The sequence below is a fragment of the Pseudomonas sp. MNR3A genome (assembly GCF_009650575.1).
In the GTDB taxonomy this organism is placed as follows: Bacteria; Pseudomonadota; Gammaproteobacteria; order Pseudomonadales; family Pseudomonadaceae; genus Aquipseudomonas; species Aquipseudomonas machongensis.
Map to the genome: position 1 here is coordinate 55,969 of NZ_VZZS01000006.1, position 103,947 is coordinate 159,915.

The window sequence follows — 103,947 nt, forward strand, 5'->3', positions numbered from 1 at the left end:
GGCGCGCGCACCGGGGGTGCCCAGCCTGCCGCCCGGTGCGCCGCTTGCGCCTGCCAGTCGTTTGTTCGTCGATGGCTTGATCGCCGGCCTGTTCGCCCAGCCGGTGGTGGCGCCGGTCGCCATGGCCGAGGTTGCCAGGCATCGGGTGCTGTGGGCCTCGCAGACCGGCAATGGCGAGGCGCTGGCCGAGCGCTGTGCGGCGCATCTGCGCGAAGCGGGCCTGGCCGTCGAGCTGAGCTGCATGGATGCAGTCAGCCCCAGCCAGTTGCGTGGCGCCGCCAGCGTGCTGCTGATCACCAGTACCTTTGGTGACGGCGATGCGCCTGACTGCGCTTCGGCGTTCTGGCAGGCGTTGCAGGGCGAGGAGGGGGCACAGTGTGCGGCACTGCCCTTCGCCGTGCTGGCGTTGGGTGATTCCAGCTACGACCAGTTCTGCGGTTTTGGCCGCAAGCTCGACCAGCGTCTGGCTGAACTGGGCGGCCGACGTCTGCTCGATCGGGTCGATTGCGAACCGGATTTCGATCCATCGTTCGTCACATGGCTGCAGGCGTTGTTGCCGCTGCTGGGGCCGACGGCCGCTGCGCAGGTCACAGCCAAGCCGGCGCCAGTGTTCGGCAGGCAGCAGCCCTGCCTGGCTCCCATCATCGAGAACCGTGTGCTCAATGCGCCCGGAGCGACCAAGGAAACGCGCCAGGTGGTGTTCGACCTGCAAGGCACCGGGCTGGTCTACGAGGCAGGCGATGCGCTGGGTGTCTGGCCGCGCAACTGCCCGGCGCTGGTCCAGGAGCTGCTCGAGCTGATGGGGCTCGATGGCCAGACGTGCGTGCAACTGCCCGACTTGCCGGCGATGCCGTTGGCCGAGGCGATGGAGCGGCACCTGGAGATCGCCCGGGTCACTTCGCAGCAGCTTGCAGCCTTCAGCCAGGCGCCGGAGGCCGGTGAACTGCGTCGGTTGCTGCTGCCCGAGCACAAGGCCGAACTCACGGACTGGCTGTGGGGGCGGCAGTTGGCCGATGTGCTCGCTGCCTTCGCGCCGCAACTGTCACTGGAGCACTGGTTGACTCTGCTCAAGCCCTTGCAGCCCCGCATGTACTCGATCAGCTCCAGCCCCAAGGCCCATCCACAGCAGGTGCACCTGACCGTTTCAACCGTGCGCTATGGCCAGCGAAAGGGCGTGAGTTCAAGCTTTCTCGCCGACCGCGCCGAAGCGCTGGAGGTGGCGATCTTCCCGCAGGTTGCGCGGCATTTCCGACTGCCGGACGACGATGCCACACCGCTCATCATGGTTGGTCCTGGCACCGGTATCGCGCCGTTTCGTGCCTTTCTCGAAGAACGCGAAGCCCGCGGCGCGACTGGCGGCAACTGGCTATTCTTCGGTGAGCAGCATGCAGCCTTCGATTTCTATTACCGCGAGCAGTTGCAGGCCTGGGAGGCCAGCGGTCATCTGCGCCTGAGCACGGCGTTCTCGCGTGACCAGGCCGAGAAGCTGTACGTGCAGCAGCGCATGCTCGAACAGGGTGCCGAGCTGTGGCAGTGGCTGGAGGCGGGGGCTTACTTCTATATCTGCGGCGATGCCCAGCGCATGGCCAAGGATGTCGATGCCGCGCTGCGCCAGGTCGTGGCCGAGCACGGGCGGATGAGCGCCGAGGCGGCGGCGGTTTATGTCGAGGGGTTGAGCAAGAGCAAGCGTTATCGACGCGATGTGTATTGAGTGCACCGGGATGGGGAGCGGTGCACCGGCTTGAGGCGGTGCAGCGTGCGGCGCTCTCGCGCGGCAGGCCCGCTCCTGCAGGTCGCGCAACGCTGCATCCCCTGTTGGCGTGGGCTTGTCCCGCGATAGTGCCAGCACCGATTGCACCTTGGCACGCTCCCTGCTTTTAACGATTTACAACACAGCTCCACTGATCAACGGCGATCAACAGGGGCCTCACACTGATGAGTACAGGCAAAGGCGCCTGGAGCTTCGGCTCCAGGCGCCTTTTTTTGTCTTTGCGTCGGGCAAGCCCCGCACACCGTGATCGAGGATCGGCTATGAAGGCAACAGCGAACGGCGGACAACGAGAGCGACTGGTCATTGTCGGCAACGGCATGGTCGGTCATCACCTGGTCGAGCAACTGATCGAGCGCGGCGCCCTGGCGCGCTTCGAGCTGCGCGTTTTCGGCGAGGAGCGCCAGCGCGCCTACGACCGTGTGCACCTGTCGGAATACTTCGCCGGCAGCAGCGCCGAGGCACTGGCGATGTGCGAGCCCGAATTCTACGGTCAGCACGGCGTGCATCTGCACTTGCACGAAGCGGTGCTGGAGATCGACCGCACGCTGGGCGAAGTGGTCACTGCCCAGGGCCGCTACGGTTACGACCGACTGATCCTCGCCACCGGCTCCTACCCGTTCGTACCGCCGATCGAAGGCTCCACCGGTACCGCCTGCCTGGTCTACCGCACCCTCGACGATCTTGACGACATCCGCGCCTCGGCTGCCGGGGCGCGGCGTGGCGTGGTGGTCGGTGGCGGGTTGCTGGGCCTTGAGGCGGCCAATGCGCTCAAGTCGCTGGGGCTGGAGGCTCATGTCGTGGAGTTCGCGCCACGGCTGATGCCGGTGCAGCTCGATCATGAAGGGGGCGCAGCCTTGCGTGCGCAGATCGAAGCGTTGGGGGTCGGCGTGCATCTGTCTCGCGCCACCCAGTCGATCGACCCGGGCGAAGAGTATCGCCACCGCATGAATTTCGATGGTGGTGAGTACCTGGAAACCGACCTGATCGTGTTCTCTGCCGGTATCCGTCCGCGTGACGCCCTGGGGCGTGCCTGCGAGCTGGAGATCGCGCCGCGCGGCGGTGTGGTCATCGACGGCAACTGTCGTTCCAGCGATCCAAGGATCTTTGCCATCGGCGAGTGCGCGTCGTGGAACGGCAGCGTGTTCGGCCTGGTTGCTCCAGGCTACAGCATGGCCCGCAACCTTGCTGCGCTGCTGGTCGGCGAGGCCAGTGCCGAGTTCACCGGTGCCGACATGTCGACCAAGCTCAAGCTGCTGGGGGTCGATGTCGGCTCCATCGGTGACGCCCACGGCGCCACTCCAGGCGCGCGCAGCTACCGCTATATCGACGAGGCCAACGCCAGCTACCGCCGCCTGGTGGTCGACGCCAGCGGCAAGCGGGTGATCGGCGCGGTACTGGTCGGCGACAACAGCTATTACGACACCCTGCTGCAGTACGTACAGAACGGCATCGCCCTGCCGCAGGATCCGGCGGCGCTGATCCTGCCGCAGAGTGGCGGCGCGCCCACGCTCGGTGCCGATGCCCTGCCCGACAGCGCGACCATCTGCTCCTGCCACAACGTCAGCAAGGGTGCGATCTGCGCGGCCATCGACAGTGGCTGCGCGGACCTGGCGGCGGTCAAGGGCTGCACCAAGGCGGCCAGCGGCTGTGGTGGTTGTGCGGGGCTGCTCAAGCAGGTGTTCGAGCACGAACTGACCGCGCGCGGTGTGACCGTCGACAAGAGCCTGTGCGAGCACTTTGCCTACACCCGCCAGGAGCTGTATGCGCTGGTGCGGGTCGAGGGAATTCGTACCTTCAACGAGCTGCTTGAGCGCCACGGCAAGGGGCATGTCGGTTGCGACATCTGCAAGCCGACCGTGGGCTCGATCCTCGCCTCGTGCTGGAACCAGCCGATCATGGACCCTTCGCTGGTACCGCTGCAGGACACCAACGACACCTTCATGGCCAATATGCAGAAGAACGGCACCTACTCGGTGGTGCCGCGCATCCCGGGTGGTGAAATCACCCCCGACAAGCTGATCGTGATCGGCCAGGTAGCGAAGAAATACGATCTCTATACCAAGATCACCGGCGGCCAGCGCATAGACCTGTTCGGCGCGCAGTTGCACGAATTGCCGCTGATCTGGGGCGAGCTGATCGAGGCGGGCTTCGAGACCGGCCATGCCTACGGCAAGTCGACCCGCACGGTGAAGTCGTGCGTGGGCAGCACCTGGTGCCGCTACGGCGTGCAGGACAGCGTCGCCATGGCCCTGCGCATCGAGGACCGCTACAAGGGCCTGCGCTCGCCGCACAAGCTCAAGTTCGCGGTGTCCGGCTGCACCCGTGAATGCGCCGAGGCGCAGAGCAAGGATATCGGTGTGATCGCCACCGACAAGGGTTGGAACCTGTACGTTTGTGGCAACGGTGGCATGCGCCCGCGCCATGCCGAACTGTTCGCCACCGATCTGGACGACGACACCCTGATCCGCCTGATCGACCGCGTGCTGATGTTCTACATCCGCACCGCCGACAAACTGCAGCGCACCTCGGTGTGGCGCGAGAGCCTCGAAGGCGGGCTGGACTATCTCAAGGCGGTGATCCTTGACGATAGCCTGGGCCTTGCCGACGAGCTGGAAGCGCAGATGCAGCATGTGGTCGACCGCTACGAATGCGAATGGGCCAACGCCTTGAAAGACCCGGAGAAGCTCAAGCGCTTCCGCACCTTCGTCAACGACCAGCGCCCCGACCCGGATGTGCATTTCGTGCGTGAGCGCGAACAGCGTCGACCGGCTACGCCGCTGGAGTTGATCCCTACTGTCGAGGAGCTCGTTTGATGAACCTGTCCAATGCTGTCGTTGCACCACAGGATATCTGGCAGTCGGTGTGCCGGGTCGATGATCTGATTGCCGATTCGGGTGTGGTGGTCTGGTTCGAGGGCGAGCAGGTGGCGCTGTTCTACCTGCCTGGGCAGGAGCAGACACTGTACGCCGTGGACAACCGCGACCCGCGTTCAGGCGCCAATGTTATCGGGCGGGGATTGATTGGCAGCCTGCAAGGCGAGCTGGTGGTGGCGGCGCCGTTGTACAAGCAGCATTTCAGCTTGCGTGATGGACGTTGCCTGGAGGATGCGGGGCAGCGGTTGCGGGTGTGGCCGGTGAGGATGGAACGGGGGCAGGTCGAGATTCGCTGTTTCTAGCAGGTATGGCTCCTGCCCGGCCTGTGCAGTACCTGTGGGAGCGGGCTTGCCCGCGAACACCGGCAAAGCCGGTGCCATCTACCGCGGTGTTTGCTTCGCGGGTGAATCCGCTCCCACAGGTACCGCGTAGACCTCGGGTCTGGCTCACTTTTGCAGGTCCTCGGATAAACGTGGCTCCACGGCTTTCAACTACCGCTGCGCGCACATTTGGCTTGAGGGTCACTCGCGGGAGCGTTGGTTTCAACGGGTGTTCTGAATCATAAGTCCTGCCACCTCACTCTTAGCGAATTGATATTGATGGTGAGTGTTCGCCTAAGTGATCCGGACATGATGTCGCATGAGATCTCGTCCTCGTCAATCGAAAGGCAATGCAGCCCGCTGGCGTAATTGAACGCCAGAAGCCTATCGTCAAGATACAGCGATGTCGAAACAGTACCGTCCAGTGAGTAGACCAACTCCAATCGGAGGGGCCCTGTGCCGAGCTTGCAACTCCATTGTGCATACTCTGGATCGAAATCTGCGACGAGCCCGAGCACCTCGAGCAATGTGGTTTCGAAAGAACTAATCATGGTTTTTGGGCGGGCTGAAAAAATTTATCACATCGTTCAGTGTGTTTTTTACGTATCCAGGAGGTAGGAAAATTTCTCGCACCACGTCATCGTCATGAGCTCTCCAAATGACCCGGTCCGTTGTTTCAAGCATGAGCAGAATCACCACATCGCCATCAAGGCATGGCGTCAGGTTCAGTGACAGGAACAGAGCACCAATTTTGCGAGAATCAATCCAGTTTTGAGCGTGCTCGTACCCTTGCTCGATCTGGGAAAGCACGGCCGATTTGTCCAGATTTCTTAGGGAGTCAGCGTAATCGAGATCATAATCTGCGAGTTTGGCGTTGACCATGTTCAAGAAGGTGTCGATCTGCGTGATTTCTTCGTTGGCCCCGATGAGATGGTTGTCTAAAAAAAGGTTCACGGCCATCCAACCTGACTTGAAGCTTGGTGCGCAGGTCGAGCAACAGACTGAAAACAACTCTTTTTTCCCCGCATTATAGTAGCTCATGCTACCGGCCTTTTTTCGCATCGATGAGTGGACAGAACAGAGTGCGAACCATCGCCACGATTCAAATTCCTTTTGATGGCAGAGCCGACCTGACGATGTGCATTTCGATGGCGTGCTCATCGTCGCTCAGCGATATGATGAAATCCGGATCAGTAAGGCCAATTGAGCGTCGTAGCTTTTGTCGAGTCTGAATAAACTTCCTAGGAATGCACCAAAATCGTACCCGTAAAAATTTAGGCCTATTCTGTTTTCGAAGAATATCCAGCATTCAAATTCTTTGTATATGTTCGAGGCATCAGTTATGGCCGATATGACTTCATTTGCTTTCGTTGGGTGAGGCAGTAAGCGTCCATCTGCCTTCTCAGCGACAGCGTGCATGTAATTAAACGTTTCTCTATGCCAAGAGAAATCGTCTGGTCGCAGGTGTTTGAGTTTACAGGACTGAATCCCAAGAAGGTGTGAAGCATATTTTTGTGCTCTGAGAGTTAGTAGTTTGTTGCTAAGTGTCTTATCCATTTTTATGTGTGGGTGTTCTTGGGTGTTTGCGGATTGTTGTTGTCTTTGTTTAGTGGGTCAAACTTTTGCGTTTTTATTCTTTTTAGCATGTCGTATTTCTTAGGGTGCTCGCGCTCAAAGGTGTTCACGGCGCATTCGTCAAGTTTTTCTTCTTCGTATGCCCAAGAGATTAAATATTCCTGCAGGTGCCTGCTCAGGTTCAAATGTGCGGGCGTGAGGTTTGAAAGTGATAAGCTATTGGGCTCGGCCTGTCTTATCAGGTGGCGTGCACTGAGTTTGGCAATCATCTCAGTATCGGTGTCTGAGATTTTTGCTAGAGCACTCATGTCTTTATACTGCGCGAAATCAGAGATTCGTGAGAGTGCTACAAGTTCATTCGAAATCCATTGACTGATCAGCGTGGCGCGCAATGGTTTTTGTGCTATCGATTTCAATAATGTAATTAGAGTTTCAGATGAGTCGATAAGAAAAACAAGTGTGTGATTGATGAAGTAGTTTGCGCAGGCGTTGACTTCGGTGCCCGCCGGTCGGTTGGCTTGAGCCGAAAGTGCAAAGGTCAGGATTTCTGAGAAGAATTGCTTATCGTACCAGAGGTTGTTGACAGCTTTGTGCTCACGGTACAGTGATAGGAGTGTTTCCTGAACATCTCTACTGGTATTTTTCACAATGAACACCCTCCTTTAATGCCTCTGGCGCCTGGCTTGAATGGCCGTCCACCTACAATTCCACCGCCTACCTTACGAATATAATTAGCGATGCGCTTTTCTGCCTTTCGTAATTTGCTGATGACCGAACGATCCTTGAGCAGTCCTGCTGCCTTTTTATTTACTTTACCGTCTAGCACAGTGCCGTCAGCTTTAACTTTCCCCACCGACTTACCCCCTTCTTCAATGTGGAAGTGGATAGGGTCGGCGTGCTCTCGACCTAAGTCATCATAGTAATGCACGATGCTAGTATTTCCGTCCGAAGCAAGCACCCGTCCTGGTAGGGTCGGGCTAGTGCTGAGACCTAGAGGATCGATCCAGGCAAAAGAATTTGCAGCATATCGGTACAGGTTGTAATCCGATAGCAACCCAATCGGATCCTGCTGCGTAAACCGCCCCACCTCCGGATCATAGAACCTGAACGTGTTGTAGTGCAGCCCCGTCTCCCGGTCCAGGTACTGTCCCTGGAACCTCAGGTTCTGCTGACGGTTCTGCCCGGCATGGTGCCATTCTTCCCGACACTTGCCCCAGGTCTCGAACTCACCTTGCCACACGGTCATGCCGTTTTCATCGGTGAGCTGCTCGGGCAGCCCGGCGAGGTTGGTGTGGAAGTAGTGCAGCAGTTCGGCGCCGGGTGCGCCGTCGAGGCGGGCGAGGGGTTCGTAGCTGTCGCTGTCGGCATAGACGTAAAGGCTGGGCTTGTCGTCCTGGATTTCCTGCAACAGGCGCAGACCCTGCCAGAGGAAAAGGGCCTGGCTGACAGGGGTAGGGTGATCGTTACGGTACAGGCGCTTGGCGATCCTGCGCCCCAGCGGGTCGTAGTCGAATTCCACCCGCTCGTGCACCGGCCCTCGCTGCTGGTGCACGCGCACCAGACGGTGCTCGGCGTCGTATTCGAAGCACTGGATCAGGTGCGCGCCAGTGCGTTTTTCGCTGAGGCGGCCGAAGCGGTCGTAGCGGTAGCGCTTGTCCTGGTAGACCTTGAGGCGGTTGTGCCGTACGTAGCCCTTGATCGGGTAACCGTCGAGCAGGTTGCCGGCCTTGTCGTAGCCGTAGTGCTCGACCTGTTGGCCATTGCGATGAGGCAGTGTGCGGCTGGCGCCATGGATGCGTTCTGTGGGGCCATAGTCGTAGCGAACCTGACCGCGCTGGACATTGCCGCTGGCGTCGGTGCCGAACAGGCGACCGATGATCTGGGCGTGCGTGGGCGGCTCGCCGTCGCGGGCTCGCTGACACTGGATGAAGTCCTCGCCGATCAGGTTGTCACTGTCGTCATAACGATACTGCTTGCTCAGCAGGGCCAGGCTGCCGGGGCCTGCGCCCTGTACATGCAGGGCTTTTTCCAGCAGGCGCCCGGTGCTGTCGTAGCGGGTCCGGGTCTGGATCCGGCCTTGTGTGCGCAGGACTTCGGCATGCAGCTCGTCGCGCTCGAAATCGCAGATCACCCGGCCGTCGAGGTTGAGCTGATGCAAGTGGCCGCTGCCGTAGTACAGATGGTTGAGGCGTCGGCCATCAGGCAGGGTCAGGGTCTGCAGGTTGCCCAGTTCGTCATGTTCGTAGGCAAGCCGGCCCGCTTCACCGGTTTCACTCAGCAGTTGCCCGAGGGCGTCATGACTGAAGGCGAGCCGTTTTGGCTCTCCCTGCAGGTTGGTGAAGGTGATCGCCAGCAGGTTGTCGGCGAGGTCATATTCGTAGTCGGTGACGCCGTCGTCGGTGCGCTTGCGCAACAGGCGCCCGGCGTCGTCGTACTCGAAGTATTGCGACTGTATCGACGCTTCGGGTTCCGGCGGGCTGCCGGGGAACGTCGGCTCGGCGTCGCGGGCCGGGTGCAGCTTCGCCTCGATGACATTGCCCGCTGCATCGTAGCGATAGCTGTGACCGCCGCCATCGAGGTTGTGCTGGGCGGCCAGGCGGTCCAGGGCATCCCAGTGGAAGGCGTAGTGCTCGCCGTTTTCGTTTTGCAGACGCTGCAGGCGGTCGTGCGCATCCCAGGCGAAGCGAAGGGTGAGCCCCATGGCGTCGGTGCGTTGGCTGAGACGCCCACGCTCGTCGTAGTGCCATCGGGTGAGCTGCTGCCCAGGGTCGATGTGCTGGGTCAACTGCCCCGACAGGTTTACCTGGTAGCGGTCGACGCGCCCGTCGGCGCGGATGCTTTCCAGCAGGTGGCCACGGGCGTCGAAACGATAGCGGGTGCGGTTGTTGCGGCCGTTGAAGACTTCGCTCAGGTGACCGCGCTCGTCATAGCGCCAGAGGGTGGTGCGGTTGGAGCAGTCGCTGTAGCGAATCAGTTGCCCTCGGGCGTTCCATTCCAGCTGGCGGGTCTTGCCCTGTGCGTCGGTGACCTGTTCCACCCGGCCTTGTCGATCGTGACGGTAGCGCGTGGTGCGCCCCAGCGGATCGGTGGTACTGATCAGGTTGCCGCGGGTGTCGTAGGCGTTGCGATAGGTGTGGCCTGCGCCATCGCTGATGTGCGTGGGCAGCGCCCAGTGCTCGGTGTAGGTGGTGCGCTCGCAACGCCCTAGCGGGTCGTGGCTTTCGATCAGGCGCCCGAGTGCATCGTAGTGGTATCGCCACTCGGCACCTTGCGGGTCGATGCTCGCCAGCAACTGGCCCTGGACGACCTCTTCCTGCCAGCGCTGGCCCAGTGCATCTACATACACCAATACCTCGTGCAACGGGCCCCACTCGAAATGTTCCTTGCGACCGAGGCTGTCGGTGACCTCGGTATGACCCAGCGCCAGGTCGTAGTGGAAGTGGTAGTCCTCGCCGTCTTCGCTCCAGTGACGGATCACCCGCCACTCATGGTCTGGCTGCGGCTCGAGCAGCGGCGGCAGGTTCGGTGTCGGACGAGGGACGGCGGCGAAGCGCTGCCACTGGTAATGGAAGGTCGCACCGCTGGCCAGGGTGTGACTGGCCATCAGGCCTTCAGGGGTATAGCTGAAGCGTCGCAGCACCTGGCCGCCCGGCTCGTGTACTTCGCTCAGTTGACCGGCAGGGGTGTAAGTGTAGGTGGCGAGGGTTTCACGGCGTTCGACCACAAAGTCGTTGCCCTCGCGCAGGAACAGACGTTGCACCTGGCCGACGCGGCGAGCATACACGCTGTCGTAGAGCAGTTCGACCACCGTGCGGCCAAAGGTGTCGACCAGGTACTGCAGGCGGCCGTCGTTGTCGTAGAGCAGGTCAAGGCGGTTGAGGTTGCGATCCCCCAGTTGCACCAGGCGTGAACGACTCGGGTCGTGCGGGTCGGTGCGCAGCACCTGGTACTGGCCGCTGTAGATGTCCTCGACCACGGTGATGCCGGCATCCTGATGGAAGAACGCCAGGCCGTCGAGGCTGCTGACCAGTGCGCTGCCTGGCTGCAGGCGTCCCAGTTCGATACGCGTGCCTTCCTCGTCGACATAGATCCACAGCTCGCCCCCTTCAGGGTGGGGGACACGCTCGATGCACACTTCATAAGGCAGGCTCCAGCCCAGGCCGAACACGCCGTCGCCGCGCGTGTCGTTGCTGTCGTAGCGCCGGGCCCACTCGATCGGCAGCAGGCCGGGGAGGGCGAAATCCAGGTCGTCAGGGCCATCGAGCAGCTTGGCACCGCTGGAGACGATCACCGGATGGCCCTTGCACTTGGGAATCATCGACTTTGGCTTGGGTGCCTTGCCCGGGCGTGAGCGGGCCTTGCCACCCCGGCGCGAGAGGAGCATGCCGGCGACGATGCCGATGATCTTCGCCAGCGCGCTCTTGCCGTCGCGGATATCGCGCACGGTCAGGGTGCCGCCGCCGATGCGCACATTGGGTGAGAAGGTCATGCCCACAGGGCCGTCGCAGGTGGTCTTGTCGCCGACCCGAACTGCGGGCTGGCCGTTGATGAAGACCTTGTCCGAACCCTGGGCGAGGAAGTTTTTGGCCGGGTGCTTGCTGCAGGTGACGGTATCCTCGCCCCTCTCCTGGGTGCCGGGATCGGCGGGTGTAGTGATCGGCGGGTTGAAGATGCTTGCGATGTCCTGAGCCAGGCCGATGATCGGGAGCATCATCGAGGCGCCCAGCATGGCGTAGGCACCGACGTTTTCCAGGATGGAGGGTGGCTCGGGGGTGTCGGGCGAGGCCTCGACGCCCAGGCTGATGCCGGCAGCACGGGCAGCGGGCACGCCATTGATATGGACGTTGGCGGAGCCGGTCAGGATGGCGCCATAGGGCTCGGGCGGGAACAACGAGTTGCCGACCCAGTCACTGAAGTCGGAAATGTGTTCGCCGATGCTCTTGTCGCCGCCGCCGGGCAGCGAACTGGCCGCGCCTACCAGCAGGCCGGCGGCCACCGGCACCAGTGCAGCCGCCGCCCCGCCGGTGCCGATGGTGGCGGCGACGGCGGCGCCCAAGGCCGCACCCACTGCGGCCGTGGCGGCCGCATAGACCACCGCCTCGGTCAGCGCGCTGGTGAGCTCGGCCATCAACGGTGGGTGCAGTATCAGGTCGTCCTTGCGGGCGGCGTGGAGGTCCTGCGCCATGAATCCGGGCTTCCTTGCTGGAGGGGTGTCAGCGTGTCTGCAGGCTCGCCTTGATGGCTTGCCAGTGCATGAGGTCGTTTTCCGTCAGCGGTGTCTCCTTGCTATAGCTCAGCACCATAAGACGCTGTGCCTGCACATGGGGATAGGCCAGTTGACGCTGGTGCGAGCGAATTTCGCCACGCTGGAACTGCAGGCCGACTTCCAGGCCCTGGATGACTTGCGCCATGCCGCAAGTCGTGGCTTGAGGCTCGGTGATGTGTGCATCGAGGCGACTGCGCAGTTGTTCGAGCTGCTGGCGGTAGACGATGTCGAAGGACTGGTCTGCGGGGAGCGGGCTGCGGGCGATCACCAAGGTGGTGCCGCGCTCGGGGAACGTCAGCATGTTCATGCTGCTGTCCTGCGGCAGCTCTGCGCCCAGGTCTAGTGATAGGTCCTGGGTTTGGTAGCGCGACATCGGTTGGCTCCTTGCCGGGGAAAGCTGCACCCTACAAATCCAGGGGCTTGAGGGCAAGCTGCGCATTGTCAGAATGGGATCGAGTCGTTGTAGGAAAGGGTATTCATAGACGATTTGCAGCTCTCATGCACACCGTTACACTGCCGTGCATGAACCTCGATACCCGCATCAAGTACCGCCATCTGCTGTGCTTCCTGGAGATCGCCCGTCAGGGCAGTCTGGCCAGGGCGGCCGATGTCCTGGCGATCAGCCAGCCGGCCATTTCCAAGACGCTCAAGGAGCTTGAGGACTTGCTCGAGACGCGCCTGTTCGAGCGCACCCGACAAGGCGTAGAACTGACCTCGGCGGGTACCCGCTTCATGCGTTACGCCGGACCCAGCGTGCAGGCGTTGCGCGAAGGCGTCAGCACGGTGCGCGGCGAGGCGCGGGCGCCGTCGCAGGTGCGCATCGGCGTGCTGTCGACGGTCGAGGGATTGTTGATGCCGGAGGTACTGTGTCGCCTGCACCAGCGTCATGAAGCGTTGATGATCAGCGTGGCTACGGGGGTCAGTGCCCAATTGCTGGGGCAACTGCGCCTGGGCGAGCTGGAACTGGTCGTCGGGCGGATGACCGACAGCCCGCAGATCCAGGGCCTGTCGTTCGAGCACCTGTACAGTGAGTCCATGAGCCTGGTGGTGCGTCCCGGCCATCCGTTGCTCGCGCGTCATCCCCTGGACCGAGCGCGGGTTGGCGATTACGCACTGGTGCTGCCGCCAGCAGGCACCACCATTCGCCAGCACGCCGATAGCCTGTTCGTGCAGTGCGGTATCCAGATGCCGGGGCAACGCCTGGAAACCCTGTCCCTGGCCTTGAGCCGGCGCTACCTGCTGGGCAGTGATGCGGTGTGGGTGGCACCGCGGGACGCCGTGCTGATCGACCTGCAGCGTGGTGAGCTGGTCGAGCTCGACCTGGGTGTACGCGAACCGGGAGGCTCGGTGGGTATCTGCCGCAACGCGGCCCTGCCGCAGGGGCTGGCCGCCCAATGGCTGTGCGAGGTATTGCGGGAAGTGGCGGGCGAATACCGGGCCGGCAGCTACCCTTGATTTTCACGGTGGGATGAACATCCCTTCATACAGGAACTTCCTGCCACAAACCCGCTCCTATGCCGGTAGCCATTGGTCATGGCCGCCTGATAAGCTCGCGGCTTTACCCTGATTGCCCTCATGGCGCATGAACAAGGAAATAGCATGAAACAGCATCGTTTGGCGGCTGCGGTTGCCCTGGTAGGCCTGGTCCTGGCTGGCTGCGACGCTCAGACCAGCAGCGTCGAGCTGAAGACCCCAGCACAGAAGGCCTCCTACGGTATCGGCCTCAACATGGGCAAGAGCCTGGCGCAAGAAGGCATGGATGACCTGGACTCCAAAGCGGTGGCCCTGGGCATCGAGGATGCGGTCGGCAAGAAAGAAGCCCGCCTGAAGGACGAAGAGCTGGTTGAAGCCTTCACCGCCCTGCAGAAACGCGCCGAGGAGCGTCTGGCCAAGGCCAGCGAGGAAGCGGCCGCCAAGGGCAAGAAGTTCCTTGAGGACAACGCCAAGAAGCCGGGCGTGGTCACTACCGCCTCGGGTCTGCAGTATGAAGTCGTGAAGAAGGCCGACGGCCCGCAGCCCAAGCCGACCGATGTGGTTACCGTCCACTATGAAGGCAAGCTGATCGATGGCAAGGTCTTCGACAGCTCCATCGAGCGCGGCAACCCGATCGACCTGCCGGTCAGCGGCGTGATCCCAGGTTGGGTCGAAGGCCTGCAACTGATGCACGTCGGCGAGAAGTACAAGCTGTACATCCCGGCCGAGCTGGCTTACGGCGCCCAGAGCCCGAGCCCGCTGATCCCGGCGAACTCGGTACTGGTCTTCGACCTCGAGCTGCTGGCCATCAAGGACCCGAGCAAGCTGGACGCCGAGCCTGCCGAAGCGCCGGCCAAGTAATCTGGCAACTGCGATACCTGACGCCCCGTTTCGACGGGGCGTTTTCATTTGGGCCGCACGCTTGACGCGAACGACACGGGTGTCTCACTGTCTGAGCATGAGGTACCTTGACGCGTACCCAACCGCACGCCTGACGCAAATCGTTTGCCTGTCTGAAACGGTTGTGTAAAAAACGCCCGATCTGAGCGGGACCCTTGCCCCGTGGGCGCCTAGCGCCTGAAAACGCTGCCCTGTTCACAAGGTTATCCACAATAAATGTGGATAACCTTCCTGGCTGATGCTGGAGACACCATGAGCGCACCCTGGAATTTTGCCCGTTTCCTGCCGCTGGCCGAGCGCCTGCTCAGCCGTGGCCGCCTGCCGGCGCTGCTGTTCGCCGTGGCCCGCAAGGGCCCCAAGCTGGGCCAGTTGCGTGACGACCTGCGCCTGATGCAAGGCCTGTGTCTGGCCTGGTGGCGTGGCGAGTACCGTGCTGTAAGCCCCAAGGCGCTGGTGACCATCGTCGCTGGCCTGCTGTATTTCGTCAGCCCCCTGGATGCCATTCCGGACTGGATCGTCGGTGTCGGCTTTCTCGATGACATCGCCGTGCTGGGCTGGGTGCTGAAGACCGTCGGCGACGAGCTGGCGCGCTTCAAGGCCTGGCGCGACAGCCAGTCGCCCGAGCGCCTGCGTGTGGTCGAGCGTCTGCCGGACAGCCCGGAAGCGTTGCGCCTGGAACGTCCTCACCCTTGATTTTGGCCTGACCTGCACAGACTCCTGCACTTGGTCATATAATTGGCATAAGCATTATGCCGACGGATTACATGCAGTGAGGGGGGTGTATGGGTATTCAGGTCATCAGTCGGGACGGTCAGCCCGAGTATGCAGTTGTTCCCTGGGCCCAGTACCAGGCGCTGCTCGCGGCAGCCGGGCAGGCGCCAGCCAATATCGAGGAACCTCAGGCTGCGGTCACTGAAGGCCGTGGCGAAGTCATCGAGCAAAGCGCCAGCTTGCCCGCCCTGGGGGAGCTGGCGCAGTTGCGTCAGGCCAAGGGCCTGGCCCCCGAGCAACTGGCCCGCAGCGTCGGCATCAGCCCCTCGTACCTGGCCATGATCGAGTCGGGCGAGCGTGTGCCTGATGCGGCGATCCAGCGCAGCCTGGCGTGGCACTTGGGAATCGCCGGCTGGAGCGATCCATCATGAGCCAGGTCAGGATCAGTCGTCAGCAATGGCAGCGCCTGCTGGACGAGCTCGACCTGGCCCGCCGTCAACGCCATCTGCTCACCTACAGGGCGCTGCTTGAGCGCCTGGAGTTGCCCACCCCCGCCATGCAAACCCTCACCGCCGCCCTGGAGTACCTGGCGCTGCTCGACGCGCGCGCCGAGCAGCCGCTGCGCAGTTCGCTGGTGATCAGCCAGGGGGCCAGCCGCCTGCCGCGTACCGGCTTCTTCGAGTGTGTCGAGCGCCTGGGGCGGTTTTCCGGGCCGGTCGATGGCATGGAGGCGGCGTCGTGGCATGCGTCCGAAGTGGTGCGGGTGTTCGAGTTCGCTTACCCCGAAGAAGTGACGGCAGGGTAGGGTTACAACACCGCGGTATCGATCAGGCTCAGACTGGGCCCGGTTGTATCCTTGGCCTGGCGCTTTGCCTGTGAGGCGAGATCGGCCAACTGCGCCGCATCAAGGCTGGCACAGCATTCCGGTCGCAGCAAAACCACGCCGATCGACAGCGACAGCAAGGGGAAGGTCTCCCGCTGCCCTTGGCGGTTGTGGGCGATGAAGCACCCGGCCTCCAGGTGCTCGCTGCGATAGAAACGTCGACATTCGCGTAGAAAATTATCGATCAGCTGGTGCAGCCGCTCGCGCCAATCGAGCGACCCCAAGACCAGCATGAAATCATCACCGCCGATATGCCCGACGAAGTCGCGGCGCGGATCGACGCTGTCGTTCAGGCACTGGGCCAGGCACAGCAACACCTCGTCGCCGCGGGCATAGCCATAGATATCGTTGAAAGGTTTGAAGCTGTCGATGTCGACGTAGCACACCGCCGCCGCACGCTGTTGCTCCAGCAGGCGGGTCAGGCACTGGCGGATCGGCACGTTGCCCGGCAGCAGGGTCAGGGGGTTGGCGTAGCGGGCCTGCTGGATCTTCTGCTCGGTGATCAACTTGAGCACATCGATCACCCGCCCCAGGCCCTGGTAGCGACCACCGTGGGTGATGATGAAATCTTCCTCGATGCGCTGTCGTGCGCGGCTGGTGAGCAGGCGGCTGACCTGCTGCAGTGACTGGCTGCGCTCGACTGCGAGGAAGTCTTCGTTCATCAGTCGGCTGATCGGCTTGCGGGCGAACAGGTCGGTGCCGAACGGCTGGAGCAGAACGTCGGACAGCGAATGCCGATGGACGATACCGCAGGGGTGGCCCTGGGCATCGAGCACGGCCAGGGAGTTGAGATTGGCCTGGCGGCGAAACGCTTCCAGCACCTGCTGGGTCGGGGTGTCCAGCGCAACCGCAGGCTGCTCGATCAGCAGTGCAGCGAGGTCGCTTCCTTCCTCGTTGATCATCAGTGCGCTGCCGTGCGCCGGGGGCAGCAGATTCAGGCCCTCGCGCGGGGGGAATTCCTGAGGGCGGCCGAGCAGGTAGCCTTGCAACAGGTCGACGCCCATGTCGGCCAGTACGGTCAGCTCTTCGCCCAGCTCGATGCCCTCGGCAATCACCTGGGCCTTCGAGGCGCGGGCGATCTGCAGGATGGAACCAACGAATTCGCGTTTGAGCGGATCCTGATGGATGCCGTCGATGAAGTGTCGGTCGATCTTCACGTAGTTCGGACGCAGCTCCGACCACAGACGCAAGCTCGAGTAACCGGCACCCAGGTCGTCCAGCGCGATGGAAAAGCCCATGTCCCGATAGTGATGCAAGGCGTTGGACAGCAACTGGAAGTCGTCGGTGGGGGTTTGCTCGGTCAGCTCGATCACCACACGGCTGGGTTGCAGACCGACCTGCTCGAGCATCTTCAGGGTACGCCCGGAAGGGTAGTGTGGCTCCAGCAGCGACTCGGGCGAGACATTGAGGAACAGCTTGCCTTCGAGCCCCAGCTCGCTGAAGCGTCGGCATGCGTTCTCCCGGCACAGCACTTCCAGCTCGCTCAGGCGCCCCGCCTGGCGGGCGATGGCGAACAGGTTCAGGGGCGAATGCAGAGGGCTGTTGGACGGTCCGCGGCTGAGCGCCTCATAGCCGAGGATGCGCCGCTCGGAAAGGCAGATGATCGGTTGGAACAGGCTGTGAATGTTGCGTTGAGCCAGGATGGCGCTCAAGGCACTGAGCTGTTCGGTGACGGTCATGGACTGCTTCCTGAAAATGAAAAGGCCGGACGTTTTGGCGTCCGGCCCTTCTATTTCACGACAGTGCGATGACTGTTTGATGACAGGTCACATTAAACTGCCATCACCTGATCGAGTCGCTTATTTCTTAGCCACCTGCGAGCTCAGGCGCAGGTAGTCGAGCAGGATGCGACCGGTTTCGGCCAGGTAGGCATCATCTTCTGGCTTGGCGTCGTCCTTCTCCTCCGGCAGAGCGTCTTCGTCGACCTTCTTCAGTTCCTTGAGCGGCTCTTCGCCCTTGGCCTTGCGTCGGGTGTTCTCCAGCGCCAGTTGCTTGGCCTCGATTTCGTCGTGGCGGGTACGGCGATCCTGCTCGTTGAGGCTGACGGTCTTCTCGTTCATCAGGCGCTGGGTCAGCGCCAGGCGGTCGCGGATGTAGGTGAACTCGGCATCCTTGACGCTACGGGCTTCATGCTGCGCCTTGAGCTGGGCCAGGAATGGCTTGAACGGATCGGCTGCCGGTTTGACCACCGGGCGGATGGTGTCCCATGGCATGGCTTCGGGCAGGGCGCTCTCGCCGATTTCCTTGGTGTCGATGATCGACGGGTAGTCGATGTCCGGCAGTACGCCCTGGTGCTGGGTGCTCTGGCCGGAGACACGGTAGAACTTGGCCAGGGTGAGTTTCAGCTCGCCATGGTTGAGCGGCTGGATGGTCTGCACGGTGCCCTTGCCGAAGGTCTGGCCACCGATGATCAGCGCGCGGTGGTAGTCCTGCATGGCGCCGGCGAAGATCTCCGAAGCCGAGGCCGAGAGGCGGTTGACCAGCAGTGCCAGCGGGCCCTTGTAGAAGGCGCCGGGGTTCTCGTCCTCGAGTACGTCGACGCGGCCGTCGCTGTTGCGTACCAGCACGGTCGGGCCTTTCTCGATGAACAGGCTGGTCAGTTCGGTGGCTTCCTGCAGCGAGCCGCCGCCGTTGTTGCGCAGGTCGATGACCACGCCGTCGACCTTCTCCTTCTGCAGTTCGGTGAGCAGTTTCTTCACGTCGCGCGTGGTGCTCTTGTAGTCCGGATCGCCAGCACGGTAGGCCTTGAAGTCGAGGTAGAAGGCCGGGATCTCGATGATGCCAAGCTTGTAGTCGCGACCGTCCTGCTTGAGCTTGAGCACCGATTTCTTCGCTGCCTGCTCCTCGAGCTTGACCGCCTCGCGGGTGATCGAAACGATCTTGGTGGTCTGGTCGTTCGGTGCGTTGCTGGCCGGGATGATTTCAAGACGCACCACCGAGCCTTTCGGGCCACGGATCAGCTTGACCACTTCGTCCAGGCGCCAGCCGACTACGTCGACCATTTCCTTGTTGCCCTGGGCAACACCGATGATCTTGTCGGCAGGGGCGACCTGCTTGGTCTTGGCGGCAGGGCCGGCCGGTACCAGGCGCACGATCTTGACCTGGTCGTTGTCGCTCTGCAGCACCGCGCCGATGCCTTCGAGCGACAGGCTCATGTTGATGTCGAAGTTTTCGGCGTTGTCTGGCGACAGGTAGTTGGTGTGCGGATCGTAGGACTGGGCGAAGGTGTTGATGTAGGCCTGGAAGATGTCTTCGGCACGGGTCTGGTCCAGGCGCGCCAACTGGTTCTTGTAGCGCTTGGTCAGCGTTTCCTGGATCTGCTTGGGATCCTTGCCGGCCAGTTTCTGGCGCAGCACTTCATCTTTGACGCGCTTGCGCCACAGGTCGTCGAGCTCGGCCTCGTTCTTCAGCCACGGAGCGTCCTTGCGGTCGACCAGCAGGTCTTCCTTGACGGTGAAGTCGATCTTGTCGACGCCCTTGTTCAGTTCGGCCAGGGCGAAGTCCAGGCGCGATTTCACGCGGTCCAGGTAGCGCTTGTAGATGGTGAAGCCAGGGTCGAGGTTGCCGCTCTTGAGGAAGTCGTCGAACTGCGTCTTCCACTTGTCGAATTCGGCGATGTCACTGGCCATGAAATAGCTGCGTGATGGATCGAGCAGTTTGATGTAGCTGTCATAGATGATGACCGAGCGGGCATCGTCCAGCGGAGGCTTGCTGTAGTGATGGCGCTTGAGCAGCTCCACCACGTTGAGGCTGGCGACGATCTCGTCGCGGTCCGGCTGCAGGCTGTCCCATTTGTTGGCGGCGGCCGCATTGCCACCGAGCGTGAGGCTGCCGAGGCCGACCATGAGGGCGAGGGCGGTGCTGGGGAGGAAATGCTTCATGCTGATTCGACGTGGGGGCAATTGATCACGCATAGTAGGCCGTCTTTTCCGTACGCCGGTTCCATGAAACCGGCTGAATACTGCAAAAAACCCGGGACATGGCGATCCCGGGCTCAGTCATGACTCAACTATGGAGGCACTGTGAAGGCATTGCAAGGCGTTGACGGACATGTAGCCTGGGTCGAAGCCGAACGTCCGGTTTGTGACGCGGGGCAGGTACGCATTCGAGTGGCTGCGGCCGGGTTGAACCGCGCCGACCTGTTGCAGATGAAGGGTTTGTACCCGCCGCCACCCGGTGCCAGCCCTTACATGGGGCTGGAGTGCGCCGGGGTGATCGAGGAGGTGGGTGCGGGGGCAGATTGGCGCGTGGGCGATCGGGTCTGTGCGCTGCTGGCCAGTGGCGCCATGGCCGAAGAAGTGGTCGTGGATGCCCGCCATGTGCTACCGGTGCCCGAGGGCCTGAGCCTGCACGAGGCGGCCGCGCTGCCTGAGGTGTACGCCACGGCCTGGCTGAACATCTTCCAGCTCGGGGCGGCCAAGGCGGGTGAGAAGGTACTGGTGCACGCCGGTGCCAGTGGTGTGGGCTCTGCGGCCATCCAGTTGGGCAAGGCATTTGGTTGCCCGGTATGGGTCAGCGTCGGCTCCCAGGAGCGCCTGGACTACTGCAAGGCACTGGGTGCCGCAGGAGGTGTGGTGCGTAACGAGAACCTCGACGCGCTCAAGGGGTTCGGGCCGTTCGATGTGATCCTCGACCCGGTAGGCGCGAGCTATGGCCCGCTCAACCTGGAGCTGCTGGCCCGCGACGGCCGCTGGGTGATCATCGGCCTGATGGGCGGGCGCAAGTTCGAAGTGGACCTGGCGCTGGTGCTGGGCAAGCGCCTGGAGATCACCGGTTCCACCCTGCGCAATCGTGATGATGGCTTCAAGGCCGAGTTGCTGCGCGACCTGCAGCAGCAGGTGTGGCCGCTGTTCGCCGAAGGGCGGCTGTCGCCACAGTTGGTCGATACCTATCCAGTCGAATTCGCCCAGGCGGCGTATGCGGAGCTTGAGAGCAACCAGGTGTCCGGCAAGCTGGTGATGGTGATCGACCCTGACCTGGCGTAAGCAGACCCGGCCTCTTCACGGGTGAAGAGGCCGGAACAGGGGCAATGGATCTCAGGACCAGCTCAACACAGGCCAGCCATTGGTCTGGGCATGCTCGCGCAGCACCGGGTCTGGATTCACCGCATACGGATGGTCCACCTTCAGTAACAGCGGCAGGTCGTTCCGTGAGTCGGAATAGAAGCTCGCGCCCTCCAGGTTCTCCTGCTCCTGGTCCAGCCACTCCAGCAAGCGAGTGATCTTGCCCTCGCGGTAGGTCAGCACGCCGTGGGTCTTGCCGGTGTACACGCCGTTGATCGCCTCCAACTCGATGGCCAGGTATTCGTCGACCCCCAGGCGTGCGGCGATCGGCCCGACAAGATGCGTGCCGGAGGCGGAGATGATCAGGATGCGATCGCCCTTGTTGCGGTGTTCGGCGATGCAGCGACAGGCATCGCCATAGATGATCGGCTCGATCATATCCTCCACCCAGGGCTCGACCAGGTGCTCGACCTCTTCCAGCGTGCGCCCGGCGATGGGCTCCAGGCTGAAGGCCATGTAGTCCTCCATCTGCAGGTGGCCCTTGCCGTACGCCTCCATCAGTTCATGGTCGCGACGCAGGAATTCCTTGCCGTCCACCCAGCCCAGCCGGGCCATCTGTTCGCTCCACAGCGACGCGCAGTCACCGTTGATCAGGGTTTCGTCCAGATCGAAAATCGCCAGTGCCATTGCTTGAATCTCCTTAAGCCACTTCCCGTAGCGCGGTGGGGTCGATCGACAGCGACACGCGCTGCCCGTCGGCATACAGATCGGCAGACGAGCGATTGAGCACGTCCACCACCACCTCCACGCCGCGCGACTCGACACGGTAGCGGATCACGTTGCCGAGCAGGCTGTGACTGCGGATCTGGCCGTCCAGTTCACCTTCCAGGCCCAGGCTGATGGACTCGGGACGGATCGCCAGGCGTGCGCTGACCGGGCGCTGCAGCAGGCGGCTGGCGCTGTCGGCGTCGAGCAGGTTGTAGTTGCCGATGAAACCGGCGGCGAACAGGTCGACAGGTGCGGTGTAGAGGGTTTCGGCGTCGCCGCTCTGGACGATGCGCCCCTGGTTCATCAGGACGATGCGGTCCGACATGGTCAGCGCCTCTTCCTGGTCGTGGGTGACGAAGATGGTGGTCAGCCCCAGCTCGCGCTGGATCGCGCGGATCTGCTCGCGCAGGTGTTTGCGGATACGCGCATCCAGCGCCGACAGCGGCTCGTCGAGCAGCAGCAGGCGCGGGCGGGTGACCAGCGAACGGGCCAGCGCCACGCGCTGGCACTGACCGCCCGACAGCTGGTGCGGATAGCGTCCGGCAAAACTGCCCAGCTCCACCAGCTCCAAGGCCTCGTGCACACGCGCCTGGCTCTCCTCGGCCTTGACCTTCTGCATGCGCAGGCCAAAGGCGACGTTCTGTTCAACGGTCATGTTGGGGAACAGCGCGTAGCTCTGGAAGACCATGCCGATCCCGCGCTTCTGCGGGCTGAGTGGCACGATGTCCTGGCCGTCGAGCAGGATGCGGCCGCTGTCGACAGGTGTCAGGCCGGCGATGCAGCGCAGCAGGGTGGACTTGCCGCACCCCGACGGGCCGAGCAGGGTGACGAACTCGCCGCGTTCGATGTTGCAGTCGATGTTCTCGAAGACCGGGCTGCCGGCGTAGCTCTTTTGAAGTTTCTGGACACTGACGAAGCTCATCAGGATTTATCCTTGTTCAGGCGGTTGGCGACCCAGGTCAGTACCAGCACGAAGGCGAAATAGGAGATCACCAGCGCGCTGTTGAAGTGGCCGCTGCTGTTGCGCATGTTGTTCAGGTAGACCTGCAGGGTTTCGTAGCGGGTGCCGACCAGCAGGTTGGCGAACACGAATTCGCCGAACAGGAAGGAAAACGACAGCAGCAACGCCACCATCAGGCCCTTGCGCAGATTGGGCAGCACCACCAGAAGGGCGGCTTGCCAGGTGCTGGCGCCGAGCAGTTGCGCGGCGTCCATCAGGTCGCGCAGGTTGATCGCCTGCAGGTTGTTGGTGATCGCCCGGTACATGAAGGGCAGGGCGATGGTGAAATAGCAGCCGATCAGGATCCACGGCGTCCCGACCATGGCCATCGGCCCGCTGCCGTACAACTGCAGCAGCCCCACCGAAGACACCACCGGCGGCACCGCGAAGGGCAGCAGGATGAGAATGTTCATCAGCGCGTCGAGCTTGGGGAAGTGGTAATGCACCACGAACAGCAGCGGCAGGATCAGCACCACCGACAGTACCAACGCTCCCACGCAGACGATCAACGACTGGCCGAAGGCGGCGAGAAATCGCGGCTCGCTCCACAGTTGCACGTACCACTTGAGGGTCAAGCCGCTGGGCAGCAGGCTCGCCGACCAACTGGTAGCCAATGAGTAGAGCAGGGTGCCGGCCAGGGGCAACAGCAGGATCAGGAACAGCAGGTACACCACGGCGCGGTGGTACCAGCCGCCCTTGTGTGATTCAGCGCGCATGGTAGCTCCTTTTCAGCAGCCATTGATGGACCACCGTCACCAGGGTCATCAGCCCCACCAGCACCATGGCCAGCGCGCTGCCCAGGTTCGGGTCGAGGGTGATGTCGCCGGCCACCAGGGCGGCGATACGAATTGGCAGCACGTTGAAGTTGCCGGTGGTCAGGGCATAGACCGTGGCGTAGGCGCCCAGGGCGTTGGCCAGCAGGATGACGAAGGTGCCCAGCAGTGCCGGCGTCAGCACCGGCAGGCCGATGTGCCGCCAGAACTGCCAGTGGCTGGCACCGAGCAACGCGGCGGATTCGCGCCAGTCCTCGCGCAGGGCGTCGAAGGCCGGGTAGAGCAGCAGCACGCCCAGTGGAATCTGGAAGTAGGTGTAGACGATGATCAGGCCGGTCTTGGAGTAGATGCTGAAGTCGCCGAGCAGGCCGATCTCCTTGAGCGCCAGGGTGAGCGCGCCATTGAAGCCCAGCAGGATGATGAAGGCGAAGGCCAGTGGCACGCCGGCGAAGTTGCTGGTCATGTTGGCGAAGGCGCTGACGAAGTCGCGCAGGCGCGAATCGACCTGGCGCAACGAGTAGGCGCCGAGGGTGGCGATGACGATGCCGAACAGGCTCGACCAGAAGCTGATCTCGAGGCTGCGTTCGATGGCCTGCAGGTAGAACTTCGAGGCGAAGATCTTGCTGAAGTTGTCCAGGCCCCAGCCACTTTCACTTTGCAGGCTGGCGATGGCGACCCAGACCAGCGGGGCGATCTGGAAGATGATGAAGAAGATGGCGAAGGGCAGCAGGCAGAGCAGGGCCAGGTGGCGGCCGCGGTGGCTGGAATTCACTTGAGCAACTCCCGGCAGACCGGTTTGTCGTGGGCCGCGCCGAGCAGTTCGCAGATCGTGCCGCACAGCTCGGTCTGCAGGGGCTTGGCGGCCGGGTCGAGGCTGAAGGCGTCGCCGAAGACGAACAGCGGCACCTCGCGTTCCTCGGCCAGCAGGCCATTGTGCGAGCGGTCGTTGTTCATGCCGTGGTCGGCGGTGACCAGTACCTGGTAGCCCTCTTCGAGCCAGCGTGGCAGGTAGTCGGCCAGCAGGATGTCGGCGCTGCGTGCGGCGTTGCGGTACTGACTGCTGTCCAGGCCGTGGCGGTGGCCGGCATCGTCGATGTTCATCGGGTGCACCAGCAGGAAGTTCGGGGCATGACGGCGGCGCAGGTACTCGGCGTCGGCCAGCAGGTGCGAATCGGGGTAGTGATCGGCGTAGTAGAACAGCCCGTGCTGGATCGGCAGCTTGGGCGCGTGGGTATGGCGGTCGCGGATCGGATCGAAGGGCGAGCGGTTGTACAGTTCGCTCATCCAGTGATAGGCCGCAGCTGCAGTGCCAAGTCCGGCTTCGCGGGCGTAGTGGAAGACGCTGCGCTGGTTGGACAGGCGATTGACGTTGTTGTGCACGATACCGCTGTCGATCGGCGCGACGCCGGTGAGAATGCACTCGTACAGCGGGCGTGACAGTGACGGCAGTTCGCATTCCACACGGTACAGCGCGGCGCGGTCGGCCTCGACGTAGGCATGCAGATGGCCCATGGCGTGGTGTGCGACCTGGTGGTTGAGGCCGTCGAGCAGGACCAGGATGACGTTGTGTTGCATGTTGGCTCCGCAGAGGAATGGGTCGGTATCGCGTCGTCCTTTTCGCGGGTAAACCCGCTCCCACAGGTATCGCGCAGGCCCGGAAGCTTGTGCTGCACCGGTGGGAGCGGGTTTACCCGCGAAAAGGCCGTGTCAGGGGCTGGAAAACCCCGCCGTCACTCCATCTCGATGATCACCTGCTCCTGCCACTTCTGCGGCAGGGCCTTGGAGGTCTTCTCCCAGGCGTCGGCGTTCTTGATCGGCTGGGCGGCCTGGTACTGCTCGTTGGGCAGCAGCTTGGCCTGGACATCGGCTGGCAGCTTCAGGTGCTCGGCGCGGATCGGGCGGGCGTGGCCGATGGCCAGGTTGGTCTGGCCGGCGTCGCTGAAGATGTATTCGCGGGCAAGCTTGGCGGCGTTCGGGTGCTTGGCGTACTTGTTGATGATGGTGGTGTAGCCGGAAATCACCGAACCGTCGGACGGGATCAGCACTTCGAAACGCTTCGGATCGATCTGTTCGCGGTAGCTCAGGCCGTTGAAGTCCCAGACCACGCCGACTTCCACTTCACCTTTCTCGAGGGTCTGGATGGTCGGGTTGGCCAGCGACAGGCGCTTCTCCTGGGCCAGTTTGGTGAACAGCTGCAAGCCCGGCTCGATATTGCTTTCGTCGCCCTTGTAGGCGATGGCGGCGGCCAGCACGCCGTTGGCGGCTTGAGCTGCGGTGCCGACGTCACCGATGGCGACCTTGTACTTGCCTTTTTCCAGGTCGTGCCAGGTTTTCGGGCGTTGGTCTTCCTTGACCAGGTCCTTGTTGATGATGAAGGCGATGGTGCCGGTATAGGCCAGCGCCCAGTGACCGTCCTCGTCCTTGGCCCACTCCGGCACTTGGTCCCAAGTGCTCGGCTTGTACGGCTGGGTCACGCCCTTGGTCACGGCGATCGGGCCGAAGGCGGCGCCGACGTCACCGATGTCGGCACTGGCGTTGTCTTTTTCAGCGTCGAACTTGGCGATCTCCTGGGCCGAGCTCATGTCGGTGTCGCTGTGCTTGAGGCCGTACTTCCTGGCCAGGTCATCCCAGGTGCCTTTCCAGTTGGCCCAGGCATCCGGCATGCCCACGCTGTTCACCGTGCCTTCCTTGCGGGCGGCGTCTTCCAGGGCCTTGAGGTCGGTATCGGCGGCCATGGCCGTGGTGCACAGGGCGATGGCCGAGCCCAGCAGTGACGCCATGAAGAACTTTTTCATCCGAAGCTCCTTTGGTGGGTGCCTTGCAATCGTTGTTATGAACGCTGTTGTGAATGCTGTGGTGCAGACCTTGCCGAGAACCATTGGTCTAGGTCAGCAAACCTTGAGCCAAGGTAGGCCTGTTGCATGACAGTTTGATGTAGAACAGGCCCGCCAGCGGTGAGGCTTGGGCCCTGAAAGCAAAGCGTAGACCAGAACCCGGCCCTTTATTCGCGGGGCTTGGCCCGATTCTGGCAATCGTGGTGCAAGGGCTTTGTCACAGGATCTTCATCAGCCGTGCCTAGGCTTGCTCTATTCTCCAGTTGCCCTGTTATGGGGCTGGACTAGTCCAGATAGGTAACCTTTGATGCAATCGACCCCACCGCGGGCGGTAACAGCCATCTGCCATGCGCTGCAGGAACAGATCGAACATGGCCTGCTGATGCCGGGCGGCAAGCTGCCGGCCGAGCGCAAGCTGAGCGAGGTATTCGACACCACCCGCATCACCTTGCGTGAGGCACTGGTGCAGCTCGAGGCCCAGGGCCTGATCTACCGCGAAGAGCGGCGCGGCTGGTTCGTCGCCCCCGAACGCCTGACCTACGACCTGATCGAGCGCAGCCACTTCCATGCGATGGTGCGTGACCAGGGACGGGTGCCGAGCACTGAGCTGCTGGCGGCGCGCTTGCTGCCGGCGTCGGCGGCGATCTGTGCGCGCCTGCGGCTCCCGGCGTTATCGAGCGTGATACAGATCTGCCGTTTGCGGCGCATCGATGGACGCGGCGTGTTGTATGCCGAGCACTACCTCAACCCACGCTATTTTCCGGGGATCCTGGCGCTGGACCTGGCACAGTCGCTGACCGAGATCTATGCCCGCGAATATGGCATCCGCTACGGGCAGGTGTGTTTCGAGATCCTGCCGACTGCGTTGCCGGTGGCGGCGGCCATGGCGCTTAGGGTGTCGGCAGGGAGCCCGGGGTTGCACATCACCCGGGTCAACAGTGACCAGCATGGGCACCTGATCGACTGCGACCTGGAGTATTGGCGGCACGATGCGATTCGTATCCAGGCGCAGGCGGGGTAGCGGAGAGCTTTCGCGGGTTCGTCCGCGAAAGGGCACTAACTGGCGGAGCCAGACTCAGCCATCGCCCCACCCCCAGCCGTCACCACCTGCACCGACAACCGCGGCGTAGCCAGGTCCAGCCCGGCTTCGTCGAGCTGGCGCTTCAACGCCAGGTTGAAGGCCCGTGACACCTCCCACTGCTTGATCGGCGCGGTCTTGAAGCGTGCCCGCAGGATCGCCGAGCCCGACTCGAAACTCTCGACTCCCTGCAGTTCCAGCGGCGACCAGATGTTGCGGCGCATCAGCGGATCATTGCGCAGCTTCTGCCCCACCTCGCGAATCAGGCTGATCGCCTTGTCGATGCTCATGTTGTGCGGTATGGCGACTCGGAAGATCGCATAGCCAAACTCGCGCGAGTAGTTCTTGATGCTCTTGATCTCGCTGAACGGGATGGTGTGGACGATGCCGTCGATGTCGCGCAGGCGCACGGTGCGAATGGTCAGGCCCTCGACCGTGCCCAGGTGGCCGCCGACGTCGACATAGTCGTCGATGGCCAGGCTGTCCTCGATGATGATGAACAACCCGGTGATCAGATCGGCCACCAGCGATTGCGCACCGAAGCCGATGGCCAGGCCGATGACACCGGCACCGGCCAGCAGCGGTGTGACGTTCATGCCCATGTTGGCCAGGGCGACGATCACCGCGATGATGAAGATCGCCACGAACAGTACGTTGCGGATCAGCGGCATCATGGTCTGCGCACGGGCGTTGGCCAGGCCGCGGCGCGAACGCACCAGTGCGTGGTGCACGGCGGTGTCGGCCAGGATCCACACCAGCCAGGCGGCGATCAGGGTGCCTGCCAGGCCCAGCAGGCGCACGCTGACATCATGGCCTTCGCCCTCGGCAAAACCGATCATCGAAAGCCCCCACACGCGCAGGCCCAGCTCGATGAACAGCAACCAGATGAACAGGTGGACCAAGGCGTAGCCAAAGTTCTTCAGGCGTTCGGTATACACCGCCTGACGTTTGTTGGCGCGCCGAGGTTTGGCGGCGTGGCGGCGCACCAGGCCGTTGAGCACCATGCACACCACCACCAGCACGGTGCACATCAGTGACTGACGCAGGGCGGTGCTGGTATCGCCGGCAGAGACGAAGGTGGCGAACAGCGAGATCGCCACGAGGATCAAGGCCGGGACGAACCAGAAACTGCCAAGCAGCTCGATGGTGTCGCTGAGTGTGCGCCGGGTCAGGCGCCGCGACAGGGGCTGATTGCGGATCAGGTGCGCAATCGGCCGCCTGAAGCGCAGGATGAACAGGCCGGTACACAGGGCCGCCAGCACGTTGGTCACGGTCGCTATCGCATGGGCCAGGTGTGTGCCCAGCGCAGTGGTCAGGCGTGGATCGCTCATCGCTTCACCGAAGGCGGCGAAGCTGCCGATCAGCCATAACGGACGAAACGCCTGGTGTCGCAGGATATGCAGGGCACGGTGGCGATGCGGGCCGTCGAGCAGAGAGAAGGCGATCACGCAGATCGCCGAAAAACAGGTGCCGACCACCAGCGCATAGGCCAGGACCATGGCCAGGGATTTGCCCAGCGACGGTGGCAGGGCGAAGCTCAGGTACACGGTGAATACCAACGCCACCAGCCAGGGCCCGAGCTTGCGTAGGGCGAATCGCACCAGGTCCCAGGTCCGTGGGTGTTGGGGCAGTTCCTCGGTCAGTCCGAAGCGGATCCGTACCCGATGGCCGATCCAGTTGAAGGCGTAGGCCAACAGGCTCCACACGGCAATGACCGCAGCGAAGCCGAACAGGATCGCTGGCCACTGGTGCACCGGAACGACCAATGCTGCCAGCTCGTTCTGGGCCTGGTCGATTTCCTGCGACCAGCGCACGAAGGGGCTGGCATCGCCGCTGAACTGCTTTTCCAGGTCGTGCATGGCGTTGCCGATCAGCCCCAGTACGCCCTGTTCCACCGTGGGTTGCGACTGTTTGCTGGCATCGCGCAGTTTCTTCAGGTCGGCCAGCAACTTGGCTCGTTGCTGGTCGTTTTCCAGGCTCTTGATCACTTCGTCCAGTGACTTGTCCAGCGGCTCGGTGGCCTGGGGTTGGGCAGGCGTGCTGCTACCCAGCAAGCCGGGCAGGCCAGCGGCTTGCACCGGAGCGATGAACAGGAAGAGCAGCAGGGTCAGGCAACGGAGAAAGGCGGGCACCGGAAAATCTACCTCAGGTCGATCGATTGCCGGAGTGTAGAGGATTTCTCAGGCGAGTTTCTCGAGGATCTTCCAGCACATGATGCCAAAGATGCCGAGGGTGCCGATCCACATCATCAGCACGCCGGCATTGCGCTCGCGCAGGCTGAAACCGATGGTCAGCAGCATCAGGAAAAGGAACACCGGCACGAACAGGGAGAGGAAGGGTGACATGAACAGAATCCTTCTGTTGTCGGGGGCATGCTTGAAGCATAGCGCGTTGAGGGGCGGAGAATTCGTGGGTAAGCCCACTCCTGCTGGAGCGTTGATGCACCTGTAGGAGCGGGTTTACCCGCGAAAAGGCCTACCTGATATCAAGGGAGTTCGCGACTGCGATAGAACGCCGTCAGCACCTTCACCAGGTGCGCCAGGTCCTGGCTGCCGCACAGCTCGCGGATCGAGTGCATGGCGAAGGTCGGCAGGCCGATGTCGACGGTACGCACGCCCAGGTGGCTGGCGGTGATCGGGCCGATGGTCGAGCCGCAGCCCATGTCGCTGCGCACCACGAAGCTTTGTACAGGCACTTCCTCGGCCATGCACAGGTGGCGGAAATAGCCGGCGGTTTCGCTGTTGGTGGCGTAGCGCTGGTTGTTGTTGACCTTGATCACCGGGCCGGAGTTGAGCTTGGGCCCATGATTGCCGTCATGCTTGTCGGCGTAGTTGGGGTGCACGCCGTGGGCGTTGTCGGCCGACACCAGCAACGAGCGCTGGATGGTGCGCACGTATTCGTCGCCATCGGGCAGCAGACGTTGCAGGGTCTGCTCGAGCATCGGTCCGTCGGCGCCGCACGCCGAGCAGGAGCCGACCTCTTCGTGATCGGTGCATACCAGCACGCAAGTTTCGTCGCTCTCGGCGGCCAGTAGCGCCTGCAGCCCGGCATAGCACGACAGCAGGTTGTCCAGGCGCGCACCGGCGATGAAGTCGCCATGCAGGCCGATGACCGCAGCGCTCTGGGTGTCATAGAAACTCAGCTCATAGTCCAGCACCACGTCGGCGATCAGGCCGTGCTCGCGGGCCAGTTGCTCGGTGAGCAGGGCTCGGAAGTCGACACGCTCGTCGCCGGCGACCTGGGCCAGGATAGGCGGCAGCTCGTTCTGCGGGTTGATCGGCCAGCCCTCGTTGGCGGTACGGTTGAGGTGGATGGCCAGGTTGGGAATGATGGCGATCGGCAGCTTGAAATCGACCAGTTGGCTTTCGACCTTGCCATCGCGGCGGAAGGTGACGCGTCCGGCCAGCGACAGGTCGCGGTCGAACCAAGGGGCGAGCAGGGCACCGCCATAGACTTCGACGCCCAGTTGCAAGAAGCCCTGGCGCTGCAGTTCGGGCTGCGGCTTGACCCGCAGGCACGGGCTGTCGGTGTGTGCGCCGACCATACGGATGCCGCCAATCAAGGGCGAATGCTTGCCCAGGCGAATGGCGATGATCGAAGAGTCGTTACGGGTGACGTAGTAGCGTCCGCCGGGCACGGTGGCCCAGCTGTCACGCTCGTCCAGACGCTGGTAACCGGCGGCTTCGAGGCGCTTGGCCAGGCTGGCGGTGGCGTGGAAGGGCGTCGGGGAGGCCTTGAGGAAATCGATCAGGCCGGTATTCAGTGCTTCGCGCATAGCTCACTCCAGACAGCAGTGGCGCGAGTTTAGCGTAAATGGTCCGGAATTTGTGCGGGCCTCTTCGCGGGCAAGCCCGCTCCTACAGGGTTGGTGGTGACCCCTGTAGGAGCAGGTTTACCCGCGAAAGGGCCGAAGCAGCCACAAAAATCTAGAACGGCGCCGGGCACTCGAACTTCAACCGCTGCCCAGACACCGGGTGGGTAAAGCTCAGCATCGATGCATGCAGGCACAGCCGTTCATGGGCCGCCAACGCCTCGGGGTTGGCATACAGCCGGTCGCCCAGCAGCGGATGCCCGATCGACAGCATGTGCACGCGCAACTGGTGCGAGCGCCCGGTGATGGGCGTCAGCTCAACCCGGCAATGGTCGCCACAGCGTTCCAGTACGCGCCAGAAGGTCAGGGCATGCTTGCCCTGCTCATGGTCGACCACATGGCGTGGCTTGGTGGGCGGGTCGTAGCGCAGCGGCAGGTCGATGCTGCCACTGTCGAGCGTCGGCTGGCCCCAGCACAGTGCGGTATAGGCTTTCTCCGTCTCGCGGTCGTGGAACTGGCGCGATAGCTCGCGGTGGCTGTCGGCATCGCGGGCCAGGAGAATGATCCCGGAGGTTTCCCAGTCCAGGCGATGGACGATCAGCGCATCGGGGTAGCCGTTTTCCTGCAGGCGGGTGATCAGGCAGTCCTTGTTGTCCTCGGCACGGCCTGGCACCGACAGCAGCAGGGTCGGTTTGTTGATCACCAGGATGGCGGCGTCTTCGAAGAGGATCTGGATGTTCGACAGCGGCATGTTCAACGGTTCTCTGTAAAGCACTGTGGGAGCGGGCTTGCCCGCGAAGAAGGCCGGTACCAGTGCCAGGGTGATGGCGCCAGTACCGGCCTTTTCGCGGGCAAGCCCGCTCCCACAGGGGATCGCGGTGTGACAGGGGATTCTATCAGCGATCCGGCAAGGTGATGTTCAGTTCCAGAATCGAGCAGCTGCCCTGGTTTTCCAGCTCGATATGCACGTCATCGTTGCCGATGTTCACGTACTTGCGGATCACTTCGAGCAGTTCTTTCTGCAGCGCCGGCAGGTAGTCCGGTTCGCTGCGTTGGCCGCGCTCATGCGCCACGATGATCTGTAGACGCTCTTTCGCTACCGACGCACTGGTCTGTTTCTGTCTGCCACGAAAGAAGTCAAAAAGGTTCATGGTTTATTTGCCTCCAAACAGGCGCGCGAAGAATCCTTGCTTCGGCACTTCGATGAAGCGCAGAGGCTTCTCTTTACCCAGCAGGCGGTCGACGGTATCGCTGTAGGCCTGGCCGGCGTCGCTCTGGTCGTCGAGGATGACCGGGATACCCTGGTTGGATGCCTTGAGGACCGCTTGCGACTCGGGAATCACGCCCTTGAGCTTGATCGCGAGGATCTCTTCGACGTCGGCGATGCTGAGCATTTCGCCCTTTTCCACGCGCTCGGGGTGGTAGCGGGTGATCAGCAGGTGTTCCTTGATCGGCTCCTCGCCGTTCTCGGAGCGGCGCGACTTGCTCGACAGAATGCCCAGCATGCGGTCGGAGTCACGTACCGAGGAGACTTCCGGGTTGGTCACGACGATGGCTTCGTCGGCGAAGTACATCGCCAGGTGCGCGCCTTTCTCGATACCGGCCGGGGAGTCGCAGATGACGTAGTCGAACTGCTCCTTGAGCTCCATCAGGACCTTTTCGACGCCTTCTTGCGTCAGGGCGTCCTTGTCGCGGGTCTGGCTGGCGGCCAGCACGAACAGGTTCTCAAGGCGCTTGTCCTTGATCAGGGCCTGTTGCAGGTTGGCTTCGCCGTTGACCACGTTGACGAAGTCGTACACCACGCGGCGTTCGCAGCCCATGATCAGGTCGAGGTTACGCAGGCCGACGTCGAAGTCGACGATCACAGTCTTGTGGCCGCGCAATGCGAGGCCGGTACCGATGGCGGCGCTGGTGGTGGTCTTGCCCACCCCCCCCTTGCCGGAAGTAACCACGAGAATCTTGGCCAAGGTGTTTCACCCCTAAATAAACGGGACCCGAAGTCCCAGCAAATGCAAAAAAGGCAACGGTGGAAAAGTTGCTCTTAAAATGGCGGCAGTATCCGTTAAAGACGGGTGATGTTCAACACGTCGCCGACCAGGCTCACCTGCACGCCCGAACCCCACAGCGGGTCGCGGCGCAGGTCTTCGCAGACCTTGTACTGACCGGCGATGGAGACCATTTCGGCCGTCATCTGCTGACAGAAGATCCTGGCTCGGGTGTTGCCCTTGATACCAGCCAGTGCGCGGCCACGCATGGCGCCGTACACATGGATATTGCCATCGGCGAGAAGTTCCGCACCCGGGCTCACCGAGGCGGTCACGATCAAGTCGCCGCCCTGAGCATAGATCTGCTGGCCGCCACGTACAGGGCTGGTGATGATGCGGGTCGGGCGAACCTCGGGTTCGGCGGCCACAGCGGGTGCCGGAACGGGCTCGACTTTCTTCACTTCCGGCTCAGGTTCCAGCGGGCGTTCGCGGGCGCCGGAGGGCGGCAGGACCGGCAGGTCGATGGCGATCGCCGCGGCGATGTCCTCGATCCGGCTGGCGCGGATCGCCAGGGTGCGCAGGCCATGGTGACGGCAGATGCGCATCAGCCCGGGCAGGTCGATGGCGCCTTCGTCCGGCGGCAGTTTGTCCAGGGCCAGCACCAGCGGTGTGTTGCTGAAGAAATTGGGGGCCTGCGCCACTTTCGCCGCCAGTTGGCGGTCGAGGGCTTCGAGGTCGTTGCGCGCCAGTTCCAGCACAGTAATGGCGAGCATGCTGCCCTTGAGCTGGAACACGGTGGCGGAGTCGGGTGTCTGGTTGAGGCTCATGGTCTGCATAGACGGCTTGTTGCGAAAAAAGTGCCCTGACTTATAACGATAAGACCGATTGGCCGCAACCTGCGGCCAAAGGTTGTAGAATGCCAGGCCTTTGTCTTACCGGAAGCTTCAATGGATCGTCCGCGTTTTCGTCCCTACTTCCTCCATCCACGTTTCTGGGGCCTGTGGCTCGGCCTGGGACTGCTGTGGCTGGTGGTGCAGTTGCCTTACCGAGCCTTGCTGTGGCTCGGCAGCGCCCTGGGCGCCGTGATGTATCGCCTGGCCGGCGAGCGTCGGCGCATTGCCGCGCGCAATCTGGAGCTGTGTTTCCCGGCACTGTCCGGCGACGAACGGCAGCGCCTGCTGAAGGCAAACTTCGCCTCTACCGGCATCGCCTTCTTCGAAATGGCCATGAGCTGGTGGTGGCCCAAAGCCAGGCTTGCCCGCCTGGCACACATCGAAGGTCTGGAGCACCTGCAGGCAGCCCAGCGTGACGGGCAGGGCGCCATCCTCATGGCGGTGCATTTCACCACGCTGGAGATCGGCGCGGCCCTGCTCGGCCAGGAGCACACCATCGATGGCATGTACCGCGAGCACGGCAATCCGGTGTTCGACTTCATCCAGCGACGCGGTCGCGAGCGGCACAACCTCGACTCCCTGGCAGTGGAGCGCGAGGACGTACGCGGCATGCTCAAGCTGCTGCGCGGCGGGCGGGCGATCTGGTACGCGCCGGACCAGGACTACGGCACCAAGCAGAGCCTGTTCGTGCCGCTGTTCGGCATCCCCGCCGCCACGGTGACTGCAACGACCAAGTTCGCCCGACTGGGCAAGGCGCGGGTGATTCCGTTCACTCAGAAACGCCTGGAAGATGGCAGCGGCTATCGTCTGGTGGTGCATGCGCCGCTCGAGGATTTCCCGGGGGAGAGCGAGGAGGCCGACTGCCTGCGCATCAACCAGTGGGTCGAAAGTGTGCTCCGCGAGTGCCCCGAGCAGTACCTGTGGGCGCACCGGCGCTTCAAGTCGCGGCCCGAAGGGGCGCCGCGGCTGTATGACAAGAAGAAGCGCTGATCCGGGGTAATGGCTGCTGGCCCTTTCGCGCCCCGACTTGCCCGCGAAGGGGCCGATCCTGACAAAACCGACAAACCAGGAAGGAACCGATGGCCCCACCCCCGACTACTGGCCTGATCCTCTCCGGCGGCGGAGCCCGTGCTGCCTACCAGGTCGGCGTGCTTGCCGGTATCGCCGAACTGTTGCCCGCTGGCGCGCCCAATCCCTTCCCGGTCATCGTCGGCACCTCCGCCGGGGCCATCAATGCCGTGACCCTGGCCAGCGGCGCCACTCGCTTTGGTGAGTCGGTGCAGCGCCTGACCCGCTTCTGGCAGAACTTTCGCAGCCACCTTGTGCTGCGCAGCGACTGGCCCGGGGTCATGCGTCAGGCCAGCCGTTTCGTCAGCCACAGCCTGCTGGGGCTGGGCCGGCAGATGCCGGTAGCGCTGCTCGACAGCAGCCCGCTGCGGGCGCTGCTCAAGGCGCATCTGGACCTGGATGGCATCCACCATGCCCTGGCCAGCGAGCAACTGCGCGCGGTGGCCGTAACCGCCTTTGGTTACGAGTCCGGCCAGGCGGTGACGTTCTATCAAGGCGGCGAAGCGATCGAACCCTGGCTGCGGCACCGGCGTATCGGCGTACCCACTGCGCTGAGCGTCGAGCACCTGCTGGCCAGTTCGGCCATCCCGTTGCTCTTCGCTCCGGTGCGCCTGGGCGACGAGTACTTCGGTGACGGCGCGGTGCGCCAGTCTGCGCCGATCAGCCCGGCGCTGCACCTGGGGGCCAGTCGCGTACTGGTGGTGGGGGTCAGCGGTAACCCGCAGCGCCCTGCGCCGCCGGTACAGCGTGCACGGGTGTTCAGCGGGCAGCAGCCGAGCCTGGCGCAGATCGGCGGACACATGCTCAACAGTACCTTCATCGACAGCCTCGAAGACGATATCGAGTTGTTGCAACGCCTGAATCACCTGAGTCATCTGATGCCTGCACATCTGGACGCCCGGCGCCTGGGTCTGGCGCCGATCGAAGTACTGGTGGTGGCGCCCAGCCAGCCGCTGGACGAGATCGCGGCACGTCATCGGCGCGAGTTGCCGGCTGCGTTGCGCCTGTTCCTGCGTGGGCCCGGAGCGACCAGGACCAGCGGGGCCGGTGTACTCAGCTACCTGTTGTTCGAGGCGAGCTACTGCAGTGAGCTGATCGAACTGGGGCGCAGCGATGCCCTGGCCAAGCGCCGGGAGTTGCAGCAGTTTCTGGGGTTGGTGGGCTGAGGCCGCATGGCGGCCCCGCCGCACTCACTCTGAAATCTGCAACTTGCGCGCCTGGGTATAGACGTAGCGCACTTTTTCGTACTCGAACGGCGAGTTGGTCTGGCCATAGCGGAAATTGGTGGTGTAGCGCCGGTCGATCGCCCGCAGCAGGAAGATCTCCGGATGGTCGGTACTGACCTCGGCGACGTTGAGGAAATTCGCTTCGCGCTCGCCGACGTAGTCCACCACCAGCCCCGTGGTGTCGCGCAGGTTAGAGGGGCCGAGGATCGGCAGCATGATGTACGGGCCTTCCGGAACCCCATAGAAGCCCAGGGTCTGGCCGAAATCCTCGCTCTGGCGTGGCAACCCCATCTTGGTCGCCGGGTCCCACAGGCCACCCACGCCGATGAGGGTGTTGAACATCAGGCGCGCAGTGATCTCCGCCGAGCGTTTGACCTTGAGCTGCAACACACTGTTGAACAGGTTGGGCACATCCCCCAGGTTGTTGAAGAAGTTGCTCACCCCGGTGCGCACGAAGTGCGGGGTTATGTAGCGGTAGCCATCGACCGCCGGCAGGAACACCCATTGGTCGAAGCGATAGTTGAAGTGGTAGATGCGCCGGTTAATCGATTCCAGCGGGTCGTAGACGTTCAACGCGGCCAGGGTGGAGCGTTCGAACTCGCGCTGGTCGAGACCGGGGTTGAATTTCAGCTCGCGCAGCGGGTCGAGGAAGCCGTCCGATTCCACGGTAGGCGTGTCGATCACATCGGCTTCGACCACGCTGGTACGCGGTGCGGTTTCTGCTGCCAGGGCGCTGGTACTGACGAGCAGGGCGAGGGCAAGTATGAGTCTGTCAGCCACGGAAGAACTCCAGCATGGCGTCGGCATTGACGCGGTAGTTGAGGTTGCCGCAATGGCCGCCGTGTGGATAAAGGGTCAGCCGGTCGCCGAACACCTTGCGCAGAAAACCGATGTCGCCGGGGCCGAGAATTACGTCGTCGGCGTTGTGCATCACGGCGATCTTCGGGCTGTCGGCGAGGTAGTCCTTGAGGGCGTACAGGCTGACCTGGTCGATCAGTTGCAGCAGGCTGTTGCCGTCCGTGCGCGCACGCCACATGGGGATCACCTGCTCGGTCAGGTAGCAGTCGAAGTCGCATTGCAGTGCCCGTTTGAAGAACGGCGTGAGGCTGCTGCCTTCGGTGATCGGAAACTTCGGCGGAATGATCAGGCCGCGACGGTTGATCAGGTCGGAGGTGAAGGCGATGTCGGCTGCCGAGAAGCGGAACGAGGTGCCGATCAGCATGGCCATCTGTTCGTTGGACAGGTGCTGGCGTGATTTCTGGAAGTCATAGAGCAGGGCGTCGTTCAGATCGATGTAGCCCTTGTCCTGGAAGTAACGGGTGAGCTTTTCCAGCATCAGTTCGTAGAAGGTGGTGCTGCGGTCGATGCCCTTGACCTGGGTCTGCACCAGCTTGTCGAGGTTGTTGATCGAGGTGTACAGGTTCACCGGTGGGTTGAGCAGCAGCACGCGCTTGAAGTTGAAGCTGCGCCGGGTTTCGTCCAGGTGGCTGACGAACGCCGCGTCCAGGGCGCCGAGGCTGTAGCCGGTGAGGTAGAACTCGCTGACCGGCAGGCGCGGATGCTGGGCGCGCACGGCTTGCATGACCCGGTACAGGTCTTCGGCATCCTCGCGGCTCACGCCGGGCGTGGCGAAGCGTGAGGCGGCGCTCATGAAGTCCCAGCTGGTGGGCGAAGACAGCTGCACCACGTGATAGCCCGCCTGGTAGAACAGTTTTTTCAGGTATTCGGCGATGGTGCTGCTGTAGGGCGCGCCGGTGCCGGCGATGATGAACACCAATGGCGCTTCGTGGTCCTGGCGTGCCAGGCGGTAGCGGAGTTTTTTCACCGGCCAGAAGTTGTCCGGCAGGGTGAATTCGCGCTCTGGGCGCAGGTTCAGGCTGTAGTCGGACTGGTTGATATCGTCGTCGCTGGGCAGCGTCGGGCGCTGGTCTGGCGGCGTGGTGGCAATGGTCGCCTCGAACGGATTGGTCAAGGGATAGCCGTAGGTGGCGGGGTCGATGTCCCGCGCAGAGGCGGCCGCAGCCAGAAACAGGCCGCACAGCAGGGCGACGAGGCGCAACGGTCGAAGCATGGAGAGTCCCCCGGGAGAACGGCAAGGCAATGTGGAGCTAGGACCATCGTGCCCCTGGCAAAGTTGCCTGGCGCGCTGTCCTTTATTGTGGCGGATGTTGCCGCGAAGTTGGCCGCTGCGGCAATGACCGCTTCCTCGACATTAGCCGAACCGCGCCATTTTGCCTTGCGCGGCAGGCCTGGGGGATTATCCTGAGCGCCGGTTACATTTTCTGGAGCTGTGCATGAGTCGTTGGTGGCCTGTCGTTGCGTTGCTGCTGTTTCTGCCGGTGTGGCTGGCGGCCAGTTATGGCGTGCGTTTCGGCCTGATGGAAGACGGCCAGTGGGTAGGCCTGTGCGCGGTGCCTGGCGAACACTGGCAGTGCCAGGCGCGGTCGCTGCTGGGGTTGTGGATTCACTTCCAGGTGATCGGCTGGGTGGCGTTGGGGCTGGCCTTGCTGTGCCAGGTGTTGCCGGGACGGCTTGGCTGGTGGGGGGCGGTGCTGGCGCTGGTGGCAGGTGTGCCGGCGCTGGTGCTGTACACGGCGAGTCTGGGGGTTTTTGCGGTGGTTCTGGCGGGGTTGCGGTTGGTCAGGGCCTCCAGCTAGCAGGTTTACCGGTGTTCTTTTCGCAGGCTTGCCCGCGAAAAGAACACCGCCGTTTCAAGCCCTGCGCAAACTGCGCCAAAGGGCAGCCACCATCAGCACACTGACCGCCGCCCAGCTCCAGGCCTGATGATTGTGCAGCCCTTCCTGATACAGCTGCGGCGCAATTCCTGCGCCGATGATGAATGCCAGCAGCGCCACTTCGGCCCTGCGCGCGGCCACCGGTCGCAACAGGTACACCAGCGCCGGCAGCAGCAGCGCTGCGCTGGGGAAGCTGCGATAGCGCGGATCGAAGACCATTGCCAGCATGCTCACCGCCGCTGCGAATCCCGCTGCCAGCAGCCACCATCCCGCTCGCGCCTGCAGCCAGGCGAACAACCGCTCACGCCAGCCTTCGCGTCGGGCCAGGGCCAGCGCGGCATGGGCCAGTACCAGCAAGTTCAGGCCCGCCAGCGCTGCCGCCCACAGCCACTCAGCGACAAAGCGCGCGTTGGTGCGCATCAGCTCGCCCCACAGCCCCAGGCTGCCCGCGCCGACTGCCGCCAGCAGCGGTAACAGCAACGCCGCGCGGGCGTGCGCCGGGCGCCCGGCCAGGCCCAGGGTTGCCAACACCAGCAACGCGCTGGCCAGCCACCACTGTGGCCACAGTGGCAGGTTGCTGACTGGCCCTTCGAGTACGCCTTTGTCCTGCCGATCAGCGTCGTACAGCCCCCAATAGCCACCCACGGCGCCTTCGCTGGCGCGTTTCCAGGGCTGGTCGAAAGCTTCGATCAGGTTGTAGTGCCAGCCGTTGGCCTCGGCCATCGCGACGAAGCCCCGAATGAAGCGTGCCTCGTTGACCCGGCTTGGCTCTGCGGTCTCGCGCTGGCGGCCTTCGCTGGGCCAGCCGGTTTCGCCGATCATGACGTCCTTGGGGGCGAAGCGGTTGCCGAACACCTGACGTACCTCGGCGACATGCGCCAGGGCGTCCTCGATGCCGCGTGGATCGTCCTCCCAGTAGGGCAGCAGGTGGATGGTCAGGAAGTCCACCGCTGGCGCCACTTCCGGGTGCTGGAGCCAGAACTCCCAGACGTCGGCGTAGGTCACCGGGACCTGCACCTGGGCTTTCACCCGAGTGATCAGTTCGGCCAGGCGTTGGCCGGTGACCTCCTTGCGCAGCAGCGCCTCGTTGCCGACGATCACTGCGCTGACCACGTCCGGGTTGGCGTTGGCCGCCTCGATCAGCAGCGCCACCTCCTTGTCGGTGTCTACCGGGTTGGCATTGACCCAGGCACCGAGCATCACCTTCAGTCCGTGCTTGCGCGCCAGCGCCGGAATCGCCTCAAGCCCCGTCATCGAATAGGTGCGGATGCACTGGAAGCGTTCGGCCAGCAACGCCAGATCGGCGTCCATGCGCGCAGGGCGCAGGCGAAATGGCTGGTCGAAGGGCGACTGGTCCTTGTCGAAGGGGGTGTAGGAGGCGCACTGCAATTTGTGCGACGGGCTCGCCGCATCGGGCAGGTGCACCGGCTTGCCCAGGCCATACCAGAATGCACCGAGACTGAGCAGGGCGAACAGGCAGGTGATCAGGTAGAGGAGGGTGGTGCGGGGCGTGCTGGGCATCGAGCGGTCCATCGTCTGGCGCGGGTCATCGGTTGAGAGTCGCTGATAGTAGCCCGGCGCCAACAGTTTGGCATGCAAGGATCGCGCAGAACTCCGCGCGTGGATGACGCTAATGGCGAAGTGCTGTCGCTTATCGTTGGGTAAAGGTCGCTGACGGAGCAGGTCGCGCTGTGTTGCAGGTTGATGATGCAATCTCCAAGACCTGACGAGGGGATGCTTTGATGGCGACTACTACAAGAATGCGACGTTTCCTGGGCGTGACCGGCGCCCTGGTGTTGGCCATGGGTGCTGCACAGGCCATGGCCAAGGAAGTAAGCATCGGTTACGTGGACGGGTGGGCCGACAGCGTCGCCACCACCAACGTGGCTGCCGAAGTGATCAAGCAGAAACTCGGCTACGACGTGAAGCTGCAAGCGGTGGCCACCGGCATCATGTGGCAGGGTGTCGCCACCGGCAAGCTCGATGCCATGCTCTCGGCCTGGCTGCCGGTGACCCATGGCGAATACTGGACCAAGAACAAGGATAACGTGGTCGACTTCGGCCCCAACTTCAAGGATGCCAAGATCGGCCTGATCGTGCCGGAGTACGTCAAGGCCAACAGCATCGCCGACCTCAAGACCGACACCAGCTTCAAGCAGAAGATCGTCGGCATCGATGCAGGCTCCGGAGTCATGCTCAAGACCGAGCAGGCGATCAAGGACTACGACCTCACCGGCTACAAGCTGACGGCAAGCTCCGGCGCGGCGATGACGGCGGAACTTGGGCGTTCGTATGCCAAGCAGCAGTCGATCGCGGTCACCGGCTGGGTGCCGCACTGGATGTTCGCCAAATGGAAACTCAAGTTCCTCGAAGATCCCAAGGGCGTTTATGGTGCGGCGGAAACCGTCAACAGCATCGGTAGCAAGGAACTGGCGACCAAGGCGCCGGAAGTGGCCGAGTTCCTCAAGAAGTTCCAGTGGCAGTCCAAGGACGAGATCGGCGAAGTGATGCTGGCGATCCAGGAAGGGGCCAAGCCTGAAGCGGCGGCCAAGGACTGGGTGGCCAAGCATCCTGAGCGGGTCAAGGAGTGGACGGGTAAATAACCGATAGGGCCAGTGGGTACTTTTCGCGGTTAAACCCGCTCCTACAAAGTGCGCATTGGCCCTGACTTTGTTACCCGAATGGTAAAAGACTGTTGCATCTAAGACTAAGGTCGTCTGGTTGGCGTCCACCGGCAGCATAAAGTTAAGGCGGGTTCTCCCCTTACTGTGTTGCTGCTAGGACAAAAACAATGAACGACAGCATCTACCGATCGATACAAGAAAGTCCGCGCTTCAAGGAGCTGGTCACCAAACGCGAACGTTTCGCCTGGCTCCTGTCGGCGATCATGCTTGGCCTCTACTGCGCTTTCATCCTGCTCATCGCCTATGGCCCGCAGATTCTCGGCGCCAAACTCAGCCCCGGCTCTTCCATCACCTGGGGCATTCCTCTGGGCGTCGGCCTGATCCTCTCGGCATTCGTCCTCACCGCCATCTATGTGCGGCGTGCCAACGGCGAGTTCGATGAGCTGAACAAGGCGATCCTGAAGGAGGCGCAGCAATGATTCGTCACGCCAAAACCTTGGCCGTACTGGCCTGCGGTGCCTTCGCACCCGCCGTGTGGGCTGCCGATGCAATCAGCGGCGCGGTGCAGAAACAGCCGTTGAACATGTCGGCGATCATCATGTTCCTGGCCTTCGTCTGCTTCACCCTGGGGATTACCTACTGGGCCTCGAAACGCAACAAGTCGGCTTCGGACTACTACGCCGCAGGCGGGCGCATCACCGGCTTCCAGAACGGTCTGGCGATCGCCGGTGACTACATGTCGGCTGCTTCCTTCCTGGGTATTTCCGCGCTGGTGTTCACCTCCGGCTACGACGGCCTGATCTACTCGATCGGCTTCCTGGTCGGCTGGCCGATCATCCTCTTCCTGATCGCCGAGCGCCTGCGCAACCTGGGCAAGTACACCTTCGCCGACGTTGCTTCCTATCGCCTCGGGCAGAAAGAGATCCGCACCCTGTCGGCCTCGGGCTCGCTGGTGGTGGTGGCCTTCTACCTGATCGCGCAGATGGTCGGCGCGGGCAAGCTGATCGAGCTGCTGTTCGGCCTGGACTACCACGTCGCGGTGATCCTGGTCGGCATCCTGATGTGCCTTTACGTGCTGTTCGGTGGCATGCTGGCCACGACCTGGGTGCAGATCATCAAGGCCGTGCTGCTGCTCTCCGGTGCCAGCTTCATGGCGCTGATGGTGATGAAGCATGTGGGCTTCGACTTCAACACCCTGTTCTCCGAAGCGATCAAGGTGCATGCCAAGGGCGAGGCGATCATGAGCCCGGGCGGCCTGGTCAAGGATCCGATCTCGGCCTTCTCGCTGGGCCTGGCGCTGATGTTCGGCACCGCAGGCCTGCCGCACATCCTGATGCGCTTCTTCACCGTCAGCGATGCCAAGGAAGCGCGCAAGAGCGTGTTGTATGCCACCGGCTTCATCGGTTACTTCTACATCCTGACCTTCATCATCGGCTTCGGCGCGATCCTGCTGGTCAGCACCAACCCGGACTTCAAGGACGCCGCCGGCGCCCTGCTGGGCGGTAACAACATGGCGGCGGTGCACCTGGCCGACGCCGTGGGTGGCAGCATCTTCCTCGGCTTCATCTCGGCGGTGGCCTTCGCCACCATCCTGGCTGTAGTTGCCGGCCTGACCCTGGCAGGCGCTTCGGCGGTGTCCCACGACCTGTACGCCAGCGTCTGGCGCAAGGGCAAGGCCAACGACAAGGACGAGATCCGCGTGTCGAAGATCACCACCGTCGCGCTGGGCGTCCTGGCGATCGGCCTGGGTATCCTGTTCGAGAAGCAGAACATCGCCTTCATGGTTGGCCTGGCCTTCTCCATCGCCGCAAGCTGCAACTTCCCGGTACTGCTGCTCTCGATGTACTGGAAGAAGCTGACCACCCGCGGCGCCATGATCGGCGGCTGGATGGGCCTGATCAGCGCGGTTGGCCTGATGATCCTCGGCCCGACCATCTGGGTGCAGATCCTCGGTCATGAAAAAGCCATCTACCCGTACGAGTACCCGGCACTGTTCTCCATGATCATCGCCTTCGCGGGTATCTGGTTCTTCTCGGTCACCGACAAGTCCAAGGCTGCCGATGACGAGCGTGCACTGTTCTACCCGCAGTTCGTTCGCTCGCAGACCGGCCTGGGCGCCAGTGGTGCGGTTTCCCACTGATCGTTGATGCCGAGTACGACGCCCCGCTTGCCGGGGCGTCGTCGTTTCTGATTGATGGCATTTCTCTATCCCTGGGAAATTTCCCAAGCTCGCTGGGAAGGGTCTGAGTTAATGCGTCGATTACTCCGCGAATAATGAGCCAGGTGACGCAGTCAAGCGTTATTCCGCCTCATCACTTCAAGGAGATTTCCTCATGAAACGTCTGTTCGTGGCCCTGCCCCTCGCACTGTTTACCGCCGCATCGGCATATGCCGTCGACCCTATCGAAAAGCAGGTCCAGGTCACCGCACAGGTGCCTACCGATGCCTTCTTCGTCGAGCCGGTGGGCGGCAACTGGATGAACGACCCGCAAGAACTATCCTGGAACTCGTTCCGCAGCGAACTGCAGCCGATCCGCAAGCAGTTGCAGGTCAAGAGCACCGTTGGCCCGATCACCGCTTACCTGGTGTCGCCGGCGGCGGTCAGCGACGGCGTGAACAGCATCGGCCTGGATGTGTCGGTGGCCGGCACGACACTCAGCACCACCTCCACTGAAGTCATCACCGCGGCGCAGGCAGCGCCGGGTGCGGTGGTCGGTTTCGAGATCGCGGCTCAAGCCGCGCCAGCCGGCGGCTATGTGCCCGGCAGCTACCAGGGGCTGGTGAGCATGATGTTCGAAACCGCCACCCCCTGATTCGCTCACTCCCTGCTTTCCATTGCCCGTTGCTGCCCCTGTCTGATGCTTGTCAGGGCGGGGCGGGCATTGCCTGCCATGATGCCTATGCCAATCTTTCAACCTATCCCCGCCGCGCTCCGCCATTGCCTGCTCGTGGGCGCCTGCATCGCCCTGATGCCCCGGATCGGCCTTGCTGCCTCTGCAACCCTCGGGCGGGTCGAGGGTTTGCCGCGTGAATTCGAGGGGCATTTCTTCGATGTGCCGCTGGCGGTGCGGGTGGACCTGGACGGCCGCTACCTGGGCGATGCCATGGTGGTCCTGGGGCGTGACGAGCAGGTGCAACTGCTCGAGTTCACCGAAACCGACGAGAGCCGCGAGCCCGAAAGCCTGCGCCAGCGCTGGCAGGAGCGTCTGGCTCGACCGCGACCGCTCGGAGATTGTCTTCAGGATTGTCCCGATGGGCTTCAGGCCGTGCACTACAGCCTGGTCAACTCACAGTTATCGTTGCTCACCCTCCAGGCCGAAAGCGCCGGGCAGGTACCTCGTTTTCACCAGCCGCCAGAGCAAGGAAGCACGGGCCTGTTGCTGCGCAACCAGCTCAACCTGGTCGGAGATGGGCGCGGCGGTACTGGGCGCTTTGCACTGCAGGGCCAGGGCAGCATCGGTCACTGGACCGCCCTGGCCGATGGCCAACTCGACCGTGGCAGCGAGGCCGACGCCTCGACCCGTTATCACGTCGAGCAGCTGTATGCCGAACGCCTGGTCGAAGATCACTTCTATCGGCTCGGCTACTTCACCCCCAGTGCCCAGGGCCTGACGCGCCAGCCACGGCTGAACGGGGCCAGCCCCGACACTACACTGGGGCTGATGTTCGGCAGCAGCGACGGGTTGGCCTTGGATACCGGCATGCCCAGCACCACCCCGATCTATGTCACCCCCGACCGACCGGCGATCGTCGAGATCTACCGCAACGGTGTGCTGATCAACAGCCAGCCTGTGCAGCCTGGCTTGCAGACCCTGGACACCCGGGTGCTGCCCGGTGGCATCTACGAAGTCGAGGTGCGTCTGGTCGAGGATGGCCAGGTCACCTCGCGCGACCAGGCATTCATCTACAAACCCAGCAACTGGAGCAGCCGCGGCGGGCGTTGGCGCTACAACGTCTACCTGGGGCGCCAGAGCAGTGTGCTGAGCAACTGGTCACGTGAGCATGACGACAGTCCCAGTGGCGGCATCCTTGCCAACTACCTCCTGCATCCACGCGCAGTGGTGGGGGTTTCCGTGCAGCAGATCGATGAGCAGCAGCAGTTCGGCACTTCGCTGGACTGGGATGTGCACGAGCGCTTCAAGCTGTATGGCAACCTCTATCAGGCCCGGGGCTATGGCAACGGCTACGACCTGCAGGCCGTGGGCAATTTCGAGACCACCTCCCTGGTGGCCAGCCACAGCCGCTCCTGGCTCACCCCCCAGACGACCACCCGGCGCCCTCATGCGGCGCTGGCGACCCGGCAGACCTCGGTGTCGCTGAGTCAGCGCCTGGACCCGCGGCACACTGCCAACCTGCGGGTGTCGCACAGCAGCGGTGCCAGCGAGGGGTTGGGGCTGGATTTGGGGTGGTCGTATTACGGACGGCTGTTCGGCTCCGATGCCAACTGGCGGCTGTCGGTGTTCGACCGCCCCGGCACGTTGGCCACGGGGGAGTCACGCAGCCGCGGGGTCAACCTGGCGCTGAGCATGAGCCTGGGAGGCGGCAAGGGACGGCGGTTGTCGGCGACTGTCGGTACCCGCACTTCTCGTGATGGCGGGCGCGACATCAACACCTCGCTGACCTATCAGCAAGACCTCGAGCTCGGGCCGCTGCGCAGTGTCGGTGCAACGATGAGTGCCGACCGCTATGGCGTGGGGCTGGGCGGCGATACCCAGTTCGAAAACGAGGTGATGCATGGCGATGCCTACGTTCAGCAATCTTCCTACAACGGCGAGTTCGGCGGTGGCGTGAACCTGGAGAGCCTGCTTGCGCTTGGGGGCGGCAAGGTTGCAATGAGCGGCCAGTACCTGCCGCATCAGGCGGGTCTGATTGTCGACGTCGACAGTGACTTGCCCGACCTGAAACTGCACGCCGAAGACCCCAATGGCAGCACCGCCGTCCTGCGCCCCGGGCGCAACGTGATCCCGGTCGCGGCCTACAAGCCCGGCAGCGTGCAGTTCGACTTCGAAGGTATCGACCCCACTGCGGCGTTGATCCAGCCCGCCAGCCTGGATTACCACCTGAACCGAGGCGGCATCGCCTATCGCCAGTTGCGGGTGATGCGCACGGTCACGGTGCTGGGACGCTTGTTCGACGACAAGGGCCAGCCCTTGCGGGGCGCGCAGGTAATCAATCACGCCAGCCGCAGCGTCACTGAAGTCGACGGTTTCTTCGCCGTTGAAATGAGCGAGGCGACTCCGACTCTCGAGGTCCGTCTCAAGGGGGCAGCGGTCTGCTTGCTGGCGCTTGACCCTTCGCGACTGGTGCGCGAGGGCGATGTGCTGTTGGCCGGTGACCAGCAGTGCAGGCCCGGTGAACTGGCGGGCAAAGGGGACCCTGCCACGGATGCACGCAGTGGTTGAGAAGTGCACAGCGCCTGCTTTTTGTAGGAGTTTTCTCATCGCGTTTTGGGAAGTATCGCTCGCATCGGTGCATGGCCACGCGCCCGACGCCCCCCTAATATCACATTGATTGCATGGAGATTTATCGCATGGATATCCGCGGCCTGATGGCCCTGCTGCTGACGATGCCGCTGTCATTACACGCGGCTCCGGAACTGAACATCGGTGGGCTTTACGACTACCTTGAAGGTGACCGAAGCACCTTGCTCAAACGGGTACGCAATGGTGGCGACACCACGGCCTTCGTCAGGATCAGCGTGGTGGAGCTGGTGTATGACGCAGACGGCAGTGCTCGTGAGGTCGCGACTGATGGCCTGGCGCTGGAACAGCGAGGGCTGATCGCCAGTCCTGCCCGGCTGATCGTGCCTGCTGGTGGCATGCAGGCTGTGCGCCTTCTGTACCGAGGGCCACGAGATCAGGAGCGCTATTTCCGCCTGCGCTTCGTACCGATGCTGCCTGAGCGCGGCGATGGCTTTGCCGTCGATGAAAAAGAGGCACGCAGCTACCGTGAGCACTTGCAGGCTGGCGTCAACCTGCTGGCCGGTTACGGTTCGTTGCTGTTCGTGCGCCCGCAGCAGGCGCGTTTCGATACCCGGATTCGCCGTCAGGCTGGTCAGTTGGAAGTGACCAACGCTGGCAACGCCAGTGTAGTCCTGGACCGTTTCCGTCAGTGCCACGTGGCGGCGCAGACCTGTGATGCGGCCACCAAGCATCACTTGTTGCCGGGGCGTAGCCGACAATTCAGTGGTCATGTGGAAAAGGAACATCGCTTCGACCTGCATGAAGGTGCCGAACGCCGCGATGTCGTGGTGGAAGGATGAGCCGCCTCGCAGGACGCGGTCGCCTTGCGCATATCGGTCGCGCCTGGCTATGGCTCATGCTGCTGGTCGCACCGGTTGCCCCTGCCCTGGAGGTGACCTTGACTGCGAAATACAATGGCGGCGGATCGGGACGGTTCGAGAATACTACGCCGCCTGGCGGGCTTTGTCAGAGCTGGGGTTCGAGCTGCCGTGAGCAGATGACCGTGACCCTGCCTATCACCTATACCAAGACGACGATCCGTGCAGCTTCGGATGTGCGCGATACCTTCTTCGTCAAGGTTCCCGCTCGACGCGAGATCGAGGTGCGCTCTGATGACGGGCTCGATTCGCGGCGTATGGTGTTCGAGTGGACGGCGCTCAGCCAACGCGTGCTCGGCGCGAATATCAATCGACATACGCTTTACCAGGCAAGGGTGGAGGGCGGTTGCAGCAGTATCGGCAATGTCTCGCAATTCCGTCCCGCCCTTATCTCCTTCCTCTGGAGCATCGGCAATCCGACCTCCCCGGGAGCCTGCACTGCAGATGGTGGTTACGCTGCAGCGGGCTTCAGCCAGAACCTCGACGTGCAGGAAACCAGCGTCGCCTTCCAGCTCGACCTACCGCCGCCTTACCGCCTGCGTTCTGGCATCTATCGAGGTTCCACCACCTACCGCATCGGTCCGGGCATGGACTTTGACTTCGGTAATGGAGTGTCAGCGCTTAGCGGCGACACACTGACCGTCAATTTCGAATTGGATGTGCAGCATGCCTTCCTGTTCGAGTTTCCCCCAGGATCCGAGCGCGCCGTGCTCGAACCACGAGGCGGCTGGCAGGCATGGCTGGGGGGCGGGCGGGTTCCACAGCGGCTTTATCGCGACTTGCCTTTCCGGGTGTGGTCGACCGGCCCGTTCAAGGTCTACAAGCTGTGTCAGCACGACAGTGGTACCGGGTGCGCGATCCGGGATGCCGCCAGCCATCAGGCCGACCTGGAAGTGGCGCTCAGCCTGCCTGGGGGGATCCAGCATGGGGGCGGCGCGGTGCAGCGACTGCCGCTGCCCACCGGGCGCGCCATGGCATTGCAGTTCGAGTCGGTTCAGCCGGTGGCGAATCGCCCCGGGCAGTTGCACTTCGCCATCGAATCCGATCAGGTACGCGGCATGCTGGCCAATGCCGGAAGTACCTACAGTGGCCTGGTTACCGTCGTTTTCGATGCCGAGTTGTAGTCCATGGACATGACGAGCGAGGAACGAGCATGAGCAGGGTACTGGTGGTCGACGACCATCCTTTCATCCGCTCGACCGTGTGCATGCTGTTGCGCCAGGAGCGGCTGGAGGTCGTCGGGCAGGCGGACAATGGTATCGATGCGCTGCGGTTGATGCGCCAGGAACCGGTGGATCTGGTGATCCTGGACATCACCATGCCTGGCCTGGATGGCCTGGAGGTGATCGCCCGGATGCGTAGCCTGGAGCATCCGGCCAAGTCGCTGATCCTTACCTCGCAACTGGCCGAGGCCTATTCGCTGCGTTGCATGCAGGCCGGCGCCGCCGGCTATGTGTCCAAGACCGATGATCTTGGTGAACTGAACAAGGCGGTGCGCGCCGTGCTTTCCGGTTACACCTACTTTCCGCAGGTGGCGTTCAGCTCGGTGCACCGGCAGGATCTCAAGGCCAGCGAGGCGCAGTGCATCGCCAGCCTCACCGACCGTGAATTGATGGTTCTCCAGCAGTTGGCGAGGGGCTTGAGCAACAAGGCAATCGGCGATGCGATGTTGCTGAGCAACAAGACCATCAGCACCTACAAGAGCCGCCTGCTGGAAAAGCTTCGGGTCCGTTCGCTCATCGATCTCGCGGATTTCGCTCGCCGCAATCTTTTGATCTAGAGCTGTCCAGTGCTCGGCCGAGCCCTGTCGATGGCGCTGCTGTTGTGCCTGATCGCCCCGTCGCAAGCAACTGCCACCCAGTTGCATTCGGGGGTTGCCCTGAAGGGGCCGGCCATCGAACCGACGCAAGCCGCCCTGCGCTGGTTGTGGGAGCGAAGCCGGTTGCGCCTGGGTATCGTCGAACGACACGATCCCCCTTTCGACCTGCTGGGCACCGGCCAGACCTATGAGGGTATCACTGCCGACTACGCCAGCCTGGTGGCGGCACGGTTGCGCATGCAGGTCGAGGTGCAGGTCTTTGCCACGCAGAACGAGGCCTTTGCAGCCTTGCGTGATGCACGCATCGACCTGGTCGGTTCGGTGACCGCTCGCCAGGCTCAGGATGCCGGCTTGCGCTTGTCGCATCCCTATGCCGAGGACCGGCCCATGCTGATGGCGGCCCGACCGGTCGGCGCACCTGGACCAGGGCATGAGCCCGGTATGCGCTTGGCCATGGTCGAAGGCTATCGCTCACTGGAACAGGTTCTGGCAGGTTACCCGCTGGCGCAGGTCCAGTGGCATGCCTCGCCGTTCAGTGCCATGGCCGCGCTGGTACTGGGTCAGGCCGATGTGTATATCGGGGATGAGCACAAAGGACGCTACCTGCTGGGGCGCAGTCAGCTGTTCGGGGTCGAGGCGGTCGGTCGTGCCGACCTGGATTCACAGGCGATCGGCTTCGCCATGCTCGACTCGACCGGGCCGCTGGCGACCTTGGTCGATGAAGCCCTCGCCAGCCTTGGCGAGCCCCAGCATGAGCAGATCCGCCGACGCTGGAGCCCGTTGGCGATGGCGGCCTACGATCCTGCTGCCTTGCAGTTGAGCACCTCCGAGCAGCGCTGGATCAGTGACAATCCTGTGGTCAAGGTGGTGCTGGACGAACAGTTGCTACCTCTGAGCTATCGCGATGCCAAGGCGGGGCTGCAGGGGCTGAGCCTGGACATCCTGCAATTGATCAGCCAGCGCACCGGGTTGCGTTTCGAGGTGCAAGCCTCAGGCACTATCGAGCAGATGATCGAGTGGGTGCGTCAGGGGCGTGCGCAGGTGATTGCCGGTTTGCCCTACAGCCCGCAGCGGGCCCGCGAGCTGAGTTTCAGTCGGGCTTACCTGAGCGCAGCACGGGTGCTGGTCACGCGTGAAGACGCCTCCGGCCCTGCGAGCCTGGTCGGGCTGGAGGGGCACCGATTGGGTGTGATCCTGGGCAGTGCCGTGCCGGACCTCCTGGCCCAGCGCTACCCGCGTATCCGCTTGCAGGCCTATGGCGGGGCTCTCGAGGCACTGCACGCGGTGGCACGCGGTCAGGTGAGCGCGGCGGTGCTGACCTACGACGATGCGCGGCCGATGATCGCCCGTTGGTATCCGGGGCGCGTGAAGATCGCGGCCAGCGTATCCTTGCCGCCTGCTCACTTTGCGCTGGCCACGGCGCGCGGCGAGCAGACGTTGCAGGGCATCCTGAACAAGGCCCTGCTCAGCCTTGCCCCACAGGAAACCGATGCCCTGGTGCGCCGCTGGCGCAATCCACTGATCGTGGGGGATGGGGTCTGGTCACGCTATCGTGGCAAGATCCTGGGTGGCTTCGCGGCGGCCTTGGGCCTGCTGTTGCTGGCGCTGGTGTGGATTCGTTACCTGCGCCGTCTGCAGCGAGAGGCGGCACGGGCGCGCCGCGAGGCGGAGGCGGCGAACCAGGCCAAGACTGGCTTTCTCACCACCATGAGCCATGAAATCCGCACTCCGCTACACGCGCTGCTGGGCATGCTCGAACTGGCCCAGCGCAAGGCGGGCCAGGGTGTTCTCGACCGCATGGCCATCGAAGTGGCCACCGATGCCGCGCGCGGCCTGCTCGAGTTGATCGGTGACATTCTCGATGTCAGCCGGATCGAAGCCGGGCGTTTGCAACTGGCGCCGCAGCGTGTCGTGCTGGGCGAGCAGGTGGCCAGCGTGGTTCAGTTGTTCGAAGCGCAGGCGCGGGCCAAGGGCCTGGTGTTGGAACTGAACATGCGCGGTGCACAGGCGTGCGAGGTCATGCTCGATCCTCTGCGCTTCAAGCAGATCCTCGCCAACGTTCTGAGCAATGCGATCAAGTTCACCGGCGAGGGTCATGTCCGGGTTGATTTGCAGGCGCGTGCGCAGGGGGCCAGGCTGGCGGTCGAGCTGGCCGTGGAGGACACCGGAATCGGCATTGCCGCCGATGAGCTGGCCGCCCTTGGCCAACTGTTTCGCCAGGCCAGCAACCATCGACAATCGCCACGTCACAGCGCCGGGCTGGGTTTGGCCATCAGCCGCAGCCTGTGCCAGATGATGGGAGGGCACCTGATGCTGGACAGTGTGCTGGGGCAGGGAACACGGGTGTGCATTCACCTTGAGCTGCCTTTGCTGATCGCGCAGGAAGCCCGTGAGGAGCCCTCCGTGCCCACGCCCATGGCGCACTTCGCCAGGTTGCGGGTGCTGGTTGTCGATGACTACCCTGCCAACCGCCTGTTGCTGGCCCAACAGCTCGATTACCTCGGCCATCAGGCCCGCGTCGCCGAAGACGGCACGCAGGCCCTGCGCTTGTGGCTCAAGGAGCATTTCGATGTAGTGATCAGCGATTGCAACATGCCTCGGCTCGGTGGGCACGCACTGGCGCGGGCAATCCGCGAACATGAGCGGCGCAGCGAGCGTCCGCGCTGTCGGGTGATCGGGCTCACGGCCAGCGCCCTGGTCGATGAGCGAAACCGCTGCCGGGCTGCGGGCATGGACAGTTGCCTGTTCAAGCCGCTGGGGCTGCAAGACCTGGAGCGGGTACTGACGGCGTGTCGTCCACCCTCAGAGGCGAGCGCATGCGGCCAATCGATTCTGGACATGGGCCATCTGATGCACCTGGTGGGCAAGGACCAAGCTGCGCTCAGTGCCTTGCTGTCCGATCTACGCAGCAGCAACCGTAGTGATCTCAAATGCTTGCAGACGTTCAGGCACCAGCCGCAGGCACTTGCGCAACTGGCCCATCGGGTCAAGGGCGCTGCGCGCATCGTGCGCGCCAGTACTCTGGTGGAATTGTGCGAACGTCTCGAACGAACCTGCGCCCAGCCGTCACCCGCACCGGAGCAATTGAGTGCGGACGTGCGCGCGTTGCACGCGGCGATGCAGCAGCTGGATCGCCAGCTCAATCGCCATGCCGCCACTGGCGGCATGGCGGTGGCGTCATATCATCCCGAGCAATAACAGCACCAGCAGCACCACCAGTACGGCACCGACGATGCCGGACGGGCCATAACCCCAGCTGCGCGAATGGGGGAAGACCGGTAAGCCACCGATCAGCAGCAGGATCAGAATGATGATGAGGATCGTGGTCATGGGCGAAATCCTTGCGTGGTTGGGGTCAAGGGCCTGGAACTGCTGGCCTCTTGTAAATTCGGACTGTTGCCGGACCTGAAAGATTCCATTTGTGTGTCTGCCCCTTGCAGGTCGACTCGTTCGGCACTGACTGAACGGTCATGGGCTTGCATTCACTATCCTGATGAATCCTGCCTGGCTGTCCGACGTTGATTAGACTCGGTTGCAATTCAGTCGGCACAAGGCCCGTCACCATGCAAAACCGCATCATGATCACAGGCGCAGGATCCGGCCTGGGCCGCGAGATCGCCCTGCGCTGGGCTCGGGAGGGTTGGCGCCTGGCGCTGGCAGATGTCAACGATGCTGGCCTGCGCGAAACCCTGGAGCAGGTACGTGCCGCAGGCGGCGATGGTTTCGTGCAGCGTTGCGACGTGCGTGACTACAGCCAGCTCACCGCCTTGGCCCAAGCCTGCGAGGAGCAATTCGGCGGTATCGATGTGATCGTCAACAACGCGGGGGTCGCCTCGGGCGGGTTCTTCGCCGAGCTGTCGCTTGAAGACTGGGACTGGCAGATCGCAGTGAACCTGATGGGCGTGGTCAAGGGCTGCAAGGCGTTTTTGCCACTGCTCGAGCGCAGCAAGGGGCGCATCATCAACATCGCTTCGATGGCGGCGCTGATGCAAGGGCCGGGGATGAGCAACTACAACGTCGCCAAGGCCGGTGTGCTGGCGCTGTCGGAAAGCCTGCTGGTGGAGTTGCGCCAGCTCGAGGTGGGGGTGCATGTGGTGTGCCCGTCATTCTTCCAGACCAACCTGCTCGACTCGTTCCGCGGGCCGAATCCGGCGATGAAGGCGCAGGTCGGCAAGCTGCTGGAAGGCTCGCCCATCACTGCCGCACAGATTGCCGACTACATCCACGCTCAGGTCGCGGCGGGCGAATTCCTGATTCTGCCGCACGAGGCCGGGCGCGATGCCTGGCGTCTGAAGTGCCAAGCCCCGCAGGTGCTCTATGACGAGATGGCCAGTATGGCGGTAAAGATGCGGGCCAAGGCGCGGCCAGGGCAGTAGCTGTTCTGCAGGTGCCGTCTGTAGGGCTTTTTACCGATCTGGGTAGGTGCGGTCTATTTCACAGCTGAATGATTGAATAGGCCGAATGCCCATAGCAGGCTCGGATTTTCCCTGGGTCTGGAGGATCGGAGCATGTTGGTAATCGGACGTGATGTCGGCGAGGTCGTCACCATCGGCGAGAACATCCGCATCAAAGTGATGGCCGTCGAAGGGGGGGTGGTGCGCTTCGGGATCAGTGCACCGCGTGAGGTGGTGGTGCACCGCTCGGAGATTTACAAGCGTATCAAGGAGCAGGAGCTGGAGCGCAGCTCCTCGTCTTAATCCAGCAACTCCCGTGGCACATCATGCTTGGCCAGTAACTGGCACTGCTGGCTTTCCAGGTCGAAGAGGATGAATGCCTGGCCTTTGGCCAAGGCCTGGCGCACGCGCAGTACGCGGGTTTCCAGCGGGGTGTCGTCGCCATTGTCGGTGCCGTCGCGGGTGACGAAGTCTTCGATCAGGCGGGTGAGGGTGTCGGCTTCGAGTTGGTCGTAGGGGATCAGCATGATGGCTATCGGGTTGGGCAGGTTGGGCTGCATGCTACTTGAAAGTGGGGCAGGGACGTTAATCGTCGGCGACGTCTGAGCGGGTTCACCCGCGTAGACGCCGCCGCCAGGTTCAGCTCTTGTTGCCCACCAGGCTATCGACCGCTGGCACCCGGGTATCGCTCTCCATTTGCGCATCATGCTCCAGTTGATGACTGAAGCGCTCCAGAGAAGCATTGGCCGGTTGCGAGTCGCTGGCGAACACGGGCGGGCTGAGCAGGTACGCCGACAACAGGCGGCTCAGTGCAGCCAGGCTGTCGATGTGGGTGCGCTCGTAACCGTGAGTGGCGTCGCAACCGAACGCCACCAGCGCAGTGCGGATATCGTGCCCGGCCGTGACCGCCGAGTGGGCGTCGCTGAAGTAGTAGCGGAACAGGTCGCGGCGTACAGGCAACTCTTGGTCGGCCGCCAGCTTGAGCAGATGACGGGACAGGTGGTAGTCGTACGGTCCTGAAGAGTCCTGCATCGCCACGCTTACCGCATGCTCGCTGGACGCCTGTCCCGGCGCCACCGGGGCGATGTCGATGCCGACGAACTCGCTGACATCCCAAGGCAGCGCGCCTGCGGCCCCGGAGCCGGTTTCCTCGGTGATGGTGAACAGCGGATGGCAGTCGATCAGCGGTTGGCGGCCACTTTCCACCACAGCCTTGAGGGCTGCGAGCAATGCCGCCACGCCGGCTTTGTCGTCCAGGTGACGGGCGCTGATATGGCCGCTGTCGGTGAATTCCGGTAGCGGGTCGAAGGCGACGAAGTCGCCGATGCCGATGCCCAGCGCCTCGCAATCGGCGCGGGTAGCGCAGTAGGCGTCCAGGCGCACCTCAACGTGTTCCCAGCTGATCGGCATCTGGTCGATGGCGGTGTTGAACGCGTGCCCGCTGGCCATCAACGGCAGCACGCTGCCGCGAAACACGCCGGTGTCGGTGAACACGCTGACCCGGCTGCCTTCGGCGAAGCGGCTGGACCAGTGACCTACTGCCGACAGTGCCAGGCGGCCGTTGTCCTGCAACTGCCGCACGCTGGCGCCGATGGTGTCCAGGTGTGCCGAGACGGCGCGATCGGGCGAACTCTGACGGCCCTTGAGCGTGGCGCGGATGGTGCCACGGCGGGTCAGCTCGAAGGGGATGCCCAGTTCGTCCAGGCGCTCGGCTACGTAGCGCACGATGGTATCGGTGAAGCCGGTGGGACTGGGGATGGCGAGCATCTCCAGGAGGACGCGCTTGAGGTAGTCCAGGTCGGGTTCGGGGAGTCGTTCGGACATGGGTACTCCTTGGGGTCTTTGCTGGCTTTTTCGCGGGCAAGCCCATTCCACAAGGGCTTGCCCGCGAAAAGACCAGCAGCGATTCAGGCCAGGGGCTGGCTATGCGGGAACAGCAGATCCACGAACCGCTCCGCAGTCGGCTGCGGTTCATGGTTGGCCAGCCCGGCCCGCTCGTTGGCTTCGATGATCACGTAGTCCGGCTGCTGCGCATCGCGCACCATCAGGTCCAGGCCGACCACCGGAATTTCCAGTGCCCGTGCAGCCCTCACTGCCGCATCGGCGAGCACCGGGTGCAACTGTTCGGTGACATCTTCCAGGGTGCCGCCAGTGTGCAGGTTCGCCGTGCGCCGCACCGCCAGGCGCTGGCCTGCCGGCAATACGTCTTCAAAACCCAGCCCGGAGGCGCGCAGGGTGCGCTCGGTTTCCTCATCCATCGGGATGCGGCTTTCACCCCCGGTTGCGGCCTGGCGACGGCGGCTCTGGGCCTCGATCAGTGCCTTGATGGTGTGCTTGCCGTCGCCGATCACCTCGGCCGGATGGCGAATGGCGGCGGCCACCACCTCGAAGCCGATCACCAGGATGCGCAGGTCGAAACCGGCGTGGAAGCTCTCCAGCAGCACGCGGCTGTCGAAACGCCGGGCGTGCTCCACAGCCTGGCTGATCTCGTCGTATTCGGTGAGGTTGACCGCGACGCCCTGGCCCTGCTCGCCATCCACCGGCTTGACCACGACGGCGCCATGCTCTTCGAGAAAAGCCAGGTTGTCGTCGGCGTTGCCGGCCAGTTGCTGGGCAGGCACCTGCAGGCCGGCATCGTGCAGCACCTTGCGGGTCAGGCGCTTGTCCTGGCACAGGGTCATGGTCACGGCGCTGGTCAAGTCACTCAGCGATTCGCGACAGCGAATCCGGCGCCCGCCCAGGCTCAGGGTGAACAGCCCGGCGCTGGCGTCGTCTACCTGGACTTCGATACCACGGCGCAGGGCTTCGTTGACGATGATCCGCGCGTAGGGATTGAGCCCGGCTTCAGGGCCAGGGCCGAGGAACAGTTCCTGGTTGATGCCATTCCTGCGCTTGACGGCGAAGGTGGGCAGGTTACGAAAGCCCAGCTTCTGGTAAAGCCGCTTGGCCTGGCGGTTGTCGTGCATCACCGACAGGTCGAGGTAGGCCAGGCCGCGGCTCATGAAGTGCTCGACCAGATGGCGCACCAGCACTTCGCCCACACCCGGACGGCTGCACTGCGGGGAGACGGCCAGGCACCACAGGCTGCTGCCGTGTTCAGGGTCGTCGAAAGCCTTGCTGTGGTTCAGACCCATGACGCTGCCGATCACGGCGCCGGTGTCTTCGTCCTCGGCAATCCAGTACACCGGGCCACCCAGGTGGCGCGGGGTGAGTAGCTCGGGATTGACCGGCATCATGCCGCGCGCCTGATACAGCGTGTTGATCGCCTGCCAGTCGCCTTCGGCCTGGGCGCGACGGATGCGAAACCCGCGGAACACGCGCTGGGCCGGGCGATAGTCGGTGAACCACAGGCGCAGGGTGTCGGAGGGGTCGAGAAACAACTGTTGCGGCGCCTGGGCCAGCAACTGCTGGGGGGCCGCCACGTACAAGGCGATGTCACGTTCGCCGGGCTGTTCGTCGAGCATGGCCTCGGCAAGTTGTGCAGGGTCAGGGTAGGTGTGGCCGATCAGCAAACGTCCCCAGCCGCAGTGCACGGCGCGCGGCTGGTCGTGGGGGTCGCTGCCGTCACCGGCCAGGCGTGCCTGGAGGCGTTCGTAGGAGGGCGCCTGGCCGCGCAACAGGCGCTGGCCATAGGCACTATGGGCTTTCATTGGTCAGATTCCTTGTTCGCTGAGCCACAGGTTCAGGGCCGCCAGTTGCCACAGCTTGGAGCCGCGCAGTGGGGTGAGCTGGCCGTGGGGGTTGCTCAGCAGGCGATCGAGCATGGCCGGGTTGAACAGGCCACGGTCCTGGCTCGGGTCGGTCAGCAGTTCGCGTACCCAGCCAAGGGTCGCGCCCTCCAGGTGCTTGAGGCCGGGTACGGGGAAGTAGCCCTTCTTGCGGTCGATGACTTCATGGGGAATGACCCGTCGCGCCGCCTGCTTGAGCACCTGCTTGCCACCGTCGGGCAGCTTGAAGCGGCCCGGGATACGGGCAGAAAGTTCGACCAGGCGATAGTCGAGGAACGGCGTACGTGCCTCCAGCCCCCAGGCCATGGTCATGTTGTCGACACGCTTGACCGGGTCGTCGACCAGCATCACCGTGCTGTCCAGGCGCAGGGCCTTGTCCACCGCATGGGTTGCACCGGGACGGGCGAAGTGCTCGCGAACGAAATCGCCGGCGGCATCGTTGTCCAGCAACCAGGGTGCCTGCACGGTGTCGCGGTATTCGTCGTGGCTACGGTCGAAGAACGCCTCGCGATAGGCAGCGAAGGCATCCTCGGCACCATTCACCTGCGGGTACCAGTGATAGCCGGCGAACAACTCGTCGGCGCCCTGGCCGCTCTGCACGCCCTTGCAGTGCTTGGCGACTTCACGCGAAAGCAGGTAGAAGGCGATGCAGTCATGGCTGACCATCGGCTCGCTCATGGCGCGGAAGGCAGCCGGCAACTGCTCGATGATCTCGTGTTCGGCGATGCGCAACTGGTGGTGGCGGGTGCCGTAGTGCTTGGCGATCAGGTCCGAGTACTGGAACTCGTCGCCACGTTCGCCGCCGGCATCCTCGAAACCGATGGAGAAGGTCGACAGGTCGTCCACGCCGACTTCGCGCAGCAGGCCGACCAGCAGGCTGGAGTCGACGCCACCGGACAGCAGCACGCCAACATCCACAGCCGCGCGCTGGCGGATCGCCACGGCATCGCGGGTGGCATCGAGCACACGGGTGGTCCAGCCTTCGAGGTCGAGGTCCTGCTCGTCCGGGGTCGGGCCGTAATGCAGTTGCCACCAGGTCTGGCGCTCGACTTCGCCGTGGCGGTCGATGCGCATCCAGGTCCCGGGCTCGAGCTTCTGCACGTTGGCCAGCATCGTGCGCGGTGCTGGCACCACGGCGTGGAAGTTGAGGTAGTGATTGAGCGCTACCGGGTCGATCATCGGGTCGATGTCGCCGCCTTTGAGCAGCGCCGGCAGGGTCGAGGCGAAGCGCAGGCGCTCGCCGTTGCGCGACAGGTACAGCGGCTTGACGCCGAGGCGGTCGCGAGCCAGGAACAGGCGCTGGTTGTCGCGCTCCCAGATGGCCAGGGCGAACATGCCGTTGAGCTTGGGCAGCAGCGCGGCGCCCCAGGCGTGGTAGCCCTTGAGCAGCACTTCGGTGTCGCCGTCTGACCAGAAGTTATAGCCCAGGTCCTGCAGTTCCTGGCGCAGTTCCGGGAAGTTGTAGATGGCGCCGTTGAACGCCAGGGACAGGCCGAGGGTGTTGTCGACCATCGGCTGCGCCGAGCCGTCGGACAGGTCCATGATCTTCAGGCGCCGATGGCCAAGGGCGATCGGCCCCTGGCTGTGGAAGCCCCAGGCATCAGGGCCACGTGGCGCCAGATGATGGGTGATGCGCTCCACCGCGGCGAGATCCGCCGGGCGGGGGGCTTGGTCGATGGGGGTGAAACGCAACTCTCCTGCTAATCCGCACATAAGTCCTTACCGGTTTTGCCGTTGGGGAAAGAGTGCCCCCACATGGGGCACCTTAAGGAACTGACCCAGGGGATTTGCGGGAGTTTTAGATCAATCTGTTATATGGGACGGGTGGGTGCTGTTTCATTTGCCGCGAATCAGCTTGCGCAGCATGAAGCGGTTTGGATGACAGGCCTCGGCCACGGCCCGAGGTATCGGCAGTGGTTCGCCACTGGCCCAGGCGGCAATCAGCTCGCCGCTCAAAGGCGCGGTAATCAGGCCGCGTGAGCCGTGGCCGCTGTTGACGTACAAGCCTTCCAGCCAGGGGCAGGCGATCGCCGGAACCTGTCGGGCATCCTTGGCCAGCATTGAATAGGTCGTGCTGAACGCAGCAGGATCGGCCAGCGGCCCGACAATCGGCAGGTAATCCGGGCTGGTGCAGCGAAACGCTGCGCGCCCCTGCAACTGTTCCGGATCCAGTGCGGCCGTGTCGAGCCGCTGCGCCAGGTCGGCAGAAATCGCCTCCAGCAGACCGAGATTGCTTGCGTGCTCGCCGGCAGTGGGGGCGAGGTCGAGGCTATGGAAGTCGAAACTGGCGCCGAGGGTGTGCTCGCCATCGCGCGCCGGGGCGACGTACCCGTCGGCGCAGACCACGGTGCCCAGCGCCTGGCTGCGCTCGGTCAGCGGCAGGCGGGTGATCTGTCCTCGGATACGCTTGAGCGGCAGCTCGGCGCATGCCTCGAGGTTGCGTATCTCAGCGGCACCGGCCAGCACCACCAGCGGCGCACTGGCCAGCAACCGTTCGCCGTCCCAGGCTTGCCACAGACCGTCGACGCGGCGCAGTTCGATCACCTGGTGATGGTTGAGCAGGCGAATGCGCGGGTGTTGCAGTTGCGCGTGGCACAGTGCGGGCGGGTGCACCCAGCCGCCCTCGGGGTAGAACAGCCCACCGCTGGACAGGGCGACCCCGGCGATCGCCTCGGCCTGCTCGCGATCCAGGCACTGCAGCAGGCTGCTGTCGAAGGCGCCGGCAAGTTTGGCCTGGCGTTCGGTTTCCTTGGTGTCGAACGCCAGTTGCAGCACGCCGCAGTCGTCCCAGTCGCGGCCACGCTGCAGGCGTTCGAGCCAACGGCGGGTGTAGCCGAACCCGGCGAGAATCATCTGCGACAAGGCGGTGCCGTGTGCCGACAGCTTCAGGTACAGCACGCCCTGGGGGTTGCCGGAGGCCTCTCGGGCCGGGGCGTCGTGGCGTTCCAGCACTTCGACCTGCCAACCGCGTGCAGCCAGGCTGGCGGCGCTGGCGCAACCGGCCAGCCCGGCGCCGATGACCAGCGCGCGACGGGGGCCGTCCACGGGGGCGGGGCGTGCATACCAGGGGGCTGGTTGTGGCGGCGTCGGCAGGTCTTCAGGCCAGCCGACGAATTCTCCCCCCATCACTTCCCACTTCTTGCCCAGCCCCGGCACTTTCTTGATCGCAAAACCGGCGGCTGCCAGGCCGCGGCGCACCCAACCTGTGGTGGTGAAGGTCCCCAGCGTGGTGCCGGGGCGTGACAGCCGTGCCAGTTGCGCGAACAGTTCCGGCGTCCACATGTCCGGGTTCTTCGCCGGGGCGAAGCCGTCCAGAAACCAGGCGTCGATGGGCGCGTCGAGCTGGGGCAACCGTTCCAGCACGTCACCGACCAGCAGGGTGAGGGTGACCCGGCCCTGCTCGAAGCTGAACTGCTGGAAGCCTGGATGCACGGCCACATACTGCGCCAGCAAGGGTTCGCTGAAGGGCGAAAGCTCCGGCCATAGCGCTGCAGCGCGGGCCAGGTCGGCGCGACTGAGTGGGTACTTCTCGACACTGACGAAATGCAGCCGCGCCTCGGGGTGAGCCTTTTCTGCAAACAGTTGCCAGGCACAGAAGAAGTTCATGCCGGTACCAAAACCGGTCTCGCCGATCACCAGGCAGGCGTGCGGCGCAAGCTCGGCGAAGCGCCGGGCCAGGTGGTTGCGCTCGAGGAAGACGTACACCGTCTCGTGCACGCCCTCGTTCTTCGAGAAATAGACGTCGTCGTATTGCCGCGAGTGGGGGCGGCCCTGGTCGTCCCAGTCGATCTGGGCGTGCTGGGGGAGTGGGGTATCAGGCATGGTCGGTTCGGCTGGCAGTGAAGCGAAGATTTTATGCCATCTGCGTCGCCGGCGCTGTATCCGCCGTGGGAAGAGGGCGCAAGACTGGCGTGCAATCCGCTACTCTTGCTTATCCATCGAAGGAGTGAGCCATGTTCGAATCCGCGGAAATCGGTCACAGCATTGACAAGGAAACCTACGAGGCCGAATTGCCGGCCCTGCGCGAGGCGTTGCTGGAGGCCCAGTTCGAGCTCAAGCAGCAGGCGCGATTCCCGGTCATCGTACTGATCAACGGTGTCGAGGGTGCTGGCAAGGGCGAGACGGTCAAGCTGCTCAACGAGTGGATGGACCCGCGGATGATCGATGTGCTCACCTTCGACCAGCAGACCGACGAAGAACTGGCGCGCCCACCCGCCTGGCGATACTGGCGTGCACTACCGCCAAAAGGGCGAATGGGCGTGTTCTTCGGCAATTGGTACAGCCAGATGTTGCAGGGGCGGGTGCATGGTCGCTTCAAGGATGCGGTGCTCGACCAGGCCATCACCGGCGCCGAGCGCCTGGAACAGATGCTTTGCGACGAAGGTGCGCTGATCATCAAGTTCTGGTTTCACCTCTCCAAGAAACAGATGAAGACCCGGCTCAAGGTGCTGCGCGACGATCCGCTGCACAGTTGGCGCATCAGTCCGCTGGACTGGCAGCAGTCCGAGACCTACGACCGCTTCGTACGTTTCGGTGAGCGGGTTCTGCGGCGCACCAGCCGCGACTACGCGCCCTGGCATGTGATCGAGGGTGTCGATCCGCACTACCGTGCGCTGGCGGCCGGGCGCATTCTGCTCGAAAGCCTGAACGCGGCGCTGGCCAATGCGCCGAAGGGCAAGCACCAGGGCAATGTCGCGCCATTGGGGCGCAGTATCGATCAGTTGAGCTTGCTCGGCGCTCTGGATCTCACCCGGCGCCTCGACAAGCACGACTACCAGAAGCAGTTGGTCGCCGAGCAGGCGCGCCTGGCCGGGCTGTTGCGGCACAAGCGCATGCGCGAGCACGCCCTTGTCGCGGTGTTCGAAGGCAACGATGCTGCGGGCAAGGGTGGGGCGATTCGTCGCGTGGCCGCCGCGCTGGACCCACGCCAGTACCGCATCGTGCCGATCGCTGCGCCCACCGAAGAGGAACGGGCCCAGCCCTACCTCTGGCGTTTCTGGCGACATGTACCGGCGCGCGGCAAGTTCACCATCTTCGACCGCTCCTGGTACGGCAGGGTGCTGGTGGAGCGGGTCGAAGGATTCTGCACCCCGGCCGACTGGATGCGCGCCTATGGCGAGATCAATGATTTCGAGGAGCAGTTGAGCAACTCGGGCATCGTGGTCGTGAAGTTCTGGCTGGCAATCGACCAAGAGACACAGTTGCAGCGCTTCGAGGAACGTGAAGAGATCCCGTTCAAGCGCTACAAGATCACCGAGGAAGACTGGCGCAACCGCGACAAGTGGGATGTTTACGCCGAGGCGGTGGGTGACATGGTCGATCGTACCAGCTCCGAGATAGCCCCTTGGACGCTGGTGGAGGCCAACGACAAGCGCTGGGCACGGGTCAAGGTGCTGCGCACCATCAACGACGCACTGGAAGCGGCGTTCGCCAGGCACAAGAAGTGACGCATCCCGTTCGCCGCGGGGCAGCCATGCCCCGCGGGAATGACCTGATGAATTCTTTTCCCGCCACTTTATGCCAGCCCCACCTTTGCAGCCCTTAGACTTCAATCACCCCACTCAGGGCATTGATCGAGGACGCTATGCACATTTCTTCCGGACGCTGGGTCCATGGCCTGTTCCTGGCGCTGCTGACCGCGCTGCTGTGGGGCATTCTGCCGATCAAGCTCAAGCAGGTGCTGCAGGTGATGGATCCGATCACGGTCACCTGGTATCGGCTGCTGGTCTCCGGCGGCCTGCTGTTCGCCTGGCTGGCCGCCAACCGGCGCCTGCCGCCAGTCCAGCGGCTGGGGCGCAAGGGCTTGGGCCTGGTAGCGGTGGCCGTGTGTGGGCTGATGGGCAACTACGTGCTGTATCTGGTCGGTCTCAAACTGCTCAGCCCTGGTACTGCACAGTTGGTGGTGCAACTGGGGCCGGTGCTGTTGCTGGTGGCCAGTGTGTTTGTGTTCAAAGAGCGTTTCAGCTTGGGCCAGGGTATCGGGTTGCTGGTGCTGCTGGCCGGTTTCGGGCTGTTCTTCAACCAGCGCCTGGACGAGCTGCTGACATCACTTGGGTCCTATACCACCGGTGTCCTGACGATCATCCTGGCCACCAGCATCTGGGTATTCTATGCCCTGAGCCAGAAGCAGTTGCTGACGGTCTGGCATTCGCAGCAGGTAATGATGGTGATCTACCTGTGCTGCGCGGCGCTGCTGACGCCCTGGGTGCATCCGCTGGAGGCGCTGCAACTGACGGCTGTACAAGGCTGGTTGCTGCTGGCGTGCTGCCTGAACACCCTGGTCGCCTATGGCGCATTTGCCGAGGCTTTGGCGCATTGGGAAGCATCGCGGGTGAGTGCGACCTTGGCACTGACGCCGCTGGTCACCTTTATTGCGGTGGCGCTATCGGCCTGGGTGTGGCCTGAGTACGTGCATGCCGAACAGATCAATGCGCTGGGCTATGCCGGGGCGGTGACGGTGGTGGCAGGGTCGGCACTGGTGGCGCTGGGGCCTTCGCTGGTGGCGGGGTGGCGGGCGCGGCGGGCCAGGGTGGCAGAGGTTCGCTGATAATCGGCGGTGGCCTCTTCGCGGGCAAGCCCGCGAAGAGGCCGCTATCGGCTCAGGATCAGCCCTTGACCCCCGGTGCCAGCATGTTTTCCGGGCGCACCCACTGATCGAACTGCTCGTTGGTCAGGTACTTGAGCTCCAGCGCTGCCTCGCGCAGGGTCTTGCCCTCGCTGTAGGCCTTCTTGGCGATTTCCGCAGCCTTGTCGTAGCCGATGTGCGGGTTCAGCGCCGTCACCAGCATCAGTCCGCGCTCCAGGTGGGCGGCCATCTGTTCGGCGTCCGGCTCGATGCCGGCCACGCAGTGCTCCTGGAAGTTGCGGCAGCCATCGGCCAACAGTTCGATCGACTGCAGCAGGTTGTGGATGATCACCGGCTTGAACACATTCAACTGCAAGTGCCCCTGGCTGGCCGCGAAGCCGATCGCCGCATCGTTGCCCAGTACCTGACAGGCCAGCATCGACAGGGCTTCGCATTGGGTCGGATTGACCTTGCCCGGCATGATAGAGCTGCCTGGTTCGTTGGCCGGCAGGCGCACTTCGGCAAGCCCGGCACGCGGGCCGGAACCCAGCAGGCGCAGGTCGTTGGCGATCTTCATCAGGGCCACGGCGAGAGTTTTGAGCGCGCCAGCCAGGCTGGTCAGCGGCTCATGGCCGGCGAGGGCGGCGAACTTGTTCGGTGCGGTGACGAAGGGCAGGCCGGACAACGCCGCGAGCTCAGCGGCAATGGCTTCGGCAAAGCCGTGTGGGGCGTTGAGACCGGTGCCGACGGCCGTGCCGCCCTGGGCCAGTTCACAAACTGCCGGAAGGGTGGCGCGAATTGCCCGCTGGGCGTAGTCAAGCTGGGCAACGAAGGCCGAGATTTCCTGGCCGAAGGTGATGGGCGTGGCGTCCATCATGTGCGTGCGGCCAGTCTTGACCAGATTCGAGTGACGCGCCGACAGTTCTGCCAGGCCCGACGACAACTCGGCGATGGCCGGCAGCAACTTGCCATGCACGGCCTGGGCGGCGGCGATGCTCATGGCGGTAGGGAAGCAGTCGTTGGAGCTCTGCGAGCGGTTGACGTGATCGTTCGGGTGGACCGGCACCTTGCCGCCACGGCCCTTGCCAGCCAGTTCGTTGGCGCGCCCGGCGATCACTTCGTTGACGTTCATGTTGCTCTGGGTGCCACTGCCGGTCTGCCAGACCACCAGGGGGAACTGATCGTCGTGTTCGCCGTCGAGCACTTCGTCGGCGGCTTGTTCGATCAGTCGGGCAATGTCGGCTGGCAGGTCGCCGTTGCGGTCGTTGACTCGTGCCGCGGCTTTCTTGACCAGCGCCAGGGCGTGGAGGACAGCCAGGGGCATGCGCTCCTTGCCGATGGCGAAGTTGATCAGCGAGCGCTGGGTTTGCGCACCCCAGTAGGCGTCCTCTGGAACTTCGACCGGGCCCAGGCTGTCTGTCTCGATACGGCTCATGCTGCGCTCACTCCTTTGTTCAGTCAGAAGTCGCAGTTTAGGCCCTGATCCACCCGGGCGGTCAATCGCTCGTCTTCCCACTTGAGCACAGTGCCCATCGCGGCGCAGAATGCTCTACTCTGAGGTATCCGCCTCACCCTCTCATGAAGGAATTGCAATGACCCGCCTCCGTGTCCTCTTTGCCGCCGTCGCCCTGGCCTGTGCCAGCGGCCAGGTCCTCGCCGCAACTGCCAGCCACAACGCCGCCGCCGAGAAGTTCCTGACCCTGGCCAATGCCGACAAGCTGGGCACCCCGGTGTACATGCAGGTCCAGCAGATGTTCGCCCAGCGCTTCGAGCAGACCAAGGCCCCGGCCGCGAAGAAATCCGTGCTCGACAGCTACCAGGCCAAGGCCAACGCCGCCCTGGACAATGCCATTGGCTGGAAGAAGCTCAAGCCGCAGATGGTCAACCTGTACACCGCGACCTTCACCGAGCAGGAGCTCAACGACCTGGTCAAGTTCTACGAGTCGCCGCTGGGCAAGAAAGTCCTGCGCGAAATGCCCAAGGTCACCCAGCAGTCGGCCCAGCTGACCCAGCAGAGCCTGGAGCCTGCAGTGCCGGTGGTGAACAAGCTGCTGGACGACATGACCAAGGAGCTGGACCCGAACGCTGGCAAGGCCGCCGCTCCGGCGAAGAAGTGAGCCTGAATCGATGAGCATGCAACAACGCATCGAGCAGCAACTGGCACCGCTTGGCGATCAGCACCTGCAGGTGCTGAATGAAAGCCACATGCACAGTCGTGGGCAGGAGACGCACTACAAGGCGGTGCTGGTCAGCGAACAGTTCGCCGGCCTGAACAGCGTCAAGCGTCACCAGAAGGTCTACGCCACCATGGGCGAGCTGATGGGCGAGATTCATGCCCTGGCCATCCACACCTACACGCCCGAAGAATGGGCGCAGGTAGGGGCGGCGCCGGCCTCGCCGGTGTGTGCCGGCGGCGGGCACTGAAACCTGTCCGTCGTTCTGGTAGAATCCGCTTCATCCGGGGGCCGCTTTGCGGCCCCCGTGTTTTTTGTCAAACCCGGTCCGCCCCTTACGAGGGCAACCACCTGGAGATACAGATTCATGTCCCAACCGATCGTCGTGGCGGCGCTCTATAAGTTCGTCACCCTCGAGGACTACCTCGACCTGCGTGAACCATTGTTGAAAACCCTGCAGGACAATGACGTCAAAGGCACTTTGCTGCTGGCGCTCGAGGGTATCAATGGCACGGTCTCCGGCACCCGTGAAGGTATCGACGGCCTGCTGGCCTGGCTGCGCAACGACCCGCGCCTGGCGGATGTCGACCATAAAGAGTCGTACTGCGATGAGCAGCCGTTCTACCGCACCAAGGTCAAGCTCAAGAAAGAGATCGTCACCCTCGGCGTGCCGGGCGTCGACCCCAACAAGCAGGTCGGCACCTATGTCGAACCCAAGGACTGGAACGCGCTGATCAGCGACCCCGAAGTGCTGCTGATCGACACCCGCAATGACTATGAAGTGGCCATCGGCACCTTCAAGGGCGCCATCGATCCGAAGACCGAGACCTTCCGCGAGTTTCCCGACTACATCAAGGCCAACTTCGACCCGAGCAGACACAAGAAGGTCGCGATGTTCTGCACCGGCGGCATTCGCTGTGAAAAAGCGTCCAGCTACATGCTCGGTGAAGGCTTCGAGGAGGTCTATCATCTTAAGGGTGGGGTCCTGAAATACTTCGAGGAAGTGCCTCAGGAAGAAAGCCTCTGGGACGGCGACTGCTTCGTCTTCGACAACCGGGTCACGGTGCGTCACGACCTGTCCGAGGGCGAGTACGACCAGTGCCATGCCTGCCGCCATCCGATCAATGCGGATGACCGTGCGTCCGAGCATTATTCGCCCGGAGTGAGCTGCCCGCATTGCTGGGACACCCTGAGCGAGAAGACCCGGCGCAGCGCCATCGACCGCCAGAAGCAGATCGAGCTGGCCAAGGCGCGCAACTTGCCGCACCCGATCGGTTACAACTACAAAGCCGAGGCCTGATGCATGACTGCACGCCTGCTCTATGTGATGGACCCGATGTGTTCCTGGTGCTGGGGCTTCGCTCCCGTGGCCGAGGCGTTGATCGCCCAGGCGCGGGATGCCGGTGTGCCGACGCGCCTGGTGGTGGGTGGCCTGCGCAGCGGTAGCAGCGCGTTGGATAGCTCGACGCGCAAGTACATCCTCGAGCATTGGCAGGCGGTCGCCGAGGCCACCGGTCAGGCGTTTCGCTTCGAGGGCGCCATGCCTGACGGGTTCGTCTATGACACCGAGCCGGCCTGTCGCGCCTTGGTCACGGCGCGTGAGCTCGATGCCGAGCGCGGTTGGGCGCTGCTCAAGCTGATCCAGGGCTCGTTCTACGAACAGGGCCTGGATGTCACCCGCGCCCCGCAACTGGTGGACCTGGCCGAGCAGGCAGGCTTCGACCGCGAACGGTTTTCTGCAGCGTTCGCAAGCGTCGAGACCCGCACGACCACGACAGCCGACTTTGCCTGGGTTCAGGACCTGGGTATCGCCGGCTTCCCGACCCTGCTGGCCGAGCGCAATGGTCAACTGGCCTTGCTGACCAACGGCTATCAGCCGCTCGATCGCCTGCAGCCGTTGCTGGGCCGCTGGCTGCAGCAGGCTGCCTGTGCTTGATCTGTCAGGGTCTAGCGACCCTGTGCCGGGGAAGCCCCCCGTTGCGCACGATCGTCTGAGCTGGGCGGAAATCCGCCGCCTGGCGCTGCACCACAAGAAGGCCTTGTGGACTGCCAACCTGGTTGCCGTGCTTGCCGCCCTCTGCAGCGTGCCGATTCCCTTGCTGCTGCCCTTGCTGGTCGATGAAGTGCTGCTGGGCCATGGCGACGCTGCCTTGAAATGGATGAACCAGCTCCTGCCGAGCCAATGGCAGGTGGCAGCCGGTTATATCGGCTTGATGCTGGTTGCGACCCTCAGCCTGCGCCTGGCCTCGCTGGCCTTCGGTGTGATCCAGGCCAGGCAGTTCGCCGGGCTAGCCAAGGATATCGTGTACCGCCTGCGAATCCGCCTGATCGAGCGGCTCAAGCGGATCTCGCTCAAGGAGTATGAAAGCCTGGGCAGTGGCACGGTCACTACGCATCTGGTCACCGACCTGGATACCCTGGACAAGTTCGTCGGTGAAACCCTCAGCCGCTTCCTGGTGGCCATGCTGACGCTTACCGGCACTGCGGCGATCCTGATCTGGATGCACTGGAAACTGGCGCTGCTGATCCTGCTGTTCAACCCGCTGGTGATCTATTTCACCGTGCAGTTGGGCAAGCGAGTCAAGCACCTGAAGAAGCTCGAGAACGACAGTACCGGGCGTTTTACCCAGGCGCTGAGCGAGACCCTCGACGCCATCCAGGAAATCCGCGCAAGCAACCGCCAGGGCTATTTCCTCGGGCGCCTTGGAGTACGTGCCCGGGAAGTGCGTGACTATGCGGTGGCCTCGCAGTGGAAGAGCGACGCCAGTGGTCGGGCCAGCGGTCTGCTGTTCCAGTTCGGCATCGACATTTTCCGTGCTGCGGCGATGCTCACGGTGTTGTTCTCCGACCTGTCGATCGGGCAGATGCTGGCTGTGTTCAGCTACCTGTGGTTCATGATCGGCCCGGTGGAGCAGTTGCTCAACCTGCAGTACGCCTATTACGCGGCCGGTGGTGCGCTGAGCCGGCTCAACGAGTTGCTGTCGCGAGAGGACGAGCCGCAGTATCCGGCCGCTTGTGATCCGTTCGCTGGGCACGCGACGGTGGGTATCGAGGTGCGCGAGCTGCGCTTCGCCTATGCCGATGAGCCGGTGCTCGATCACCTGGACCTGTCCATCGCTCCGGGCGAGAAGGTGGCTATCGTCGGTGCCAGCGGCGGCGGCAAGAGCACGCTGGTTCAGCTGCTGCTGGGGTTGTACAGCGCCCAGGCCGGGACCATTCGCTTTGGCGGTGCCAGCCTTCAGGAGATCGGCCTGGAGACCCTGCGCGAACATGTCGCGGTGGTGCTGCAGCATCCATCGTTGTTCAACGACAGTGTGCGCGCCAACCTGACCATGGGCCGCGAGTGCAGTGACGACGCCTGTTGGCAGGCGCTGCGCATTGCCCAGCTCGATGCCACCATCGCCGCGCTGCCGCAGGGATTGGACAGTGTGGTCGGGCGCTCTGGTGTACGCCTGTCCGGGGGCCAGCGTCAACGCTTGGCGATTGCCCGGATGGTACTGGCCGAGCCGAAGGTGGTGATCCTCGACGAGGCTACCTCGGCCCTCGATGCGGCCACCGAATACAACCTCCATCAGGCCCTGGCGCGCTTCCTCAGCGGCCGCACCACCCTGATCATTGCCCATCGCCTGTCCGCGGTGAAACAGGCTGATCGGGTTCTGGTATTCGACGGCGGTCATGTGGCCGAAGACGGCGGCCACCAGCAGCTCATCGCCGAAGGCGGGTTGTACGCCAAGCTGTATGGGCACCTGCAACAGTCCTGATCGGGCGGTGCATCAATAGGTGCAGTGGCTGCGACAAAAAGCTCCGCGCAGTTATGGCAAATGGCCTACGCTGTGCTTGTCTGGGTCGATTCGTGCCATATCCGCTCTGAGACAGGGACTACATGAAGGGAAATCGGACTCTCGAGGCGCCAAGGTTGCTGGGAATCATCTGGCCCTTCGTCGCAGTGGTGGTTTTCCAGGTGCTGTTGGGCAGCCTCAGTCTTTATTCGCTTTCGGCCATGCGTGCGTACGTGGCCGGCGAAAGCCTGTGGTCCAAGGCACAGAAAGACGCCATCTATTACCTCAATCTGTATGCCGAAAGCCAGGACGAACGCATCTTCGAGCGTTATCGCCAGGCCATTGCCATACCCCAGGGCGACCGTGAGCTACGGGTGGCTCTCGATCAGCCTGTCCCGGACCTGGAGGCGGCGCGGCGCGGGATCTTGCAGGGTGGTAACCATCCGGACGACGTCAATCGGATCATCTGGTTCTACCGCAATTTTCGCCAGATCAGTTACATGCAGAATGCCATCGGCTACTGGAACACCGGCGACGACTACCTGCGGCAACTGGACGGCCTGGCCCAGCAAATGCGCGAGGCCTTCGTCCAGGGGGTGGCCACTGAACGCGAGGTGGCGGACTGGAAAGCGCGTATCGTCTCGATCAACGAGGGCGTGACGCCGGCCGCCAAGGCATTCAGCGATGCCTTGGGCGAAGGCTCGCGGGTGCTGCTACGGGTGTTGATGGTCACCAATCTGCTCACGGCGTTGTTTCTCATCGCGCTGGCCTGGCGCCGTTCTGCACGGTTGCTGTCCCAGCGCCAGGCGTTTGCCAGCGCTTTGCAGGTGGAGCGTGAGCGGGCACAGACCACCCTTGAGTCGATCGGCGATGCGGTGATCACCACCGATGTCGAGGGGTGCATCGTCTACATGAACCCTGCCGCGGAGCAGTTGACCCACTGGCAGGCCTCCCAGGCCCATGGCTTGCCGCTGGCGGCGCTGTTCAGCCTGCTCGATGAGAATGCCGAGCGGGACAGCCTGACCCTGGTCGAGCAGGTACTCAGCGGCAGCCTCAAGGGCGGCGCCGAGCATGCCCGGCTGATCCAGCGCCTGGATGGCAGTACGGTATCGGTCAACCTGGTTGGATCGCCGATCCACACCGACGGCCAGATCAGCGGTATCGTGCTGGCCTTGCATGACATGACGCAGGAGCGACAGTACATCGCCAACCTGTCCTGGCAGGCGACTCACGATGCCCTGACGGGCCTGGCCAACCGCCGCGAGTTCGAGTATCGCCTGGAGCAGGCGCTCAACATCTTGGTCCGTCAGTCGGGGCGCCATTCGCTGATGTTTCTCGACCTCGACCAGTTCAAGCTGGTCAACGATACCTGCGGACACGCTGCGGGCGATGAGTTGCTGCGCCATATCTGCGCCGTGCTGCAGGCAGGCCTGCGCGAAGGTGACACCCTGGCCCGGCTGGGCGGTGATGAATTCGGCGTGTTGCTGGAAAACTGCCCACCCGACCAGGCCGAGCGGATTGCCGAGCACTTGCGCCAGACCGTGCAGAGCCTGCATTTCGTCTGGAAGGGACGACCCTTCGTCACCACCGTCAGTATTGGCCTGGTACACATTGCCCAGTCGCCCGGCACCCTCGAGGCCTCGCTGCGGGCAGCCGACATGGCTTGCTACATGGCCAAGGAGAAGGGTCGCAACCGTGTGCAGGTCTACCATGCCGACGACAGCGAGTTGTCGATGCGCTTTGGCGAGATGGCCTGGATCCAGCGCCTGCATGTCGCGCTCGAGGAAAACCGCTTCTGCTTGTATGCCCAGGAAATCGCCCCGCTCAAGCCCGACATGGGCGCCGGGCACATAGAGATTCTTCTGCGCCTGCATGACGAGAGCGGCCGGACCGTGCTGCCTGACAGCTTCATCCCTGCTGCCGAACGCTACGGCCTGATGACCGCACTCGATCGCTGGGTGGTGCGCAATGTGTTTCAGGTGATTCGTCAGGCGCTGGATGAAGGTTGCAGTCGGCCGCTGGCGATGTGCGCGATCAATCTGTCGGGTAGCAGCATTGGCGACGATAAATTCCTGGAGTACTTGCAGCGATCGTTCGCCGAGTACCAGATTCCTCCGCACATGATTTGTTTCGAAATAACCGAGACCAGCGCAATCGCGAATTTGGGAAGTGCTATTCGCTTCATCAACGAATTGAAAGGCTTGGGCTGCAAGTTCTCCCTCGACGATTTCTGCGCCGGGATGTCGTCATTCGCCTATTTGAAGCATTTACCCGTAGACTTCCTGAAGATCGACGGAAGTTTCGTCAAAGATATGCTCGACGATCCCATTAACAGGGCTATGGTGGAGGTGATCAACCATATCGGCCATGTCATGGGTAAGCGCACCATCGCCGAATTCGTCGAAACGCCGTTGATCGAGCAGGCGCTGCAGGAGATCGGCGTGGATTTCGCGCAGGGTTATCTGATCGAGCGGCCGCAGGTGTTCACCTGTGGCAGCCTTCAGCGACAACGGATTGCAGTAAGGCCCCTGTTGCACCGGGCGCCAGGGACCTTCCGCTGATACCAGTAGCCGTCCGGGAAATCACAGGGAATCAAGGAGCTGACAGTGATTGAAGCATTCGTTCGGATCGGTCCATTGATGGACGCCAAGAGCTATCCCGACTGGGCGCAGAAAATGATCGATGATTGCGCCGAGAGCAAGCGCAGGGTGGTCGAGCATGAGATCTACCAGCGCCTGAGCGACGGCAAACTGAGCAAGAAGACCATCCGCCAGTACTTGATCGGTGGCTGGCCGGTGGTCGAACAGTTCTCGTTGTACATGGCCCACAATCTCACCAAGACCCGCTACGGCCGAAGCCAGGGCGAAGATATGGCGCGGCGTTGGTTGATACGCAATATCCGTGTCGAACTCAATCATGCCGACCATTGGGTCAAATGGTGCAAGGCGCACGACATTACCTTGAAGGACTTGCAGGCCCAGGATGTTCCGCCTGAGCTGAACGGCTTGAATGATTGGTGCTGGCGTGTCTGTGCGACCGAGTCCCTGGCCATTGCGATGGCCGCGACCAACTATGCGATCGAAGGGGCGACGGGAGAGTGGTCGGCAAAGGTCTATCCCAACACGGACTATGCGCAGGCCTTCATCCAGCAAGGTGACAAGGAGTCCAAGGCGGCCATGAGGTGGCTGGATCTGCACGCCGAGTACGATGATGCTCACCCATGGGAGGCGCTGGAGATCATCTGCACGCTGGTGGGCGAGAACCCTTCCGAGGAATTGCAGGCGCAACTGCGCAAGGCAATCTGCAAGAGCTACGACTGCATGTACCTGTTCCTGGAGCGTTGCCTGGCAATGGAGCCTGTGCAGCGTCAGACCTTCAGCAAGCCGGTGTTGGCGGCGGGCTGATCAGGTGCCCGGCCTCATCGCGCGCTTGCAGGGATGAGGCCGGTGCAGTTGCCGGCGTTTATTGGGCGTTGAACGCCTGTCCGTTCACGCCGCTGCTGTCAGGGCCCATCAGGTACAGGTACACCGGCATGATGTCTTCGGGCAGCGGATTGTCCTGCGGGTTCTCGCTGGGATAGGCGAGCGCTCGCATCGCCGTGCGCGTGGCACCCGGGTTGATGCTGTTGGCGCGCACCGGCGCCACGCCTTCCAGTTCGTCGGCCAGGGTCTGCATCAGGCCTTCGGTGGCGAACTTCGACACGCCATAGGCGCCCCAGTAGGCCCGGCCCTTGCGCCCCACGCTCGACGAGGTGAACACCACCGAGGCGTCCTCGGACAACTTGAGCAGCGGCAGCAGTGTGCTGGTCAGCATGAAGGTCGCGTTGACGTTGATGTGCATCACGCGCATGAAGTTGTCGCCCGACAACTGCTCCAGCGGCGTACGCGGGCCGATGATCGACGCGTTGTTGAGCAGGCCGTCGAGGCGCCCGAACTGTTCTTCGACCATCACCGCCAGTTCGTCGTACTGATGGGGCAGGGCGGTTTCCAGGTTGAACGGAATCACCACGGGTTGTGGGTGGCCGGCGGCCTCGATCTGGTCGTAGACCTCGTTGAGGTTGGCCTCGGTCTTGCCCAGCAGCAGCACGGTGGCCCCCAGTGCTGCATAGGCCTTGGCGGCGGCAGCGCCGATGCCGCGGCCAGCGCCGGTGACAAGAATGACCCGACCCTTGAGCAGGTCGGGGCGGGCGATGTAGTCGAACATTGAGAATTCCCTGTTTTTATCCCTGTGTGTGCTGCCAGCCCTTACAGCTCAGCAGCCGCACAACGCACTGTCGATCACCTTGCGCAGGTCCAGCGGGTGGTCCACCACCACGTCGGCGCCCCAGTTGTTGGGGTTGTCCTCTGGATGAATATAGCCGTAGCGCACGGCTGCGGTGCGGGTGCCGGCATCGCGGCCGGATTCGATATCACGCAGATCGTCGCCGACGAACAGTACGCTGGCTGGGTCCAGGTCAAGCGTCTTGCAGGCGAGGATCAGCGGCTCGGGGTCGGGCTTGCTGTTCTTCACGTGATCGGGGCAGATCAGCAGCGCCGAGCGCTCGGCCAGGCCAAGCTGCTGCATGATCGGCTCGGCGAAGCGTACCGGCTTGTTGGTGACCACGCCCCACAGCAGGTTGCCTTTTTCGATGTCGTCCAGCAGTTCGGCCATGCCCTCGAACAGCTTGCTGTGCACCGCGCAGTCGCGCTGGTAGCGCTCGAGAAACTCCAGGCGCAGGGCTTCGAAGCCTTCGGCGTCCGGGCTCATGGCGAAGGTGGTGGCGACCATTGCCCGGGCGCCGCCGGAGATCACGCCACGGATCAACTGGTCGTCCACGGCCGGCAAACCGCGTTCGGCGAGCATGGCCTGGCAGATGGCGATGAAGTCTGGCGCGGTGTCCAGCAGGGTACCGTCCATGTCGAAGAGTACTGCTCGCAGGCGCATGCTCATTCCTCGCGCAGGGTCTGGATCATGTAGTTGACATCGACGTCGCTGGCCAGCTTGTAGTGCTTGGTCAGCGGATTGTAGGTGAGGCCGATGATGTCCTTCACTTCGAGGCCGGCAACACGGCTCCAGGCGCCGAGCTCCGATGGTCGGATGAATTTCTTGAAGTCATGGGTGCCGCGCGGCAGCATCTTGAGGATGTACTCGGCGCCGATGATCGCCAGCAGGTAGGCTTTGGGGTTGCGGTTGATGGTGGAGAAGAACACCTGGCCGCCGGGCTTGACCAGGCGATGGCAGGCGCGGATCACCGAGGAGGGGTCGGGTACGTGTTCGAGCATTTCCAGGCAGGTGACCACGTCGAACTGGCCAGGCAGCTCTTCTGCGAGCGCTTCGGCGGTGATTTGCCGGTACTCGACCTCGACCCCCGATTCCAGCTGGTGCAGGCGCGCCACGGCCAGTGGTGCTTCGCCCATGTCGATACCGGTCACGGTGGCGCCGCGCTGGGCCATTGCCTCGCTGAGGATGCCGCCGCCGCAGCCGACGTCCAGTACCTTCTTGCCGGCGAGGCTGGCGCGCTCGTCGATCCAGTTGACCCGCAGCGGGTTGATCTCGTGCAGGGGCTTGAACTCGCTCTCGCGGTCCCACCAGCGGTGAGCCAGGGCCTCGAACTTGGCGATTTCGGCGCGGTCGACGTTGCTCATTGAACAGATCCTCTGAAAACTTCGATAAAAGGTGTCTCAGGCGGCAGCCGCAGCTGCCGGCCGGTCATTCTTTGCCAGCGCGAATGCGCGCTCCCCAGGTGCGGGCGGTGTCGATCAGTGCCGCTTCGTCCATCTGGGTCAGGCGCCTGTCGTCGAGCAGGTGGTGGCCCGTGACCCAGACGTGGCGCACGCAGTCGCGGCCGGTGGCGTAGATCAGTTGCGAAACCGGGTCATGCACCGGTTGCTGGGCCAGGCCCGAGAGGTCGAAGGCGGTGATGTCCGCGGCCTTGCCCACCTCCAGCGAGCCGATGCTTGCTTCCAGCCCCAGGGCGCGGGCGCCGTTGAGCGTGGCCATGCGCAGGGCGCGGTGGGCGTCCAGGGCCGTGGCCGAACCGGCGACGGCCTTGGCCAGCAATGCTGCGGTCCGGGTTTCGCCAAGCAGGTCGAGGTCGTTGTTGCTGGCGGCACCGTCGGTGCCCACGGCGACGTTGACCCCGGCCTGCCACAAGCGTTCGACCGGGCAGAAGCCGCTGGCCAGCTTGAGGTTGGATTCCGGACAGTGCACCACGCTGGTGTTGCTTTCTACCAACAGGGCAAGGTCGTCGTCGCTGATCTGGGTCATGTGCACGGCTTGCAGGCGCGGACCCAGCAGGCCGAGGCGCGCCAGGCGTGCCAGGGGGCGTTCGCCGTGCTCGGCCACGGCCCGCTCGACCTCGCCGGCGGTCTCGTGGATGTGCATGTGCAGCGGCGCGTCGAGCTGGTCGGCGATGACCCGGATCTTCTCCAGATTCTCGTCATTGACTGTATACGGGGCATGGGGGCCGAGGGCGATACTGATGCGTGGGTGATGGCGCAGGTCGCCGAACAGCTCGATGGCCAGGTGCAGGGCCTCGTCGGTGGTGCGCGCACCGGGGATGGGGAAGTCCAGCAACGGCACGGCCACCTGGGCGCGGATGCCGCTGCGGTGCACGCGGTCACAGGCTTCGCGGGGGAAAAAGTACATGTCGGCAAAGCAGGTGATGCCACCCTTGAGCTGCTCGGCGATCGCCAGGTCGGTGCCGTCGCGCACGAAGGCTTCGTCGACCCAGCGCCCCTCGGCCGGCCAGATGTGCTCCTGCAGCCAGGTCATCAGCGGCAGGTCGTCGGCCAGGCCGCGGAACAGGGTCATGGCGGCGTGCCCGTGGGCGTTGACCAGCCCCGGAGTGAGCACGCAGTCGGGCAGCTCGCGCACCTCGCGTGCCTGTGGTGCCCGCTCGCGGGGGCCGATCCAGGCAATCAGCCCGTCCCGGATACCCAGGGCGTGCCCTTCGAGCGCCACGCTGGCCGGCTCCACGGGCACCAGCCAGCGGGGTGCGAGCAGCAGGTCGAGCGGCGAAGAGGCTGAAAGCATAGGCAGGCTACCGGGTTCCGTTAAATGGAACGCGCAGTATACCCGAGCGCCTGCGCCCGAGGCTCGCTATAATCGTCCGCTTTTGATCAGTGAATTGCGGGGAGAGGCGATGCGCGAGCGACTTTTGGTGGCGGAGAAGGTGACCAGCATCCAGTGGCGTGATGGCACCCTGCATCTGCTCGACCAGCGTCTGCTGCCGACCCGCGAGCACTGGCTGACCTGCGTCGATGCGGCGTCCGTGGTCCAGGCGATCCGCGGCATGGCGGTGCGCGGTGCGGCTGCTATCGGCATCAGTGCTGCCTATGGGCTGGTGCTTGCGCTGCGTCAACGCCTGGCCGAGGACGATGACTGGGAGCAGGCGCTGGAAGAGGACTTCCTCGAACTGGCCGAGGCGCGGCCGACAGCGGCCAACCTGTTCTGGGCGCTCAACCGCATGCGCGAGCGCCTGCAGCGGTTGCGCCCCGACGAGGACGTGCTCGCAGCCATGGAGGCTGAAGCTGTGGCGATCCACGACAGCGATCGCGAAGCCAACCTGACCATGGCGCAGAGCGGTATCGAGCAGATCCGTCGCCACCAGGGCAGCGAGCAGACCTTGCTGACCTACGGCAATGCCGGTGCGTTGGCCAGCGGTGGTTTCGGCACTGCGTTGGGGGTGATCCATGCCGCCTATCTGGAGGGCATGGTCGAGCGCGTCTATGCCGCAGAAACCCGCCCCTGGTTGCACGGATCGCGCCTGACGGCCTGGGAGCTGTCCCATGAGGGGATTCCGGTCACGTTGTGTGCAGACTCGGCGCTGGCGCACCTGATGAAGACCAAGGGCATCACCTGGGTGGTGGTCGGTGCCGATTGCATCGCGGCCAATGGCGACATGGCGAGCAAGATAGGCACATACCAGCTGGCGGTCTCTGCCATGCACCACGGCGTACGTTTCATGGTGGTGGCGTCGAGTACCAGCATTGACCTCAACCTCGCCAGCGGTGATGACATCCCTCTCGAAGAGCGCGAGGCAGACGAGTTGCTGGAAGTGGCCGGGAAGCGGGTTGCTGCGGATGTCGAGGTGTTCAACACTGTTTTCGATGTGACCCCTGCGGATCTGATCGACGTGATCGTGACCGAAAAAGGTATTGTCGAGCGCCCGGACGCTGCAAAAATCGCCCAGTTGATGTGTCGCAAGCGCTTGCATTGAGTGTTTTCGCGAGGGGGATGGCGCTCGGGACTTTCCGCTTCAGTGGCATCCTGCCCCATCTCCCACCCGCCAACCCTTTGTGATACCATCCGACAGTTTCCAAGGCCGCTCTTTTCCGCGGCCTTCATTGCGCAGATCCTGGGCACAACTCATTGATTTGTCGTATGTCGTCGCACTGTCGAACGCTGCGGCGACGAGCTTCGTTCGTCCACCGATGGATATGGCGAAGTTTCACCAGAAAAAGGAATCAGGCTTCTCATGGGCGAACTGGCCAAAGAAATCCTCCCGGTCAATATCGAAGACGAACTGAGACAGTCCTACCTCGACTACGCGATGAGCGTGATTGTCGGGCGAGCGCTGCCCGATGCGCGTGACGGCTTGAAGCCTGTGCATCGCCGCGTCCTGTACGCGATGAGCGAGCTGGGCAACGACTGGAACAAGCCGTACAAGAAGTCCGCCCGTGTGGTCGGTGACGTCATCGGTAAATACCACCCGCACGGCGATACCGCTGTGTACGACACCATCGTGCGCATGGCGCAGCCGTTCTCGCTGCGCTATCTGCTGGTCGATGGCCAAGGCAACTTCGGTTCGGTGGATGGCGACAACGCCGCGGCCATGCGATACACCGAAGTGCGCATGACCAAGCTGGCTCACGAGCTGCTGGCCGACCTGCACAAGGAAACGGTCGACTGGGTGCCCAACTACGACGGCACCGAGCAGATCCCGGCTGTCATGCCGACCAAGATCCCCAACTTGCTGGTCAACGGCTCCAGCGGTATTGCCGTGGGCATGGCGACCAACATTCCGCCGCACAACCTGGGCGAGGTCATCGATGGCTGCCTGGCGCTGATCGACAACCCCGAGGTCACCGTCGATGAGCTGATGCAGTTCATCCCGGGCCCGGACTTCCCGACTGCCGGCATCATCAACGGTCGCCAGGGCATCATCGAGGCCTATCGCACCGGTCGTGGCCGCATCTACATGCGTGCCCGTTCCGAGATCGAAGACATCGACAAGGTCGGTGGCCGTCAGCAGATCGTCGTCACCGAGCTGCCGTACCAGCTGAACAAGGCGCGTCTGATCGAAAAGATCGCCGAGCTGGTCAAAGAGAAGAAGATCGAAGGCATCACCGAGCTGCGCGACGAGTCCGACAAGGACGGCATGCGCATCGTCATCGAGCTGCGTCGCGGCGAAGTGCCTGAGGTAGTGCTCAACAACCTCTATCAGCAGACCCAGCTGCAGAGCGTATTCGGTATCAACATCGTCGCGCTGATCGACGGTCGTCCGCGGTTGCTGAACCTGAAAGACCTGCTCGAGGCCTTCGTTCGTCACCGTCGCGAAGTGGTCACCCGTCGCACCGTGTTCGAATTGCGCAAGGCGCGCGAGCGTGGGCACATCCTCGAAGGTCAGGCCGTCGCGCTGTCCAACATCGATCCGGTCATTGCCCTCATCAAGGCCTCGCCGACGCCGTCGGAAGCCAAGGAAGCCCTGATCGGCACGCCGTGGGAATCCAGTGCCGTGCAGGTCATGGTCGAGCGCGCCGGCGCCGACTCCTGCCGTCCGGAAGACCTGCCGGAGCAGTATGGCCTGCGTGATGGCAAGTACTGGCTGTCGCCTGAACAGGCCCAGGCCATTCTCGACCTGCGTCTGCACCGTCTGACTGGCCTGGAGCACGAGAAGCTGCTGGCCGAGTACCAGGAGATCCTCGAGCAGATCGGCGAGTTGATCCGCATCCTCAACAGCGCCCAGCGCCTGATGGAAGTGATCCGCGAAGAGCTCGAAGCGATCCGCGCCGAGTACGGCGATGCCCGTCGTACCCAGATCCTCGATGCCCGTCACGACCTCAACTACGGCGACATGATCCCCGAAGAAGAGCGTGTGGTGACCATCTCCCATGGTGGCTATGCCAAGACCCAACCGTTGTCCGCTTACCAGGCCCAGCGCCGTGGCGGCAAGGGCAAGTCGGCCACCGGCGTGAAGGACGAGGACTACATCGAACACCTGCTGGTCGCCAACAGCCACGCCACGCTGCTGCTGTTCTCCAGCAAGGGCAAGGTGTACTGGCTCAAGACCTACGACATCCCTGAAGCCTCCCGCGCCGCGCGTGGGCGCCCGATGGTCAACCTGCTGCCGCTGGAAGACGGCGAGCGCATCACCGCGATGCTGCAGATCGATCTCGAAGCCCTGCAGCAGAGCGCCGACCTCGACGAAGAGATCGACGAGGCGGAAGACGCGGTGCTCGAAGGCGAATTGATCGAGCCGGAAGAGGTCGACGAAGAAGACGGCGACACGCCGGAATTGGTTGCCGAGCCAACCGGCGCCTACATCTTCATGGCGACCGCTTCCGGTACCGTCAAGAAGACCCCGCTGGTGCAGTTCGCTCGCCCGCGCTCCAACGGCCTGATCGCGCTCAAGCTGAAGGAAGGTGACACCCTGATCGCTGCTGCCATCACCGATGGCGCGAAGGAAGTCATGATGTTCTCCAACGCCGGCAAGGTGATTCGCTTCGCCGAGAGCGTGGTTCGCGAGATGGGTCGTACTGCGCGCGGTGTGCGTGGCATGAGGCTGGGCAAGGGGCAGGAAGTGATTTCCATGCTGATCCCCGAGTCCGGCGCACAGATTCTCACCGCCTCCGAGCGTGGCTTCGGCAAGCGTACTCCGCTGTCCAAGTTCCCGCGTCGTGGTCGTGGTGGGCAAGGTGTGATCGCCATGGGCACCAAGGGGCGCAACGGTTTGCTGATCGGTGCCATCCAGGTTCAGGAAGGCGAGGAGATCATGTTGATTTCCGATCAGGGTACCCTGGTGCGTACACGGGTTGGCGAGGTCTCCAGTCTGAGCCGTAACACCCAGGGTGTGACGCTGATCAAACTGGCCAGCGACGAGACGCTGGTGGGGCTGGAGCGTATCCAGGAACCGTCCGAGGACGAGCTCGACGACATCGTCGAGGCGGACGAGGAGGGCGTCGACAACGACGCGCTGGACACGGCTGGCGAAGACGCCGCAGGCACCGAAGAGGCGCCGCAGGACTAAGCCAGTGCACTACCCGAACGGGGCGACCAAGGTCGCCCCGTTTGACTGATTAGCGACGGCAACGTCTGGTTTTTGTGGGAGCGGGCTTGCCCGCGAAGCAGGCGGTGCGATGTATGGCGCCGGCTTCGCCGGTGTTCGCGGGCAAGCCCGCTCCCACAGGATTACCGCTGAACCAGCTGGTTAGATTTTGTTCTATTAGAGCGAGAGTGGATGTGAGCAAACGAGCCTTTAACTTCTGCGCAGGCCCTGCCGCGCTTCCCGACGCTGTGCTGCAGCGTGCTCAGGCCGAAATGCTGGACTGGCGCGGCAAGGGCTTGTCAGTGATGGAAATGAGCCACCGCAGCGATGACTACGTGGCGATCGCTGAAAAGGCCGAGCAAGACCTGCGTGATCTGCTGACCATTCCCTCGAACTACAAGGTGCTGTTCCTGCAGGGCGGTGCCAGCCAGCAGTTCGCCGAGATCCCGCTGAACCTGCTGCCGGAAAACGCCACCGCCGACTACATCGAGACCGGTATCTGGTCGAAAAAGGCCATCGAGGAAGGGCGCCGTTTCGGCAACATCAACGTTGCTGCCAGCGCCAAGCCCTACGACTACCTGGCCATTCCTGGCCAGAACGAGTGGAAGCTGACCCCAGGGGCTGCATACGTTCACTACGCCTCCAACGAAACCATCGGCGGTCTGCAGTTCGACTGGGTGCCTGAAACCGGTGATGTTCCGCTGGTGGTCGACATGTCGTCCGACATCCTCTCGCGCCCGATCGACGTGTCGCAGTACGGCCTGATCTACGCCGGTGCGCAAAAGAACATCGGCCCGAGCGGCCTGGTGGTGGTCATCGTGCGCGAAGACCTGCTCGGTCGCGCGCGCAGCACGTGCCCGACCATGCTCGACTACAAGATCTCGGCCGATAATGGTTCGATGTACAACACTCCGGCTACCTACTCCTGGTACCTGTCGGGCCTGGTGTTCGAGTGGCTCAAGGAGCAGGGCGGCGTCGAGGCCATGGAGCAGCGCAACCGCTCCAAGAAAGAACGCCTCTACGGCTTTATCGACGCCAGCGAGTTCTACACCAACCCGATCAGCCACAACGCCCGCTCTTGGATGAACGTGCCGTTCCGTCTCGCCGACGAGCGCCTGGACAAGGCATTCCTCGCCGGTGCCGACGCCCGCGGCCTGCTCAATCTCAAGGGCCATCGTTCGGTCGGTGGCATGCGTGCCTCGATCTACAACGCGCTGGGGCTGGATGCGGTGGAAGCCCTGGTGGCCTACATGGCCGAATTCGAGAAGGAGCACGGCTGATGTCCGAACAGGAACTCAAGGCCCTGCGCGTTCGCATTGACAGTCTCGACGAGAAAATCCTCGAGCTGATCAGCGATCGTGCCCGCTGCGCCGAAGAGGTGGCGCGGGTCAAGACCGCTTCGCTCGCCGAAGGCGAGAAGCCGGTGTTCTACCGTCCCGAGCGTGAGGCTGCAGTGCTCAAGCGCGTCATGGAGCGCAACAAGGGGCCGTTGGGTAACGAGGAGATGGCGCGTCTGTTCCGCGAAATCATGTCGTCGTGCCTGGCCCTGGAAGAGCCGTTGAAGATTGCCTACCTCGGCCCAGAGGGCACCTTCACCCAGGCTGCAGCGATGAAGCATTTCGGTCATGCGGTGATCAGCCGTCCGATGGCGGCCATCGATGAAGTGTTCCGCGAAGTGGCGGCCGGCGCGGTCAACTTCGGCGTGGTGCCGGTGGAAAACTCCACCGAAGGCGCGGTCAGCCACACGCTCGACAGCTTCCTCGAGCACGACATGGTGATCTGTGGCGAGGTCGAGCTACGCATCCACCACCACCTGCTGGTGGGCGAGAACACCAAGACCGACAGCATCACCCGTATCTACTCGCACGCCCAGTCGCTGGCCCAGTGCCGCAAGTGGCTGGACGCGCACTACCCGAACGTCGAACGCGTGGCGGTCTCGAGCAATGCCGAGGCGGCCAAACGGGTCAAGGGCGAGTGGAACTCGGCGGCGATCGCCGGTGACATGGCAGCCAATCTGTATGGTTTGACCCGTCTGGCAGAGAAGATCGAAGACCGTCCGGACAACTCCACGCGCTTCCTGATGATCGGTAACCAGGAAGTGCCGCCAACCGGCGACGACAAGACCTCGATCATCGTTTCGATGAGCAACAAGCCAGGCGCGCTGCATGAACTGCTGGTGCCATTCCACGATAACGGCATCGACCTGACCCGCATCGAGACCCGCCCGTCGCGCAGCGGCAAGTGGACCTACGTGTTCTTCATCGACTTCGTTGGCCACCACCGCGATCCGTTGATCAAGGCGGTGCTGGAGAAGATAAGCCAGGAGGCCGTGGCGTTGAAGGTGCTGGGGTCTTATCCGAAGGCGGTGCTCTGAATTTATTGTTGCCCGTGGGTGGGAGCGCTTTGCGCTCCATCGCGGGACCAGCCCGCTCCCACAGGTTTCACGTTGCCCGTGAGAGTGGCGTCGGACCTATAGTGCGGGTTCGTCCTGCCCATCTGTAGGCTGTAATTTGGCACATGTTGCTGTTCTGAACAGGGTTCGCACTCGTGGTTAATGCTGTAAACAAACCCGCACCGCTCATCAATCGCCTGGTCGTCGTCGGCCTGGGTCTGATCGGTGGTTCCTTCGCCAAAGGTCTGCGTGAAAGCGGCCTGTGCCGCGAAGTGGTCGGTGTCGACCTGGATGCCCAGTCGCGCAAGCAGGCTGTCGCCCTCGGCGTGGTCGACCGCTGCGAAGAGGATCTGGCCGCGGCCTGTGTCGGTGCTGACGTGATCCAGTTGGCGGTACCGATCCTGGCCATGGAAAAGCTTCTGGCCCGCCTGGCGTCGCTCGACCTGGGGGCTGCGGTGATCACCGATGTCGGCAGCGCCAAGGGCAATGTGGTGCGTGCCGCGCGGGCCGTGTTCGGCGAGCGTCTGGCGCGTTTCGTACCCGGCCATCCGATCGCGGGGTCCGAGCAGAGCGGTGTGGAGGCTTCCAATGCTGCACTGTTCCGTCGTCACAAGGTGATCCTCACGCCGCTCGCCGAAACCGACCCGACAGCCCTGGCCTTGGTCGATCGCCTGTGGCGCGCGCTGGAGGCGGATGTCGAGCACATGCCGGTCGAGCGTCATGACGAAGTCCTGGCGGCCACCAGCCACCTTCCGCACCTGCTGGCGTTCGGCCTGGTGGATTCGCTGGCCAAACGCAATGAAAACCTCGACATCTTCCGGTACGCTGCGGGAGGGTTCCGCGATTTCACGAGAATCGCCGGCAGCGACCCGATCATGTGGCATGACATCTTCCTCGCCAATCGCGACGCTGTCCTGCGCACGCTGGATACATTTCGCAGCGATCTCGACGCCTTGCGCGACGCGGTCGATGCAGGGGACGGGCACCAGCTGCTGGGTGTATTCACCCGCGCTCGGGTCGCCCGCGAGCATTTCAGTAAAATCCTGGCCCGCCGGGCCTATGTGGACGCTATGAACGCCAACGACCTGATCTTCCTGGCCCAACCTGGTGGCCGCGTGTCCGGACGGATTCGCGTACCGGGCGACAAATCGATTTCCCACCGTTCGATCATGCTCGGCTCGCTGGCCGAGGGCACCACAGAAGTCGAAGGCTTCCTCGAGGGCGAAGATGCCTTGGCGACCTTGCAAGCCTTCCGCGACATGGGTGTCGTCATCAAGGGGCCGCACCACGGCCGCGTCACTATTCATGGTGTCGGCCTGCACGGACTGAAGCCGCCACCTGGTCCGATCTACCTGGGTAACTCCGGGACCTCGATGCGCCTGCTGTCGGGCCTGCTGGCCGCACAGCCGTTCGACGTGACCATGACCGGTGACGCTTCGCTGTCCAAGCGTCCGATGAACCGCGTGGCCAATCCGTTGCGCGAGATGGGTGCCGTGGTCGAGACCGGCCCGGAGGGGCGCCCACCGCTGACCATTCGCGGTGGCCAGAAGCTCAAGGCGCTGAACTACACCCTGCCGATGGCCAGTGCCCAGGTGAAGTCCTGCCTGCTGCTGGCTGGCCTGTACGCCGAAGGCACTACCACCGTCACCGAGCCGGCACCGACCCGCGATCACACCGAGCGCATGCTGCGCGGCTTCGGCTACAGCGTGCAGAGCAATGGCCCTGTAGCTTCGCTGCAGTCCGGCGGCAAGTTGACTGCCACTCGGATCGAAGTGCCAGCCGATATCTCGTCCTCGGCCTTCTTCCTGGTCGCAGCGTCCATCGCCGAAGGTTCGGAACTGGTGCTGGAGCACGTCGGCATCAACCCGACCCGCACCGGCGTAATCGACATCCTGCGCCTGATGGGGGGTGACATCACCCTGGAGAACCAGCGTGAAGTCGGTGGCGAGCCTGTCGCCGACCTGCGCGTGCGTGGCGCAAAACTCAAAGGTATCGAGATTCCGGAAGAGCTGGTGCCGCTGGCCATCGACGAATTCCCGGTGCTGTTCGTCGCTGCGGCCTGCGCCGAAGGGCGTACCGTGCTGCGTGGCGCCGAGGAGCTGCGGGTCAAGGAGTCGGACCGTATCCAGGTCATGGCTGATGGCCTGATCGCCCTGGGCGTGAAGTGCGAGCCGACCCCGGACGGCATCATCATCGACGGCGGCCAGATTGGTGGCGGTGAGGTCCACGGTCACGGTGATCACCGGATCTCCATGGCCTTCAGCATTGCCTCGCTGCGTGCCAGTGCGCCGATCCGTATTCACGACTGCGCCAACGTCGCCACTTCCTTCCCCAACTTCCTGGCGCTTTGCGCCGAAGTCGGCATCCGCGTGGCGCAAGAGGGCAAGTCGTGAATTCGCAGGCGCCGGTCATCACCATCGACGGGCCAAGCGGCTCGGGCAAGGGCACGGTCGCTGGCCTGCTGGCACGCGAGCTTGGCTGGCGGCTGCTGGATTCCGGAGCGTTGTATCGCCTGCTGGCGTTCAACGCCTCGAACCATGGCGTCGACCTGACCAACGAAGAGTTGCTCAAGGCGCTTGCCGCCCACCTGGACGTGCAGTTCATCGCCGCCGAGCCGGGCAAGCTGCAGCAGATCATTCTCGAGGGCGAGGATGTGAGCAATGTCATCCGTACCGAAACGGTAGGGGCGGGCGCCTCGATGGTCGCTTCTCTGCCAGCGGTGCGCGAGGCGCTGCTGCAGCGCCAGCGCGCCTTCCGCGAGGCGCCGGGTTTGATCGCCGACGGTCGTGACATGGGCACCGTGGTGTTTCCCGATGCGCCACTGAAGGTGTTTCTCACTGCCAGTGCCGAGGAACGCGCCCGCCGCCGTTACCTGCAGTTGAAGGGCAAAGGCGAAGATGTTAGTCTGTCGAGTCTGCTAGATGAGATTCGTGCGCGCGATGAGCGCGACACCCAGCGCGCAGTGGCCCCGCTCAAGCCGGCGGCCGATGCAATCCAGCTGGACTCTACCGAGTTGTCCATCGAGCAGGTGCTGCAACGGATCAGAAGCGAGCTCGCATTGCGCGACCTGCTCTGATCGCCAGGAAAGCAGGCAGGGGCACCAGTCAACGTCCTGCCCGCTTTTCTTTACTTAAACGAAACCCACATTGTCTGGAATGTGGCGATGGGCGTCTGTCTCGCCCGAATTTACAGGAATTAAAATGAGCGAAAGCTTTGCAGAACTCTTTGAAGAAAGCCTGAAAACCCTCAATCTTCAGCCGGGCGCAATCATCACCGGTATCGTTGTCGACATCGACGGCGACTGGGTTACCGTTCACGCTGGTCTGAAGTCCGAGGGCGTCATCCCGCTCGAGCAGTTCTACAACGAAGCTGGCGAGCTGACCATCAAGGTCGGTGACGAAGTTCACGTTGCGCTGGACGCGGTCGAAGACGGCTTTGGCGAAACCAAGCTGTCCCGTGAAAAAGCCAAGCGCGCCGAGTGCTGGATTGTTCTGGAAGCTGCTTTCGCTGCCGAAGAAGTGGTCAAGGGCGTTATCAACGGTAAGGTTAAGGGCGGCTTCACTGTCGACGTTAACGGCATCCGTGCGTTCCTGCCGGGCTCCCTGGTTGATGTCCGTCCAGTGCGCGACACCACCCACCTGGAAGGCAAAGAGCTGGAATTCAAGGTCATCAAGCTGGACCAGAAGCGCAACAACGTTGTCGTTTCCCGTCGCAGCGTGCTGGAAGCCGAGAACAGCGCCGAGCGCGAAGCCCTGCTGGAAACCCTGCAGGAAGGCCAACAGGTCAAAGGTATCGTCAAGAACCTCACCGACTACGGCGCCTTCGTGGACCTGGGCGGCATCGACGGCCTGCTGCACATCACCGACATGGCCTGGAAGCGCATCAAGCACCCGTCGGAAATCGTCAACGTTGGTGACGAAGTCGACGTTCGCGTTCTGAAGTTCGACCGTGAGCGCAACCGCGTTTCGCTGGGTCTGAAGCAGATGGGCGAAGATCCGTGGGTTGCTATCACTTCCCGCTACCCAGAAGGTACTCGTGTTACCGCTCGCGTCACCAACCTGACCGACTACGGCTGCTTCGCCGAGCTGGAAGAGGGTGTCGAAGGTCTGGTACACGTTTCCGAAATGGACTGGACCAACAAGAACATCCACCCGTCGAAAGTCGTTCAGGTTGGCGACGAAGTGGAAGTCATGGTTCTGGACATCGACGAAGAGCGTCGTCGTATCTCCCTGGGTATCAAGCAGTGCAAATCCAACCCATGGGAAGACTTCTCCGGCCAGTTCAACAAGGGTGACAAGATCACCGGTACCATCAAGTCGATCACCGACTTCGGTATCTTCATCGGCCTGGACGGCGGCATCGACGGTCTGGTTCACCTGTCCGACATCTCCTGGAACGAAACCGGCGAAGAAGCCGTGCGTCGTTTCAAGAAGGGCGACGAGCTGGAAACCGTCATCCTGTCGGTTGACCCGGAGCGCGAGCGTATCTCCCTGGGCATCAAGCAGCTGGAAGACGATCCGTTCTCCAACTTCGTTGCTGTCAACGACAAGGGTGCAATCGTCAAGGGCATCGTGAAGGAAGTTGACGCCAAGGGCGCCATCGTCACTCTGGCCGACGACATCGAAGCTACTCTGAAAGCTTCCGAAATCAGCCGTGACCGCGTTGAAGACGCGCGCAACGTTCTGAAGGAAGGCGAAGAGATCGAAGCCAAGATCATCAGCGTTGACCGCAAGTCCCGCGTCATCAGCCTGTCCATCAAGTCGAAGGACGATGCTGAAGAGCGCGAAGCAATCCAGAGCCTGAAAAACACCGCTCCGGAAGCTGCTGCCGACACCACCATGGCTGCGCTGCTGCGCGAAGCAATGGCCAAGCAGAACTGAGTTCTGTTTGATTGGTAAAAAAGGGCGACCCTCGGGTCGCCCTTTTTTATGCCTTTGATTTCTCTCCCTTCCCCAGAGCCTTGCCGCTGCGGTGTTCCTGTCGGTGTTGGCCTAGGGTTAGTGTCATATGCAGATCTTGAATTTTTTTATCAAGTCAAGATGCACCCTGTTCAAATCCCTCCAAGCGTGCTACAAACTGCTTAAGCAATGATCTAGCTGCTTGATAACGAAGGGAAAAATATGACGAAGTCGGAGCTGATCGAACGTATTGTCACCCATCAGGGGTTGCTCTCGTCCAAGGATGTAGAGTTGGCCATCAAGACCATGCTTGAACAGATGTCCCAATGCCTGGCGACCGGGGATCGCATCGAGATCCGTGGCTTTGGCAGTTTTTCTCTGCATTATCGTGCGCCTCGGGTTGGGCGTAACCCTAAGACCGGGCAGTCGGTGAGTCTTGAAGGCAAGTATGTGCCGCATTTCAAGCCGGGGAAGGAGTTGCGGGATCGGGTCAATGAAGACGAAGCTCACGATTCCATCCAGCCGTGAGGAATAGCATGCGTCGTTTAAACCGCCTTGCCGTAGTGATCTTTTTGAGCTTCTTGTTAGTAGTTACTGTCCTGTTTGTGCTGGAGAATCAGCAGACTGTTTCGCTTGCGATGTTTGGCTGGTCGCTTCCTGATGTGCCGGTAGCACTGCCCGTGCTTGCTGCGTTTGTTCTCGGTCTCGCCTTGGGGCCTCTGCTGGGTGGCATTGCCAGGGTGTCACGCAAGCGTTGATGAGCTGCGCGTCTCTGCGCAGCCAGCGTCTCTCATGCTCTGCGGCTCTTGGATGCTCTCAGGAGCGACAAGTATTTTCCAGTCACGCGAGTGGCGGCCTAGAAAAAAGCGTTCACGAAGATTAAGATGCTCCCCTTGTCTTGGGCGGGCGCGACTTGGCTTTGAAGGTGATCAGGTCAGCACGCTTCCCCCACTTGAGTTTTTTGCTAGCGCTGCAATACGGTTGGATTTGTTGATGTCGTCTTTCAGGGGCTATGGGGGCTGAAGGGCGTCGATGCATGTTCAATATTGGCTTTGCCAGGCGATAAACATGGCTTTGGTTTGTCAGCTTCTTGGGTGGATGAAATGCAGTATGCAGTAAACGTCAGGCGGGTCAGTGATGTATGGGTAGTACTGATTGCTGCGGCTCTCTCTACGCCTATCATTTTATTTTCATTATTGAACTACGACATCAATCCAGTATTTCTGCTTGCGCCGTTAGTGGCGTTGGCGTTTTTTGATGGCCTTGGGAAGATGTCCATCCTCTACGTTACCTCGTTGGTTCTCGGTATCGTATCTATTCTGGTTGTCAATCACCTGAAACCAGATGGTGAGTTGGTCCGACACTTCTTTTCATTAGTGCTGATCATGTTTGCACCGTCTTTTTGGTTCTTGGGGCGCTCCCTATCCCGCCGCGTTGGTTTGGAAACCATCGTCTATTGGCTGGCGGTGTTTTCCTCGATCTTTGTTGTCGTGGTAACGGGACGTATCATCGCTCTGAATGAGCAGGTCAGGATTTACATTGGTGATCCAGGCCTAGAACTGGCTTACATGAATGCCAAGTTTCTCGGCTTGCCTGTGTTCGCTGCGTTTGGCGTATTGAGCCTGGCACATTTGATTTGTTTGCAGTTCCTGGTCGTGTGCGGTGTCTACCTGGCCCGGTCGGGGGGGCGAGTGTTCTCAATCGGTATGCCCTTGGCGTTGTTCAGTGGTGCGTTCCTGATCGCGGGCAGTGACTCGAGAAGTGCCCAGGCCTTGCTGCTTTGGATCGCTGCAACGTTGCTGGTAGGCGCGTGGCGCGTTCCCCGGATCAGGCGCAAGACCTTGGTTGTCGTTGTGCTCACGTTACTCGCTTTCCTGGTGCTATATGTCAGAGGCATGTCTGAGTTCCGGATGTTCACCACTGTCCAGACCATGTCGCAGGAGCAGCCGGTGGCAACGGGTGATGTCGCAGAGCGGATCGAGAGATTGGCTGAGGAGCTGAACAGCGTCGCACCGCTTGCAGATATTTCCAACGATAGAGAAGAGGCCTCGACGGAGGGTCTTGCTTCGGATGAAGAGATGCGTAGCGAAGTTCAGCAGCGGGAACAGAGCGTGCAAATCTTGAAAAAAGCTGATCAATTTTCGACCGGTCGTTTGGAGTTGGCAATCGAGAGCGTCACTGAGGTCTCCAAAAGCCCCGTGGTCGGAAATGGCTTTAGTGGTTATGGGCGACTCAGGGATGATGCCACGCCTTTGAAAGGCAGCATATCGGAAAATAGCTCAACGCATATCTACTATCTGACGCTGCTCTGGAAGGGCGGTTTACTTTTCTTCATACCGTTCATGATCATGTTGATGATGGCGTTTCATCGTCTGTGGCGCTTGCGATTGAGCCAGCCGCGTTCGGTAGAGAGAATCTATGCCGTCTCTGCAGTATTAATGGCATTTGGTCCAATGGCGCTGGCCTGGGACATTCTTATCGTGCCCAGCGCCGGGGTCCTCGCTTTCTTCCTGCTTGGCACGCTAGGGACGGTGCAGCGTCCAGTGGTCGAGCCAGGTTTCGGGGTCGCGGGTGCAGGTGGCTGACAGGGTAGAACGATGTGGTCGATCTGCGTTCGCAAGGAGGCGAGCTGCTGTGGGCGGTGCTGTCTCAAGTGGGGCGGGAATGCAAGGCGTGTCGCGCAAAGGGTTCCAGGTATGAGTGGTAATAATGGCTTTTTGGGAAAGTTCGCACTGTATATACCTGTGAAGTTGCTTCCGGCAGCCCTTACAATATTTTTTATATTCTTCCTCTACAAGAACCTGTCAGGTGAAGACTATGTGAAATACTCTGTTGGCTTGGCGTGTGCCGCCATTGCTGCACAAATTGGGTCGATGTGGGTCGGTAACGCGTTCATTTACCATTTTGCTTCGGTGAGTAATAAGTTTTCTTTTCTGAAACATAGCGTGTTTCTGGTTTCGACACTGGGGCCTCTCACTGCCCTTGCTGCCGCGGGTGCTGCGATTGTGCTCGTGGGCGGGGGTGATGCATTTTTGAGTGTGTGGGTGTTGTGCTTGTGCCAAGCTTACTTCTTTTTTCTGTCGGCGGTTTGCCAGGCAGGATTTCTGGTCAAGCATCAGTTAGTGGCGGTTGCCCTTCAAGCACTCATTCAAGTGGGGGTCATCGTTTCCCTCCAGCGCGGCGGGGGGTTGACCTATTCAGCGGCAATGCTGGCGCTTGCTCTGGGTTACGCCTCGGCGGCATGCGTGATGCTTTATTTCGCCGTCAATCGTTTTCGAGTGTTTTCCCGCGGCATCGCCCCGTCAAAAATACGAGGAGATATCAAGGCAGTCTTCAGCTATGGCGTGGCCTTGGTGCCTTGGACGCTAGGCATGCTCATGATGGCTGCATCCGACCGTTTCGTCATCGGATATCTCGGGCTGGAAAATGGCGATTCCTACCTGTCCATGAAAGACCTGTTCGTCGGTGCTGGCGGGCTCTTGAGTATGCCTTTGCTGATGTTGGTCCACCCTTTGATCATGAAAAGGTTCAAGGAGGGTCGATTCGACGCATCGCTGGTAGAGGGGTCTCTTGGGTTCTTGATCATCGCATTTTCCTTGCTGTGGTGCGGGATCTGGCAAGTCGGCTTTGAATTGTTCGAGCGCGCAGTCGGAAAATCAGTAGTTGCACCAACCGGTACGTTGTTGCTGGCGTTTGTCGGCGTGTTTCTCAATTGTGCTGCGGTGTATGTGCAAAAGCGTCTGGAGGTGCACAGGAAGATGCGTCGGCTCGCGATGCTTTCGCTCGGCTGCGCGCTGGTGGGTGCTGTGCTGGCGTATGGCGGTGCTTTGTGGTTCGGATTGGTTGGTGTCGCATTGGGTGGCATGCTCGGCCAGGCGTTGTATTTCGTTGTTGTCACGACATCGATCAAGAGTAAAGCCACGGTGCTCAAGGCGGTCATCCGGCCTTTGCTGGTTGCTTGTGTTTCGCTTGTGTTGGGATGGGGGCTGCACCAGATATTGTCGTTGCTTCTGGGGGGGGAGCCTTGGTGGGTGGTCAGTGCAGGATGGATACTGATCTTCTCGGCGGTCTCCTTATTGTCTTTTTGGAAGGGTGTTGCCTGGCAGGGTTTTTTGCGGTCGCGTTTCTAAGCAATTCATTTCGATGCCGACAGGGGTGGACTCACCGCATTGGAGGTAGGGATATGTCAATGAGGTTTTTGAGTGTGCGCTGGGGGTGGTATGCATGATCTGACATTGCTGGGTTTCTGTGTCGATGACGACTATTTTCTCAAGTACTCCAAGGGCGATGCGATGCCGCAGGTGGCCGCTCATAAGCTGGAGTCTCGGTTTCTTGAGGCGATATCCGGTGTCGGGGTGGAAGTGGTTGCGCTGTCCACAATGGCGTCATCCGCCTATCCAAGAAATCCTCATGTTTTCATGCCTGCTGCACGTACCAGGCAGTCGGGAGTCGTCAGGCGGGTAATGCCGTTGATCAACCTTCCCGGCTTGAAGCTTATTGTTCGTTTCGTGATGGCTTTGTGTGGATTATTGTCATCCGGCAAGCCTCGCATAGGGGTGTGCGTGTATGCCGCACATACCCCCAACCTCTTGGCGGCCTGGATTTTTTCAAGGCTTCGTCGAGTGCCGTATTACGTGTATGTGCCAGACTTGCCTGCTTACATGGACGTGATGCTCAAGCGCTCGCGCTTCGTGCGGCTCATGAAGCAGATGGACGCTTCGATTCTTGGTTTTCTGGTCCGAGGCGCCGCAGGGTTGTTTGTGATAAGTCGTCCAATGGTAGACGACTGCCCGCAGTGGTCAAACGTGCCGTTCATGGTGCTGGAGGGCATAGCCGATACTGCTGAGCCACCGATCCAGGATCAAGTGATCGAGAAGAAAAGAGTGTTCTACGCCGGTGGTGTAAATCGGTCTTACGGGATCGAAGAGCTGGTGGAGGGATTTCTCCAGTCGGGTATTGATTATGAACTCCACATCTGTGGTGGTGGGGACCTTGTCGAATACCTCAAGTCGGTCAGTGCAGCAAACCCTTCTGTAAAATACTGGGGGGTGGTCAGCCCGGCCGAGGTGGCAAAAATGCAGGCATTTGCATCCGTCTTGCCAATTACGCGGGACCCGGCGCAAACATTTACTCGTTATTCGTTTCCATCAAAGTTGATCGAGTATATGTGTGCGGAAGTTCCTGTGTTGACCACGCGCTTGAAAGGTATTCCAGACGAGTATTATCAGTATCTCAATATTATCCCGGAGTTTTCCGTGGAGGGCGTGGCTTCGGCGCTCAAAGAGTTTGCATCGGCGGACCCGGAGCAATTGTCACAAAAGGCTAATCGTGGTAGGGTTTGGCTACTTGAAACGCGGTCTAGTCAAGCCGTTGGGAATCAGATTTTGAAATTTATGGAGAAATTTAAGTGAGTTTTTTCACGGGTAAAACACTGCTGATTACCGGGGGCACTGGTTCGTTTGGCAATGCCGTATTGAAGCGGTTCCTGGATAGCGATATTGCAGAAATTCGCATTTTCAGTCGCGATGAGAAAAAACAGGACGACATGCGTAAGCGCTATGCCAGTCCTAAGTTGAAGTTTTATATTGGCGACGTGCGTGATTATCAGGGTATTCTCAATGCCACCCGTGGCGTGGATTATATTTATCATGCGGCGGCATTGAAACAGGTTCCGTCCTGTGAGTTCCATCCACTGGAGGCGGTCAAGACTAACGTGCTGGGCACTGAAAACGTTCTTGAGGCTGCGATTCAGAACGGAGTCAAGCGTGTTGTCTGCCTGAGCACCGACAAGGCCGTTTACCCGATCAACGCCATGGGCATCTCCAAGGCAATGATGGAAAAGGTGATGGTCGCCAAGTCGCGAAACGTCGACGAGACCAAAACGGTTATCTGTGGTACCCGCTACGGCAACGTCATGGCCTCGCGAGGGTCGGTGATCCCTCTGTTCATCGAGCAGATCCGCGCAGGCAAGCCATTGACACTGACCGACCCGAACATGACGCGTTTCATGATGACGCTTTCTGACGCGGTCGATCTGGTGTTGTATGCATTCGAGCATGGCAACAATGGCGACCTGTTCGTCCAGAAGGCGCCCGCTGCTACGGTGGAAGTCCTCGCCAAGGCCCTCACTGCCCTGGTGAACAAGCCAGATCATCCTATTCAAGTGATCGGCACCCGTCACGGTGAAAAACTCTACGAAGCGCTGTTGAGCCGTGAGGAAATGGCTTGCGCAGAAGACATGGGCGACTATTTCCGTGTGCCGCCGGATCTACGCGATTTGAACTATGCCAAGTTTGTCGAAGAGGGTGAGACTAAAATCTCCCGTACCGAAGACTACAACTCGCATAACACCGAACGTCTCGATGTCGAGGGTATGCAGAAGCTGCTGCTCAAGTTGGACTTCATGCGTGCCATTCAACGCGGCGAACTGGCTGCGCCCGAGGACTGATCCATGCGTGTTTTGATTACTGGGGCGAATGGCTTTGTCGGTCAGAACCTGCTGGTGCATCTGGCTGAACGCAGTGATCTCGAAGTGGATCGCTTCACCCGAGCCGATGCGCCTGAATCGCTCAAAGGCAAGGTAGCGAACGCTGACTTCGTGTTCCACCTGGCCGGCGTCAATCGACCACAGGACCCTGCTGAGTTCAATACCGGGAATGCGGACCTTACCCGTCTTCTGTGTGATGCGATCATCGCCAGTGGGCGCAAGGTTCCGGTTCTTTACACTTCCTCGACCCAGGCTGAACTCGATAACGCCTACGGCAAGAGCAAGCGTGATGCCGAGGATGCGCTCAGGTCGCTTGCCAATGACGAGGGCGTGCCTGTCCAGATCTTCCGCTTGCCTAACGTGTTCGGTAAGTGGGCGCGTCCGAATTATAATTCGGCCGTCGCCACGTTCTGCCATAACATCGTCCGTGATTTGCCGATCACCATCAACGACCCAGAAGCCAGGATCAATCTGGTTTACGTCGACGATGTGGTGCGTCGCTTCATCGAAGTGATGGACGCAAAGGGCAGCGGTGCTGTTTTCGGAGAAGTCGAGCCCCAGTATCAAATCACGGTTGGCAAGTTGGCGGAACAGTTGCGGGCTTTCCGCGACAGTCGTCAGACCATGGTCACCGAGCCGGTAGGTACGGGGCTGGTGCGTGCACTGTACTCGACCTATCTGAGTTATGTTCCTGCCGAAAAGTTTACCTACGAGGTTCCCAAGTATGGCGATCCTCGGGGTGTTTTCGTTGAAATGCTCAAAACCAAGGATTCAGGGCAGTTCTCCTACTTCACGGCGCATCCGGGAATCACGCGTGGCGGGCATTATCACCACTCTAAGACGGAAAAGTTCCTGGTCATCAAAGGGCGTGCCTGCTTCCGCTTCCGTCACGTGATATCGGGCTCGTTTTACGAGCTTTTCACCACTGGCGAAAAGCCTGAGATCGTCGAAACCGTTCCCGGATGGACCCATGACATTACCAATGTCGGCGACGAAGAAATGATCGTCATGCTGTGGGCCAACGAGATCTTTGATCGCGAGCTTCCTGACACTTACGCGCGCCCTGTGGGTACACAAGCCTGAATTCTTGTTTAGGGTATAAAGAATATGAAAAAGTTGAAAATAGTCACTGTCGTTGGTACGCGTCCGGAAATCATCCGCTTGGCTCGCGTCATGTCAGCGCTGGATCGCCACTGCGATCACGTGCTTGTTCACACAGGGCAGAACTACGATTATGAATTGAACGAGATCTTTTTCAATGATCTCGGTATTCGTAAGCCGGATCACTTTCTCAATGCGGCTGGTGCAACAGGTGCCGAGACGATCGGTAACGTGATTATCGCGGTGGATCGTGTATTGGCCGAAGTCCAGCCTGAAGCGCTGTTGGTGCTGGGTGATACCAACAGTTGCATGGCAGTGTTGCCAGCCAAGCGCCGTAAGATCCCGACGTTCCACATGGAAGCGGGTAACCGGTGTTTCGACATGCGTGTGCCTGAAGAGATCAACCGCCGGATTGTTGATCACACTGCCGACATCAATCTGACTTACAGCACCATTGCCCGCGACTATCTGTTGCAGGAAGGCCTGCCTGCGGATCGCGTGATCAAGACCGGCAGCCCGATGTTCGAGGTTATCAATCACTATCTTCCGGCGATCGAAAAGTCCGATGTGCTTGATCGCCTGGGTCTGGAGTTCGGGAAGTTCTTCGTGGTCAGCGCGCACCGCGAAGAAAACATTGACTCCGAAAAGAACTTCATGAAGTTGGTTGCGGTGCTCAACACCGTCGCCGAGCAATACGACTTGCCGGTGATCGTGTCGACCCACCCACGCACCCAAAAACGCGTGGATGCCCTGGGTGTCACGTTCCACCCCAACGTACGTCTGCTCAAGCCACTGGGCTTCACCGACTACAACAAGCTGCAACTGACCGCCAAGGCTGTGCTCTCGGACAGCGGCACGATCAATGAAGAGTCGTCGATCCTCAACTTCCCGGCACTCAACATCCGTGAAGCGCACGAGCGTCCGGAGGGCATGGAAGAAGCGGCCGCGATGATGGTCGGCTTGGAAGTCGAGCGAGTGCTGCAGGCACTGGCGATCCTGGAGGAGCAATCCCGTGGTGCCGATCGCAGCCTGCGCCTGGTTGCCGATTACAGTATGCCGAACGTCTCGGACAAGGTCGTGCGCATCGTCCACAGCTACACGGATTATGTGAATCGCACAGTCTGGAAAAGATACTGATTCGTGGCCTGCATGTCAGAGAAACCATTAAAAGTACTGGTGGTCACGCAGTATTTCTGGCCGGAAAACATGCGGATCAATGATATGGTCCGCGATTTGGTCGAGAAGGGCCACGACGTGACCGTTTTGACAGGCCTTCCCAATTATCCTGAAGGCGTGGTCTTCGAGGCTTATCGGAAGGATCCCGCGCGTTTCAGTAACTATCATGGCGCGCAGGTCGTTCGAGTGCCCATGCGAGCGCGTGGTAAAGGCAGCCTCGGCTTGATACTCAACTATGCGGCGTTTTTTACCAGTGCCTCGACAATCGGAGCCTACAAACTGCGTGGTCGGGCATTCGACGCGCTATTTGTGTACGCCGTATCTCCGATCATGTCAGCCATACCGGCGATCGTGATTGGTCGGCTCAAGCGTGCCCCGGTATTCGTCTGGGTGCTCGATCTTTGGCCTGAAACGCTTCGGGCTGTGGGCGTGATCAAGCATACGGGTCTCCTGTCATTGGTCGGCCGCATGGTGTCCTGGATCTACAATCGGACTGATTACCTGTTGCTGCAATCCCATGGTTTCTTTGACAACGTCAGACACTACTGCACCAGGCCAATCGATCCGGATCGCCTCGTGTATTTTCCCAGCTGGGCCGAAGATGACTTTTCCGTCGAAGCCCCGCCGACTCGGCTGATCGAAGCGGATCCGACGGTGTTTACCGTTGCGTTCGCCGGCAACCTGGGTGAATCCCAGGACTTCCCCTCGATCCTCGAGGCCGCGCAATTGTTGCGCGACAAAGTTGCGGTGCGCTGGGTCATCGCCGGTGACGGCCGGATGGGTGAGTGGCTGGCCGATCAGGTGCGAGAGCGTGGGCTCGATAATGTCCATCTGCTGGGACGTCATCCACTCGAGGAAATGCCCGGCCTGTTTGCGTGTTCGGATGCCCTATTGGTGTCGTTGAAAACCAACGATGTCTTCGAGAAAACAATTCCCGGGAAGGTTCAGGCGTACCTGGCCTCTGGCCGTCCGCTGCTGGGCATGATCAACGGAGAGGCGGCCCGCGTCATCCGTGAGTCCGGTGCCGGACTAGCCTGTGATTCGAGCGATGGTAAAGGTCTCGCGCGAATTGTCACCGAGCTCGCCGGGTCGTCGGTCGAACGACGTACCGAGATGGGCAACGCCGGGCGTGACTATTACCTCACGCACTATTCCAAGGCCAGACTCATGGAGCGTCTGGTTTCTCTTTTCCGTACCGCGACTCAGCGCAAGGCGGCCAAGTGATGTCGAACAGGATTCTGTTGACCGGTGCAACCGGTTTTGTGGGCAAGGCAGTGCTGGAAAAGCTGCGCCAACTAGGCCACTCGGTGGTCATCGCAGTACGTCAGCCTGAAGTCGAGCAGACGGCTGCGACCGAGGTGTTCCACTGCGCCCAACTTGATGGTGACGCGGACTGGAGCCCGGCACTGGGTGATGTCGGCACTGTCATTCACTGCGCTGCTCGCGTTCATGTGATGAACGATACCGAACCAGACCCACTCGCGGCTTTTCGGCGTATCAACGTCGACGGCACCGTCAACCTGGCCAGGCAGGCTGCTGCGGCCGGGGTACGACGCTTTGTATTCGTAAGCTCGATCAAGGTCAACGGCGAGGGCACGGTCAAGGGGCGCCCGTACAAGCCTGACGATGTTCCTGCGCCGGTGGATCCGTACGGGGTGTCCAAGCGAGAAGCAGAAGACGCACTGCTACGTCTTGCCCAGGAGACCGGACTGGAAGTCGTGATCATCCGGCCGGTGCTGGTATATGGGCCGGGCGTGAAGGCCAACTTCCAGGCCATGATGCGTTGGCTCGACAAAGGCGTCCCGCTGCCTTTCGGTGCCATCGACAACCGGCGGAGCCTGGTGGCGCTGGACAATCTGGTCGACCTGATCATCACCTGCATGGATCATCCTGGGGCGGCCAACCAGACCTTCCTGGTCAGCGATGGCGAAGATCTCTCCACCACCGGTTTGTTGCGACGCATGGCTGCGGCTCTTGGACGTCCAGCCCGGCTCCTGCCAGTGCCTTCGATGCTGTTGGAGCTGGCAGCGACCCTGCTGGGCAAGCGTGCATTGTCCCAACGTCTTTGCGGGTCGCTGCAGGTTGATATCGAGAAAACCCGTTCGTTGCTGGGCTGGACTCCCCCGGTGAGCGTAGACGACGCGTTGCGCCAAGCTGCGCGTGACTTTCAGGAAGATACAAGAAAATGAATCAAGCGTGGTTGCTTCCGCTGGTGTTGGTGCTGTCGTTTTCGTTGACGGCGGTGTTGCGCCGGTATGCACTGGCCAAGAGCATCATCGACGTTCCCAATGCGCGCAGTTCCCATGCGGTTCCCACGCCACGTGGCGGCGGTGTGGCCATCGTGGTGGCGTTTCTGCTGTCGTTGGTCGCTATAGCATTTGGCCAACTGGCCGACTATCCGATGCTCGTGGCATTGGGCGGCGCAGGCGCTGCCATCGCCGTTATCGGTTTCATGGACGACCATGGGCATATCGCGGCGCGCTGGCGCCTCCTGGGACATTTCGCCGCCGCAGCCTGGGCGCTGTTCTGGCTTGGCGGATTCCCCGTAGTGCGAGTATTGGGCCTGGATATTGACCTTGGGTGGATTGGGGCTGTACTCGGGGCGTTCTATCTGGTCTGGTTGCTGAACCTCTACAACTTCATGGACGGTATCGACGGCATTGCCAGCGTCGAAGCGCTCTGTGCCTGCCTGGGCGCTTGCCTGGTGTATTGGGTGGGCGGCTTCGAGCAATTGATGATCCTGCCCTTGCTGCTCAGCGCTGCAGTGCTGGGTTTCCTTTGCTGGAATTTTCCACCTGCGCGGATCTTCATGGGGGACGCTGGCAGTGGCTTCCTGGGTATTGCATTGGGTGTACTTTCGCTGCAGGCCGCCTGGAAGGACCCATCGCTGTTCTGGTGCTGGCTTGTCCTGCTCGGTGTGTTCATCGTCGATGCCACGTTCACCCTGATTCGCCGCCTGGCAAGGGGGGACAAGGTCTATGAGGCTCATCGCAGTCACGCCTATCAATTTGCCTCCCGGCAATATGGGCGCCATCTGCCGGTCACGCTTGCTGTCGGTGCAATCAATCTGTTCTGGTTGTTACCCATTGCCTTGTGCGTCATGCTGCTGAAACTCGAGGGTGCATTGGCGCTCGTTATCGCCTATGTACCGCTGGTCGTGCTCGCGGTGCGTTACCGCGCTGGCGATCTCGAATAATAGAGAGTTATAAAGACCTGCTGCACGTGCGGCAGGTCTTGGTCATTCAAGACAGGCTTCGTAGGGGAGCGGTAAAGGTGTTCGAAGGGGTTATGGATAGATTGCGGACCTTTCTGTTGGGATTGCCTCGCCGTTATAAGCGCCTCCTTCAGGTCGCTACCGATATAGTGCTGGTGTGGGTAGCCTTGTGGATGGCATTTGTCGTGCGCCTGGGTATCGATGAATTGGCCAATCCCGTCAAGGATCACCCTTGGCTCTTTGCTGCTGCGCCCTTCGTGGCGATTCCATTGTTCATCCGTTTCGGCTTGTACCGGGCGGTCATGCGTTACTTCGGTAATGACGCCCTGATCACCATCATCAAAGCGGTCAGCCTGTCTTCTCTGATTCTGGGCGTGATCGTCTATTGGTACAGCAATCACGAGAATGTCGTGCCACGCTCCATCATCTTCAACTACTGGTGGCTGAGCCTGATCATGATCGGCGGGTTGCGTCTGGCCATGCGGCAGTACTTCCTGGGTGACTGGTTCGCAGCGGTGCAGCATGTACCGTTCACCAATCGCGACGATGGTTTGACCAAAGTCGCGATCTATGGTGCCGGTTCGGCGGGTAACCAATTGGTTGCCGCGCTGCGCTTGGGCAAGGTGATGAGGCCTGTGGCGTTCATTGATGATGACAACAGCATTGCCGACCGAGTGATTTCCGGGGTGCAGGTGTTCAAACCCAAGCATCTTCAGCGCATGATCGACCGGACCGGTGCGCAGGAAATCCTCCTGGCGATCCCATCGGCAACCCGGGCCCGACGCCGTGAGATTCTTGGCCTGTTGGAAGGGTATCCGCTGCACGTGCGCAGTATCCCGGGCTTCATGGATCTGGCCAGCGGCAGGGTCAAGGTCGATGACATCCAGGAGGTCGACATCGCCGACCTGCTGGGGCGTGACGCCGTGCCGGCGCAACGCGATCTGCTGTCGCGCTGTATCGCTGGCCAGGTGGTCATGGTGACAGGCGCGGGCGGCTCTATCGGATCGGAGTTGTGTCGCCAGATTCTCGGCCTGGGACCGAAAGTGCTGCTGCTTTTCGAACACAGCGAGTTCAATCTGTACAGCGTTCTTTCCGAGCTCGAGAAGCGCGTCGAGCGTGAATCACTTTCGGTCAAGCTGCTGCCGATACTGGGATCAGTGCGCAACCAGCGCAAACTCATAGATATCATGCGCGCCTGGCGAGTGGACACTGTCTACCATGCGGCGGCCTACAAGCACGTGCCTATGGTCGAACACAATATCGCCGAAGGCGTGTTGAACAACGTGATGGGGACCTTGTATACCGCGCAGGCAGCGCTCCAGGCGGGTATCTCGAACTTTGTGCTGATCTCGACCGACAAGGCGGTACGACCAACCAATGTCATGGGGAGCACCAAGCGTCTGGCCGAAATGACGCTGCAGGCGCTGAGCCGAGAGTTGGCACCGATCCTGTTTGGCGAAACGGGCAACATCGCGCAGGTTAACAAGACGCGATTCACCATGGTGCGCTTCGGAAATGTCCTGGGTTCTTCTGGCTCGGTTATTCCATTGTTCCACAAGCAGATCCAGGCAGGCGGGCCGCTGACGGTCACCCACCCCAATATCACGCGATACTTCATGACCATTCCCGAGGCTGCGCAGTTGGTCATCCAGGCGGGTTCGATGGGCCAAGGGGGCGATGTATTCGTGCTCGACATGGGTGAGCCGGTGAAAATCGTCGAGTTGGCTGAAAAGATGATTCATCTGTCCGGGCTCAGTATCCGTTCGGAGCACAATCCCCACGGAGACATCGCCATAGAGTTTTCGGGCCTGCGGCCTGGGGAGAAACTCTACGAAGAATTGCTGATCGGCGACAATGTCGAGGCGACCCCCCACCCGATGATCATGAGCGCCCATGAAGACTACCTTCCATGGGACGTGCTCAAGGAGCGTCTGGAGGCCCTGCTGAAGGCTGTCGAAAACGACGATTACGCACGGGTACGCCAATTGCTCAGAGAGACGGTGAGTGGCTACGCTCCCGATGGCGAAATAGTCGACCTGATACATCAGCAACGTCGTCTGGAGCCCTGATGTATGCACAGGACTCATGGATGACACGGTCAGTGTTTAACGTGAGTCCTTTGGGTTTCTTTAATGTCAGGGTGTAGTTGCAAGTTGTTATTTTGACGAGTTCGTGTAGGAATTGTCTGAATATATTGAATGTTTTATTTTATTGTTTCGCGCAAGTAACTATTTTCCTGGATCGTTTGCTTTACGGCATACCGGTCCGCGGGTAATGTCACCTCGGTAGTGAGGAAATACTGCCGAAGATAAAACCCACAAGGAGATGTACATCATGCGCAATAATGTCCTGTCTTATCTCTTCCTTCCTCTGTTTGCCTGCCTATCGGTGCCCGCTCACGCCGTGACGCAAACGGTAGAGCACATGCCGCGTCCAGCAATGGCTACTGGCACCGTCGTTCAGGAGTCACCGGTCAGGATCGACCTGAACAAGGCTGATGTACAGACCCTGGAGGCCGGATTGAGTGGTATTGGCAAAGCCAAGGCCGAGGCCATCGTCGCTTATCGAGAGGCCAATGGGCCTTTTACGTCCGTTGATGAATTGCTGGAAATCAAGGGGATCGGCAACGCACTGTTGGAGCGCAATCGAGAGAAGTTGAAGGTGGAGTAAGCCATCATGAAAAGCCGGCTGGCATTGCGCTGGTCGGCTCTGGCAGCTTGGGCTGGTTATTTGTCTGTAAGCGTTCAGCCGACAAGCCCGCTCAATTGATCGACAAGCGCATCGCCAGCCCCAGCCGGGTGGGATAGCTGGGGTTCACGGATTGATTACAAAACGCCTTAGCGCATCACCTTGTCGCCAGTCTCGACCAAAAGTCAGCAGCAGTGTTTCTGGCATGGGTGGAGTTTTTCGAACTTCGGGTAAAGCCTAGGCGCAGTATGAAAAGCCTTGATACTCGGTGATGCTGCGTTCAAAACAGCCTGGTGCGCCAGCCCGGTCGGAATGCTCATTTACAACCCGTAAAGTCGAGCGCGACTCCGACCGTTCCTCGGCTGTTTTCGCCT

At 62.1% G+C, this 103,947-nt stretch carries 86 protein-coding genes (1 of these 86 only partly in view); 53 read left to right on the top strand and 33 right to left on the bottom strand.

Going from position 1 to position 103,947, the window contains the following annotated elements:
- The 3 genes from F6X62_RS04565 to nirD form a co-directional block, all read left to right on the top strand.
- A protein-coding gene (locus F6X62_RS04565; RefSeq protein ID WP_153772821.1) for a bifunctional nitrate reductase/sulfite reductase flavoprotein subunit alpha crosses the window boundary here: on the top strand, positions 1-1,711 show its final stretch. Its footprint begins 2,318 nt before the window's first position; only the last 1,711 of its 4,029 coding nucleotides appear in the window; its start codon lies off the left edge, out of view; it ends in the stop codon at positions 1,709-1,711.
- A 320-nt stretch (positions 1,712-2,031) separates the two neighbouring features.
- Positions 2,032-4,584, top strand: a complete 2,553-nt coding sequence (gene nirB / locus F6X62_RS04570; RefSeq protein ID WP_153772822.1) for a nitrite reductase large subunit NirB — start codon at positions 2,032-2,034, stop codon at positions 4,582-4,584.
- Positions 4,584-4,946, top strand: coding sequence for a nitrite reductase small subunit NirD (gene nirD, locus F6X62_RS04575; RefSeq protein WP_153772823.1), 363 nt, complete (start codon positions 4,584-4,586; stop codon positions 4,944-4,946). Before nirB ends, nirD begins: the two co-directional genes overlap by 1 nt.
- Before the next feature lie 561 nt (positions 4,947-5,507).
- On the opposite strand, the gene F6X62_RS04580 is transcribed toward nirD, so the two are convergent.
- From F6X62_RS04580 to F6X62_RS04595, 4 genes are all read right to left on the bottom strand, one after another.
- Complete coding sequence (locus tag F6X62_RS04580) at positions 5,508-6,005, bottom strand: Imm42 family immunity protein (protein WP_178117520.1); 498 nt, start codon at positions 6,003-6,005, stop codon at positions 5,508-5,510.
- A 518-nt stretch (positions 6,006-6,523) separates the two neighbouring features.
- Complete coding sequence (locus F6X62_RS04585) at positions 6,524-7,186, bottom strand: hypothetical protein (protein ID WP_153772825.1); 663 nt, start codon at positions 7,184-7,186, stop codon at positions 6,524-6,526.
- Positions 7,183-11,724 carry an RHS repeat-associated core domain-containing protein gene (locus F6X62_RS04590; RefSeq protein WP_153772826.1) on the bottom strand — a complete coding sequence of 1,514 codons (4,542 nt, stop codon included), beginning with the start codon at positions 11,722-11,724 and terminating at the stop codon, positions 7,183-7,185. The genes F6X62_RS04585 and F6X62_RS04590 overlap by 4 nt, the downstream gene beginning before the upstream one ends.
- 28 nt (positions 11,725-11,752) lie before the next feature.
- Entirely contained in the window at positions 11,753-12,178 is a 426-nt protein-coding gene (locus F6X62_RS04595; RefSeq protein WP_178117521.1) for a DcrB-related protein, read from the bottom strand.
- Positions 12,179-12,327: 149 nt separating this feature from the next.
- Between F6X62_RS04595 and pcaQ the strand changes: the two genes are divergently transcribed.
- The 5 genes from pcaQ (at position 12,328) to F6X62_RS04620 (ending at position 15,694) form a co-directional block, all read left to right on the top strand.
- A complete protein-coding gene (gene pcaQ / locus F6X62_RS04600; protein WP_125931795.1) occupies positions 12,328-13,260 on the top strand; it encodes a pca operon transcription factor PcaQ in 933 nt (310 codons plus the stop codon).
- Between the two features lie 144 nt (positions 13,261-13,404).
- Entirely contained in the window at positions 13,405-14,139 is a 735-nt protein-coding gene (locus tag F6X62_RS04605) for an FKBP-type peptidyl-prolyl cis-trans isomerase (protein WP_054890905.1), read from the top strand.
- Between the two features lie 291 nt (positions 14,140-14,430).
- The gene (locus F6X62_RS04610; protein ID WP_063545813.1) at positions 14,431-14,871 is read left to right on the top strand and encodes a YkvA family protein; all 441 of its coding nucleotides are present in this window, start codon (positions 14,431-14,433) and stop codon (positions 14,869-14,871) included.
- Positions 14,872-14,960: 89 nt separating this feature from the next.
- Positions 14,961-15,320, top strand: a complete 360-nt coding sequence (locus F6X62_RS04615; RefSeq protein ID WP_153772828.1) for a helix-turn-helix transcriptional regulator — start codon at positions 14,961-14,963, stop codon at positions 15,318-15,320.
- On the top strand, positions 15,317-15,694 hold the full coding sequence (locus F6X62_RS04620) for a hypothetical protein (RefSeq protein WP_054890902.1): 378 nt from the start codon (positions 15,317-15,319) through the stop codon (positions 15,692-15,694). Before F6X62_RS04615 ends, F6X62_RS04620 begins: the two co-directional genes overlap by 4 nt.
- Positions 15,695-15,696: 2 nt before the next feature.
- Here F6X62_RS04620 and F6X62_RS04625 read toward each other — a convergent pair whose 3' ends face one another.
- Both F6X62_RS04625 and F6X62_RS04630 read right to left on the bottom strand, forming a co-directional pair.
- Positions 15,697-17,451 carry a bifunctional diguanylate cyclase/phosphodiesterase gene (locus tag F6X62_RS04625; RefSeq protein ID WP_153772829.1) on the bottom strand — a complete coding sequence of 585 codons (1,755 nt, stop codon included), beginning with the start codon at positions 17,449-17,451 and terminating at the stop codon, positions 15,697-15,699.
- A gap of 120 nt (positions 17,452-17,571) precedes the next feature.
- Complete coding sequence (locus F6X62_RS04630) at positions 17,572-19,653, bottom strand: carboxy terminal-processing peptidase (protein WP_172964815.1); 2,082 nt, start codon at positions 19,651-19,653, stop codon at positions 17,572-17,574.
- A 141-nt stretch (positions 19,654-19,794) separates the two neighbouring features.
- Here F6X62_RS04630 and F6X62_RS04635 point away from each other — a divergent pair, with 141 nt between their 5' ends.
- Positions 19,795-20,757 (top strand): NAD(P)H-quinone oxidoreductase, encoded by a 963-nt coding sequence (locus F6X62_RS04635; protein WP_153772830.1) that lies wholly within the window; start codon positions 19,795-19,797, stop codon positions 20,755-20,757.
- 51 nt (positions 20,758-20,808) lie between these two features.
- Here the strand turns inward: F6X62_RS04635 and F6X62_RS04640 are convergent, their stop codons facing one another.
- The 6 genes from F6X62_RS04640 to F6X62_RS04665 all read right to left on the bottom strand — a co-directional run bounded on the left by F6X62_RS04640 (position 20,809) and on the right by F6X62_RS04665 (position 26,111).
- Positions 20,809-21,462: an HAD family phosphatase gene (locus tag F6X62_RS04640; protein ID WP_153772831.1), complete on the bottom strand. Its 654-nt coding sequence runs from the start codon at positions 21,460-21,462 to the stop codon at positions 20,809-20,811.
- A gap of 13 nt (positions 21,463-21,475) precedes the next feature.
- Positions 21,476-22,465, bottom strand: coding sequence for an ABC transporter ATP-binding protein (locus F6X62_RS04645; RefSeq protein WP_153772832.1), 990 nt, complete (start codon positions 22,463-22,465; stop codon positions 21,476-21,478).
- Entirely contained in the window at positions 22,465-23,259 is a 795-nt protein-coding gene (locus F6X62_RS04650) for an ABC transporter permease (protein WP_054895577.1), read from the bottom strand. The genes F6X62_RS04645 and F6X62_RS04650 overlap by 1 nt, the downstream gene beginning before the upstream one ends.
- Positions 23,249-24,088, bottom strand: coding sequence for an ABC transporter permease subunit (locus tag F6X62_RS04655; RefSeq protein WP_054895576.1), 840 nt, complete (start codon positions 24,086-24,088; stop codon positions 23,249-23,251). The genes F6X62_RS04650 and F6X62_RS04655 overlap by 11 nt, the downstream gene beginning before the upstream one ends.
- Positions 24,085-24,891, bottom strand: coding sequence for an alkaline phosphatase family protein (locus tag F6X62_RS04660; protein WP_065862171.1), 807 nt, complete (start codon positions 24,889-24,891; stop codon positions 24,085-24,087). The genes F6X62_RS04655 and F6X62_RS04660 overlap by 4 nt, the downstream gene beginning before the upstream one ends.
- Before the next feature lie 155 nt (positions 24,892-25,046).
- Positions 25,047-26,111 (bottom strand): ABC transporter substrate-binding protein, encoded by a 1,065-nt coding sequence (locus F6X62_RS04665; RefSeq protein WP_153772833.1) that lies wholly within the window; start codon positions 26,109-26,111, stop codon positions 25,047-25,049.
- A gap of 346 nt (positions 26,112-26,457) precedes the next feature.
- Here F6X62_RS04665 and F6X62_RS04670 point away from each other — a divergent pair, with 346 nt between their 5' ends.
- A complete protein-coding gene (locus tag F6X62_RS04670; RefSeq protein WP_153772834.1) occupies positions 26,458-27,171 on the top strand; it encodes a UTRA domain-containing protein in 714 nt (237 codons plus the stop codon).
- A 35-nt stretch (positions 27,172-27,206) separates the two neighbouring features.
- On the opposite strand, the gene F6X62_RS04675 is transcribed toward F6X62_RS04670, so the two are convergent.
- The 7 genes from F6X62_RS04675 to minC all read right to left on the bottom strand — a co-directional run bounded on the left by F6X62_RS04675 (position 27,207) and on the right by minC (position 33,860).
- A complete protein-coding gene (locus F6X62_RS04675; RefSeq protein WP_153772835.1) occupies positions 27,207-29,360 on the bottom strand; it encodes a mechanosensitive ion channel family protein in 2,154 nt (717 codons plus the stop codon).
- 48 nt (positions 29,361-29,408) lie between these two features.
- Positions 29,409-29,573 (bottom strand): hypothetical protein, encoded by a 165-nt coding sequence (locus tag F6X62_RS25155; RefSeq protein WP_172964816.1) that lies wholly within the window; start codon positions 29,571-29,573, stop codon positions 29,409-29,411.
- Between the two features lie 140 nt (positions 29,574-29,713).
- Positions 29,714-31,003 (bottom strand): M18 family aminopeptidase, encoded by a 1,290-nt coding sequence (locus tag F6X62_RS04680; RefSeq protein ID WP_054895571.1) that lies wholly within the window; start codon positions 31,001-31,003, stop codon positions 29,714-29,716.
- A gap of 151 nt (positions 31,004-31,154) precedes the next feature.
- Entirely contained in the window at positions 31,155-31,790 is a 636-nt protein-coding gene (locus F6X62_RS04685; protein ID WP_054893839.1) for an RluA family pseudouridine synthase, read from the bottom strand.
- Between the two features lie 145 nt (positions 31,791-31,935).
- Positions 31,936-32,190: a cell division topological specificity factor MinE gene (gene minE, locus F6X62_RS04690; RefSeq protein WP_003252572.1), complete on the bottom strand. Its 255-nt coding sequence runs from the start codon at positions 32,188-32,190 to the stop codon at positions 31,936-31,938.
- A 3-nt stretch (positions 32,191-32,193) separates the two neighbouring features.
- Positions 32,194-33,006 (bottom strand): septum site-determining protein MinD, encoded by an 813-nt coding sequence (minD, locus tag F6X62_RS04695; RefSeq protein WP_054893840.1) that lies wholly within the window; start codon positions 33,004-33,006, stop codon positions 32,194-32,196.
- A gap of 95 nt (positions 33,007-33,101) precedes the next feature.
- The gene (gene minC / locus F6X62_RS04700; protein ID WP_153772836.1) at positions 33,102-33,860 is read right to left on the bottom strand and encodes a septum site-determining protein MinC; all 759 of its coding nucleotides are present in this window, start codon (positions 33,858-33,860) and stop codon (positions 33,102-33,104) included.
- 111 nt (positions 33,861-33,971) lie between these two features.
- On the opposite strand from minC, the gene F6X62_RS04705 reads away from it, so the two are divergent.
- Both F6X62_RS04705 and F6X62_RS04710 read left to right on the top strand, forming a co-directional pair.
- Positions 33,972-34,907 (top strand): lipid A biosynthesis lauroyl acyltransferase, encoded by a 936-nt coding sequence (locus tag F6X62_RS04705; RefSeq protein WP_153772837.1) that lies wholly within the window; start codon positions 33,972-33,974, stop codon positions 34,905-34,907.
- A gap of 89 nt (positions 34,908-34,996) precedes the next feature.
- Complete coding sequence (locus tag F6X62_RS04710; protein WP_112898942.1) at positions 34,997-36,151, top strand: patatin-like phospholipase family protein; 1,155 nt, start codon at positions 34,997-34,999, stop codon at positions 36,149-36,151.
- A gap of 24 nt (positions 36,152-36,175) precedes the next feature.
- Here the strand turns inward: F6X62_RS04710 and F6X62_RS04715 are convergent, their stop codons facing one another.
- On the bottom strand, positions 36,176-36,991 hold the full coding sequence (locus F6X62_RS04715) for a VacJ family lipoprotein (RefSeq protein WP_371926210.1): 816 nt from the start codon (positions 36,989-36,991) through the stop codon (positions 36,176-36,178).
- Complete coding sequence (locus F6X62_RS04720) at positions 36,984-38,282, bottom strand: serine/threonine protein kinase (RefSeq protein WP_153772839.1); 1,299 nt, start codon at positions 38,280-38,282, stop codon at positions 36,984-36,986. The genes F6X62_RS04715 and F6X62_RS04720 overlap by 8 nt, the downstream gene beginning before the upstream one ends.
- A gap of 223 nt (positions 38,283-38,505) precedes the next feature.
- Between F6X62_RS04720 and F6X62_RS04725 the strand changes: the two genes are divergently transcribed.
- Complete coding sequence (locus F6X62_RS04725; protein ID WP_063545798.1) at positions 38,506-38,868, top strand: hypothetical protein; 363 nt, start codon at positions 38,506-38,508, stop codon at positions 38,866-38,868.
- Between the two features lie 54 nt (positions 38,869-38,922).
- Here F6X62_RS04725 and F6X62_RS04730 read toward each other — a convergent pair whose 3' ends face one another.
- Entirely contained in the window at positions 38,923-40,479 is a 1,557-nt protein-coding gene (locus tag F6X62_RS04730) for a beta (1-6) glucans synthase (protein WP_153772871.1), read from the bottom strand.
- A gap of 209 nt (positions 40,480-40,688) precedes the next feature.
- Here F6X62_RS04730 and F6X62_RS04735 point away from each other — a divergent pair, with 209 nt between their 5' ends.
- The 9 genes from F6X62_RS04735 to F6X62_RS04775 all read left to right on the top strand — a co-directional run bounded on the left by F6X62_RS04735 (position 40,689) and on the right by F6X62_RS04775 (position 52,927).
- A complete protein-coding gene (locus F6X62_RS04735; protein WP_112898939.1) occupies positions 40,689-41,549 on the top strand; it encodes a glycine betaine ABC transporter substrate-binding protein in 861 nt (286 codons plus the stop codon).
- Between the two features lie 188 nt (positions 41,550-41,737).
- Positions 41,738-42,049: a DUF485 domain-containing protein gene (locus tag F6X62_RS04740; protein ID WP_063545796.1), complete on the top strand. Its 312-nt coding sequence runs from the start codon at positions 41,738-41,740 to the stop codon at positions 42,047-42,049.
- A complete protein-coding gene (locus tag F6X62_RS04745) occupies positions 42,046-43,710 on the top strand; it encodes a cation acetate symporter (protein ID WP_054893849.1) in 1,665 nt (554 codons plus the stop codon). The genes F6X62_RS04740 and F6X62_RS04745 overlap by 4 nt, the downstream gene beginning before the upstream one ends.
- A 193-nt stretch (positions 43,711-43,903) precedes the next feature.
- Positions 43,904-44,383, top strand: coding sequence for a CS1 type fimbrial major subunit (locus F6X62_RS04750; protein WP_153772840.1), 480 nt, complete (start codon positions 43,904-43,906; stop codon positions 44,381-44,383).
- 156 nt (positions 44,384-44,539) lie between these two features.
- Positions 44,540-46,972 (top strand): TcfC E-set like domain-containing protein, encoded by a 2,433-nt coding sequence (locus tag F6X62_RS04755; RefSeq protein ID WP_256673910.1) that lies wholly within the window; start codon positions 44,540-44,542, stop codon positions 46,970-46,972.
- Positions 46,973-47,100: 128 nt separating this feature from the next.
- Positions 47,101-47,832 carry a molecular chaperone gene (locus tag F6X62_RS04760; protein WP_153772842.1) on the top strand — a complete coding sequence of 244 codons (732 nt, stop codon included), beginning with the start codon at positions 47,101-47,103 and terminating at the stop codon, positions 47,830-47,832.
- Entirely contained in the window at positions 47,829-49,034 is a 1,206-nt protein-coding gene (locus F6X62_RS25160) for a hypothetical protein (RefSeq protein WP_178117522.1), read from the top strand. The genes F6X62_RS04760 and F6X62_RS25160 overlap by 4 nt, the downstream gene beginning before the upstream one ends.
- A 29-nt stretch (positions 49,035-49,063) precedes the next feature.
- Positions 49,064-49,690 carry a response regulator transcription factor gene (locus tag F6X62_RS04770; RefSeq protein ID WP_153772843.1) on the top strand — a complete coding sequence of 209 codons (627 nt, stop codon included), beginning with the start codon at positions 49,064-49,066 and terminating at the stop codon, positions 49,688-49,690.
- A gap of 9 nt (positions 49,691-49,699) precedes the next feature.
- Complete coding sequence (locus F6X62_RS04775) at positions 49,700-52,927, top strand: transporter substrate-binding domain-containing protein (protein ID WP_153772844.1); 3,228 nt, start codon at positions 49,700-49,702, stop codon at positions 52,925-52,927.
- Here the strand turns inward: F6X62_RS04775 and F6X62_RS04780 are convergent.
- Complete coding sequence (locus F6X62_RS04780) at positions 52,907-53,059, bottom strand: DUF3309 family protein (protein ID WP_065862157.1); 153 nt, start codon at positions 53,057-53,059, stop codon at positions 52,907-52,909. The genes F6X62_RS04775 and F6X62_RS04780 overlap by 21 nt on opposite strands.
- Before the next feature lie 233 nt (positions 53,060-53,292).
- Here F6X62_RS04780 and F6X62_RS04785 point away from each other — a divergent pair, with 233 nt between their 5' ends.
- Both F6X62_RS04785 and csrA read left to right on the top strand, forming a co-directional pair.
- Entirely contained in the window at positions 53,293-54,105 is an 813-nt protein-coding gene (locus F6X62_RS04785; RefSeq protein ID WP_063545791.1) for an SDR family oxidoreductase, read from the top strand.
- Between the two features lie 132 nt (positions 54,106-54,237).
- Positions 54,238-54,426 (top strand): carbon storage regulator CsrA, encoded by a 189-nt coding sequence (gene csrA / locus F6X62_RS04790; protein WP_063545790.1) that lies wholly within the window; start codon positions 54,238-54,240, stop codon positions 54,424-54,426.
- On the opposite strand, the gene F6X62_RS04795 is transcribed toward csrA, so the two are convergent.
- From F6X62_RS04795 to mnmC, 5 genes are all read right to left on the bottom strand, one after another.
- Positions 54,423-54,650 (bottom strand): YheU family protein, encoded by a 228-nt coding sequence (locus F6X62_RS04795; RefSeq protein ID WP_054893888.1) that lies wholly within the window; start codon positions 54,648-54,650, stop codon positions 54,423-54,425. The two genes, csrA and F6X62_RS04795, sit on opposite strands and share 4 nt — an antisense overlap.
- Before the next feature lie 112 nt (positions 54,651-54,762).
- Complete coding sequence (locus tag F6X62_RS04800) at positions 54,763-55,947, bottom strand: osmoprotectant NAGGN system M42 family peptidase (protein ID WP_054893858.1); 1,185 nt, start codon at positions 55,945-55,947, stop codon at positions 54,763-54,765.
- 83 nt (positions 55,948-56,030) lie between these two features.
- Positions 56,031-57,773: an N-acetylglutaminylglutamine synthetase gene (gene ngg, locus F6X62_RS04805; RefSeq protein WP_054893859.1), complete on the bottom strand. Its 1,743-nt coding sequence runs from the start codon at positions 57,771-57,773 to the stop codon at positions 56,031-56,033.
- Between the two features lie 3 nt (positions 57,774-57,776).
- A complete protein-coding gene (locus F6X62_RS04810) occupies positions 57,777-59,564 on the bottom strand; it encodes an N-acetylglutaminylglutamine amidotransferase (protein WP_153772845.1) in 1,788 nt (595 codons plus the stop codon).
- 123 nt (positions 59,565-59,687) lie between these two features.
- Positions 59,688-61,673, bottom strand: a complete 1,986-nt coding sequence (gene mnmC / locus F6X62_RS04815; protein WP_153772846.1) for a bifunctional tRNA (5-methylaminomethyl-2-thiouridine)(34)-methyltransferase MnmD/FAD-dependent 5-carboxymethylaminomethyl-2-thiouridine(34) oxidoreductase MnmC — start codon at positions 61,671-61,673, stop codon at positions 59,688-59,690.
- Between the two features lie 131 nt (positions 61,674-61,804).
- Between mnmC and pap the strand changes: the two genes are divergently transcribed.
- Both pap and F6X62_RS04825 read left to right on the top strand, forming a co-directional pair.
- Complete coding sequence (gene pap / locus F6X62_RS04820) at positions 61,805-63,298, top strand: polyphosphate:AMP phosphotransferase (protein ID WP_054893862.1); 1,494 nt, start codon at positions 61,805-61,807, stop codon at positions 63,296-63,298.
- 137 nt (positions 63,299-63,435) lie between these two features.
- A complete protein-coding gene (locus tag F6X62_RS04825; protein ID WP_153772847.1) occupies positions 63,436-64,398 on the top strand; it encodes a DMT family transporter in 963 nt (320 codons plus the stop codon).
- Between the two features lie 58 nt (positions 64,399-64,456).
- On the opposite strand, the gene F6X62_RS04830 is transcribed toward F6X62_RS04825, so the two are convergent.
- Complete coding sequence (locus F6X62_RS04830) at positions 64,457-65,851, bottom strand: class II fumarate hydratase (protein WP_153772848.1); 1,395 nt, start codon at positions 65,849-65,851, stop codon at positions 64,457-64,459.
- A gap of 157 nt (positions 65,852-66,008) precedes the next feature.
- On the opposite strand from F6X62_RS04830, the gene F6X62_RS04835 reads away from it, so the two are divergent.
- The 7 genes from F6X62_RS04835 (at position 66,009) to F6X62_RS04865 (ending at position 73,773) form a co-directional block, all read left to right on the top strand.
- Complete coding sequence (locus tag F6X62_RS04835; protein ID WP_054893865.1) at positions 66,009-66,533, top strand: DUF2059 domain-containing protein; 525 nt, start codon at positions 66,009-66,011, stop codon at positions 66,531-66,533.
- 10 nt (positions 66,534-66,543) lie between these two features.
- On the top strand, positions 66,544-66,840 hold the full coding sequence (locus tag F6X62_RS04840; protein ID WP_153772849.1) for a BolA family transcriptional regulator: 297 nt from the start codon (positions 66,544-66,546) through the stop codon (positions 66,838-66,840).
- Between the two features lie 117 nt (positions 66,841-66,957).
- Complete coding sequence (locus tag F6X62_RS04845; protein WP_054893867.1) at positions 66,958-67,890, top strand: rhodanese-related sulfurtransferase; 933 nt, start codon at positions 66,958-66,960, stop codon at positions 67,888-67,890.
- 3 nt (positions 67,891-67,893) lie between these two features.
- Complete coding sequence (locus F6X62_RS04850) at positions 67,894-68,526, top strand: DsbA family protein (protein ID WP_153772850.1); 633 nt, start codon at positions 67,894-67,896, stop codon at positions 68,524-68,526.
- Positions 68,519-70,351, top strand: coding sequence for an ABC transporter ATP-binding protein (locus F6X62_RS04855; protein WP_153772851.1), 1,833 nt, complete (start codon positions 68,519-68,521; stop codon positions 70,349-70,351). Before F6X62_RS04850 ends, F6X62_RS04855 begins: the two co-directional genes overlap by 8 nt.
- 122 nt (positions 70,352-70,473) lie before the next feature.
- Positions 70,474-72,930: an EAL domain-containing protein gene (locus tag F6X62_RS04860; RefSeq protein WP_153772852.1), complete on the top strand. Its 2,457-nt coding sequence runs from the start codon at positions 70,474-70,476 to the stop codon at positions 72,928-72,930.
- 45 nt (positions 72,931-72,975) lie between these two features.
- Positions 72,976-73,773, top strand: coding sequence for a TenA family transcriptional regulator (locus F6X62_RS04865; RefSeq protein ID WP_153772853.1), 798 nt, complete (start codon positions 72,976-72,978; stop codon positions 73,771-73,773).
- Positions 73,774-73,831: 58 nt separating this feature from the next.
- Here the strand turns inward: F6X62_RS04865 and F6X62_RS04870 are convergent, their stop codons facing one another.
- The 4 genes from F6X62_RS04870 to F6X62_RS04885 form a co-directional block, all read right to left on the bottom strand.
- The gene (locus F6X62_RS04870; protein WP_054893871.1) at positions 73,832-74,572 is read right to left on the bottom strand and encodes a YciK family oxidoreductase; all 741 of its coding nucleotides are present in this window, start codon (positions 74,570-74,572) and stop codon (positions 73,832-73,834) included.
- 48 nt (positions 74,573-74,620) lie between these two features.
- Complete coding sequence (gene mupP, locus F6X62_RS04875; RefSeq protein ID WP_153772854.1) at positions 74,621-75,292, bottom strand: N-acetylmuramic acid 6-phosphate phosphatase MupP; 672 nt, start codon at positions 75,290-75,292, stop codon at positions 74,621-74,623.
- A gap of 2 nt (positions 75,293-75,294) precedes the next feature.
- Positions 75,295-75,993 (bottom strand): bifunctional 2-polyprenyl-6-hydroxyphenol methylase/3-demethylubiquinol 3-O-methyltransferase UbiG, encoded by a 699-nt coding sequence (ubiG, locus tag F6X62_RS04880; RefSeq protein ID WP_112898930.1) that lies wholly within the window; start codon positions 75,991-75,993, stop codon positions 75,295-75,297.
- A 64-nt stretch (positions 75,994-76,057) separates the two neighbouring features.
- The gene (locus F6X62_RS04885) at positions 76,058-77,383 is read right to left on the bottom strand and encodes a TRZ/ATZ family hydrolase (protein WP_153772855.1); all 1,326 of its coding nucleotides are present in this window, start codon (positions 77,381-77,383) and stop codon (positions 76,058-76,060) included.
- A gap of 109 nt (positions 77,384-77,492) precedes the next feature.
- On the opposite strand from F6X62_RS04885, the gene mtnA reads away from it, so the two are divergent.
- From mtnA to F6X62_RS04985, 20 genes are all read left to right on the top strand, one after another.
- Complete coding sequence (gene mtnA, locus F6X62_RS04890; RefSeq protein ID WP_153772856.1) at positions 77,493-78,569, top strand: S-methyl-5-thioribose-1-phosphate isomerase; 1,077 nt, start codon at positions 77,493-77,495, stop codon at positions 78,567-78,569.
- Between the two features lie 258 nt (positions 78,570-78,827).
- Entirely contained in the window at positions 78,828-81,599 is a 2,772-nt protein-coding gene (gyrA, locus tag F6X62_RS04895) for a DNA gyrase subunit A (RefSeq protein ID WP_153772857.1), read from the top strand.
- A gap of 212 nt (positions 81,600-81,811) precedes the next feature.
- Positions 81,812-82,897, top strand: a complete 1,086-nt coding sequence (gene serC / locus F6X62_RS04900; protein ID WP_054893889.1) for a 3-phosphoserine/phosphohydroxythreonine transaminase — start codon at positions 81,812-81,814, stop codon at positions 82,895-82,897.
- The gene (gene pheA / locus F6X62_RS04905; protein ID WP_054893877.1) at positions 82,897-83,991 is read left to right on the top strand and encodes a prephenate dehydratase; all 1,095 of its coding nucleotides are present in this window, start codon (positions 82,897-82,899) and stop codon (positions 83,989-83,991) included. The genes serC and pheA overlap by 1 nt, the downstream gene beginning before the upstream one ends.
- Before the next feature lie 173 nt (positions 83,992-84,164).
- Positions 84,165-86,402: a bifunctional prephenate dehydrogenase/3-phosphoshikimate 1-carboxyvinyltransferase gene (locus tag F6X62_RS04910; protein ID WP_153772858.1), complete on the top strand. Its 2,238-nt coding sequence runs from the start codon at positions 84,165-84,167 to the stop codon at positions 86,400-86,402.
- Entirely contained in the window at positions 86,399-87,085 is a 687-nt protein-coding gene (gene cmk / locus F6X62_RS04915; protein ID WP_054893879.1) for a (d)CMP kinase, read from the top strand. The genes F6X62_RS04910 and cmk overlap by 4 nt, the downstream gene beginning before the upstream one ends.
- A 124-nt stretch (positions 87,086-87,209) precedes the next feature.
- Positions 87,210-88,889, top strand: a complete 1,680-nt coding sequence (rpsA, locus tag F6X62_RS04920) for a 30S ribosomal protein S1 (RefSeq protein ID WP_054893880.1) — start codon at positions 87,210-87,212, stop codon at positions 88,887-88,889.
- A 240-nt stretch (positions 88,890-89,129) separates the two neighbouring features.
- The gene (gene ihfB, locus F6X62_RS04925) at positions 89,130-89,435 is read left to right on the top strand and encodes an integration host factor subunit beta (protein ID WP_125931661.1); all 306 of its coding nucleotides are present in this window, start codon (positions 89,130-89,132) and stop codon (positions 89,433-89,435) included.
- A gap of 8 nt (positions 89,436-89,443) precedes the next feature.
- Positions 89,444-89,665 carry a lipopolysaccharide assembly protein LapA domain-containing protein gene (locus F6X62_RS04930; RefSeq protein ID WP_153772859.1) on the top strand — a complete coding sequence of 74 codons (222 nt, stop codon included), beginning with the start codon at positions 89,444-89,446 and terminating at the stop codon, positions 89,663-89,665.
- Between the two features lie 345 nt (positions 89,666-90,010).
- Entirely contained in the window at positions 90,011-91,492 is a 1,482-nt protein-coding gene (locus tag F6X62_RS04935) for an O-antigen ligase family protein (RefSeq protein WP_153772860.1), read from the top strand.
- A gap of 111 nt (positions 91,493-91,603) precedes the next feature.
- The gene (locus tag F6X62_RS04940; protein ID WP_153772861.1) at positions 91,604-93,037 is read left to right on the top strand and encodes a lipopolysaccharide biosynthesis protein; all 1,434 of its coding nucleotides are present in this window, start codon (positions 91,604-91,606) and stop codon (positions 93,035-93,037) included.
- A 90-nt stretch (positions 93,038-93,127) separates the two neighbouring features.
- A complete protein-coding gene (locus F6X62_RS04945; RefSeq protein WP_153772862.1) occupies positions 93,128-94,318 on the top strand; it encodes a glycosyltransferase in 1,191 nt (396 codons plus the stop codon).
- Positions 94,315-95,355, top strand: coding sequence for a polysaccharide biosynthesis protein (locus tag F6X62_RS04950; RefSeq protein WP_065862133.1), 1,041 nt, complete (start codon positions 94,315-94,317; stop codon positions 95,353-95,355). Before F6X62_RS04945 ends, F6X62_RS04950 begins: the two co-directional genes overlap by 4 nt.
- Positions 95,356-95,358: 3 nt before the next feature.
- The gene (locus F6X62_RS04955) at positions 95,359-96,477 is read left to right on the top strand and encodes an NAD-dependent epimerase/dehydratase family protein (protein ID WP_153772863.1); all 1,119 of its coding nucleotides are present in this window, start codon (positions 95,359-95,361) and stop codon (positions 96,475-96,477) included.
- 24 nt (positions 96,478-96,501) lie between these two features.
- A complete protein-coding gene (gene wecB, locus F6X62_RS04960) occupies positions 96,502-97,632 on the top strand; it encodes a non-hydrolyzing UDP-N-acetylglucosamine 2-epimerase (protein ID WP_153772864.1) in 1,131 nt (376 codons plus the stop codon).
- 12 nt (positions 97,633-97,644) lie between these two features.
- Complete coding sequence (locus F6X62_RS04965; RefSeq protein ID WP_153772865.1) at positions 97,645-98,895, top strand: glycosyltransferase family 4 protein; 1,251 nt, start codon at positions 97,645-97,647, stop codon at positions 98,893-98,895.
- Positions 98,895-99,860 carry an SDR family oxidoreductase gene (locus F6X62_RS04970; RefSeq protein ID WP_153772866.1) on the top strand — a complete coding sequence of 322 codons (966 nt, stop codon included), beginning with the start codon at positions 98,895-98,897 and terminating at the stop codon, positions 99,858-99,860. Before F6X62_RS04965 ends, F6X62_RS04970 begins: the two co-directional genes overlap by 1 nt.
- Positions 99,857-100,867 carry a glycosyltransferase family 4 protein gene (locus F6X62_RS04975; protein ID WP_153772867.1) on the top strand — a complete coding sequence of 337 codons (1,011 nt, stop codon included), beginning with the start codon at positions 99,857-99,859 and terminating at the stop codon, positions 100,865-100,867. The genes F6X62_RS04970 and F6X62_RS04975 overlap by 4 nt, the downstream gene beginning before the upstream one ends.
- Before the next feature lie 92 nt (positions 100,868-100,959).
- Complete coding sequence (locus F6X62_RS04980) at positions 100,960-102,954, top strand: nucleoside-diphosphate sugar epimerase/dehydratase (protein WP_153772873.1); 1,995 nt, start codon at positions 100,960-100,962, stop codon at positions 102,952-102,954.
- A gap of 265 nt (positions 102,955-103,219) precedes the next feature.
- The gene (locus F6X62_RS04985) at positions 103,220-103,555 is read left to right on the top strand and encodes a ComEA family DNA-binding protein (RefSeq protein WP_153772868.1); all 336 of its coding nucleotides are present in this window, start codon (positions 103,220-103,222) and stop codon (positions 103,553-103,555) included.
- The last annotated feature ends 392 nt before the right edge of the window (positions 103,556-103,947 follow it).

Excerpts from the sequence above, each read along its gene's own strand:
- F6X62_RS04735 (WP_112898939.1), top strand. The coding sequence starts at position 40,689 with ATGGCGACTACTACAAGAATGCGACGTTTCCTGGGCGTGACCGGCGCC.
- F6X62_RS04650 (WP_054895577.1), bottom strand. The coding sequence starts at position 23,259 with ATGCGCGCTGAATCACACAAGGGCGGCTGGTACCACCGCGCCGTGGTG.
- F6X62_RS04750 (WP_153772840.1), top strand. The coding sequence starts at position 43,904 with ATGAAACGTCTGTTCGTGGCCCTGCCCCTCGCACTGTTTACCGCCGCA.
- F6X62_RS04705 (WP_153772837.1), top strand. The coding sequence starts at position 33,972 with ATGGATCGTCCGCGTTTTCGTCCCTACTTCCTCCATCCACGTTTCTGG.
- F6X62_RS04930 (WP_153772859.1), top strand. The coding sequence starts at position 89,444 with ATGCGTCGTTTAAACCGCCTTGCCGTAGTGATCTTTTTGAGCTTCTTG.
- F6X62_RS04770 (WP_153772843.1), top strand. The coding sequence starts at position 49,064 with ATGAGCAGGGTACTGGTGGTCGACGACCATCCTTTCATCCGCTCGACC.
- F6X62_RS04745 (WP_054893849.1), top strand. The coding sequence starts at position 42,046 with ATGATTCGTCACGCCAAAACCTTGGCCGTACTGGCCTGCGGTGCCTTC.
- F6X62_RS04595 (WP_178117521.1), bottom strand. The coding sequence starts at position 12,178 with ATGTCGCGCTACCAAACCCAGGACCTATCACTAGACCTGGGCGCAGAG.
- F6X62_RS04645 (WP_153772832.1), bottom strand. The coding sequence starts at position 22,465 with ATGAGCTTCGTCAGTGTCCAGAAACTTCAAAAGAGCTACGCCGGCAGC.
- F6X62_RS04670 (WP_153772834.1), top strand. The coding sequence starts at position 26,458 with ATGCAATCGACCCCACCGCGGGCGGTAACAGCCATCTGCCATGCGCTG.
- F6X62_RS04845 (WP_054893867.1), top strand. The coding sequence starts at position 66,958 with ATGTCCCAACCGATCGTCGTGGCGGCGCTCTATAAGTTCGTCACCCTC.
- csrA (WP_063545790.1), top strand. The coding sequence starts at position 54,238 with ATGTTGGTAATCGGACGTGATGTCGGCGAGGTCGTCACCATCGGCGAG.
- F6X62_RS04810 (WP_153772845.1), bottom strand. The coding sequence starts at position 59,564 with ATGTGCGGATTAGCAGGAGAGTTGCGTTTCACCCCCATCGACCAAGCC.
- F6X62_RS04885 (WP_153772855.1), bottom strand. The coding sequence starts at position 77,383 with ATGCTTTCAGCCTCTTCGCCGCTCGACCTGCTGCTCGCACCCCGCTGG.
- F6X62_RS04710 (WP_112898942.1), top strand. The coding sequence starts at position 34,997 with ATGGCCCCACCCCCGACTACTGGCCTGATCCTCTCCGGCGGCGGAGCC.
- F6X62_RS04840 (WP_153772849.1), top strand. The coding sequence starts at position 66,544 with ATGAGCATGCAACAACGCATCGAGCAGCAACTGGCACCGCTTGGCGAT.
- F6X62_RS04725 (WP_063545798.1), top strand. The coding sequence starts at position 38,506 with ATGAGTCGTTGGTGGCCTGTCGTTGCGTTGCTGCTGTTTCTGCCGGTG.
- ubiG (WP_112898930.1), bottom strand. The coding sequence starts at position 75,993 with ATGAGCAACGTCGACCGCGCCGAAATCGCCAAGTTCGAGGCCCTGGCT.
- nirD (WP_153772823.1), top strand. The coding sequence starts at position 4,584 with ATGAACCTGTCCAATGCTGTCGTTGCACCACAGGATATCTGGCAGTCG.
- F6X62_RS04795 (WP_054893888.1), bottom strand. The coding sequence starts at position 54,650 with ATGCTGATCCCCTACGACCAACTCGAAGCCGACACCCTCACCCGCCTG.
- F6X62_RS04970 (WP_153772866.1), top strand. The coding sequence starts at position 98,895 with ATGTCGAACAGGATTCTGTTGACCGGTGCAACCGGTTTTGTGGGCAAG.
- F6X62_RS04940 (WP_153772861.1), top strand. The coding sequence starts at position 91,604 with ATGAGTGGTAATAATGGCTTTTTGGGAAAGTTCGCACTGTATATACCT.
- F6X62_RS04850 (WP_153772850.1), top strand. The coding sequence starts at position 67,894 with ATGACTGCACGCCTGCTCTATGTGATGGACCCGATGTGTTCCTGGTGC.
- F6X62_RS04965 (WP_153772865.1), top strand. The coding sequence starts at position 97,645 with ATGTCAGAGAAACCATTAAAAGTACTGGTGGTCACGCAGTATTTCTGG.
- ngg (WP_054893859.1), bottom strand. The coding sequence starts at position 57,773 with ATGAAAGCCCATAGTGCCTATGGCCAGCGCCTGTTGCGCGGCCAGGCG.
- F6X62_RS04935 (WP_153772860.1), top strand. The coding sequence starts at position 90,011 with ATGCAGTATGCAGTAAACGTCAGGCGGGTCAGTGATGTATGGGTAGTA.
- F6X62_RS04615 (WP_153772828.1), top strand. The coding sequence starts at position 14,961 with ATGGGTATTCAGGTCATCAGTCGGGACGGTCAGCCCGAGTATGCAGTT.
- F6X62_RS04980 (WP_153772873.1), top strand. The coding sequence starts at position 100,960 with ATGGATAGATTGCGGACCTTTCTGTTGGGATTGCCTCGCCGTTATAAG.
- F6X62_RS04740 (WP_063545796.1), top strand. The coding sequence starts at position 41,738 with ATGAACGACAGCATCTACCGATCGATACAAGAAAGTCCGCGCTTCAAG.
- F6X62_RS04785 (WP_063545791.1), top strand. The coding sequence starts at position 53,293 with ATGCAAAACCGCATCATGATCACAGGCGCAGGATCCGGCCTGGGCCGC.
- mupP (WP_153772854.1), bottom strand. The coding sequence starts at position 75,292 with ATGCGCCTGCGAGCAGTACTCTTCGACATGGACGGTACCCTGCTGGAC.
- F6X62_RS04685 (WP_054893839.1), bottom strand. The coding sequence starts at position 31,790 with ATGCCGCTGTCGAACATCCAGATCCTCTTCGAAGACGCCGCCATCCTG.
- F6X62_RS04720 (WP_153772839.1), bottom strand. The coding sequence starts at position 38,282 with ATGCTTCGACCGTTGCGCCTCGTCGCCCTGCTGTGCGGCCTGTTTCTG.
- pcaQ (WP_125931795.1), top strand. The coding sequence starts at position 12,328 with ATGAACCTCGATACCCGCATCAAGTACCGCCATCTGCTGTGCTTCCTG.
- wecB (WP_153772864.1), top strand. The coding sequence starts at position 96,502 with ATGAAAAAGTTGAAAATAGTCACTGTCGTTGGTACGCGTCCGGAAATC.
- F6X62_RS25155 (WP_172964816.1), bottom strand. The coding sequence starts at position 29,573 with ATGTCACCCTTCCTCTCCCTGTTCGTGCCGGTGTTCCTTTTCCTGATG.
- pheA (WP_054893877.1), top strand. The coding sequence starts at position 82,897 with ATGTCCGAACAGGAACTCAAGGCCCTGCGCGTTCGCATTGACAGTCTC.
- mnmC (WP_153772846.1), bottom strand. The coding sequence starts at position 61,673 with ATGCCTGATACCCCACTCCCCCAGCACGCCCAGATCGACTGGGACGAC.
- F6X62_RS04755 (WP_256673910.1), top strand. The coding sequence starts at position 44,540 with ATGCCCCGGATCGGCCTTGCTGCCTCTGCAACCCTCGGGCGGGTCGAG.
- mtnA (WP_153772856.1), top strand. The coding sequence starts at position 77,493 with ATGCGCGAGCGACTTTTGGTGGCGGAGAAGGTGACCAGCATCCAGTGG.
- F6X62_RS04665 (WP_153772833.1), bottom strand. The coding sequence starts at position 26,111 with ATGAAAAAGTTCTTCATGGCGTCACTGCTGGGCTCGGCCATCGCCCTG.
- F6X62_RS04985 (WP_153772868.1), top strand. The coding sequence starts at position 103,220 with ATGCGCAATAATGTCCTGTCTTATCTCTTCCTTCCTCTGTTTGCCTGC.
- F6X62_RS04945 (WP_153772862.1), top strand. The coding sequence starts at position 93,128 with ATGCATGATCTGACATTGCTGGGTTTCTGTGTCGATGACGACTATTTT.
- F6X62_RS04660 (WP_065862171.1), bottom strand. The coding sequence starts at position 24,891 with ATGCAACACAACGTCATCCTGGTCCTGCTCGACGGCCTCAACCACCAG.
- pap (WP_054893862.1), top strand. The coding sequence starts at position 61,805 with ATGTTCGAATCCGCGGAAATCGGTCACAGCATTGACAAGGAAACCTAC.
- F6X62_RS04590 (WP_153772826.1), bottom strand. The coding sequence starts at position 11,724 with ATGGCGCAGGACCTCCACGCCGCCCGCAAGGACGACCTGATACTGCAC.
- F6X62_RS04825 (WP_153772847.1), top strand. The coding sequence starts at position 63,436 with ATGCACATTTCTTCCGGACGCTGGGTCCATGGCCTGTTCCTGGCGCTG.
- F6X62_RS04580 (WP_178117520.1), bottom strand. The coding sequence starts at position 6,005 with ATGAGCTACTATAATGCGGGGAAAAAAGAGTTGTTTTCAGTCTGTTGC.
- F6X62_RS04730 (WP_153772871.1), bottom strand. The coding sequence starts at position 40,479 with ATGGACCGCTCGATGCCCAGCACGCCCCGCACCACCCTCCTCTACCTG.
- F6X62_RS04800 (WP_054893858.1), bottom strand. The coding sequence starts at position 55,947 with ATGTCCGAACGACTCCCCGAACCCGACCTGGACTACCTCAAGCGCGTC.
- rpsA (WP_054893880.1), top strand. The coding sequence starts at position 87,210 with ATGAGCGAAAGCTTTGCAGAACTCTTTGAAGAAAGCCTGAAAACCCTC.
- F6X62_RS04605 (WP_054890905.1), top strand. The coding sequence starts at position 13,405 with ATGAAACAGCATCGTTTGGCGGCTGCGGTTGCCCTGGTAGGCCTGGTC.
- minE (WP_003252572.1), bottom strand. The coding sequence starts at position 32,190 with ATGAACCTTTTTGACTTCTTTCGTGGCAGACAGAAACAGACCAGTGCG.
- gyrA (WP_153772857.1), top strand. The coding sequence starts at position 78,828 with ATGGGCGAACTGGCCAAAGAAATCCTCCCGGTCAATATCGAAGACGAA.
- F6X62_RS04830 (WP_153772848.1), bottom strand. The coding sequence starts at position 65,851 with ATGAGCCGTATCGAGACAGACAGCCTGGGCCCGGTCGAAGTTCCAGAG.
- F6X62_RS04835 (WP_054893865.1), top strand. The coding sequence starts at position 66,009 with ATGACCCGCCTCCGTGTCCTCTTTGCCGCCGTCGCCCTGGCCTGTGCC.
- nirB (WP_153772822.1), top strand. The coding sequence starts at position 2,032 with ATGAAGGCAACAGCGAACGGCGGACAACGAGAGCGACTGGTCATTGTC.
- F6X62_RS04610 (WP_063545813.1), top strand. The coding sequence starts at position 14,431 with ATGAGCGCACCCTGGAATTTTGCCCGTTTCCTGCCGCTGGCCGAGCGC.
- ihfB (WP_125931661.1), top strand. The coding sequence starts at position 89,130 with ATGACGAAGTCGGAGCTGATCGAACGTATTGTCACCCATCAGGGGTTG.
- minC (WP_153772836.1), bottom strand. The coding sequence starts at position 33,860 with ATGCAGACCATGAGCCTCAACCAGACACCCGACTCCGCCACCGTGTTC.
- F6X62_RS25160 (WP_178117522.1), top strand. The coding sequence starts at position 47,829 with ATGAGCCGCCTCGCAGGACGCGGTCGCCTTGCGCATATCGGTCGCGCC.
- F6X62_RS04870 (WP_054893871.1), bottom strand. The coding sequence starts at position 74,572 with ATGTTCGACTACATCGCCCGCCCCGACCTGCTCAAGGGTCGGGTCATT.
- F6X62_RS04620 (WP_054890902.1), top strand. The coding sequence starts at position 15,317 with ATGAGCCAGGTCAGGATCAGTCGTCAGCAATGGCAGCGCCTGCTGGAC.
- F6X62_RS04975 (WP_153772867.1), top strand. The coding sequence starts at position 99,857 with ATGAATCAAGCGTGGTTGCTTCCGCTGGTGTTGGTGCTGTCGTTTTCG.
- F6X62_RS04955 (WP_153772863.1), top strand. The coding sequence starts at position 95,359 with ATGCGTGTTTTGATTACTGGGGCGAATGGCTTTGTCGGTCAGAACCTG.
- F6X62_RS04630 (WP_172964815.1), bottom strand. The coding sequence starts at position 19,653 with ATGAAGCATTTCCTCCCCAGCACCGCCCTCGCCCTCATGGTCGGCCTC.
- F6X62_RS04625 (WP_153772829.1), bottom strand. The coding sequence starts at position 17,451 with ATGACCGTCACCGAACAGCTCAGTGCCTTGAGCGCCATCCTGGCTCAA.
- F6X62_RS04760 (WP_153772842.1), top strand. The coding sequence starts at position 47,101 with ATGGATATCCGCGGCCTGATGGCCCTGCTGCTGACGATGCCGCTGTCA.
- F6X62_RS04640 (WP_153772831.1), bottom strand. The coding sequence starts at position 21,462 with ATGGCACTGGCGATTTTCGATCTGGACGAAACCCTGATCAACGGTGAC.
- F6X62_RS04780 (WP_065862157.1), bottom strand. The coding sequence starts at position 53,059 with ATGACCACGATCCTCATCATCATTCTGATCCTGCTGCTGATCGGTGGC.
- F6X62_RS04860 (WP_153772852.1), top strand. The coding sequence starts at position 70,474 with ATGAAGGGAAATCGGACTCTCGAGGCGCCAAGGTTGCTGGGAATCATC.
- F6X62_RS04680 (WP_054895571.1), bottom strand. The coding sequence starts at position 31,003 with ATGCGCGAAGCACTGAATACCGGCCTGATCGATTTCCTCAAGGCCTCC.